Genomic DNA, 115343 nt, shown 5'->3' on the forward strand with positions numbered 1-115343 from the left:
ATGCCCTTGGTCTGCAGGAACCGGTAGATCATGTCAAGCAGCGTCACACCCGGCATGATCCGTACACCGTGAACCCGATGATCTCTGACGATATAATTGCTGTTTTTAATTACTGTACTGAACTTCACACCGTTTAAAGCGTCCATGCGTGCACACCTCTCCGCTCTCCCGTATTCATGCCTACTCTTCCACGAATTGCAGAAAGGACAACTGATCCTGCTCATCCTGTGTCTGCCTGCCCTCTTCCTTCCCGCGGTTTACCCAGGCCTGCTGCCTGTTATACAGCGGTGCAGGCAACGGATATCTGCACCGGGCATAACCGCTGAGTGCATCCTCCCCGCACTCCCCGATGATCATATGAACATTGGTGCCGCCGAATCCGAAGGAGCTGACGGCTGCCCGCCGGGCCTCCCCGTGGCTGTCCCAGGCTGCGGCCTCAAGCACCGGATAAAAAGGCGAGTGCCCGAAGTCGAAGCGCGGATTGGGCCGGCTGCAATTCAGCGTTGGAACAAGCATCTTGTGGTGGACGCACAGCGCCGCCTTAATGAAGCTGGCAATGCCGGCCGCGCTGAGGCAATGGCCGATATTGGTCTTCACGCTGCCCACACCGCAAAAGCCTGTGGCACCGGTATATCTTTTGTAAACTGAGGTCAGGGCCTTCAGCTCAATGGGATCGCCGATCATCGTACCTGTGCCGTGGGTCTCCACGTAACCAATCGTTTCCGGGTGAATACCGGAACGGCGGATCGCTTCAGCGATAACCTCTTCCTGGGCCTGCATGCTTGGGGTGGTAACCCCCATCGTACGGCCGTCATTATTGGTTGCCGAGGCTTCAATAACCGTGTAGATTCTGTCCCCGTCGGCGAGGGCCTTGGCCAGCGGCTTGAGCAGCACCGCTCCGCAGCCTTCTCCCGGGACGATGCCGTTCGCCTCCTCATCAAAGGTATGGCATTTGCCGTCCGGCGACATTGCCTTGGAGGCGCTGAATACGAGATGGGGACGCTCATCCAAAAGCAGATCCACCCCTCCCGCTATAGCCATCTCCGACTCGCCGGAGCGGATGCTCTGGCAGGCCAGGTGCAGACTGAGGAGCGAGGAAGAACAAGCGCTGTCCACCGTTAGGCTGGGACCCTTGAGATTGAAGAAATGGGAGGCATAAGCCGCGATGAAATTTTGCCCGATGCCGATGATCGTATTCTTATTGATATCCTGCACCCAGCCCGGATAAGAGCCTGGATGGGCGCCGATGAATACACCGACCTTCTTCCCGCTGATGTCCTCCATTTCATAGCCCGCATCCAGAATAGTCTCCGCTGTAACCTCAAGGGACTGCCGCATGAGCGGACTGATCTGCTCCACATTCTCCTTAAGGTCGAAATACCTGCCGTCGAAGCGCTCGATATCGTCCAGGAACCCGCCCCATTTGCTGATGCTTTTGCCTTCCGCATAGACAGGTGCGTACCATTCATCCTTGTCCCAGCGGCTGGCCGGAACCTCCGTAATACTGTCCAGTCCCTGCCGCAGATTGTTCCAGAAGGCGTCCTTGTCTCCAGCCCCCGGAAAATGGCAGCCCATGCCGATAACGGCAATCCGTCCGTCATGCCTGCCTTCAGGGCTTGGCGTTTCGTCCTGTACGTTGTGTACCGCTTGCATTCTTGCTTCCCTGCTTCGGCCGTAATGAAATTCCGGCACCCGGTTATACGGTTCAGCGAATCTGATTCTATTGCCTGTCAGCAAAGGCGTGGCATCCTGCTCCAACTCCGGCTGACTCTTATATTCTGCGCCGTTTGAGCATAGATGCTCTGCCAGCGCGCGCATGTCTCTAAGCTCGAAGAACAGCGCCGGATCCATGCGGGTCTGAAAAGCGGTGTCCAGCTTCTTAATGACCTCGATCAGCAGTATGGAATCCACGCCGATTTCGGCAAATGGAACATCCTCACGTACACGGTCCCGCGGCAGCTTCAGCTCTGCACAGAAGATATCCAGGATCAGGGCGGACGCTTTTTGCAGCTCACTTGGAGTAATCAGTGTATTCTGTACATTCTCCCCGGCTACCGCAGCGTAAGGACTGCATTGACTCTTTACAACGGCCTTCAACCCAGGCGAACCCTTAACCCGTTCAGCACTTGCCTTGATTAATAATTCCGGGCGGTAAAGGTCCATTTGCAGGATAGCAGGGATCACACTTGGCGAATCACTGCCAATGATGATGTCCTCCAGCATAAAGAGGCCATCGGCAAGGCTGTGTGCGGTAAGTCCTGACTGTGTATAGAGCGGGCTAAGCTGAAATCCGGAATCCGCCAGCATCCCGACCTCTGACCAGCTCGGCCAGATGATCGACTGATAATAACTATTTCCGAGGGTGTGCTGATGCTGTGCATACAGGTCCAGATAATAGTTGGCTGCACTGTAATCACTAAGCCCGGCAGACAACAGCGGCGCCAGAGCTGAAATGGAGGAGAAAAGAATAAAGAATTCCAGCTTATCCTGGGCAAAAATGTGCTGGAGTGCCGCCACCCCTTCAACCTTAGGTTCAAAGACCTGCCGGATATCGGCGATTTTTTTGTTCACAAAGGCCGGGTGCTGATTCAGATTGGAGCCTGCGCAGTGCACAACACCGCCAATTTCGCCCCACTGCTGCCGGATGCACTCAACAAACGGCATAAGCTGCCCGGCATCGGTCAGCGAACCGGAATATACCTCAACCTGGGCGCCGGAGGCTTCCAGCTTCACTACCCGCTTGATTCGTGCCAGACTTCCCGGATCATGGATAGCACCGGACAAGATGTCCGGCCAATCCTCCCGGGCAGGAAAAGCCTGAACCCCCATCAGGACGAGCTTCCGTGCGCCTCTTCGGACCAGCAGGCGGGCCGCCTCGGCCCCGATCCCCCGCGTGCCTCCGGTAATGACATAGACCTTCTTGGGGTCTACCTTCAACCGGTTATGCCGCTCGCGGCCGATCCATTTATTCTGCTGCTTCAGCGTGGTGATCACCGGCTCATATCGCAATCCGTCCGCATAGCACGCTTCAGCAGTATCCGATTCCAGGCTTAATTCACCTAGGACAATCCGGAGCTGCCGGTTAATATCCCAAGCATCTAGGCCGATATCCACGGTGCGGGCGGTAACTTGTCTATATTCTGCGCCAAGCGTGCGGATGATCCCGGCGATATCCGCTCCGGCCAGAGTAACCGTGCGGTTCTCCGGATTCTGAACCCCGCCGGTCAAATGAACAATCCGAAAATCCTTGCCCGCCTGCTTGACCAGCGCTTGCAAAAGCATGATTTTACCGTAGCTCTGCTTGGACATGGGCTTCGGCTGTGCATGGAGATCGGAGAAATCAACGATTCCCTTGAGTTTCAGCTTCATCCCGAGTACGGCTTCAATCGTCTGCTCACTATCCTCTGTAAGCGTGAAGTCAACGGGTAACACGGAGTCACGGGTTTGCTGGGCCTTTCCGTCACACAGGATCAGCGGCGCTTCAAAGCTAGCTCTGACCGCTGCAAGTGCGTCATCACCCATCTCTTCATTTACGATGATGAGATACTGCCCTTCACCCTGTTTGGGCTCACGAGGCTGCTCCGATTTCATCCATTCCTTCTTAAGCAGAGCATATTGCTCCCCGGTAACAATCTCACGGGTGCTGATGGGAACCATCTGGATGTTCTTAAAGGACAGCACCGCTTCACCCGACTCATTCAGCACATGAACGTCATAATGAAGCTCACCGCCGGCAGTCTCCAGACCACCCGACTGAAAATGAATATATTTCGCCGATGAGGCTTGACGGATAAGCTGTATTTCGCCGATCTCATAAGCTGCAGACGCCGTGCCGCCATTGCCGATAATGTCCATGTTCAGCCCCTGCAGGACAGCTTCAGTTAACCTAGCTGCCAGGACATCGTCCGCCGAATGGAACGGGCCTGGTGAAATTACCGCCAAGTGGTCTGTCAAGCTGCTGTACATGCCTGTTATGATCTGTGCCTGTGCTTCATAAGCTATCCTTTGATTCTCCAGTACCCGGTAGACTTCATCCCCAGTCCGAACCTGCGCTGCTTCCTGCTTAAGCTTGCCTATATCCACCGCTGCCGGTTCGTGAGACGGATAAGCCAGGCCTGTTCTGGCCGTACCTGCTGCCAGGATATCCTGCTGCGATCCTTCTCGCAGGACAGCGAACCGGAGGGAATCCCCCTCACCCTCACCTTGAAGTTGAATATTCAGTTTCACTTGCTGCTTGTCAGAAGCAGGATGGCAGAACTGAATCTGCTCCAGTGAGGCAATACCCGGAGCACCGCTTCCCAGCAGTGCAGCCTGCGCGCCCATGGCCAGCAGAATAGCTTCACTGAATACCGCTACCCCATAAATGGACTTGCCGAACACGGCCTTTCCGGCAGCCTCCGGTTCACTTACAAAGCCGATTCCCTGCACCGTTGACACATTGCGGTGAACCAGCGGATGTAGCTGCCCCTCTGCCGCTGCTCCAGCACTTTCGGCAGCCCCGGCAGTTGAGCTGCTTCTGGATACTTGGTCAGCTCCTATGGCAGCTCCGCCACTCCCGGATACTCCGCGAGCCCCTCCTGCAGCTGCGGTACTTCCGTCAACTCCGCCATTCTCCGCGCTTCCCTTCTCATCCACTGCCTCGATCCAGCAGCGCATATAATCAAAGGGATAGCCTGGAAGCGGTACTCTGCGGAAGCTCCCGGCAGCGGACAGGCTCTTGAAATCGGCTGCATAGCCTTTGATGTAATAATTGGCAATCAACTGCGCCGCCTTTGCCCGTTCCTGCGGAGTAAGCCGGTCCTGATGGAACTGGACCAGCAATTGCTCCATCTTGGATTTCAGCGCAGGGTTCACCCGCTCACTGCCGCCCGATCCGCCGCCGCTATACCAGCCTGAGCTTGGCTGCTTATGAAGAAAAGCCTCCAGCTCCCGGACCAGCTCTTCCTTGCTTGCGGAAATAAACATGCTGCGGTAGGTGTAATGATCTCTTCCGGCCAGCAGTGTATACGATACATTGGCCAGTCTGCCCAAGCTTGTGCGCCCCTGCAGATAATCCCGCAGATTCCGTACCTTGGCCTCGAGTGCCGTATCGCTTTTCGCTGACAAAGCGAACAGCAGTACTTTCCCGTCATTGTTCCCGGCTGTACCGGTGGCGGCTTCTTCTTGCTCTATATGCTCCGCAACCACCACATGGCAGTTGGTTCCGCTCATTCCAAACGAGCTGACCGCCGCCATTCTTGGCCGTCCGGCTTCCCTGCGCCATTCCTCGGTCTCTTTTCCCACATAGAATGGGCTGTTCTTAAAATCGATCAGCTTGTTCCCCTCACCGGAGTGAAGCGTGGCGGGAATTCTGCCGTGCTGCAGGCTCAGGAGAACCTTGATCAGACCCGCCATGCCCGAGGCGGACAGGGTGTGTCCTATGTTGCCTTTGACTGAGCCGAGATGGCAATATTGCTTCTTGTCCGTGAATGCGCCGAAGGTCTCCGTGAGGGCAGCGACCTCGATCGGATCCCCCAGCCGGGTGCCCGTGCCATGCGCCTCCACATAGCTGATGTGTTCAGGGTTAATCCCGGATTTCTCATAGACTTCACGTTCCAGCGCTGCCTGTGAGAGACCATTCGGGGCGGTAATGCCATTGGTTTTACCATCCTGATTGACCCCGATGCCCTTGATGACTCCGTAGATATGGTCTCCGTCCCGCTTCGCGGCAGCATACTTCTTGAGGAGCACAGCGCCTACGCCTTCGCCCAGGCCTATGCCGTCCGCCTCCTCGGCGAATGGCTTGCAGATTCCGTCGGTGTTCAGCATCCCCAGCTTGCCCAGCGACATATAAATCCAAGGCGTGAGCATAAGCTGGACACCTCCGGCGATCGCCATCTCGCTGCTGCCGCTATGCAGGCTGTCACAAGCAAGTGACAAAGCTACCAGTGACGAGGAGCAGGCGGTATCCAGGGCGATGCTCGGCCCCTTTAAATTCAGCAGATAGGAAATTCTCGCCGGAATGACCGACAAGCTGTTCCCTGTAGGGACATGCTCGTTCGTCTCACCCAGGAACCGCTCCAGATACTCCCCTTGCTGAAGGCCCACGAATATGCCGCATTTACTGCCTGACATATCCTGAAGCGAATATCCCGCATCTTCAATGGCCTTCCAGGATTCTTCCAGAAACAGCCGTTGTCTGGGGTCCATATGCTCCGCTTCTTTGGGAGAGATGTGGAAGAACAAAGGATCGAATTGATCCGCGCCAGGGAGAAAGCCCCCATAGCGGATATGTGCCTTCTGCGAAGGGGTCAGCTTGGTCAGCTCCGTTCGTTCAGCAGGCGCTTCCTGAAGACTGCTCACTTCCTGTACAAGGTTGTCCCAATACTGCTGCACATTGCGGGCGCCGGAGAATCTGCCGGAGAGGCCGATAATGGCGATATCATCGCTGCGCACATTCCCACTATTTTGCGTAAAGTCCGGTGTATGTGTTCTGCTCTGCATAGGCATTAGCTCCCCTCCAGTAAGAGTTCAAGTTCATTCAGATCTATAGGGCTATCCACCGTCAGCCCGGAGTTCCCGGAGGTCGCAGATCCCGTTCCTGCTGTCTCCAGAATATGGGCAGTTAGCAGCCGTACCGTGTTGTAATTGAACAGATCATTGGAATGCAGCGCAAGGCCGAGGCGATCGTTCAGCTTGTCTATCAGTTCCAGCGTCAACACAGAATTCACACCCAGTTCCGAGAAGGGAAGATCGGCGTTAACCTCTCCGGCCTCCAAATAAATGACCTCCTCCAGCGTGCGGTTCAGACATTGCTCCACCGAGTCTGCTGACGTTTCTACATATCCGATCGATTCTGCCGGCGTCACGGTTTGCGGAGTCTGTGAAGTTTGTGGCCGAAGGCTCTTGTTCTGCTCATCACAGGCCGGTTCCGATTCCCAATCCGGCTCCGCTTCAAGCGTGTAGCGATTGGCCTCTGCGGCAGACGCCGAGAAGCTATTGCCGATCCAATATCTCTTTTTGTCAAAAATATAATTCGGCAGCGGAATCACCCGTGCACGGCTGCGTTCATCATGCAGCAGCTTCCAGTCTATCTTCGCCTTCAGCAGCCAGAGCTGGGCAATCTGCGGCCATTGTCTGTTACGAACCGCGCTGTCGATAAACCGATGCCCGGATTCGTTCTGGAACAGAATGGCGGCAATATCACGCTGCGGGTCCAGGCTGCCTGTGTAGACATCCGGCAATTTCGGTTCTCCGGAGGCAAAGCGGATTAATACTTCCCTAAGCTCTCCTATATTCCGGCTGACAATGGCCACTCTCTCGGTAAAAGCTTCCCGCCCAACCTGCAGCGTATAAGCGATATCCTCCAGGCGCAGTGTATATCCTTCTGTATCGGCGGCATCCATCCCCGCTGCACTAGCCGCAGCAGTCTCGACGTAAGCCTGGGTATCAAATCCGATTCCGGCATTCCTCCGGCTAAGCTCAGCCGCTTCCAGATGATTCATCAGCTCACGCAGCGACCGGGTAGCCCCTAATGTGCTGTCGGCAGCATGTTCCTGAACCAGCTCATTGATGGCATCGGCCAGCCTAACCTGGTGTACAGCATCCGCGCACAGCTCAGTCAGAATTTCGTCATAGTCGATCTGCCCGGGGTTCACGCCAAGCACTTCCGCGACAACGTCCAGACAGCGGTTACGGACAGCCTGTAATCGGGCGGTTATTAGCTCACTTGTGTCCACAGCCCGTCCACCCGTCCGGTGGCGGGCGATAAATGCCGCGAGCTGCCGGGCCTGCGCCTGCAGCTTGTCCCTGCTCTTGGCGGACAGCACGATGAGCTGCTCCTCACTCTGCGCTGCGGGAGGTACGTCCGGCTCATATTGCTCAATCACAATGTGGGCGTTGGTGCCGCCTGCCCCGAAGGAGCTGATGCCCGCCCTGAGCGGCTGAACCTTCAGGCCATCCGGCGTCTCCTCCATAAGCGGCTTCCACGGCTGGAGCGAACGCTGTACATAGAACGGTGTCTTGGCAAAATCTATATTCTCGTTGAGCTGCTCCGCGAGAATTGAAGGCACCAGCTGCTTGTGCTTCATTTGCAGCAGCACCTTGGTCAAGGAGGCCATCCCGGCTGCTGATTCGAGATGTCCGATATTACTCTTGACCGAGCCAATGGCGCAAAACTGCGTTTTGGCGGTGAATTTCTTGAACGCCTTGGTTAACCCGGCCACCTCGATCGGGTCTCCCAGCGCGGTTCCGGTACCATGTGCCTCAATGTAACTGATCTGCTCGGGATGCACGCCAGACCTCCGCAGCGCCTCCTCAATCAGCTCGGACTGGGCATTCGGATTAGGCACAGTATAAGAACTGACCTTGCCGCCGTGATTGACTGCCGTTCCTTTGATTAAGCCATAGACTGAGTCCCCGTCGCGGAGCGCCGCCTCCAGCGGTTTCAGCAGAACCGCGCCAACGCCTTCACCGGGAACATAGCCGTCCCCGCCCTGGCCGAAGGCCCGGCACTTGCCTTCCGTGGAGCCGAATCGCTGATCGGTCAGGAAGATATATTTTGCCGGATGTACTAGGGTGTTGACACTACCGGCCACCGCCATCTCACTCTCACCATGCCGGATGCTCTCGCAGGCCATATGGATAGCCACCAGCGCAGACGAGCACATCGTATCAATGGCCAGGCTTGGTCCCTTGAAGTTGAAATGATATGAAATCCGGTTAGCGATGGAAGCAAACGAAGAACGGACATCCATGAGCCGGCCGTTATGGTATTGCTCGACACCTAGCAGCTGATAATGGGAATTCATTACGCCGATAAACACGCCAACCTTTTTGCCGGAGAGGGTATCCGCGGCAGCTCCCGCATCCTCCAGCGTGTGGTAGGTGGTCTGGAGCATGAGCCGCTCCTGCGGGTCCATCAGCTCCGCTTCCCGCGGGGAGATATGGAAGAATCCGGCATCGAATTTCTCGACATCCTTCATGAACGCGCCCCACTTGGTGTACACTTTGCCCGGCTTGCCTTTCTCTGGATGGTAATCCTTGCGGTAATCCCAGCGCTCCGGCGGAATCTCCGTAACGCAGTCCCGCCCCCCGCTTAGCACATCCCAGAATTCCTCCAGCGTATCCGCCATCGGGTACTGTCCGCTTAAGCCGATAATCGCAATATCCCCGCTTACTGCTTCTGCACCCTGATGCAGGGACATGGCGGGGGCAGCTTCCTCTTTTACAGCCACATCATGGACAGTTCCCGTTTCTGCTGACACCGCTTCTGGCATCACTTGTTCGGCCGCTTCTTCCACTGCGGTTCCTCGTTGCTCTGATCCCCCGCTCTGACCTGGTTCCCCGGCGGACTGCTGAAAGAATTCCGCATGATTATCCATAAAGAATGCCGCTAGAAGAGCAATCGTGCTGTATTCAAAGAAAAGCGTGCTTGGCAAATCGGAGAAGTCCTTGCCCAGGATCCCATTCAGCTCCATGATCATGATGGAGTCGATGCCGTATTTGGAGAAGTCGGCTGAGGCTTCAAGCTGCGCTGCCGGAACCCCGGTCGCCTGCGACACGACTCCTTTCAAGTATTGCTGAACAGCTTCCTCCACCTTAACGGTGGAGACAAGACCGCTATGAAGCGGCTGCTGCTGGATTGGCGGAAACGGAAGCTTCAGTGGAGCTGTTGCCCCGCCCGTTACCGTTACCGCTGCTGCCCGCTGCCGCTCATGAACACTCTGCGCGGAAGCATTCAGCACCCTCTCCTGCTGCGGCTTCTCTTCTGTAACTGCCGCAAGTACCCGGCTCAGCTGCTGCCGTTCTCCGCAGACTACAATAATACGGGATTCACCCGTGCGGACCAGCTGCTCCAGCAGTTCAAGACCAGTCTGTGTATCCAGCTGCTCCATCCCGGCCTGCTGGCGGTATTGTACGGCTTCCTCTCCGGACAACTGCATCGCGCCGTCATTCCACACCGGCCAGTTGATGGACAGGGATGCACCTGAACGGATCCCCTCCTTAACCTGCTCAGCCCGGAGTAAGGCGAAGCGGTCGAGATAACTGTTCGCCGCCGCATAAGTGCCTCTGGCGAAATCTCCAATGATTGCGGAAATGGACGAGAAAAGCACGAAGAAGTCCAGCTTCTCCAGCTGCGTAGCTTCATCCAGGTTGATCGCTCCCTGGATCTTGGGCAGCAGCACTTCTGCCATCTGTTCAGGACTGGCTTCCATGAGCGGATGCTCACCAAGCACTCCGGCACAATGAATGACGCCTTGAATGGAATGAAAAGCCTCTTGGGCCTGCGCCACGATCTCTACGGCAGTTCGCCGCTCCGCGATATCACCAGGCAAGTAAATAACCTGCCCGGGATAACTCTGCAGCCGCTCAAGCTCACGTCTTCTCGGTTCATCCAGTGCGGATCTTCCGGTCAGCACCACATTGGCTTCATAATTCCGCAGGGCAAATTCGGCCACGGCAAGTCCGAGCTTACCCATTCCGCCGGTAATCAGGTAGGTACCCTGTTTGCGGAAACCGCTGAATTCTGCTTCCGGTAATGACTCCAGCGGAAGGACGACACGGCTGGCTCTCGCTCCGCCTGTATAACTAATTTCCACAAAGGACGCCTGCTTGCGGTACAGCAGCTCTTGCGCCGCGTAGAACGGAATTTCTTCAGCATAGTCGCAATACATTATGGACGGGATGAAGCTGCGGTTGGTGGCCTGAAGGGCCTTGGACAGCCCCCGCAGCATTCCCGCTCCCGGCTGGCTGCCGCTGCGGACTGCGCCCAGCAAGAAGCGGACCTGTGCTTGGGAATAGAGCTGAGTAACCGCCTTGAACAGATACAGAACCGGATAAAAAGCGTTCAGGATCTCTGCCTGTTCCCCATCCCACTCATACAGAATAGCGTCAATCCTTATCCCCTTTGCCAGCAGCTCCGTGAGCAGCCTGCTATAATCCGCTTCCTGTTCAGGCCGGATGCTGTATTCCTTATTTCCTGCAGCTGCGCTGTAGTCCGCTCCCGGATTCACAATAATGATGTTGTCCGGCACCGTATGCTCCCGGGCGAATGCTTCTGTCAGCCGTTGAACCTTCCCTTTGTCCCGGACCATATACAGCATATTCTTCACTTCGGCCTTGCTGATCCCTTCACTTTGGCTGCCAAGCCCCCAGGCTTCCGGAAGCTGTGCTTCCTGCCAGCGCTCGGTATACAGGTGAATGCGACTTGCCGTACTCACCGGATTGGTTGGCTGAATAGCCCGGATCGTGAAGTCTCTGGCTTCCACCAGCACTTCCCCCTGCTCATTCAGAATATAGACATTGAACCGCTTCATCCCCGCAGCCTTGCCTGCTGTCTCCGGTACGATCTCCGCATATGAATAGCAGCTTGGCGTCAGCCTGCCGTAGATGCGGACTTCACCGAGTGCGAACGGAATATGTAATCTAAGCTGCTTGTACGCTTCGGCTCCGCCGATCCAGGTCACTGCCCGTAGCGCAGCATCGACAAGGGACGGGTGCAGCATATATTGGCTAAATGCAGGCAGCAGGTCCGGAGGAAGGTCGAGCTTCTCCAGCGATTCTCCGCTTCCGCACAGTGCTTCTGTTGTAGACTGGAAGCTTGGTCCATATTGAAAACCGATAGAGCTGCCAAAGACCTCGTTGTAGCAGAAATCCTTGGCAATTCTGACTCCGCCCCGGGCCTGAATAGCGTCAAGATTGAAGTTGTGCCGCGTCGCCTGCTGTCCAGTCCCGGTATAGAGCTTGCCTGTGCAATGAATAAGCCGGGTGCTGTTCTCTGTTGTATACACCTGGAACTTCATGTACCCTGATTCGGGAGTGAGCTGAATATAGGCATCCCGTGTATCGGTCACTTCCAGCCGGTTCACCCATAGCACATCCTTAATGGAGTGCAACTGTGTCCGAGCTGCGAATTCGCCGGCCGCCCTGACCATCTCCAGATAAGCGACTCCCGGCAAAATCACCCGTTCATCCACAATATGCTCGCCAACATAGAAATCGCTCACCTTAAGTGTCTTCACGTATAACAGCCGCTCTGGGCTGGACTTCGCCAGATCAATCATCGGATGGCTCTGAGCCGGAGCGGCCTGAGGGGCCACCATCCAATGCGAAGAACGGTTAAAGACATAGCCGGGCAATGGCTGCTTCATGAAGCTGCCGCCGGGATACAGCCTGTTCCATTCCAAATCTGCGCCAGCCAGCCATAACTTCAGCAGAACCTCATGGAAGCCAAAGGCTCCGTCACTCTGAGGCGATAATGCTGCCGTTTCCTTGTCCCCTGCACACAACCGGATTATCTCAGACTGCAAAACGCTCTGCCCTGCACATTGCTCCTGAAGCTGTTCTCTCCAGCTTGCAGGCTCGGCAATTTCTGTCATATGGTGATTGGCTTCGTGCAGACAGGTGTAGGGGACATTTAAATTCAATTGCTCCTGACGTTCATTGAGCTGATTCCGGACAGCTTCCATCACTCCAGCCTCTTCTTCATCAGAGGTAGTTAACAGCCGTACGGCCAGTTCCTTGGATATAACCTCATCCAGAATAAGCTGGACCCATTCACTCAGCCGCGTATCACTTAAAGTGATGCGTTCCGACAAATCCCATTTCTGATTCAGCTTCAGCAGCGAACCGTAGGCGATCAAGAGCAGAAGAACACGCTGCCGCTCTATTGCCTGGCCGCCCTCACCGGCAGCTAACAACTGCTCCTGATGCAGCAGCGAGTCTGTGGACATCTTCGCTGCTTGCAGCGCCGGGGATTGATCCCAATCCCGCAAATATTTCTTAAAGGTAAATTGGGTCCGGCTGAGTATTCTGGCTTTCTTCACATAATGCCTGAACGCCGCAGCGTCAGCATCGGTGATGCACACATTGCGCAAGCCAGCAATATAAGCCGGGCCAATGTTAATACGGTGAATCCTCACTTGATGAACAGGGTCTATGAAGGTCAGCTTCGGTCTTTGCAGCACAGTTTCCGCAAGAGTAGCCCTGCCGGTCAGCATGTCATACGCCTGAACAGGCGTAATCATTCCGCTGACCGCCATCGCGAGCAGCGTCCCTTGCTGCTCACCGCTTACGGACGCGACATCTACCCCAAGACTGATCAGGACTTTAGCCAGCGTATAATTAATCAGGAAAGAGTAGGCGGCAAGCTTATCCTTGTTCCATTTGGCAATTGTAATGCCACTTCGGATAGCGACCGGCCCATCGCGCAGCTCAGTTTCGGCAATAACCTCTTCAAGAACTTCACGGATATACGGCTCTTCCATTACCCTCTTAATCTCCGTGAATCCTGTATAGATGACATTGGTGAAATGTACCGACCACTGCTTGCGGCCCGGCTCCAGCCGCTTAACAGCGGAGGTAGCGGATTGCAGATACTCGGCTAGCTCCTGCCTGCTCCGGATGACAGCGCCGATTCTGTACTCCCGGCAATGACGTCTGCCTGCAAGCAGCGTTTTGCATAACTCTCCGATGGATGCGTCCGACATCTCCGGCGAATTCACATGAGACTTCCAGACCGCTATACTCTCGTTCAAACTGTCGCTGTTCAGGGCCGAGAGGGTGAAGAGCTGTGCGCCCGGTACGGATTTGTTACTGGCTCTGGACGGTTTCGGCGGCTCGTAAGCCTCAAGAATCACATGGGCATTAACTCCGCCGAAGCCAAAGCCGCTTACGCCTGCCCGCAGCGGGGTCTCTTCATTTACCGGCACCCACTCTGTGTTGTCCGTGGCTACCTTAAACGGGGTATGCTCCCAGTCCAGGAGCGGATTCAGACCGGTAAGGTTGAGCAGCTTGGGAATAGTCTTATGCTTCATCATCAGCAGCACCCGGATGATCCCGGCAACGCCAGAGGCACTTGCCAAATGACCGATATTGGTCTTGACCGAGCCAATGGTGCAGAACTGTTCCTGATCGGTGTACTGCCTGAACACCTGGGTCAACGCTTCGACTTCAATCGGATCGCCAAGAGCGGTTCCGGTGCCATGCGCCTCAATATAATTGACGGTCGAAGCATCTACACGGGCTTCCCGCAAAGCAGCTTCAACTAATTCCTTCTGCGCTTTCATGCTCGGTGCAGCGATGGTCTGTGAAGCGCCGCAGTGGTTCACTGCGGTTCCCCGGATAATGCCGTAGACATGGTTGCCGTCCCGCACCGCATCCTCCAGCTTCTGCAGCAGCAGGACGCCAACGCCCTCTCCCTGCACAAATCCGTCCGCATTCTCGTCAAAAGCCTTGCATTGTCCGTCCCGGCTCATCATATTCGACTTGGAGAAGCTCACGTACCGCCAAGGATGATAGGCTAGGCACACGCCTGCCGCTATGGCATACTTCGCTTCTCCGGCCTGGAGATTCTGTCTTGCTTTGTGAACAGCAACCAGTGAGGAGGAGCAAGCGGTATCCAGAGAGAGGCTCTCTCCGGTCAGGCCCAGAGCATGCGAGATGCGGTTCGCCGCAATACACTCGAAGTTGCCGAGGCCCGCATAATGATCGACCTTATCACCGCCGGTCAATGCAATCAGACCGTAGTCATTGCCGGTAACTCCGACATACACAGAAGTCCGTTCCTTCTGGAGATCATGCAGCGGAATCCCTGAATCCTCAAGACAATGCCATGTTTCTTCCAGCAGAATCCGCTGCTGGGGGTCCATGCTCGCCACCTCTCTGGGTGACAAGTTAAAAAAGGTATTGTCAAACTTGTCGATGCCGGATAATGAAGCGCAGTATTTCACAAACTGCTCATTGTCCCAGCCGAGGTCGGCCTCATTCTTCAGTCCGTATCTTCCGTTCTGCCAGCGGTCATAACTGATAGGCTTGACGGAATTCACATGATTGATCATGTTGTTCCAGTAGCTGCTGTAATTCTCTGCCTCTGGGAATCTGCACCCGATGCCGACAATCGCCACATCCTGCTCGGCTGCTGCCCTCCGCGGCTTAAGCTTGCTTGCCGAAGCCTTAGAGCTCATATACCGTCTCCTTTTCTCTGGCGACCCGTTGTTCCCTCATCCCTCTAAGCAGAGAGAGAATGCTGTCCTCCTGATACTGCTTCTTGATATACTTCTCCATCGTGCTCTTCCAGGCCCCGAATTCAAATCCAAGCGCCTGCAGCAGCGCGCCCAGCATGACGAAATTCTCATTCCGCACATTTCCCGTTTCCTTGGCAATGGCTGTTCCTTCGACATAAGTGACATGCTTGTACCGGCTGAAGCTGTCCTCGTACTTTCCTTTGTATGTATCTTCATTCAGCTCTGCCAGATTGACGAGCATCCGCCCCTCCTGTTTCAGGAAGCTTCCCCAGCGCAGCGCTTCGATCTGATCGAAGCCGACAATATAGTCTGCTGTGCCCATTTCAATCAGGGGAGAGTAGATTTTGTCGCCAAAACGAACCTGCGCATGCACGCTTCCGCCTCTTTGCGACATGCCGTGCACCTCGGAGACCTTCACGTCATACCCGAGCGCAACCAATCCCTGGGATAACACATTGGTTACAGTAATGACACCTTTTCCGCCCACACCGGCTAAAATAATGCTTGTAGCTGCTGTCATAGGTCGCTTAAGCCTCCTTAATACTGTCATAGGGACAAACCTGCTGGCAGATGCTGCAGCCCTTGCAGTCCAGCGGGTCAATCATAATTTGGCGGTTTACAATTTTGATTGCCGAGCAGCCTAGCATAGTGCATTTTTTGCAATTCACACAGGTAACATTGTTAATGATGTATTTTTTTGTGGGTTCCGCTTTGCTTTTGAGAAGTTCACAAGGATGTCTGGAGATGATTACGAACGGTTCAGTGCTGAGCTTGGCTGTCTCCACACACTGCTGCGTTTCTTGGAGGTTGGTGGGGTCTAATATTCTGAGGTTGTCCGGTTTAATGCCCAGTGCGAGCACGATATCTTCAATCCGTATGGCTTCCGACGTGTTGCCCTGCAGTGTGCGCCCGGTGCCCGGGTTCTCTTGATTGCCGGTCATGGATGTGGAGCGATTGTCCAGGATACAAATGACAATCGGGGTCTTGTTGTAAACTGCGTTCAGCAGTCCGGTCATACCTGAGTGAAAAAAGGTGGAGTCACCGATGAAGGCGAATACCTTCTTGCCCATCGGTTTGAAATCCTGAGTACGCTGCATGCCCGTTGCCATAGAGATGGAAGCGCCCATGCAGAGCACGGTGTCGAGCGCCTTGATCGGCTCCGTGCCGCCCAGCGTGTAACAGCCGATATCGCCGGCGGCTATAATGTCCCTGTGCTGCTTGACTGCGCTGTACAGCCCCAGATAACCGCAGCCTGCACACAGCCTTGGCGGTCTTGGCGGTACTTGGACACCCTCGTAGCAGTCGAATTCTTCACGGGTGATCGCTTTTCTGATAATTTCCGGGTTCAACTCGCCGCAGACGGGAATGATCTCCTTACCAGTACAGGCAATGCCCATCGTTTTAAGTGAGGTTTCGATGAAGGGCTCGCCCTCCTCGACGACATAGATTGTTTTGGCCCATGCAGCGAATTCTCTGGCCTTCTCGTTCGGAAAAGGATAACTCATGCCCAGCTTCAGCACGCTTACCGTATCTCCGAACACTTCCTTAACATATTGATAGGATATTCCGCTTGTCACTATGCCGATCTCCGGAGAGCTGTACTCTATTACATTTAGAGGGGAGGCATTGGAGTACGCCTGAATATCCAGGAGATTCGCTTCGATTTCCAGATGCCGCTTTCTGGAGATAGCCGGAAGGAGCAGCCTGTCCAGCTTGTTTTTCTTATAGGTTCTGAATTTCTCCTCCACCGCCAGGTCTTCCCGGAAGTGAACAATCCCCTTCGAATGGGACACCCGGGTTGTGGTCCTGAACAGGACAGGTGTATTGAAGCGCTCGCTGATCTCATAGGCTTCGACAATCATATCCTTGCATTCCTGGGAGCTGGTCGGCTCGAGTAGCGGCATCTTGGCATGACTGGCATAAATGCGGTTGTCCTGTTCGTTCTGAGAGGAATGGATCCCCGGATCATCTGCTGAAACAATGACCAGACCGGCATTTACACCTTCATAGGTCATATTGAACAGCGGATCTGCCGCAACATTCACCCCTACGTGCTTCATGGTGGTCAGACTGCGGATACCGGCGATACAGGCGCCTGCTGCTACTTCCAGAGCTACCTTTTCGTTGGGTGCCCATTCGGCATATACACCCTCATAGACACTGATGCTCTCGACTATTTCCGTACTCGGTGTTCCGGGATAGGATGAAATGATTTTACAATTTGCTTCATAAGCGCCTCTGGCAATTGCCTCATTACCCATCATTAGAGCTTTCATCGGATCGTCCTCTCGTTCATCTCATTTAACAGAACCGCGCGGCTGCATTACTCCCAAATCACAGATTACATTTTTAACATTTATAGGCGTTTACTACTTATTTATAGGCTATAATCAATATTATAGTGTTACTATTAACTTTGTTACTTTTTTTAATAAATTCCAGATATTTAGTTCCTTAATCTGCTAATTTTCACAAAATTGAAATAATTAAAAAGCCCGCAACCTATTGTTGCAGACTTTCCAAATTAAAACATATATTTATCTTATATAGCATTTATTGTCGTTTCCTCGCAAAAGGCCAAAGCAAAAGGCTACTGCTCCTCAATGTGGAAGAAGTAGCCTTGGATTTCAGTGATAAATACCGGACTCCTGCTGGGATTCACTGGAAAAAGGCTGAACCGGTACGGCTGCATGATTTTCGCGGAATTTATGCTTATAGTCTTCGAAATCCCATGTCTCCAGGAATTTATCTGCCGCAGCGTGGCCGGATGAGAGCAAGAAATGCTTATCTTCCTCCGTCAATTCGAACTTTGTCGTCGTTACCTTTCCAGTGGGAATAAATATTGTGCGCTCTTCCGCATGTTTGTCTACATGTCTTTGATCATGAGCCTGCAGCATGGTTTTGAACATCCCTTTGAGTAACGAGACCGGACCATTGATCTCAATCGATTGGGCATAGGTCCGCCTTTCCGACAGTCTGAATCCGAAGGTTGGCCACCGTGGGACTCCATCAACGTCAAATAGCCAGATCGGATAATTGCTAAGCATTCCTCCGTCCAGCATATAATAGGGTTTCTTCTGAAGGGGCGTATGCCAGACATAGGGTTGAAAAAAGAAAGGCAGCGTGGTGCTCATCCGTACTGCTGCGGCTATGGGGAATTCGGACGCCTTCAGACCATAGTGAGGCAAATCATTCGGGAAAACTGCAATCCGCCCATTGCTTATATTCGAAACTATAATCGAAAGCTTGCCTTCGGGAATATCTCCAAACGTTACAACTTTCTTACGCTTCAGCCATTCCGTCATTACCTGTTCTAAAATGTGGTTGCTGTAAATGCCTGACTTCATCATTAACGGAAGCGTTTTGTTCAAGATCGGCAGGCTGTTCATTCTGGTACGCCCGAGCAGCTTCATATAGTCAAGCGAGCTCATCAGCTCTCTGATATCAGCACTATTGTAACCGCAGGCTAACAAAGCTGCAATGATCGCGCCGGCAGAAGTCCCCGCGAGCTTGTTCCAGGTATATCCTCTGGATTCCATCACTTCAATGGCTCCTACAAAAGCAATTCCCTTTACGCCACCGCCTTCAAAGACTGCATCTGCCTCCACCTGAGTACCCCTCCTGTTACAAATAAAAGATGTTCTGTAAGTATGTGTTGGATACTCTGATTTATTCACTTGTAAAACAACAAAAAGCGGATGCACCAGGACCATGAAGCCAGTCTTGGACAGCCGCTTGTTGGGGAGACAGATCAAAAGATCCACATGATCACAAAAATGAAAAAGGCAATGACAGCTATGGCAATAACCAGATCGGATATTTGCCTCCATAAGCCTGGAGGGCCTTCGGTGTGATACTTCTGCGCATTCACGTCATGGTTGGCTTTATGCCCGCCGGGATCAGTCGAATTCGCATGTGGCCCCGGATTAAAGAAGTCAGCCATGAAATCACCTCCCTTTCCATGATTATACACCATTTAATCTCACTTTTGATTCATTTGTCCTGAAACAGTATTTATTGTTAAAAAGCGATTTGCACGGATCCGTCCTCGTAAATATCGACCCGCTGGGTGCATAGGAGCATGCCAAGTCCGGAAGCGGTGCCTTTGGTCTTCAAATCCTGTTGTCTGCGCTCCCACAGCTCCCGGTCGTGGATGATGTCATACAAGTAATAGCTCTCAGCGTTAGCCGCTTCCATCTCCTCCACAAAAATGAACCCGCCCGGGAACATACTGCGGAACCACTGGGCCGCCTCCAGGTGAGAATGGAATGCCGGAAGCTCCTGCTCAAAGCGCTCTGATAAATAACGCTGCTTCAGACGGCCGATCCTTACATAATACTCTTCAAGATTGTACGGAGTTATCACCGGTAAGCCCCCCATTTCTATAAATATTTGAAATTTCGCATAAAAATATCATACTTTTAGAGCGATGAATATGACATTCTGCATAAAGTGAAGTGTTCATTCTTCTGCTCAGCGGGTAGTAGAATATGATAGGTCTTGTTACTGTGATCAATGCTATAAGGGCAGAAAGGAGCCGCTCCCATGGACAATACGGATATTATTGCAATTCTGGCTTTGGTTCTTGTGTTGCTGCTTATGTTAAGTGTGTTCCGTCTCAAAAAGCGCGTAACAGAGCTGGAGTCTCAGTTGGCGCAGAGGGATGCTTATGAGGGACCTGCAGGAGCTGGAGGCAGGATAGCCGGCATTCCGACCCCGCTGTTCGTGCAGAACCCGGAGATTGCTCCTGATCTGGAGCGGAGACTGCATCTGCTGCTCGGGGAGGGCAAGAAGATTCAAGCGATTAAGGTAATGCGGGAAGCACGGAATTTATCCCTGAAGGATGCCAAGGACTTCATCGACAATCTGGAACAAGGCGGTCCCTTCCGCTGACCTGACCCTGCACAGAACCAAAAACGACCCCGTCCACCACTTTAAAGTGGAAGCTGAGGTCGTTTTTTTATGATGCCGGATTGCCGGCAACCCGGCTGGGGTTATACGTCCTTTTTAACAAAAATCCGCATAGAGAGCATATAAGAGCTGTAGATAATAACAAGATAGGCCAGAACACCGATGAGGGGCAGAAGCATGCTGTCCAGCCTGCCGGTCCGGAACCATTCAGCAAGTGCAGGAACCCGTTCAGATAAACTTTTGAGTGCCGTGACGTTCAGTATGATTAACATGATGAATATGAAATTGACTACTTGCATGCCCTTTTGTCCCAGCCAGAAATACAGCGGCAGATAGAAGGAAGCAAGCAGCGGAAAAGACGCGGCCGCAAGGCCCAGCTCTCTCCAGCGGAGCGGAGCGTCTATCTTCCCCATCGCAAATGCAAACAGATAGAGTAGCAGTGTGCAGAGGATGCTGAAGGCCAAGAAAGGAATGAGCGTTAAATATTTGGCCTGAATCAGACGCTGCCTAGGTACAGGAAGACTGACCAGAAATTTCTGATTGTTATGCTGCATATCAATAGCGCAGGCATTGATCAGCAGCAGCATAGCCGGGAACACCGAGAACAAGGTGTAGGCTTCCGCATTCGTATATCCCACGAGTATATAATACGGCACCAGCAGCATAATGAATTTCCGGGTAAGGATGAAGTCTTTGCGGATCAGATACAGGGAGCTATACATGCGCTTCACTTCCTTTTACCGTAAAATACATGATTTCTTCCAGAGTAGGCGTCTCGCAAATAGCAGTATCCTTGAAATATCGTTCGCCCTCCGAACGGTTGCTGATCAGACCCTCGAACCCCAGTCCGCTCTCGCGGATGCCGACGAACCAGCGCCGGACATCACGGTCGAGCAGTTCCTTCCCGCCTTTGACCAGAAGGTAACGCTCACTGATGCTCTCCTTCATCTCATTGAAAACAATCCGCCCCTCATTGATGAATACAATATAGTCGGCAATCCGGTCCAGATCCATCGTGTTATGGGTGGAGAACAGAATCGATTTCTTCTCGTCCTGAATATGCTCACTGAGCAGCTCCAGCATCTCTCTGCGGAAAATCGGATCAAGCCCCGAGGTGGGCTCATCCATGATTAGCAGATCGGCACCATGGGATAGGGCGATGGCGAGCGAGAATTTGATTTTCATCCCCTTGGACAGATCCTTGATCTTCTTGCCGGACGGAAGCTTGAACAGCTCCTGAAACTTCACATATGTATCTTCATTCCAGCGGGTGTAGAACGGAGCGATAACTCTCTTCATCTGCTTGACGGTGAGATTCTCATAATAGATATTCTCATCCGAGACATAACCGATCCGCTCCTTGACCACTGCCTGATATAGCTGGTTATTCTGGCCGAATATCGTGATATTGCCTTGATCCGGGTAGATCATCCCCATCATCATTTTGATCAGCGAAGTTTTGCCTGCACCATTCGGGCCGATCAGGCCTGTAATAAACCCCTCCTTGATGGACAATGAGATATCTTTCAGCTCAAACCGGTCGTAACTTTTGGTTAAATGGTCTAACCGGATTACATCGCTCATTCCTGTTCCTCCTCATAGAGCAGTTTCAGCATCTCCGCCAGCTCGGCGTACTCCATGCCCAGCAGTCTGCTCTCATCAATGATTTCTTTCAGCTTGCCCTCTACAATCCGCAGCCGCTGCTCCCGGATATATTCCTGATCCGCCCCCGAAACAAAAGAGCCCTTACCGACAATCGAGTTAACCAGCCCTTCCCGCTCAAGCTCTTCGTAAGCCCGCTTCGTGGTAATGACACTGATCTGCAGCTCCTTGGCCAATAAGCGGATCGATGGCAGCGGCGTACCGGAGACCAGCTCCCCTTGCAGAATCATCTGGCGGACTTGTCCTACAATCTGGGCGTAGATCGGTTCACCGGACGTACTTGATATCAAAATATTCATGCAGCAGCACCAGCGTCCTTTGCGGTATTTGTATTTAATGTATATATATAATATATACACTATGTTCAGTGGTGTCAATCCTCTAATTAGCAACGCTCCGGTTGGAGCTGCGGCATATTTGGACTACCACTCTCTCGCAGGTATTGATCTAATCACTTATGGGAAGTGGTGTTGTTATATAGAGGCGGAAGCCAAATGCCAACACAGAGGGGAAGCTCATATGTCTAGAAAAATCATTGTTTATCCACTCAGCTGCGGGCTGCTGACGGCTGCCGTTATGCTGCTCATGCATCCTAAATATTCGTATAATGATCCGGATACGTTCTGGCATCTGGAGGTCGGACGCTACATGCTTGAGCACGGGAAGGTGCTGCATCATGCGATACATACCTTTTATGGAGACCAGCTGCCGTATACCCCCCATGAAGCCGGGTTTCAGCTGCTGATTACACCACTGTACCAGTGGTTCGGCTGGCCGGGGATCTATCTGCTAACCGCCCTGTGCCTGTTCGGCTTACTGTTGGGGCTTATACGTCTTGGAGAAGTATCACGTAAAGAGCTGGGTCTGCGGGAGAATCATGTTCTGCTCCTGCCCTTTGTCCTGCTGGTCTCCTGCTGGATCTACTATAACTACTTCAAGGGAAGACCACAGATGGTCTCCTCTCCACTGATCCTCTGGTTCTTCATCTGCATGCGGGAATATCAGCTGAAGCCCCGGGCCAGATATGCGGCACCAATGATAATACTCTCCTGTGCCGTTGCCAATGTCCATACTGGCGTATGGCTGGTGATTGCCGTGTTTACCGGTATGGCCGTACTGGAATCGCTGATTGCGCGCAATCTCAGCTGGAAGCGAGCTGCCGTCTTCCTGCTGGTCCTGCTAGCCGGCCTGCCGAATCCGGGAGGACTTCAAGCACTGCTGTTTATCTTCACCGTCACACACAATAACTACAATCTGCTCATTAATGAATGGCAGCCACTCTCCTTCAGCCGGCCGGACCAGCTGCCTATTCTGCTTCTGCTGCTCTTTTTCGCGGTCACCCTGCCCTTCTCCCTGCAGCGGAGGCCATTTCGCTTCTTCCTGATGACCGGTATTCTCTATCTCGGAGTATCCAATTTCAAGCAGAATCTGTTCATGTGGCTGTTCATTCCTTATTTCGCGGCAGTCTTCTTCGAAGCGGTTCCGCTTCCGGGCAAGCTCAAGCTGCGGGCAAGCGGAAGAGCGGTTGCCCTTGGACTTGTCACCGGGTTGCTGATCAACACTGTATATATCTTCGCGGTCCCGCCAGTGGTGACTGCTTCAGATTACCCTGTCTTAGAGATGAGCTATGTACTGGAGCATACACCGGCAGGCAGGCGGCCTAAGGTGCTGTCCAGCTATGGGTCTTCAGGTTATGTGATGTTCCGCGGCGGGGATGTGCTTTGTGACGGGCGCCAGGACCCTTTTATCACCAAGGCTTCGATTGGGATCATGGGCTGGAATGCCTTCGAACGCTCGATGTACGGCTTCTCCGAATACTTGCCTGATATCGTGAAATATGACCGCCCGGATTATGTGATTGTGCGGAACGGCAGCTCCGGGAGGCTGTATCAGGACTGGGTGAAAGCACTCGGCACTCCTGTCTACAAAGGAAGCTACGGGAGTGTATTTGTTCCCGGCAACGGGAAGCAGTCCAAGGAAGATCCTGTGTTCCAGAGCAGCTGAACTATACGGCATCAGCCGGTTAAACCCGCAGCCCGCAGGAAATGGCTGACAATCTCACTTTGCAGCCGCACCCTTAAGGAGAAATCGAGACTCCAGCAGGTTTCCACTGTAACGGCTCTCGCTCCGAGCAGACGCTGCATAGCCATCCGTGAAGTCCCGGCGCGCTCCCGGCGGCGGATATTGAAGCGGTAAGCTTTATTCGGAACCGACAAATTCATCTTCTTCACAATTTGCTTCGCTACACCTGCCGCCCGGCTAGCCGGACTGATAATCAGCGTCTGCCCTACGCGCCGCGGATTAAGCTGTGATAGCCCGTTCGCTTCATGCAGATCCAAATACCAGGATGGACGATAACGCGCGGCAAGTTGAAACACCGCTGCTGACAACGGATGTCTAGCCTTAGCGCCTGTACCCATCGGGAAGGTACGGTTCAAATCAGGTTTGCCGCGGATGCCCTTCAGCCGTGCGGATACATTCACCAGCGGGACAATAATCAGCTTTCCTCTGCGCAGAACCCACTCTCCGCGGTTGAACCGGTTTACGATCCCCTGTGCCGCACGGGTACTCGCCGGTTCATTGCCATGGACACCGGAGATGATCATAAATACAGGACCGGGAGCTACGCTGTTCACGATATAATAAGGTGTGGCATAGGGAGTTCCTGCTGCTAGCATATGCTTCTCGACAGACACTGCGTTTCACCTCCGTTTAGGTATGCAGAAGTACATTCACTTTATTCTGTAATGTATGCGGATCGACAATGGTGGATTGGACACATAGACAGGCGCGGCAAAAAGCCGGGTAAAGTCCAGATGGACCTTACCCGGCTTCTGTGTTCTTAACGGTTATTCAATGAAATACAACCTGGTTTTTTCCGTTGGATTTCGCCTCATAGAGCGCCTTCTCCGACCCGGCAATGAACTCTGAAGTACGGTCCGTTGTAAGAGGGACTTTCAGCAGACCGCCAATACTTACGGTGACCACACCTTCTTCTTCATAACGGTCGCGGGGAATTTGCAGATCATAGACACCCTTGCGCACAGCTTCGGCCAGCTGCTCCGCCTCTCCGGCGGTTGCCCTGGACAAGGTCAGGATGAAGGCAGCTCCGCTGAAGCGGGCGACGTAAGCGCCATGCTGCTTGCTGATGATGTTCAGTACATCCGCCACCGATTGAATACACAGATCTCCGCCTTTTAATCCGTGGACCGCATTATAGGAATGGAAATCATCGATGTCGATAGACAGTAAAAGAAGCGGATCCTGGGCGCGCAGACATTCCTTCCATGTCTTAGTAAGCTCGTTCTCGAACGCCAGCCGGTTCGGCAGATCCGTTAAGGAATCCGTTGTCAGGTAACTCTGCAATTGGGTAGTTACAGTGGTGTAGGCTTCACCCTTCGCATCAGCGTTAGACCCCTTACTCAGAACAGCCATAATGGAAGGTTTGCCGCCGTGAATTACGGAGGCCAGTGTCAGGTTCATGTCCAGCGTTAGTCCATCCGCATTCTGAAACTGTCCGCTGCCGGTTACGAACTGGCTCTTGTTCAGGCTGAGCTCCGAGAAATACTGACGCAATGCAGGACGGTATGATTCGTGCACATATTTCAGGAACGGCTGACCCGTTAGGGACTTGTCCCTCTCTATAGCCATCAGGTCCAGCGCACGGTTATTGCTATAGACGATAATATCATCGGTAATCATAAAAAAAGCTACCGGTGACAGCTCCATCAGCTGCAGATAACGTTGTTCATTATGACGCAGACTGCGTGCATTCTGCAGTGCCTGTTCTTCGGCCAGACGCAGCTGATTCTCCGTCTGGCCGCGCAGGATAGATTTCAGCTGAGGCAGAATGTTGAGATGCTGATCCTTCCAGGGAAGTGAAGTAGACTGAACGACCTGACGCCATTTCTCAAAAGATTTCCGGGGAGACAGACGAATCCCGTCATTCTCCTGAATAACAGCCTTTGCAGGATCTCCTGCCCAGTCCACAATCTCTACAACTTCTGGTCTGAACCAGATCATATAGTTCTGCTGTCCGGGAGTCAGCGCCAGATACAGCACGCCGGAGGCCTTGTCCTTGTAAGCTTTGGCTGATTCGTATTCCAGACTGAGCCCCGAAGTACAGTAGGTGTAATCCCTGGCTTTACCGGCCAGCCAGCCCGCAAGCTCCCGTACCTGATCCTGGGAAGGCGTAACCCCGTACAGCATCAGCTTGTCCTGGTAACATACAGCAGCTCCTGAAGCATCCATTAGCGCAAGCAGCGTCTGCTCTTCCTCTCCCAGCTGCTCAATTACACGGAAGGAGCTTGAATTCCCTGTGAAAACATCGACAATCCGTGTCGCCTTGGTCCGCAGCTGCAGCTCTGTCTGATACGTATCCAGCTGCTGGCGCTGGTACAGCTCACTGGAGAAGAAGGAACCCAGGAAATTGCACAGATTGCGGATGCGATGCGGTACATACTTTGGCGAATGGTGATGGCAGGTGATCAGTCCCCACAGCTTGTTATTATGAATTAACGAGATGGTGGTAGTCGCTCCAACCCCCATATTCTGCAAATATTCGATATGCAGCGGGGAGACACTGCGCAGGATCGACAGGCTGAGGTTCAGCGGCTTGCCGGTTAAGGGCTGAATCACCGGGATAATCGGTACCGGCGTGTAGTGCACATCCACGATGGTCCGCAGCCAGTTGCGCAAGTACAGCTCACGCGCCTGCTTGGGGATATCAGATGCCGGGTAGTGATGCCCGAGGAACGGTTCCAGACCTTCTTCCTTCGCTTCAGCTACAACTTTCCCGTTCCACTCCTCATCGAATTCGTAGATCATCACCCGGTCATAACCGAGCATTTCCTTGACCTGTTCAGCCGCTGCCTGACTGGCTTCAATCCGGCCTGGAGTCTGCTTCATACGGCCGAAGAATGTGCGGATCCATTCAAAATCATTGGCTCCTGCACCCTCCTCTTCCGAGGCAGGCTCCAGCTCGACGATCATCAGCCCTTCACTTTCGTGAATAATGCTGAAGAAACCGGTCATCTCTCCTTCAACTTCAATCTTCAGGACAATATATTGTAAATCTGCAGTTTCCTTTGCATTCACACTTCGCTCCAGTAAGGCCTTAAGCTGACTATCGCCTACCAGCTCAGCCATAGAAGTTCCGAGCAGCGACTCTGCAGGAATTCCCAGCAGTACATCTGTGTTGCGGCTGGCCTGGACAATAAGATTGTCCTTGCCCTGCGTCACTGCCAGCAGCACGCCATGCGGCTGAATAAGCCCGGGAATATGGATCGGCTCCTTGTCACAGTTCGTGAGGTCCAGCGATTCCTTCAGTTCCAGACCGGTTTCGTTCAGCAGGGTGCGGTTGAGCGGATCATTTTCGTTATGGGCTTTAAAGTCTGACATGATGCGACGCCTCCAATGAAGTGAAAGATTTCCAAGCATTAATGATGCGTAGTTTCATTCATTTTATCTTATTTTCGGCAGAGTTAACAAATCGCGCAGTACGTTTAGGAACGACTCTATCTGGGAGGGCGGGTTATTTTCCGGGACAGATGTATACAAAAATCCCGCCAGTTCAGAACTGGCAGGACCGTTAGGAGTGTCCTTGGGGTAAGACTAAATCAGTAAACACTAATGTTTGAAATAGAATAATTATGTATAATATCTATGGATAGCGGAAAGTCTTAGGAGGTTAAATCTTATGGAAGAAGTACGGATTCAGAAGCAGGACCGCTCCGTAAGCTTCAGAGTTGCAGTAGATGCTGGGGAGTTTATCGTCTTTGATATGTCTCTTTCCAGCCCTACCCGTAACCGCACCCTATACAGCGGTACGGAGTTCAGTCAGGCTTGGGCAGCCGCAGAAGCGGTTCTGGGTAAAATCGCAGTCCCTGATGAACTCTTGAAATTTGCAACAACAGCCTGATGCCCCAGAGTTGACCCCTCCACAGGGGTCTTTATTATTCTTATACCAGGATGCTTCTGGTCTAACGTATCCCACTAATCCGAGGTGACCGTAATGAGTAAATATAAACGTTCAGGCAGAGACATTGTTTCTTTTCTGCTGGGATTAGCTTCTGTGCTGATCATTGCCTTCTTCGTTATCCGGTATCTTCTTCAGAATGTTTCGTTCGGGCCTTAGGGGTGGGCTGAGAAAGTCCTGTCACTACTTAGCTTTGAAATGTTGTACGTAATGCAACTTGGACTCATAGATATTAGGAAATTTGTAAGGTTTGTTGTATGAAATACAACAATTCCTCAGCTCAAAAGCTTCAACACAGGGAAATCCTGCCTTTTATACAACATTTTTCGTTTAAGCTCAATTTCAAGAGAAGAATGTTGTATTTCGTGCAGGATTTTTTTGGATTCCTTCGTCATCGAGAAAGCATAGCTCCTATTCCAACGCAAAAAGGAGCATTGGGGGAATGCTCCTCTTCGGCTTGCATATACCGTCATTTGAACTGCGCCTCCGGCAAAAGTTAATCCGGAAGTTATATCAATAAGTTACCTTAAAAATGACAATAATACAAGTATTTCCTACTCCGTCCAAGAAAATAAGATCATCTAATGACTGTGCTTCCTTGTATAGCAGCCCATGCGGATATTTCGGCCGGAACGGACTTTGCCGACTGACGAGCACACCCGTTATAATGAACCTACTTTGCGCAGAGAGTAAACGAGAGAAGGTTATTATACTATGGATGCTAATCCCCCAATTCAATGCAGGACCGCACAATATTCCCATATCGTTACGGAAGGCACTCATTATGAGGTCGGCCGTGCCTTGGGCGCTCATTACAAGCATAATTCCGAGCTCATCTCATTCTTAACCTCGCCGTTCATGGGGGCTTCCCCGCTGCTGCCGTCTGCGGCAGATAGAGTTATGGAGAACTTCGAGAAGTATTGCCCCGGCATGAACGAAGAAATCAAAGGCTTCGCCGACGAGACAGGTATTGAACCCGGCAAGGTTGTGTTCTATTACTCCTACTTCCAGCCTTCCGGCCACTGCACGCAGGCTGTATACCGGACGGGCGGGCATACCTGTCATATGCGTAATTATGATTTTGGCTGGGAGGATGAGCCTTATAATCAGCTGCTGCTCAGTACAACACGGGTGAAGGGCAAACCTGCGCATACCGGCTTTGCGCTCCAGCTGTTCGGCCGTTATGACGGAATGAACGATGCAGGACTTACCGTAACAACTACATCGGGGAGAATCCGGCCGGAGATGACCGGGGAAGGCTTTATTTTTCCGGGAGTGGTCCGCGTCTTGCTCGATAACTGCTCCACTGCGGAAGAAGCGGCGCTGCTTATGCGTAGTATCCCCATCTCTGACTACCGCAATTTCCTGATCGCAGACGCCAAAGGCGATATCGTACTCGTTGAAACTGCCGGTACACAAAAAGAGGTCCAATATTATCCGGCAGCGGCTGGCGGGAAACGCAACCAGCTTGTCCTCTCAGCCAACCATTATACGCTTCCATCCATGCAGGTTCATAATCTGCAGGTAATGGGGAATTCGAGAACAAGGCATGAAGCGCTGCAGTCGGCACTTACGGACGAAGTTGCCCTCCAAAGCCCCGTGGCAGCCATGCAAGCTATCGCAGGAACAGAATACCCTAAGGGAGACTGCTGTCATCATTACAGTGAGGGCTTCGGAACGTTATGGTCGATGGTCTGTGATAACTCGGCCCGAGAGGCGCATATCTGCTTCGGTTCCCCTCAGCTGAACAGCTGGAGGAGCTTTGGGTTCAACGACCCCGCCGGAGTCCGCGAATATCACGCGGTTCTTCCTGACCGCCCTTCCGCAGCCGGGTTCTGGGATCGGCTGCCTTCTGCAGAATAGAGTGCACGAACGCAGTCTTCCCCTCACAATACGAATCAATATCATAACGATATTCTTGCGCGAGTCGCTGCTTAACCGCTTGATACTCCTCACGGGCAGACGGACGGTTGCGCAGATAATTGCGGAAAGCGATATGCTCAAGATATCCCTTCCCGTCCTTCGGACATACGTAAAGGTGGTATTTCATAAATCCGTCCTCCTTCACGCTCCGGAAGGCTTCCCTGCCCTCAATCCCCAAATTGCCCTGATGCTCATAACCGTACTGCTGTAATCTCCGGATGATCTCCGGCAGCCTCTCATAGCTCTCCATCACCAGATCGATATCGATAACGGGTTTGGCCGATAACCCCTCGATGGAGGTACTGCCCACATGCTCAGCCGCTATGATCAGATCTCCCGCGATCTCCAGCATCCGCGCTTCAATTCTGGCGTATTCTGCCTTCCAGGCCGGGTCGTAGGGAACCACTTCAACAACTTTTGTTTTCTCAGCGATGATCTTCCCCTCCTTGGTGAGAACAGTTTTTAGTAAATATATTATAGCGCACCTGTCAACGGGAGAGGATGCCTGCCTGCCAAGTATTCTATGTTTCGTTAAGTCTGCCGGGATAAAATGCAAACCGCTATCTCATACTATCCATCAGATATGGAGGTGAACAGTGTGCCCAAGAACAGTGCAGATCCGAAGCATGACCGTGCTGATAACCGTGCCGATAAAAAGAACAACCAGCAGAATCACTCCAGCATCACCGAAATCCCCCAGATGGTGAATCCGGATAAAGCCGAAGATTATGTGCCAAGCTTAAATGGCGTGACCAAGAACGAAAGCTGAATGTAAAAGGACCGGGCTTCGCCGATGGAAACATTTGGCGGAAGTCCGGTCTTTTTTTATGTTTCCGATGAAATTCCAGATCTCAAGCACAGCCGGGAATCAGAATTCATATATGAATTAGAGTGTGTGAATCTGAACGGGCAATGTAGTGATAAAGTTAATGTAGTGATAGAATAATACAATCATTCTAATAATCACGGGAAGAGTGGAAATATGCGAATAGGATTTTTTGACTCCGGAATAGGCGGGTTAACGGTGCTTCATCAGGCACTGAAATTTCTGCCGCAAGAAGATTACCTCTTTTACGCAGACACTGCACATGTTCCTTATGGAGAGAAAACAAAAGAAGAAGTTAGAAAGTACATTCTAAATGCTGTAGATTTCATTGCTAAACACAATATAAAAGCTTTGGTTATTGCTTGTAATACTGCCACCAGTATCGTGATTGAGGAGCTCCGAAGCCGGTATGACTTTCCTATCCTGGGCATCGAGCCGGCTGTGAAGCCAGCCATTGAACAATCAGAAGGAAAACAAAAAAAGGTTCTGGTGTTAGCCACAAGACTTACGCTGCAGGAGAAGAAGTATCATGATTTAGTTCACCGTATAGATCATGGGGAAATTGTAAACAGTTTACCTCTTCCCGGACTGGTGCAGTTCGCTGAAAGCTTTGAATTTGATGAAAAGAAAATCATCCCCTATTTACATCAAGAATTGTCCCGGTTCAATTTGCAGCAGTACGGCACAGTGGTACTCGGATGCACTCATTTTCCTTATTTCGAGAATAGTCTCAAGAAGGTTTTCCCTGAAGACGTCGATTTCATCTCAGGAAGTATTGGAACAGCCAGGCACCTGAAACGGATACTCGAACACAAAGGTCAGGTTAACCAAGGTACTGGTGATATCATTTTTTTCAAGTCTGGTGTGAAAGTTGAGAATACCTGCACATTAGGAAATTACCATCGACTGTTTAAACTTCTGGATGAACTGTGAATTTAATTATGTTCAGCTGCTGATGATTACCGGAGAAAAGGAAGTGTATGACTTGAGCCACTATGAAGCGATCATGGGGAGATTACGCCGTAGCCCCCTGAAGAATATAACGCTGCTCAAAATGATGACCGCCTATCACAATCAGATTGACAGTACGCTGATCGAACAGCGTGATCGCTGGGGGGTGTTATTGCTGATGCCTGCCGTGACCTTCCCCTACGATCACAGAACCTATCCGGAAGCCGACACCGTTGTGCTTATGGACTACAGCAGCCCGGAGGTCTTCCCCGCCCTGCTGAAGCTGCTGCCAAGGGACGCCAGGCTCATATTTAAACTGCAGGAGGATGCTTACCGCCAGGCGCTGGAACCATATTTCACGCTGCATAAAGTCCGCAGTCTCTATTCTTATTCTACGGCCGAAGGCCAAACCTTCATCGCAGACGGGGCATGCATCGTAAGTGAAGCAATAGATGAACGGCTACTGCCGTTATGGATGGCAAACGATTATTCACAAGGGGAAATTAGTCAATATTTTCAGGAGGGGGCTTTCTCTGTAGCATTGTTTGAGGGAGACGTGCCTCTCAGCACTTGTTTTGTATTCCGCAATGAGGAGTCTGTCTGGGAGATTGGAGCTGTACATACGGCTGTTGCCGCAAGAAAAAACGGATTGGCGCAGCGCGTAGTCCGTACAGCGTTATACCACACTCTGCAAAGAGGATATATTCCGAGGTATCAGGTACTTGAAGACAATCTCAGCTCCATCCGTCTGGCTGAATCGATTGGGCTTACCCCCGCAGTGAAGCTTGAGCACTGGATTAACTATTAACGGTTATCTCAGCATTCAAAATAATATATACTGTTAGAAACAGGTATCTGTCTTTGGAGCCTCTGCTCACAAACTATGAAGGAGTTAACCTATGAGTTATCAACCCCCACCCTTTGGAGATCAGGAATTTTATCAACAGTTTCCCCCGCCGCCCCGCCAAGAGCGGACGAACGGCAAAGCGATCGCAGCACTGGTGCTCGGCATTCTCTCCATCGTAGTTCCTTATATCGGACTTATCTTCGGGATTATTGCGATCGTTCTGGCTGCACTCGCCTTCAAGGAGATCCGTCTCCGCTTTGAGCAAGGGCGGGGGCTGGCGATTGCCGGGCTGGTCTGCGGGATTGTCGGCACCATCATTTATGCTGTACTAATCCTCTTGTTTGTTCTTGCACTCGTGCTTTTTGGTAATATTGACACCGACACGGTGAATTATTTCAATAATTTAAACAGCTTCTAAATGGTGAAAAATTAATAAAAGGAAGCAGACACCGGTTTCGATAACCAGTGCCAGCTTCCTTTTATTGTTGCGGCGGAGTACCCCTGCTCATGAGTATGTTGATGCTCTCCTGCTGACGGTATTCCGTTGGTGTAAGCTGAAATTTCTTACGGAACATTTGCGTGAAGTGGCGCATGTCCTGATAACCGACACGTTCAGCAATTTCAGCCAGCTTCAGCTTGGGATTGAGCAGCAGCAGCTTAGCCTGCTCCAGCCGCAGGGAGGTTACATATTCCTTATAGCCCTGCCCCGTCTTCTGCTTAAACAGCTGGCTGAAGTACGCCGGATTCAGGAACACCACCGAAGCCATTTTCTCCAGAGACAGATCCTCGTAGAAATGCTCCTTGATATAGTGCAGCGCAACATCTATGGCCTTCTCCCCGCTGCCTTTCAACGGCTCCAGTTCAAGCGCCTGGGAGGCCGAAGCCTCCCGCATCCGCTTCACAACCTGCGGCACGGTGTTGAAGTCGTAGCTGAGCCCGGAGTGGATGATCTGGAAAGGAATCTTCAGATAATGCGTCAAATGAGCCTTGACCTCTTCCTGGAAAAGCTCCACCCGGACATTCTCACCCGGCGTTATAAGGCCAAGCAGACTCTGCCGGTCATAGCTGACAACGAATCCCCGTCCATGCAGGTCGATCAGCTCAGACAGCACATTCTCGACGATGAAATGCTCCAGGCGGACGCTTTTGTCACCCGGGTCCAGCTGGACCATTACCAGATAGAAGTGGTTGTAATCTTCAATAAAAGGCTCAATATCCAGATTCCCGATATCCAGCCCCGAAGCCAGCCGCTGGAATACCCCCTCGCGGAGGAATCTCAGACTGGCCTTCAGCCGCTCGCCTTGCCGCGAAATATTATTATCCTGCTGGATTTCCGTCGTTAGGCTATCAATAAGCTCCGTCAGCTTTGTTTTGCCAATCGGCTTAAGCAGATAGTCTCTCGCACCCAGCCGGACTGCTTCCTGCGCATAGGAGAATTCGCTATGGGCAGAGATGACAATCCATTTCACATACGGATAGCGGCGCTTCGAGATCTTCATGAATTCGAGGCCGTTCATTCCCGGCATCAGAATATCAGTCAGCACAATGTGGATGCGCTGTTCTTCCATAATTTTAACCGCTTCTTCCGCCCGCGCGGCCACGAATACCTGATGCTCCGGGCTAATCTGCCCAATGGTGCGCTTGATGCCTTCACGGATGACCCGTTCATCATCGGCAATAAGAATATTCACGTAGTCTGATCTCCTTCCACTGAAATCGGCAGCACGATGGCAACCTGTGTCCCTTCTCCGGGGAAACTCTGAATCTGCAGACCGTAACACTCTCCGAACATGAACTGCAGCCGGCGGTGCAGATTTTGCAGGCCGATACCGCTTTTGCCGCTCTCCTTGGGGCCCGGACCCGGATTGTCCCCGTTCAGTGAGCCCTGGAGCGTTTCCAGTTGCTCCTCATTCATTCCGTTTCCGTTGTCTTCCACAATCAGTCTAAGAACGGAACCTTCTTCCCTGGTATATACCTTCAGAATACCCTGCCGGCCTAGTGATTCCAGACCGTGCTTGACGGCATTTTCAATTACTGGCTGGACCGTCATTTTGGGAACACGGATGTCCAGCCAGCGTTCATCGATCTCCGTAATAATCTGCAGCCGGCCTTCCAGCCGGATCGATATAATCTTCAGATAATGACCAATCTGCTCCAGCTCTTCGCGCAGGCTCACTTCCGCCCCATCCTCCCACTGGCTGCTGTAACGGAACATCGAGGACAGGGACAAGACCAGCTCACCCAGCTGCTCATTGCCTTCCTCATCCAGCATCCAGTAGATCATATCGAGGGTATTGTACAGGAAATGCGGATTGACCTGGGACTGCAGCGCATGCAGCTCAGCATTCTTCTCACTGACGGACGAGAGCTTCACGCGCTCAATCAGCTCCTCGATCCGCCGGACCATCCGGTTGAAGGAAGCCACTAGAATATTAATCTCCTGATAGGAGGAGACATTGACCATTCCGCGGAAGTTACCGACCTCTACCTGCCTCATCTCCCGGATCAGCTTCTTCAGCGGCGAGGAGATGGTCTGAGATACGATCGAGGCAATCAGCGTTGAGACAATAACCAGTGCCGAGATGACGATCAACAAATAACGCTTCATCTCAATCAGCTCTACATTCAAATCCTTGTCCGGGGTAATACTCATCACCCACCAGCCGGAGAAAGACAGCTTGGAGGCTACGACCAGCCGGTCGCTTTGCTGCTCAACCATCACATTCTGCGAAGTCGGCAGCATAGGCAGATTGGAGACGTCCGGCGTCGGATCTGTAGCAGAAGTGACAAAACGTCCATCCGGAGACATCAGATACACCTGGCTGTGCTCACCGAGCTTCAGGTTCTCAAGGGCATCCAGAACCGGCTGCGGATTCGTCTCATACAGCACAATCCCGATCGGCTTATGCTCATTCAGATCATAAATCTGCCGGCCGAAGGCGAACACCGGGCTGTCTTCCACCTGATCGATCAGGGAATGCTGGTACACCCCGAGCCAGACCATTTTACCTGACGAGGCCTGCAACTGGTGATACCAGTCTTCATCGGCGTAATCCGGATCGACCACGTTCATATAATTCCCGTAATTATAAATCTTCCCTCTGTCTGTAATCACATGAATGCCCACCAGGTCATCCCGTGAGTAAAAAATCGAGCCGATGATATTCGTCACGGTCTGCTCATTAATATAAGCCACCGCCGGCCCATCGGTTTTCTCATTAATCAGACGAATCATCTCGAAGTTATTGCTGAGCGATTTGGACAATGCATCATAGCCCTTGTAGAGGAGTGTGAACAACCCTGCGGTCTGGGCGACGTTTTTTTGCGACAAATCACTGATCTTCTCATGCAACTGGTCCGTAGTCCGGTTATAGTACAGCAAGCTGACAATAAGCAGAATACTGGACATGCAAAAAAGAAACAGCAAGAACAACCGATGATGGATGGAATGAAAGCCGCTTTTCATAGGACTCTCTCCTTTCAACACCCTGTCCTGCCGTTTCCTATTATAAATCTAACCTAATTTTATATGCAACGCGTGAATTAATAATTCTGCAGATCAGCCTTTGACAGCCCCTGCCACCATGCCTTTAGTAATCTGGTTGGACAGGAAGAAGTAGATCAGGATAACCGGCAGCGCGCCCATAACGAGGAATGCACCGATGTTGCCGTAGTTGACCGAATACTGGCTGACGAAGGTGTAGACCCCGAATGGCAGGGTTTTGAGCTTCTCGGACGAGATGAACGTTGCCGCCAGGATGTACTCGTTCCAGATGTTGATGAAGGTCAGGATACATACCGTCATTACCGGTGGCACTGACACCGGAAGAATAATGCTGCGGAAGATCCGGTACACACTCGCTCCGTCGATGAACGCCGACTCTTCAATCTCATGCGGGATAGCTCTCATAAATCCGCTTAGGATAAAGACGGCGATTGGCGTGGAGAATGCGACATAAGGCAGAATCAGCGACCAATGAGTATTTAGGATATGCATGTTTTTGAAAATAATCATCAGAGGCAGCAGGGTGGCCTGCATCGGAATCATCATCCCCATCAGGAAGATGGTCATCACGAGATTACCGTATTTCCAGCGGAACCGTGAGATTGCATAAGCAGCCATTGAGGCCAGCAGGATGACACAGATCATCGTAAACGCAGTAACAAATACGCTGTTGGACAAGTATTTCAAGTAGCTGCCCGAGGTATAAGCCTCGTAGTAGTTATGCCATTGAAATTTTTTCGGGAAGGAAAAGAAGCTGCCGTCCAAAATTTCTTCATTGGTCTTCAAGGAGTAAAGAAGCAGCCATAACAGCGGGTATAGCTGGGTGACCACAGGGATGGCAAAAAGAAGATACACGATTCCTTTTTTTAATTTACGCATGATTCGCGCACTCCTTTCCTAGTTGTATTTTTTCTCAAGTTTATTGAAGATGGTATTGATCACTCCGGTAAAGATGAGACAGACAACAACCAGGAACGTTGCGATCGCACTGCCGTATCCATACTTGAAGGACATGAAGGAACTGTTATACATATGGGTTGAGATGACATCCGTCGCATGCGCCGGACCGCCGCCTGTCATGACCATGACCAGATCGAAGGCCTGCAGGGAGCCGATAAACGCCAGGATAATCGATATTTTGAAGATCGGAACAATCAGCGGAAGGGTAATATAACGATCCGCTTTGAAACCGTCTGCTCCGTCAATTTTGGCCGCTTCATATAGCTCATCAGGAATATTCTGCACGCCGGTATACTGGATCAGCAGATGGTAGCCGAAGAACTGCCAGAGGGATACCAGATAAAGGGAATACATGGCGATGTTCGGCTCGGTGAGCCAGTTGTGAGTCCAGCTGTCAAGACCCAGTGACACCAGCACGCCGTTCAGCATGCCTCCCATGGAAGTAGGGTTGTAGATGGTCTTCCAGAGTTGTCCAATGATAACAACCGACAGGATAACCGGTGTGAAGTAGATCGACACCAGTGTGTTGGCTTTTTTGAGATAACGGTTAAGCAGGATAGCCATTCCTAAGCAAAGTGGAATTTCCAGCATGGAAGCTACTGCATACAGCAGGGTTCTTCGTACGGAAGGCCAGAACACAGGATCATTGAAGAACATATCTTTGAAATTGCCTAAACCAATAAACTCCGCAGTAGTAAGACCGTCCCACTTCAATAAGCCCGTATATAATGATACCAGTATGGGAACAAACACAAGGCACACGTACAAGAGCAGACATGGCAGTATGAAGACGGCTATTGTGCGTGCTGGCACCTTAAGTACTTTCATCTTTCCCGCCTCCTAAACAAGCAGATTCTTTGTCTATTTACGATATTCACGATATTCACGATATTTACATTGAAAATCTTCATGATAAACTCGATGCGAAGAAGCCTGGATCAGCTTGCTTCGCATCGAGAAGGACAGCTTTACGGTTGCCTATAGCGTATGGCTTATTGCCTATTTGTTGGCTTCAAATGCAGCCTGGTGCTCTTTCGCCACTGCAGCGGAATCCATTTTCTGTACGAACAGGTTCTGAATGCTGCTGAGGTGAACTTGAGCTGTTGCAGGGTTCATCGTGTTATCGAACGCCAGGTCGCCGCCTTTAACTTGGTTGAACAGGCCGGCAATGTTAACAGCCAGATCAGAGTAACCGGCAGCTTTGAGGTCGCCGTCTACCTTTTGACCGATACCTACAGCATTTTTCAGTTCAAACTGTTTCTTAGGATATTCGGAAGCGAAGTAGTTCAGGAAGTCTTTGGTTTCTTGCAGGTGTTCGCTGTTTGCAGATACGGCAAATGCGCTGCCTGGTGCAAGCATGAATTCGTTAGGATCGCCCTTGCCGTTCACTGTAGGGAATTGGAAAGCTCCAACTTTACCGGCTACAGGGGATGCGTCAATTGCGCCTGTTTCCCAAGATCCGATCGACCACATGGCTGCTTTACCTGTTTTGAAGATGTTACCGCCGGCATTGGCATCAATGGAGGTAGCTCCATCCGGGAATGCACCAGCTTGAACCAGTTGCTGGAATGCTTCTACAGCTTCTACGAATGCAGGATCTTCGAAGGTTTTCTTGCCGTCAAGCACATCCTGCAGGAATCCAGGGCCGCCGTTGGTGCGGAGCAGGATGTTCATGAACAGGAACGAGCCGGTCCAGGAATCTTTTTCACCGATAGCCAGTGGGGTAATTCCCTTATCTTTCAGGATTTTGACATCCTGGAGCAATTCTTCAAAGGTTGTCGGAGGAGCAGCAATTCCTGCCTGTGCGAACAGGTCTTTGTTGTAGTACACGACTTCGATGTTGTTTCCGTCAGGCAGCGCATACACATTGTTGTCGAAGCTGTAGTAGTCGAGCAGGCCTTCCTGATAAGTGTCCTTCAGGCCGTTCTGTTCGAGCATATCATTCAGCGGTGCGAATAATCCTGCATCTACGAAAGGCTTCATTTGTGCAGCCGGGTTAACGATGGTGATGTCCGGCACTTCTTTGGAAGCAGCCTGTGTCTTGAGCTTCACCTTCTGCTGGTCTGTGTTTAGCGTATCCAGTTCAATTGTTACATTCGGATGGTCTTTCTGATACTGCTCACTCAGCTCGTTGATCATTTTGTAAGCTGGTGTTGCAGGGTCAGGATAGATGTTCTGGAAGGTAATTGTTACTTTCTTATCGCTTGGTGCAGTTGTTGCTGCGGCATTTCCGCTATCTGTTGTGTTCGGTGCGGCGTTGTTCTTGGCGCCGTCGTTTGCGTTATTGTTCGAGTTGCCGCATGCTGCAAGGCTTAACGCCATAACTGCGGTGATAGCGATGGTAGCGGATTGCTTCATTTTTCTGTTGACCATTAATTGATGCCCCCTGTGTTCGTGATATGTTTATTATCAACCGGTGAAGCGTTTCCAACAAGGTAGGAACTACAGAATAAAGGTTTGTTTTTTCTAGGTATGCCCCACTTAAGCACCCTAATCGTCTAACCTTTTCTCTAACATCTGCTCATCGTCGGAATTGGCGAATGATCCGCGTATTCATTCCAAATTAAGTTCGAGCTTGTCGGCCTTGCTCATGGAGCCAGCGTCCATCATGAAATGCAATGGCTGGTGAAGGCCGGGTTCACACAGAGTCGATATCCCCGTCAAACATTTAAGATATTGACCGCCCTCGACATGCTAAGCGAATGATGAGGGCGGTTATTTCCCGTCCGAATACCCGGTCTCCATGTTTTCTTGAGTTCAGCAATGCTACATTATTAGTGCTTTTGGAATATTAAGGGTTATAATCGTGGCAAGTTTTAGTATAATGGGTTACAAGCGGGAGACAATTCATATTTTCTTAGGAGGTGGTTGTATGAGTGAAAGCGATATTAGTGATATTACCCCGATTATAAAATCAAAAATTAAAGGGAGATGCTTTTATGAGTTACAACCCCGAAATTCCAAGAAGCCGATATGATAACTATGGTGACCGTGAATGGACACGACTTGAAAAAGATGGGCATGGCGAACTTTTATATCAGGTGCATCTTGATATTTTGAAGCGTCACATTAAACTAACCAATAAGGTTTTAGAAATTGGTGCGGGTTCAGGAAGATATACAAAGGATATTGTTCAAATGTGTGCTGAATTGACTGTTACAGATATATCTAGTCATCAAATGGAGTTCAATAAGTCCAAAATGCTCGAGCTATCACTGATTGACAGAATAAAGGCATACCATGTACTAGATGTTCTGGATATGAGTGTTTTTGAAGATTCTTCTTTCGATTGCGTTGTCTGTATAGGTGGTGTAATCAATTATCTTTTGGACAAAGAGAAAGATGGAATACAAGAAATTCTAAGAGTATTAAAACCGGATGGTGTACTGATCGTTGGGTCCATGAGTTTCATTGGAGCTTCGCTTTATTATCTTGAAGGTATCAGGTATGAAAAAGACCAATTCGGGCTTGAAGCTACAAGATGGATTTTTGATACAGGTATTCAAGACGAAGAACATTATCCCGTTGAAAGCAAGCATTACATCCATATGATGAGGAGCACCGAAATGGATGCTTTATTTGCTCAGTTTCCTGTAAGAATTCAAGAGAGAAGCTCCGCTGGTTTATTTACGCAAGCAGGAGATTCTGCTTTAGAAAAGGCTCGCAACGACAAAGATTTTTGGAAGCTAATTGTCGAACAAGAACTTGCGTTTACCAAATTACCGGGCACTCTTGATTGTGGAATGAATCTCATCTATGTGGTGCAAAAGTTATAAATTTCGCCACTAATTGTTCAACAGAAGCAGCCGATCACGTTAGGATCGGCTGCTTCTTGTTGTATAAATGAGTTACCAATCAGCCCCCCCTTTGCTTTGGGCTACAAGAAAACCAGTTTACCTCCGCTATTTGATTATTACTATATCAATTATGCTGGCGGCTGCTTCCACTGTTTAATCACGCTAAGCAATCCCGGAACATCCAGCCCGTCGAGCGAAAAAGCTTTGCGCAGCAAATCATGCGGGATGAATTCATCGTATTTGCCGAGGTAAGGTGCCTCATCCGGTCCGAGCAGGGAAATAGCATCCGTAGCTGCGGCGGTTTCGGCAATAATCTCTTCCTCCAGCGTCTCTGCATCCGCCTTGCCGGCGACAACCATATAATAAGGTTCCATCGGTACGACGGACCGCAGACCAAGCGGTCCCTTCAGATTGTTCTTCAGCAGGCGCTCCAGCGTACGGAACTGCCGGCTGCCCGCCCATGGGAGGATGAACATGGAGTCGCCTCCGGCAGGCAGGACAGAACGCGTCAGCAATCCGCTCTCTTTGGCCAGCCTTCGGGCCCGCTCCAATCTGGCGGCCGCGCTTGGCGCAAGATACGGATACAAGGCTGTCGATCCCAGCACTTCGCGGATCTTCGTCATAATCCGGGTGTGGACATCTCCTCCGGCTCCAAGCCATAAGGTGTCTACCTTGCCCCGCGATCCTTTGACATAGACCGCCTTGTGGCGGTTATCTACCTCTTCCACCTTCCACAGCTTGCCGGCCAGGGTGAAGCAGTAGCCCGGAGGTGGCACTGTAGTAATTGAACCGATTTCCTCGGTGCCATTATAGACGACATGCTCTTCATCGTCTTTGAATACCGCATAGAAACGGAAGTTGTTGACGATCTTCTCCCCCGCCATGCCGATCAGCAGACTCCCCTCATCCATCTTCTCAATGTGGCCCATGCCCTGCATGTATTCCATGAAGGCGTCATAATCAGCGGGATCAATACTGCGGAAGGACGGGAGGCTCAGCACCGCCTCTTTCAGATCCTCCGGCTCCGCCTCCCCCATGCTCTTCAGGATGCTCATCGTCTGATGATAGAGCAGCCCGACCGGCAGCTGGCGCACGACCAGCGGCTCGACCCATTTCTCGCGCACGTACAGCTCGATAACGGCAATGGCCCGCAGCAGCGTCCACGGCATCCGCGCAGGCAGCTGCGCTTCCTCGTCCTCCTCCTCGGGCGTGACGAAGATCATCTCGGAGGCGGCGTCCCCGCGCCTGCCCGAGCGGCCCAGCCGCTGCACGAAGCTCGCGCAGCTGTAAGGCGCGCCGAGCTGCAGCACCCGCTCCAGCTCGCCCAGGTCAATCCCCAGCTCCAGCGTCAGCGTCGCTGCAGCCACAGCCGGCCCCGCACCCTGGCGGAGCGCGGCCTCCGTCTCCTCGCGCAGCATCGCGGAGATGCTTCCATGATGCACATGGAAGACATCCCGCTCGCCGCGCTTAGCGGCAATGCGCCGCATCTCCAGAATCGCCTCCTCGGCGTCCGTGCGGCTGTTCGTGAAGATCAAGGCCTTCTTCACATGCGTATGGTCGTAGATGAAGCCGTAATAAGCCTGTCGCGCCCGCTCCAGGTGTTCGGCTTCTTCCTCATTCCGCGCATCCGGGAAAGAAAAGTGCTCGACGCTCAGGCGCAGCCTGCGCCCGCCCTGCGGTGCACTGACCTCCACGCTCTCCCGCGTGCCCGCCGCCAGCCACTCCGTGACGGAGGCGTAGTCGCTCAGCGTTGCGGACAGACCCACCCGCCGCGGATGACAGCCAGCCATCCGCGAGATCCGGGCCAGCTGGCTCAACACCTGAATGCCGCGGTCTGCCCCCATGAAGGCATGCACTTCATCGATTACGATGAAGCGCAGATCATGGAATAGCGCCGGGATGGCATTCGGACGGTTCATCAGCAGACCCTCCAGCGATTCCGGTGTAATCTGCAGCACCCCGGAAGGGTTCTGCATCAGCTTCGTCTTATCCGCCTGCGGCACATCGCCATGCCAGTGCCAGACCGGAATATTCCCTTCGCGCAGCAGATCATTTAACCGTGTGAACTGATCGTTGATCAGCGCCTTCAGCGGAGCGATATACAGAATACCTACCGATGCGGACGGACACTCATACAGCTCCGTAAGCGCGGGGAAAAAAGCCGCCTCTGTCTTGCCCGAAGCGGTCCCGGAAGCGATAAGCAGATGATGCGGTGTGTCAAACAGCACCCGGCACGCATCTACCTGGGCCTCACGCAGCGTATCCCAGCGGTTCTTGTAGATGAATTCTTTAATGAACGGAGCGAGCCGGTAGAACGGGTTATCACTCATAGGTCAAACTCCGCCAGGAATCCGTCGAGTTCATTCTGCCCGGTCTCGGCAGGCCGCGGAGTCCGCTCCCCGACCAGCTTCTCGAACGACATTTCCGGATGCTGGTTCAGCGTATGCAGCAGATCCATGAAGTCTCGCACGACCTCACGCGCGGTAAGCAGCTCATCTGCACCCAGCCGGTTCACAGCCTCTTCCATGAAATGCACCAGCTGCTCCTGCGTCAGTCTGGCTTCATACCCGTAGTGCAGCGCGTGAATGTCCCGCAGCTTCTGCAGCAGAATCAGAATCTCCTCATGGGAGAGCATGTCCAGGGCAATGATCGGACCGGTGAAGTTGTTCAGTCCGGCACCCGCATACCGCCCGGCTACCAGCCTGGAACGGAGTGCCTCATAGCTGAATAAGCCGCGCCGGTGGTCTTCTACGAACTGCGGTGTGCCGCCAACGAAGATCCCAAGCCGTTCTGCCTTGCCCTGCATCGTATCGTTGAACATAGTCAGCAGCTTCTCATAATTGCTCTGGCGGGAAATGCTGTTGGTTATCTTGTAGAGGTTGACTCCCTCATCTATAAACAGCAGTAACCCCTTATAGCCGATGGCCCCGGTGAATTCCGCCCATAGCTTCATATAATCATACCAGTTGTCGTCATCGATAATCACGCCCACGCCCAGCGCCTTGCGCGCTTCTGTGCGGGTTGCGAACTCGCCGCGGAGCCAGCGCAGCGAATCCTGCTTCAGTGCGTCATCGGCCAGCTTATGCCCGTTCCAGTAAGAGGCCAGCACCTTCGCGAAGTCGAAGCCATGCACAAGCCCGCGCATCTCGGAGGCAACCGCATAGATCCGCCGCTCCACTTCTTCACCAAGCTCCAGCGCATCCGGCCCGTATCCCTTCTCCTGCATGACGGACTGCTGCAGAGACATAATCCACTTCTGCAGCATAATCTCCAGTGCCCCGCCATCGGGGCGCGTCCGGGTCGACAGATGGCTCATCAGCTCGCGGTAGGTGGCAAGCCCCTGCCCCTTCGTACCCACGAGACGCCGCTCCGGCGACAAGTCCGCATCCGCGACCACGAAGTCCCGGTCCATCGCGTAATTGCGGATAATCTGCAGCAGGAAGCTTTTGCCGCTGCCGAATTTGCCCGTAATCAGCTTGAAGGCGGCTCCGCCCTCGGCTATATTATCCATATCGCGGAGGATGGCTTCAACCTCCGGCAGGCGGCCGACGGCAATATATTCAAGACCGATACGCGGCACAACTCCCGCTGTCAGTGAGTTGACGAGCGCGGTGGTCATCCGCTTTGGTATTTTGAGTGGGTTCATTCCTGATTTCACCTCTTTATATAGTGCAGCATGGATATACATTCTTCGGTCAGCTCTTCACCGTCGATGACGAGATCCCCTAGACTATCCATAGCAAGTTCATTAATCTCATCGAACAGCAGCTCTGCCATGGTTCCGCCGCCCGCTGCCAGCCGTTTCACCTTCGCCAGGCCTTCATCCTCCGCCAGCGCAAGCAACGTTTCCCGCTGCAGCAGACTCAGTTCAGAAGCGAAGGACGTCCAGCTGTCCGCTTCGCCATCAATATTTGGCAGCGGAGAATCTGCTTGTCCTTGCACAGCAGGTTCTTCAACAATAATGTCCAGCTTCTCTTCGTCACTTACTCTAACCGCTGTCTCTCCTTCACCCGCTGTCTCCTCTGACCTGGAACCAGCCGCAACTGCGACACTTCCCGGTTCAGCTTCGTCCAATGTCTCAATGCCCCAATCCGTTCCATCATCCTTCTCCAGCGCTTCCTCCACCGTGAGCAGCGAACGCACCACCTCGGAGTCATTCTTCAGCTGTTCCAGCTTCCGCTGATCAATCACAACTGCCGGACCCTTCTCCTCCTGCTCCGCCTTGCGGAATTCACGCTGCAGGAACTTGGTCACCAAGTCCTCCATGTCAGCATCAACTTTGACATCCTTGAGCCGTCCGCGATAACCCATAAGCGCCCGCAGCTTGTTCTCGGTCAGCCGGAATAAGCGTGTAATCAGGCTGCGCAGCGGAGGCGATTTGCTGATTCGTACGACAGGTACAAGAACAGAGTAGCCATAGAGTGAGATATCATATACTGCGCTGCGGAACAAATACCGCTCACGGACAACAGGAGGACCGGGCGGGAACATCGTGATCAGATTCGAGCCGTGTTTCCGCGCGACATACGTATCAATTAGAGCCACTACTTGGGGGATGTACTTTTCTGCAGCAGCTTTTCCTTCACCAGTATAGAATTTCGATTTGCTGATATCATAATCCGACATCACACTCAGTACCTCGATGCTAAGCTGCTCCGGGGCAGCAGACAGGCAGCGGACAAGCTCAAGCTCGGCCAAGTCACCGGCAAGCCCGCGTGTACGGATGACAATCTCCGAGAGCGCAATATCCAGCTTATGAACGAATGAGAAATCCGCAATCCATCCGCCAAGGTATTGATCCAGACGTTTATACTTGTCACGGTAGGCTTCCCAGAGCAAGCCGAGCTGACGGCAGCCATCCCTAGGCTCATCCCAGCCCACGCCGTTAATCAGCTCATATATATGCAGAAAAATATAGGAGAGGTCGGTCTTCGGGTATCTCCCTTGCCGGACCTCATCCCGCCAGAAGAAATACCAATGGCTCTGCGCACCTGTCATATGGCCGTAAGTCGGCCAATAACTCTTGAACGGGACAAATAAAGCCGCAGGCTCCTTATGATCCGCAAGCTCCCGGGCCCGCTGGACAAACTGGCTCTCCGTAGTGGTTACCGGCTCCTGCGTCTCTTCCATATCCCATAACTGGAGCTGTACTGTATTATATTGAGACGTTTTTTTCTTGCCCGGACCTTCCGGAGGCTTCGGTATAACCGCTTCTGCAGAGCTGCGCGGCGGAACTTCCATATTCTGCTCCGTGCTCTCCCAGACCAGCTCCGTGAAATGCAGGCCCTGCCTGTCTTTAGCCATACTTACCCGCTCCATTTGTGTGCCATAATAATTTTTACCAGTATACCATATGACTTATGACGGTGATGCAGCGCACTCCGTCAAATGGCAAGCCGGACTGAAAAACCGCTATTTGAACAAATTAAGCAAATTTGACGATGAAGCGGACTCAGAATCCCTTAAATGAACGGCCACCCCCCATTTAAGGATCGAATGAACAATATAAGCGCTTCTCAGTCCGCTTGGGCAGTTTTACGTGGTTTTTTGATGAAATAAGCGCTTCTCAGTCCGCATGCGAGGTAAAGATTTATAACTCCCTGAATTTCCCAAGCATTAGTCAGAAACTGCTTCTCTGCGTTCTAAGGGATGGTAACCGCCGTTTCGGCAGGCGTAAACATATCCATGCTGGCGTATATTTCAAAAAAGACCTTGAGAGACTGGCTGCTCAAGATCCTAGATTAGAGTGTCTGTCACCGCACTGCCGGACAATGAGAACGTTCGTTTGTGTCTTCCTTAAGAATATACTATATTCACCCTATGGGCTGCAATAGCGGAGGCTTCCCTCCATCCGCATAGCGGGTGGTTTTTTGTATCGCGCGTTTCACGAACTTAACTGGCTATAACCATAACAAAGGCCAGCCGGAAGCTCCGGCTGGCCTGATTGGAGTATAACTCCTGATGATTTTTCAAGTTAAACTTAGAGTAGCTCTGTACCCTTCGTTTCCTTCCCCAGGAACAGCACGGCCATTGCACCAATGATAATCGTCACGAAGAACAGCATGAAGATCGTGCTGATCGCGACCGAATTCCCCACCATCACCCCGACCAGTGTAGGTGCAATAATACCCCCGATCCGTCCGAAAGAGGTTGCAAGTCCTGCACCTGTTGAACGGATGGTAGTCGGATATAGCTCCGGTGTATATGCATACATCCCGCCCCATGCCCCCAGGTTGAAGAAGGAGAGGCAGATCCCGGCTGCCATCAGCATGCCTTCGGTTGTGGAATTCCCGAACCAGGCCGCGCTGACCGCTGTCAGCAGCAGATAGATCACGAGCACGAACTTCCGGCCGAATTTCTCGATGAAATAAGCGGCGGTGAAATATCCCGGAAGCTGGGCGAGCGTCATGATCAGCACATACTCGAAGCTTTTGACCAGACTGAAGCCCTTAAGCACCATAACTGTCGGCAGCCACAAGAACATGCCATAGTAGGAGAATACAACCGTAAACCACAGAATCCACAGCATAATCGTTGAACGGCGGTATTCCGCTGACCAGACTGCCTTAATCCGGTTCCGCAGAGATACCGGAGCCTTCTTGATCTCGGCGAATTTCGGCGAGTCATCAATCGCCTTACGCAGGTAGAGCGCATAGAGCGCCGGGACTGCACCAATCGCGAAGGCAATCCGCCAGCCGTAATCCGGAATCACGAAATAAGCGATCAGCGCTGAAAGAATCCAGCCCACCGCCCAGAAGCTCTCCAGCAGCACGACGGCCCGTCCTCTTTCTTTGACCGGCATGCTCTCCGACACCAGTGTGGAAGCAACCGGCAGCTCACCGCCCAGCCCGAAGCCGGCAATGAAGCGCAGCACACACAGCATTACGTACCCTGCGGCGAATGCCGACAGGCCGCTTGCTATGGAGAAGATCAGCAGCGTCCACAGCAATACGGATTTGCGGCCGAACCGGTCCGCAAGAATCCCGGCCGCAGCCGCTCCCACCGCCATACCCACCGAGTTAATACTGGTTAAATATCCGATCTTCTCCGGTCCCAGCGCCCACTCCTTGGCCAGCGCAGCCACCACAAAAGAAATCATCCCCACATCCATCGCGTCGAACATCCAGCTGAGTCCTGCACTGAAGAGCAGTTTTCTTTGCTTCGGATTCTGCAGCATCGACATTTGGTTCATCATAACAAGCACCCTCTTCCCTGATTCCCGCTAAGTCTCGGAGTGAGACTAGTGTCACTTACACATTCTAGAATCGGACGGTTCAAAAATCAAGGAATAACACCGCATTGAAATATTGCCGGGCCATCGCCTGAAAATAACAGGTCTGAACCGATATGGCAGCGATCAGGAGCATATTCTGTACGGCATCCCGCTGTGATCTGGTCAGATGGCTGAGCCGCTTCATCATTCCGTCCATCGCCGATTTGAGCGCACTGTCGGATTTCAGCAAATACTCTTTGGGGTTACCAGGCTGAGCTTGTCCCTGCACCATCGGGGAACGGGTCTTGATCTCTTCGAACAGCTCTGCATACCCGTGATACAACTGTGCCGGTTCAACCAGATCATCATCATCGCGCTCAGGTGCGAGGAACAGCATCCGGAAGAGCTGGCGGATACTCTCGAAATCGAGCGCAGCCTTGAGATCATCAATTATAAATAGAAGCGCAGCCTGATTAATGGAATACTTCTTCCCTTCACGCGGCGCCCCGAGATATTCCTTGAAGTCACGCTTTACCCAGTTCTGCATAGCCGTGACGGATAATGTGGAATACTCAATCAGACTGCCGAGCGAGGCGATTTCACCAAGGGATAACCCTTTGATGCCGCTGCCTTTGATCAATTTCTGCAGGATCGGGGGAATATCCGTAGAGAGAAAAGCCGGCAGCGACGTCCCCTCCCGCACCTCTTCACGGTGGAACTTGGTCCAGGCTTCCTGCAGAATATGGAGCGGCTTCCGCTCCGAGTTTTGGCTTAGAGACAGTAATAGTCCGGACATCTCTATCCGGCTAAGTGTAAATGCTTCCATAGATGGCAACCCTCCACCATTTGATATTTCACCCAAAAGTTCGTACAATAGGTTCATGTGAACTCATAATATGAGTATAACCTATTTTAGGGACGAAAGGGATGGTAAAGATTATATGGGTATAGGACTTAGTTTGACGCTCGTGGCAATTTTGATTATTTTAACCGCATTTTTTGTAGCAACGGAGTTTGCAGTAGTGAGATTAAGAGGAAGCCAGGTCAGCCAGATGGTACTCGACGGGAAGAAGAATGCGCTAGCGGTACAGCGGGTATCTGCTAACCTCGATGGATATCTGTCTGCTTGTCAGCTTGGAATCACCATTACTGCACTCGGGATCGGGGCGTTGGCAGAGCCTGCATTTGAGCAGCTGCTGATACCATTGTTCGACCTGACGAACCTGAGCCACAGCGTTAGTGAGCCTATTGCTTTTGCACTGGCCTTCATTATCGCCACATTCCTGCATGTCGTTGTCGGTGAACTTGCACCGAAGACGGCCGCTATAAACATTCCGGAGAAAATCGGTCAGATTACCGCACCGCTGATTATTTGGTTCTACAGAGTATTGTACCCTTTGATTTGGATCATGAACGGTTCCGCCAACCTGCTCGTCCGTATGTTCGGAATGAAGCCGGCCAGTGAACATGGCGATGCCCACAGTGAAGACGAGATCCGCCTGATCTTGTCCGAGAGCTATGAGAGCGGCAAAATTAACAAAGCGGAATACGGTTATGTGAACCGGATCTTCACCTTTGATGAAATGCTGGCCAAAGAAATCATGGTTCCCCGGACAGATATGGTATGTCTGTTCACCGACCACTCGCTGCTGGAGAATATCGCTATTATCCGCAAGGAGCAGTATACGCGTTTCCCTGTAGCAGACGGAAGCAAAGACAATATCATCGGTATGATTAATACCAAGCAGCTGTACCTGCAATATGACAACAACCCTGATTTTGATTTCAAAAGCCTGATTCTGCCGATTCTTACCGTATCGGAAGTAACGCCGGTGAAGACGCTGCTGACCCGTATGCAGAAGGAGCGCGTGCATATCGCCCTTCTGCTGGATGAATACGGCGGAACCTCCGGCCTCATTACGATTGAAGACATCCTGGAAGAGATTGTCGGTGAGATCCGCGACGAATTCGACGGGGACGAACGCAGAAATGTAGAGAAGCTGAGCGAGACCCATTATCTGTTTGACGGCAATGTGTCTCTGCTGGAGATCAAAGATCTTACAGGTCTTGATTTCCACGACGACGAAGTGACTACGATCGGCGGATGGCTGTACAGTCACCTGGAAGAGCCGGTTGTCGGCAAAAGCCATGTGTATGAGCATGTCACTCTGACTGTGCGTGAGATGAACCGCCACCGTATCCGTAAGGTTGAGATCAAGATTGATCTTCCGGTCACCGAAGATGCCGCAGTACACAGCGACTAAAGCGGATAGATACGCTGCAGTAATACAGAAAGGCGCTTCCCAGGGGAAGCGCCTTTCTTGCATACTTTGGTGAGTACTAACGTAATCACGCCTATAATTAATACCATTAACTATATAGAGGCGGGGTTAAATATTTTACTCATATAATATTCGTCTACCCATTCCCCATCCACCAGCAGCGACTTTTTCTTCACGCCTTCAATCTCAAAACCATACCTCGTATACAGCGCAACAGCCCGCTCATTATGCTTCATTACCGTAAGCTCCAGACGCACAATGTCGCTCCGGTTCGCCCACAAGTCCATCTCATGGAACAATCCGCTGCCGACTCCCATGCCCTGATATTGCTTCAGGATGCCGATGACTATATAGGCACTGTGTTTATTGCGGCTGACGCTTCCTCCCCTGACTGACAGGTATCCCGCCAGCTCACCGTCAGCTTCGGCTCCGATCAGGATAGAGGTTTGAGCATTCCCGAAGCTTGCGATCATTTCTTCCACCTGCGGAATTCCGGTCTGCCTCTCTCCGGGTGCAAGCAGCATATACGAAGTTTCCTGATCCAGCCGGTGCTGCAGACTTAAGAGTGCGGCGGCGTCTTCAGGAATCAGTTCCCTCAGTATGATATCCATTACATTCCTCCTGCATTTAGACCGGTATGTATTTTTTGAAAAGCTTGCTTCCCTCTCCGTCGTACCCCAGGCGCTCGTAGAAGCGGTGGGCATCCGTGCGGCAGCTCTTGCTGGACAGCATTACCTTAAGGGCGCCTCTGGCCGCTGCTGCCTCTTCTGCGAATTGCATCAGTGAGGCTCCAATTCCCTTGCCGCGCAGCTGCGGGTCAGTTACAACACGCTCTATGACTCCGAACGGACGGTCACCGCTAAGCGCATCCATGCACAAGTGCAGATGTAACGTACCCGCTACCTCCCCCTCTTCTTCGTATACGATCAGCAGGCTGTCCGGATTATTGGCAATTTGGCTGATTCTTTGCGGCGATACTTGGATATCCGTGTGCTCCGGCAACAGAATCCGGTACAGCTTCTCTAAGCCGTAGGCATCCTCCGGTGTGGCTTCTCTTATCATTCGCAATACTCCCTGTATTATAATTAACAACATTAATCAATATAGTTAATGCAATTAATTAGTTGGTTGAACGGCAAATCATCAGCACATTCCCGTCCGGATCTTTGAAATTAAACCAGTGATCATGTTCAATATCTGTGAGAATTTCAGCTCCGGTAGCTTTGACATAATCATAGGCAGCATCAATGTCGTCGGTAAGCAGATGGAAGGAAGGCACCTTCAGCACAGCCTCGGCTGTAAAAATTCTGCTGTCGAGCACGATTCCCGGACCCTGCATCGGCACGTCATACAGATGCCCGAACAAAATTTCACCGTCTAGCGGCAGTCCAAGCAAGCTGCAATACCAGTTTTTGGACCTTTCGATATCACTAACCGGGATGAAGACAGCGCCAACCTGATTCCGTATGGGACTTGTCACAGCAAGTAGAGCCTCCTCTAAAAGTACAGTAGTAGGTGGAGCCTTTAATCATTTCGATAAAATATGTCAATTTCCTGCCTCTTTGGTGACGGGAATATAAGTTATGCTATAATCTTGTCAGATCCTATCCAGATGTCAGGAGAATGAGACTTGGCTAACCTATCCTTTGGGTATCTCAGGCTGACGCCGCCCAAAATACTATCACTGGGCTTTGTAATACTAATCGCGGCCGGCACCCTGCTTCTGTGTCTCCCTGCTGCTTCTACCGGCGGAAGAATCTCTTTCATTGATGCACTGTTCATGGCTACCTCAGCGACCTGTGTAACCGGGCTTGCTGTCATTGACACAGGAACGCAGCTGACGGCTTTTGGACAGATTGTACTGCTCGTGCTATTCCAGTTCGGCGGTCTCGGGTTCGTTACGATGGCGACGCTGATCACGCTGGTGCTGAACAAGCGGATCTCACTGAAGGAGCGCCTGCTGCTGCAGGAATCCATGAATCAGAATTCCATGCAGGGAATTGTGAAGCTGATCCGCCGGGTGCTAATCTACTCGCTGGTGATTCAGCTGACCGGGGCCATTCTTCTTGCCGCAAGATTTATGATGGACATGCCTTTTGGCAAAGCAGCGTATTACGGAGTATTCCATAGTATATCCATCTTCAACAATGCCGGATTTGATCTGTTCGGGGATGTTCACGGGCCCTTCAGCGGTTTAACCCGCTATGTTGAAGATCCGATTGTGAATATTACCTCCATGCTGCTGATCTTCCTCGGCGGTATCGGCTTTATTGTATTATCTGATGTAATCGACTTTCCGAAACGTAAGCGGCTGACTCTTCATTCCAAGGTAGTCCTTGCCACTTCTGCTGCTCTCATTGTGATTGGCGCGGCTATTTTCTTCTGGCTGGAGCTGAATTCCACGCTGAAGCCGCTGCATGCCGGAGGCAAGATAATGGCTTCCTTCCTGCAGGCGATTACGCCACGCTCTGGTGGGGTGACAACGATCGAGATCCCGCTGCTGCGTGAATCCACGCAATTCCTGATGATTCTGCTGATGTTTATCGGAGCAGCTCCCGGCTCCACCGGCGGCGGGATTAAGATTACCACCTTTGCGATTCTGGCCAGCACAGCCTATGCCAAGCTTCGGGGCAAAGAGGATATCGTAATGTTCCGCCACCGGATCTCGAAGGAGAATGTCTACAGGGCGATTACCATGACCCTGCTGTCACTGATGCTGGTGGTTATCTCGACCATGCTGCTGTCCGTGACGGAAAGTGCGGATTTTCTGACCGTGCTGTTCGAGGCAGTCTCCGCTTTCGGTACTTCCGGTATAACAATGGGACTGACTACAGAGCTGACAACAATCGGTAAGGTGCTGGTGATCATTCTGATGTTTGTCGGCCGGACAGGACCGCTTACACTTGCTTATGCACTCAAACCGAAGAATAGTAAGGAACTCTACCGGTACCCTGAAGGCAATATTACCATCGGCTAAACTCTGCGTTACCTTTGAAATGTGAAATGCGACCCTGTGCGGCAAGATTATTCTGCCGGAACGGAGTCGCATTTTTTAATAACAGCTTGTACATAGAAAGTCTATTGTATGACAAGGCTATCCGGAAAGGGTCTAGGCTTCCTCTTCCGGAATCTCCTGAGTGTCGAGTGCCGCGTCCAGCAGCTGATTGTATACATCGTCATCATTCTCCAGCAGGGCATCCACCTCAAGGAACTGCTCTTCACTTCCCGGTTCACCGGCGAAGCTCAGGCTGTAATCCCATTCGGTTCCCCGTGAACTGAAGAAAGTGATCTCATAAGGGGAGCTGTGATTCTCCAGTGTAAACACCGTTCTCCCGACAAAACTTCTATCCTCTACGCGTTTCATTTCTGCTTTGGTGATTTCTAGGTTCATACTCTTTCCTTCCTTTCATCTGATCATGCCCACAATATTCAGTATAACATTGATATGTAAGCAATTCCTTTCCTTTTGCGCTGTAATTGACTTTTTTCATCCGGCGGTTAATAATTTAGTACAATGCTTATTCCGAGCTAAAATTATGGTAATGGAGGAAATCGCAATGACTCAAACAGAGCTTCAATCCAAGCTAAGTAAATATGCTGATCTGGCTGTGCAGATCGGTGTAAATGTTCAGCCGGGGCAAATCCTGGTCGTGAATGCTCCGATTTCCGCAGCCGAGTTCGTCCACCTGATTACCGCCAAAGCATATGCCATCGGCGCAAGCCAGGTCAAGGTTAACTGGAGTGACGAGTTCATTACGCGCCAGCAGTTCGAGCATGCTGCACCTGAAGTGTTCACCAAGGCTCCAACCTGGTTCGCGGGTGAAGTGACCGAATTCGCCGAGAACGGCGCAGCATTTCTGAACGTTATTGCCGAGAATCCGGATGCACTCAAAGGTATTGATCCTGAGCGGATCGCCAACTTCCAGAAGACCCGGGGAGCTGCACTTACGAAATACCGCGAAATGCAGATGTCTGATAAAGTCAGCTGGAGTATTGTAGCCATCCCGTCCCAGCCTTGGGCAGACAAGGTATTCCCTGACGTGCCTGAAGAAGAGCGCGTAGATAAACTCTGGGAGGCAATCTTCCACACCGTACGCCTGGACCGCGAAGACCCTGTAGCCGCCTGGCAGGAGCATCTGGATACGCTGGAGCAGAAAGCGGATGTTCTCAATGCGAAGAAATACAAAAGCCTGCATTACATAGCACCTGGAACCGACCTTAGTATCGAGCTGCCTGAAGGCCATATTTGGGCGCAGGGCGACAGCATCAATGCTAAAGGTCATTCTTTTGTCGCCAACATGCCAACTGAAGAAGTGTTCACGGCTCCGAAGAAAACCGGCGTTGACGGTACTGTCAGAAGCACGAAGCCGCTCAGCTACGGCGGGAATATTATTGACGGCTTTTCGATTACCTTTGAACAGGGCCGGATTACCAGCGTAAGCGCCGAGCAAGGCCAGGAAGCCCTGGAATATCTGATCAGTCTCGATGAAGGCGCCAAGTACCTGGGTGAAGTCGCACTCGTGCCGCACAACTCGCCGATCTCCGACTCTAACATCCTTTATTTCAACACCTTGTTTGACGAGAATGCGTCCAACCATCTGGCGATCGGCACTGCATATGCCTTCTGCCTCGAAGGCGGCAAAGAAATGAACCAGGATGAGCTGATCGCCCATGGTCTCAATACCAGCGTAACCCATGTCGATTTCATGATCGGCTCAGCAGAGATGGATATTTATGGTATCACGGCTGACGGTACGCGTGAGCCTGTATTCCTGAAGGGCAACTGGGCATTCTAATGCCTTTTCTACTCCATATTACAAAATAGAAGATCGTGAAAGGAGCTGAAATCATGCTGGATTTCAAGCAAAAGCTCGAAAATTACGCCCTGCTCGCTGTAAAGATCGGAGTCAACATTCAGCCCGGTCAAACGCTTGTAATCAATGCGGATATCGTCTCCGCAGAGCTGGTACGGCTCATTGTACGCCAAGCCTATGAAGCAGGAGCGAAGCTGGTAAAGGTTAATTATACCGATGAATTCGTTACACGGACACGTTATGATCTTGCTCCATCCGAGAGCTTCCTCGAGCCGCCCAAGTGGCAGGCGGATGAGCTGGAGGATCTCGCGCGTAATGGCGCTGCGTTCCTGACCATTATCTCGGCTAATCCGGACTTGCTAAGCGGGGTAGAACCAAGCCGGATCTCTGATAACCAGAAGACCGCCGGCCAGGCCATGGCTCCTTACCGGGAGATGATGATGGCTAACCATGTCAGCTGGAGCGGCATCGCCTTCCCTTCTCCTTCATGGGCCGCCAAGGTATTCCCGGACGCAGCGCCTGAGCAGCAGATTGAACTGCTATGGGATGCAATCTTCAAAGCTGTGCGCTCAGACCAGGAGAACCCCGTTGCAGCCTGGAGCAGCCATCTGGGCGGCCTCAAGCAGCGCTGCGATCTGCTGAACGCCAAGAAGTACCGCAAGCTTCACTACACAGCACCGGGAACCGATCTGACGATCGAGCTGCCTGAAGGCCATATCTGGTGTCAGGCCGGTGCGGTGAACAGCCGCGGTATGTCCTTCCTGGCCAACATTCCGACCGAGGAAGTGTTCACAGCCCCGCTGAAGTCCGGTGCTAACGGCAAGGTCAGCAGCACCAAGCCGCTTAGCTACGGCGGCAACATAATCGACCGTTTCACCTTGACCCTGGAGAACGGTAAGGTCACAGACTTTACCGCAGAGGTCGGCCAGGAGGCCTTGGCTTCCCTGCTGGCTATGGATGAAGGCGCGGCCTACTTCGGCGAAGTGGCCTTGGTGCCTTTCCACTCTCCGATCTCGGAGAGCGGCATTCTCTACTACACCACGCTGTATGACGAGAATGCTTCCTGTCACCTAGCGCTGGGTGCTGCTTATGCTTTCACGCTGCAGGACGGCATCAATATGACGAAGGAACAGCTTGCTGAAAGAGGCATGAACCAGAGTCTGACACATGTAGACTTTATGATGGGTTCCCCGGAGATGAGCATCGACGGAATTGCCGATGACGGCTCTGTTGACCCTATCTTCCGTAACGGAGATTGGGCTTAAGCTTTTGCCTGTGGATTGTAGCTTGAGGATTGTGGTTTGACGTTTGTTAATGAATTGTGGCCCCGCCGTTCCCCTTATGGGAGAATGGCGGGGTCATTTTGTATAAGAGAGCTATGGAGTTAGTGTATCGAGAATTTTCCGACTCAGATTCCGCTAAGTAACCTTGGCAGGGTGTGCTCCCATCGTACAGCTTGGAAATAGAATCGTTAGTTTCCTGCTTGTTCATTCCTCCAATAGCCCAAATTTGAAGATTAGTTCAAAGAATATTCACAATATTGTTGAATTTAATTCACAAATATGTCACAATACAATTAAGGATAGTGTTTACAAGTCCCGCACCCAAAGTTATTACGAAGCTTCTGATGCCAGAACCTGTGAAGCGACTCTGGAAGTTTATGCTTACCAAACACTTAGGAGGGAATCCTGATGAAAGAATCTTTTAATCAAGAAGTGGATTCGACTGAACCGGAACGTCTGGAAGTCCAGGCCCCCAAAGACTTAAGTATCGTAGCCTCCGATGCAATCAAGTACACAGCCTACATCATGCTGCTGTTCGGGTTCTTGTACTTTTTGATTGCATACCTCGCCCCTATGCTATAAGGCTGCTTCAATATATACGCTTCCCCGTAAGCGCTTACGGCCGGTCTGTTCCTGCGGGAAATGGATTAGCCGTTTTATTTTGTAGACAGGGGTACAAAAAAATAGTCCCCGCTAATCTCGAGGACTACCATGATATGCTTATTTCCAGACTAACGCCTTGCTGATCCAGGCTATTGCTTCCGGTGTCCAGCTCCCGTCCATTCTCGAACGCAGCCACGCCACCGCCTCTTCTCTCATTCCTTCAAAAGTTTCGATTCCCGCATCATTCATCCAGTGGCCCGTTGTTTCAAAAGAGGTACTGTTCCACCCGTTCGGCTCACCGTCCGCATTCAGCCGTTGCTTAACTCCAGAGATTACAATATCCAGAGTGCCTTGAAGCTCGGTTACCGCGTTGTCAAAAGCCGTTTTCTTCTCTTTGGCCTTCATATCAGCCATAGAACGCAGCTGGCGTGTCTCTATGCCTTCGTGCTCCCGGATAATCTGCAATAACGTTAGCGCTTCTCTAGTAGCAAGACCGCTGTCATACCGCTCCTCTAGGGACCGCGGACTGCCTGCCGCCGCCAGATAAGCGGGAAGCCATTCACGGGATACCAGAACGGCTTTTTTCTTAATAAACTTACCGTATCCGGCCAATCCTTCTCCCGGAAATCTCACCCGCCAGCCCCAGGGGTCCAGCTCGGAACCGGTATGCCAGTTCTCCGCCAGAGTCAGCCCGTTCACAGAAGGATGCCCAGGGATCAACGGGGCCAGCGGTACGATCCCCAGCTTGGCCACAACTTCAGCCATCTCCTCAAATGTTGTAATACTCTCTAGGCTTTCTACACTACCCACTCATTCTGCCTCCTCGATGTATTTTCATTCAAGCTCATCTGCTCCCTCACCCATGCAGCGGATTCCGGCAATATAAGCGCGGATCAGCCGGGTAAGACTTACATTCAAGTCCAGCGGCATTCCGAAGCCGCCTTGATTCTCAAGGGCAGAGAACCCGTGTAGTATGCTGCGCAATCCCCGGACGGCGTGCAGGTTCCCTTCCTCATCCAGCCCAAAGCAGGACAGGACTTGAATAATCAGCGACAGAACCTTCCCGCCCGCAGCCTCCAGAGCGGTGTCTCCCTGCTCAGGTGCTCTCAATGTTGTTTCGTACAGCCCCGGATGTTGTCTGGCAAATCCGATGTAAGCCTGACTCAGCGCATGAACGGCCTGTTCGCCCCGTGCGCCTTCCGCTGCAGCTGACATGGCGTCATAGAGCTGCTCCAGCCCGTGAATCGCCAGCAGTGTCCGCAGACCCGCGAGTCCGTTAATGTGATTATACAACGACGGCGGGCGAACGCCCAGCTTGGCCGCCAGTGCAGCCAGCGTCACCTCCTGAACACCCTGTGCGTCTGCCAGCTCTGCTGCTGCCAGCACCAGAGTATGTGTGTCCAAACCGGCTCTAGCCATGCACTTTCCCTCCATTCACCAATAGCCTGCCCGCCTCTGCTGCCGCATGTTTCATGGATTCCACCGGGTGCCTCACCAGATTTCCATGTCCTACAGCCAGTACTGAAGGCGCTAGATCAATTAGCTTATAGGCACTGGCCAGTGCCTGCTCCAGACTCCATGTCGCCATAGCCGGAAAAGGAAACAACGGTACCTTCTTGCCGGACACAGCGGTTGCCCGGAAGGTCTGGAACGCATCCCCTACAATTAGTGCGCCACTGCGCTGATCCCGGAAAGACATAGATCCCGGAGTATGCCCGGGCGTACTTATGGCCGTCAGTGAGCCGATGGTATCCCCTTCGTACAGCAGCACATCGGGCTTCGTTGCTATCTTGGCAGGTACACTGCCCTTAATCGGGGTCTGAAGCTCACCTGCCCTTAGCGAGCGGTCACCGGCCAGCAGCGCCGCATCGCGTTCCGAGATATAGACCTTGGCCCCAGGAACAAGCTTCTTGAGCGCATCCAGCGCCCCGACATGATCCATATGGCCATGGGTTAGCACGATCCGGGTAAGCGGCTTCTGAAGCCTGGAGGACTGTTGTAGGATACCTTGTAAACTATAAGGCATGCCTGCATCTATTAGAGTAAGCTCCTCTTTTTCTTCGACCAGATAACAGTTAACGGGAAATAAGCGCGGCAGCCAGGTTAGCTGGTGCAGATAACCTTCTTGAGTTACTCTCATAAGGATCCTCCTCAAAACTAATGTTATTAGTTAAATAATAAACTAATAACATTAGTTTTGCAAGAGGGAACTGTATTTTCTACATTTGTACTGAGAAAAACGAGGGTTATATCCCCGCTGATTGCGGATTCTTCCTAGTTCTCCGAGTCCAGCATTTTGTCGGCATTTTTATTGGACCGCTTGATCATTAGCCACTGCAGCGCGGTAATTCCTAAGAAGAATATAACTGCTCCAGCCCCGTTACTCATTATGCTATTTGACAGATCCATCGGATCACTGTCCAACAGATCATAGCTAAACATAAGAGCACCCCACACCACAGAACTGAGCAATCCGCCAATAAGATTCATTTTCTTGAAGCGTTTCACCTCCCCCGCCTTAGGCGGCAGCTGATAGAGTCCTGCACGGATTCCTCGAATAACGACATATAAACAAGCCGCCATCAAGATCAGAAAGGTATCCAGCCATAATTTTATATCCCAATTCAGTATAAATACTTTCACCGCGAGGCTAATCATCAGTCCTGCAAAACAAATCGCGAATCCATGCGAATTAAGCTTTTGAAACTCGGTAATGATCCGTTCATCCTTAATTCCCCGATGCTTCATTCTTCTTCCTCCCAGAAAATATCGTTAAGCGTTGTACCCAGCACTCTGCAAATGGCAATACACAATCGCATCGTCGGGTTGTAGTTTCCCGCTTCGATCAGACCGATGGTCTGTCTCGTTACCCCTACCGCATCTGCCAGCTGCTCCTGCGACAGGTCTTTCTGCACCCGCGCCAGCTTCAATTTGATGTTCTTATGCTCACCCACCCGGAATCCTCCTGGAATGATATGTATTTCCACTACATTGTAATCTATATCAACCATTATGTACATTATATATTGCATTAAGGGTATAAAATAAACACCATTCGCAAGGAATGGTGCCTATGGCTCCTGTAACTATTGTAATGCCTGTCCGTCAGCCGAAACGGCCCATAATATATTCCTGGGTCATCTGATTCTCCGGATTGCTGAAGACCTTCTCGGTCTTGTCATATTCCACAAGCGAGCCCAGATAGAAGTAGGCTGTATAATCCGAGATCCGCGCTGCCTGCTGCATGTTATGGGTAACGATTACGATCCGCAGCTCTTCCTTCAGTTCCTTAATCAGCTCCTCCACCTTGCCTGTCGATACAGGATCAAGTGCTGAAGCCGGCTCATCAAGCAGCAGGATCTGCGGGTTAACCGAAAGTGCCCTGGCAATACACAGACGCTGCTGCTGTCCGCCAGACAATGCCAGTGCAGAGTCCTTCAAGCGGTCTTTGACCTCATCCCACAGGGCGGCGCGGCGCAGGCTGCTCTCCACGATTTCATCCAGTGCTTTTTTGCCCTTAATTCCATGATACTTAGGACCAAAGGCGATATTGTCATAGATGGATTTGTAAAAAGGATTCGGCTTTTGCCAGACCATGCCGATTTTTTGGCGCAGCTTGATAACATCTGTTCCGGAAGCATTGATATCTATACCGTCAATCCAGATGCTGCCTTTGGTAGTCGAGCCGGAGATATCATCATTCATCCGGTTAAGGGAACGCAGAAAGGTTGATTTCCCGCAGCCGGAAGGGCCGATCAATGCTGTTACCGTATTCTGGGCGAAGGGAAGACTAATTCCTTTAACCGCCTCATAAGTGCCATAATAAATACTCAGATCCTCAGTTTGAAATGATTCGCGTACCACCGGTTCCGCTATGCCCATCTCTTACTCCTCCTAAAAGTTTGGTCAGCATCCGCTTTCTGAGTCTTCTACGCAAAACTCGCTTCGAAAGCGTAAACTCTCTTTGTCTTATTAGCCTAGTTCATTCTCTTGGAAGCGGTAAGCTTGCGATAGATGAATCTGCCGAAGAAACGGGCAGCCAGGTTGAAGATTAATACGGTCAGCACCAGCACTGCCGAAGCACCTGCTGCGATCTGCAGCGCATCCGGCGCCAGACCTTCGCTGTTGACCTTCCAGATATGAACCGCCAGTGTTTCTGCCGGACGGAACGGGTTAAGCGGTGAAGAAGGACTAAGCGGATTCCAGTTGCTGAAGTCCAGACGCGGACTGCTCATCCCCGCCGTGAACATCAATGCTGCCGCTTCACCGAAGACGCGTCCGGCGGACAGGATCGTTCCCGTAATGATCGTTGGCAGAGCTACCGGGAGCAGTACCGAAGTCACAATCTTCCACTTGGATAAACCAAGCGCGAAGCCCGCTTCCTTCTGCTGCTTAGGCACCGTGCGGAAAGCCTGCTCGGTGATACGAACCATCAGCGGAAGGTTGAAGAAGGTAAGCGCGAGTGCTCCCGAGATCAGGGAGAATCCGAGATTGAAGGTATTGACGATCAATAAGAGACCGAATAGACCGACGATGATGGACGGGAAGGAAGATAACACTTCCACAACCAGACGGATGAAGTTAGTCAGTCTGCCGGGACGGGCATATTCTGCCATGAAGATCCCCGCTCCAAGTCCAAGCGGTATAGTAATAATCAGGGTCAGCACCAGCAGGAACAGGGAGTTGAAGAGCTGAGGTCCTACCCCGCCTCCTGCACGGATCTTCTGTGGTGCCGAAGTCAGGAAGTCCCAGCTGATATGACTCATCCCGCGGATGAGGATATATCCAAGCAGGCCAACCAGAATAGCTACGATAAGCAAAGCGAACGTTACAATGATAGCAGTGGCAATTTTGTCTGCTGTTCTCGGCTTCAAATTTTATTTCTCCTTTCGAGCATTCTAACAAGCAGTACGAATACAAATGTCATCAGCATAAGCACGAGAGCCATGCTCCATAGCGCGTTGTTCTGCGGTGAACCCATCGTCGTGTTCCCCATACCCAGCGTAATAACACTGGTCAGAGTAGACGCGGATTCGAACAGCGAACGCGGCACAAAAGGCGCATTACCGATAACCATCTGTACAGCAAGTGCTTCACCGAATGCACGGGCCATCCCCAGTACCACCCCCGTCATAATAGCCGGGAAGGTCGTCGGGAGAATGACACGGGAGATCGTCTGCCAGCGAGTGGCACCGAGCGCAAATGAGGATTCTTTCAAGTTTTGCGGCAAAGAAGCAAGCGCGTCTGCAGCCACGCTGGTAATGGTCGGCAGGATCATCACCGACAGCACTAGCGCGCCTGCAGCAACCCCGATGCCCTGTCCGGGCAATGTATTCCGCAAAAAAGGTACAATGACACTTAAGCCAACGAACCCGTATACGACAGACGGAATACCTGACAACAGCTCGATAACCGGCTGCAGCAGTTTTTTGCCCCAACCAGGGACGATTTCAGTCATAAATAATGCGGCACAGATGCTAAGCGGACTTGCGATAAGCGCGGCAAGCAGTGTTACCAGGAAGGAACCGGCTATAAACGGAAAAGCTCCATAAGAAGGCGTATCCGCTTCAGGCGACCACTTCGTGCCGAACAGGAAATCGGAAACCTTAACCTCACCGCTTACAAAGTTCGCAATTCCTTTAGAGGCTACGAAATAAACCATCGATACAATGATTACAATCAATAGCAGTACACAAAAGGACATATAAGCGCGTCCGATAAAATTCTCTATATGATGTTTTTCAAACCGCGTTTTCTTTGGTTTTACCCTCAAGATGCTCCCTCTTTCTAAAGTGAAAAGAGAGGCAGAAGAAATCCGCCTCTAATCACATGAAGTTCTAATGGATGATACCTGTGAATGAATCTGTAGTACTTACTTAGGTGTTACAGTTCCTGCTACATCGCGGGATACCTGCATCTGCGAAGCCGGAATGTAACCAAGCTCTACTACATCTCCTGTCTGTACTTCATCAGTCATCATGAAGTCCAGGAAAGCTTTTACTGTTTCATTCGGCTCACCGTTAGTGTACATGTGCTCGTAAGCCCATACCGGATATTTACCGGCAATTACGTTGTCTACAGAAGGTTCAACACCGTCATAGCTCAAGGTTTTAACGGAATCATCCAGGTAGGACAGAGCCAGATAACCGATAGCTCCCGGTGTTTCACCGATAATTTTCTTAACAGTACCGGAAGAATCCTCTTGAATCGATCCTGGAAGATCATCCGTTTTGGTGCCAAGCGCGAAGCTCTCGAAGGTTGCGCGTGTACCTGAGCTTGCAGGACGGTTGATGATCTGAATCGCCTGGTCAGCACCGCCGACTTCGCTCCAGTTCTTGATTTTGCCAGTGAAGATGTCAACCAGCTGCTGCTTAGTCAGTGTATCTACACCTGCATCCGGATTGCTTACTGCTGCGATAGCTACAACAGCTACCTGATGATCAACGAGTGCTGCCGCTTTTTCAGCATCAGCATCTTTCAATTTCTCTTCTGCGAAGACGTCGGAGTTACCGATATCCACTTGCTTCTCAGCAACTTGTGTCAAGCCTGTTCCGCTTCCGCCGCCTTGAACCTGAATATCGACGCCTGCATTAGCATCCATAAATTTCTCTGCTGCCTGCTCTACGAGCGGCTGCAGTGCTGTGGAGCCCGAAGCCAGAATAGATCCGCTTAATTCGGCGCCGCTGCTGTTTTGTGTATTTGTTGCAGCTGCATTGCCTCCGTTATTGGTTGCCGCATTATTTCCCCCGTTGCCACATGCCGAAAGTGCTACTACGCTTGTTAAAGCCAAAGCCATGATCCAAGATTTTCTGAATTGCATTGTTTTTTTCCTCCTAAAGGTTTTGTGAGTGTCTGCTTCATTGGTCTGCTTCGTACAAAACTCACTTTGGAAGCATTTCTGTGCTCATGTCAGCTTCTCTTCTGACTCTTCTTATTCTAGGGCTCGTTCGTTATGTAAAAGTACTGAGTTTGTAAAGCGGAAGATAAAAGTTATAATAGATTTTGAATAATGCCATAGATATAATCTATATATAAGCAACAATCGCTAATTTATCGCCATCTAACCGGAGGAATCAGCATGAATCTTGTGAAATTACAAATCGTAGTCCTGATTGAAAAATATAAAAAGGTAACGGACGTAGCCGCCGAGATGGGGCTTAAGCAGCCGACCGTTTCCTTCCATATGAAGAGTCTCGAGAGTGAGCTTGGCGCTTCACTGTTCCAGTTCCGGAGCGGCCGGGTGCTGCTGACCGATGCCGGACGGGCCCTGTATCAATATGCTGTGCGGATTGTATCGCTGACGGCAGAAGCAGAGCGGACAGTTAAGCAGTTCACCTCTCTGGCGTCGGGGAATCTGGAGCTAACAGCAAGCGACATCCCCGGTAATTATCTTGTGCCTAAACTGCTGTCCCAATTCACTGGCCTGCATGATGGAATTGATGTGTTCCTGTCCATATTGCCGGATGATGCCGTCAGGGAGCGTCTGCGGAGCCGTGAGATTCAGCTGGCCGTGCTGCACAGTGCGGACGGACAGGATGATTCCTTCCATACTCAAGTGATTGCCAGAGATGAAACGGTGCTGGTTTTTGCGCCTGGACATCCTTTTGCCGGAGCGGAGGAAATTACGGTAGAAGCGGCAGCACGAGAGCCCTGGGTGCAGCATGAAGCCGCCTCCTTCCTGCGCGGAATCTCCGACAAGTGGACGCAGCTCAATCATGTGAAAGTGTGGAACCATGCCGTACTCGGCTCGCCGGAGGCGGTCAAACGTATGATTAGCGGCGGCGGGATGGTCGGAGTATTCTGCAAATCAGGGATTGAGGCCGAGGTGGCGGCCGGAAGTCTGGCCTATGCCCCGCTGCCGGGACTTCATCCCGGAGATGGTGCATTTGTGCTGGCCTGGCGCAAAGACTACACCCTCTCCCCGTTACAGAAGGCTTTTGCCGGAATGGCAGGTGGTGGCGGTTTACAGGAGGAGGACCAGCGCGAAGATCCGGTACCCAGTAAATAGTTGGACTTCCGGGCGGCGGATGTCATCGCAGGAATATCCAGATTATCCGCAATCCTGAGCAGGAATCCGGTAACTTTATATAAAATCCTGCCCATAATACAACATTTCCCTCCTTATATTGACCCGATACTAAAATTTTGTAAAAAAGGCAACATTTCATCTTTTCCAAGCGGCTTAGCAGGATTATTCTTGTAATTCATACAACAATCCTTCTGAACACCTGGCTATCCATACATCAAAGTTATAAAACATACAACACTTATGTCTACAGTGCGCTTTATTTACATTTACATAACAAAACGGTATCCCTTAGCGCACGAACGTAACCGCGCTTCAAGAGATACCGTTTATATGACTTCTTAGGTTTCACACTATAAATTACTGCTATTTCCCGCTGAAACGGCTTTGCTGTCTTTAAAAAGGACTGCAAAGCCGTTTCCACTTCGTTGATTATCTTTTCTCTGCCACCAGAGTGAAGGTCTTGGGAATTCCCTTATCATATACATCCGACGACAGGTTCGGCTCTTCCACCAACTCCTGAATAACAAGCCCGCTGGCCGCAGCAGCGGTTACAATCTCGCCGAGTGTCCAGCGCCGCCAGTAGACAACATTAGGTCTGTCTGCCCCCGCTGCTTCTCCGGAAGAAGGCATATACTTGGAGTAGGATACCTGCTTCTCTTCCAGTGCCGTATCGAAATAATCACCGCTCACTTTGTGCTTGCGCACCTTGGCGGTTGAACCCTTGGAGGAGATCAGCTTGGTCGTTACCGGGTGGAAATCGCGCAATACGAACTTCCCGCCGGGTGCCAGCAGCCGGTATGCGGTAGTCATAAACGGAGCCAGGTCGGTGAAATAGTGGACAATTCCCATCTCCGCAAACACCAGGTCATACGAGCCGTCCAGTTCTGCTTCAGGCAGTCCCAGCACATCTGAGACGATATAATTCAGCTTCACTCCAGCTTCCTGCGCCAGTTCAGCAGCATAACGCCCATTCGCCTCCGAGAAATCGGCAACGGTGACTTCCGCCCCCAGCAGGCCGAGCGCTACCGCCTTCATGCCGTTCGAACCCATCAGGTTCATAATCTTACGGCCCTTCACATCGCCCATATATGCATTCAGCGGGAACAGCCTCCCTGCCGGATCTTTGGCCAGCCTCTCTGCTGCCTCGGCTGGTGATCCGAACCGGCTTGTCCATGCCGCATAGGTATCCTCATTCCACAACTCCTCACTGGAAGGAGCGGCCCCGCCGTTTAGACCTGACGGTTCGTTCTGATCATGTTCATTCATTACGTTCGTTACCCCTTTATATATGTTCTGTGAAAATCATGTCATCGCTCGACCTTTCTAACGCATTATGACGCATTCGGCAGAGCCTCCTGAAGCTTAAGCGCCTTCCTGCGTCCGGAATACAGATAGACCCCGAGGCCGGCCATGACCAGCACGCCTCCTGCCCATTGTAAACCGCTCAGCTGTTCACCCAGCAACAGGAACGCAAGAATGCTCGCGCCGACAGGCTCTCCCAGAATATTCATCGAGACTGTAGTCGCAGATGCATACTGCAGCAGCCAATTAAACAGAATATGGCCGAATACGGTTGGCACTACCGCCAGCAGGACAAAGATGCCCCATTCCCGGGCCGGATAAGCGAAGAAAGGTGTACTTGTTACCAGATTATAAACAGCAAACACAACGGCCGCAGAGATGAATACAATCAGGCTGTACAAATAGGAAGGCATACGCGCCACCAGCTTCTGACCGATTAGTAAATGTGCGGCTACAGCTACGGTTCCGCCAACCGACAGCATGTCACCCTTCAGGTTCTCGGCGGACAGCCCGATATCACCCCAGCCGATAAAGACAACCCCAAAGATTGCAATAGCCATACCCAGCATAGCAGAGGCGCTGTTTCGCTCTTTATACAGTATGTACGCACCGAGCATAATGAATAACGGTTCCAAAGCCATGATCATCGTCGAGCTGGCCACTGACGTGTAATTCAGCGAACCCATCCAGAGCAGGAAATGAAGGGCCAGCATCACACCGGAAACGCCCAGCAGCAGCCAATCCTTCAGGCGCAGAGCCCAAGCGGCTCCGCTGTAACGGCGGGCGAACGGCAGCATTAGCAGCGAGGTGAACAGCAGCCGGTACATCCCCTGAACCGACACTGGAGCAGACGACCATTTAATGAAGATAGAAGAAAAGGATATGGCCACAATTCCGATCACCATCAACAGCGGTACGGGAACGGGCGGTTTTTTGGGAATCATACGTAGTCGCCCCTTCGTGTTTGGTAAGACTCATTATGTTAATTTAACGCAAATTGCAGAAAAAAGCAGCATTTTTCAATAAAAGAGACATAGAATCCGTCTTTCAGCGGGTTCCATGCCTCGTATGAGCCTTTACCAGTGCTAATAAGCATCTGTATCTATGGCTTAAGCACAACCTTGATACAGTCCTCTTCCTTCTCCTGGAATACCTGGTACCCATGCTCCGCTCGACTGATCGGCAGGCGGTGGGTGATGATATCTGTGGGATCGAACTTATTCTCCTTAATCATCTTGTAGAGGGCCGGCATATAATGAATGACCGGAGCCTGTCCCATCTTCAGCGTAATATTGCGTTCAAACAGATGACCGAGCGGGAACATATTATAGTTCAGCCCATACACCCCTACAAGCTGAATTGTACCGAACTTGCGGACCACCTCTGATGCGATACGGAACGCCCCTAGTGAACCGCCCTGCAGCATCAAGGCTGTTTCTACCTTTTCTACAACCGTCTTCTTGGCGTCGAGACCTACACAATCAATGACCACATCGGCACCGCCGCGGGTGATCTCCTTCAAGTGCTTCTCAAAATCCTTTATTTCCTCAAAATTTAATATCTCCACGTTATTCGTCAGCTTCGCATGCTGCAGCCTGTATGGGATATGGTCGACGGCAATGACCCGGGACGCGCCTTTCATCCAGGCGAATTTCTGAGTCAGCAGCCCCACTGGCCCGCATCCGAGCACAATTACGGTATCTCCGGGCTTCACGCCGGCATTCTCAACCCCCCACCAGGCGGTCGGTACAATGTCCGAGAGGAACAGCAGCTTCTCGTCTTCCATTTCAGCATCCTCCGGAACGACAAAGGGGCCGAAATTGCCGTACGGTACACGCAGCAGCTCGGCCTGCCCTCCGGCGAAGCCGCCGTAAGTATCTGAATAGCCCAGATAGCCGCCGGTATCCTTGGCTTCATTCGCGTGGTCACATTGGCTCTCCATCTCGTGCTGGCAGAAGAAGCATTGCCCGCAGGCTACATTAAAAGGGATAATGACACGGTCACCCTTCTTGACCTTGGTAACCTCCGGTCCCACATCTTCCACAATTCCCATAGGCTCATGGCCGATAATGTAATCATCATGCATGCCGGGGATTTCGCCATTATAGATATGCAGATCCGATCCGCAAATGGCGGTTGAGGTAATGCGGACAATGATATCATCCTTCTTCTCAAGCCGCGCATCAGCGACTTCCTTAACCTCGACTTTCTTCTTGCCTTGATAGGTTACTGCCTTCATGTTGAGAGTCACTCCTTCAGAAGTAGGGTATGGACATAACAGGCTGTAAAATCACGCTATACTATGTTATAACCCCAAATCCTCCGAATTTATCCGTGCAGCAGCGGAGAATACATCATCAGTGCATGATTCTCGGCGACAGCCTCATCACCCGCGAGCTCCCCTGTATGGGTAAGCACCCTGCGTCGGATAGCGTTACTGCGTACATATCCTCCCCACGGTTCCAGGCTGATCACATGGCCGTCTTCATAGACCTCATAATTGTAGAGCTGCCGGCTGTCACAACGCCATTCCCCGTGCAGATGGGTATCATCCAGATGAAAGCAAACATTGCCTCTTGAACATCAATGATCAGTAATGCGGCTGACATCATCAATTTTCATTCCCTCCTCCATATGCTGTACCCTAGCGTTTCGGCACGAATACCCCCAAATATTATAACTGATAATTCACTCTGGAAGCTTATCCGAGATCACCAAGATGAAGGTAGCTAATGGTCCCAGCAGCAATGACAGCAGAAACCAGTTTAATCCGCTCCGGTTTTTCCCCTGGGCAATTCCCGCATTAATCAGTGCCAAGGTTCCCCAGCCTGCGTAGTATCCGTTCTCCATTTCAATTCCCCCTCGTGCTTGATCATCCATCAAGTATATTACGCCTGGAAGGGGTGATTCTCCTCCGCTTGTTACAGAAATCCTAATAATTACATTAAAAGGAATTGGATGTGGTCACCCCGAAGGAAGAGCCGGTGGACCGGGGACTACACCAAAAAGACCGGACCTCCGCATCGCAGAGGTTCGGTCTTCATTCAATATATAATGCGCAAGCCTTACTTGCCCCGCTTATTATGCCAGATTAGTGCGTGAAGCTGCGGCAGCACCCGCGCCTTGTTCATCTGCGGGTCGGCAATTACCAGATTAAACAGCCACTCCAGCCGGCCCAGCAGGCGGCCTGAAATGTCGCCATCCTCGGTGACATTATCGTTCCCCGGCTGAAGAAACAGCGGGACCTCCGGGTACCTGAAATGTACCTTCCGGGCATACTCATAATCCTCCTGGTTAAATACAACTACCTTCAGGCTATGAGCCGCCTTGCCGTTGTTACCGACTCTAACCATGATCTCGTCCAGCTTCCCCCAGTCGGTCTTCATCCCGGAGCTTGGCGGCTTGGGGCTAATCGTCAGCACATCGACATCACTGAACCAGTCCTGCCAGCGGCTGCCCTGTGTCTCTATAGCCGCCTGGATACCGCGTTCGTGGAGCAGGGCGATGAATTCACCCATGGCTTCCCCGATAAGCGCCGGATTGCCTCCGGAGATGGTTACGCAATTGAAATTATCTCCTGCCAGCTCAAGCAGCCCGGCGAGAATCTCCTGCGGTTCCATCAGGATTACTTTATCCTTCGCCGAACCATCCCATGTAAAGGCTGAATCACACCAGCCGCAGCGGTAATCGCAGCCGTAGGTGCGGACGAACATCGTTTTGACACCGATGACCGCCCCTTCCCCCTGAATCGTCGGGCCGAACATTTCGATTACCGGTATTTTACTCATGGTCACAGCCTCCGTACAGACGGTAAGACGGCCCCGCTTCCGGAATGTCTGCCGCCAGCACCTCCGCCCAGGAGGTCGGAGTCTCCCACAGCTTAACGGAATAGACCGGCAGAGAAGCCTGCTTCAGCTCATAAGCGATGTATGCTGACATGTTCTCCGCCGTCGTACGGAACGACAGCAGTGCTACCTTAGAGCCTGTAGATGTAAGTGTCTCCAGCACAGGCTCATTGCCCATTGCCAGAAAAGCATGATCCAACCGGTCGACTACAAGCTGCTTCACGATTGTTTTGATGTCACTGAAATCGACAACAAACCCCTCGTCCGATTGACCCTGTGCGACAGAAGGTACACCTTTCAGCACAACCTCAAGCTTGTACGTATGCCCGTGCAGATTGCTGCATTTCCCCTTGTGCCCGATCAGCTGATGGGCGGCATCGAAGGTGAAGATTTTGCAGACAGATATTTCGCCAAGCATTATAGTCCAGCCTCCTGACGCTCCGCCTCATATTGCTCAAGGCCGCGCTGGCGGAGCAGACATGCCGGACAGGTGCCGCAGCCGCTGCCGATCATCCCGTTGTAGCAGGTAAGCGTCTGCTCACGGATATAGTCGAAGTAGCCAAGCTCATCGGCCATTTTCCAGGTTTCTTTTTTGTCCAGCCACATCAGCGGAGTATGGATTACGAACTCAACATCCATCGACAGATTAAGTGTAACATTCAGTGATTTCACGAACACATCCCGGCAATCCGGGTATCCGCTGAAGTCCGTCTGGCAGACACCGGTGATGATATTGCTATAGCCCAGCTGCTTGGCCAGAATCGCTGCAAAGGACAGGAATAGCAGGTTCCGTCCGTCTACAAATGTACTCGGCAGCTCCGCGCCCTCCCCGGCAGCGATTTCGATATCATCCCGGGTTAGCGCGTTCGGGGCCAGCTGATTCAGCAGTCCCAGATCGAGAATATGCTGCTTCACCCCAAACTTCGCGGCAATCTCCTTGGCGACTTCAATCTCTGCCGCATGGCGCTGATTATAATTAAAAGTAACCACCTGAACCTCCTGGAACTGCTGCAAAGCCCATACCAGACAGGTGGTGCTGTCTTGGCCGCCGCTGAAGACGACCAGTGCTTTTTTATTCATCGTAAGTTCTCTCCTCCTTATTGTTCTGTGTGCTGCAGATCTCCCGGATTAACGGTTATCCACTTTCTCGGGATACAGGTCGTGGTTCATCAGCCGGTGCTCGGCCATGGCCTCATATTTCGTTCCCGGACGCCCCCAGTTGCAGTAAGGATCGATGGAAATGCCGCCGCGCGGCGTGAATTTACCCCAGACCTCAATATAGCGGGGCTCCATCAGCGAGATCAGATCATTCATAATAATGTTGACACAGTCTTCATGGAAATCCCCGTGATTGCGGAAGCTGAACAGATAGAGCTTCAGGGATTTGGATTCAACCATTTTGATATCCGGAATATACGAGATGTACATCACGCCGAAATCCGGCTGTCCGGTAACGGGACACAGGCTGGTGAACTCCGGGCAGTTGAATTTGACAAAATAATCACGGCGGGGATGCTTGTTATCGAACGCCTCCAGAATCTCCGGGTCATAGCCGAAATTATACTTCGTACCTTGATTTCCCAGCAGGGTAACCTCCTGTATTTCCTCTTTCAGTCTGCCTTCTGACATGACAAAAAACCCCTCTCTTTTCCCTAGGCTCCTGGCCTGAACTGGAAAGAAGAACGAGATTTCGAAAACCTGGCTCTACTAAGTTGAGACACGCGCGGCATAACAAGAAATAAGTACAGGCAAATGCCCGTACTTCTAAAGCCCCCGGATATCCGGAAAGCTGCTCATGCCTGTAGCGGTCTTAGTTTTTTATAGAGGGAGTTTGCGAACCTCTCCTGCGCTTGCGCACGCAGATTCCTTCTTTATGCTGATAACTGTACATATGGTGCGTCTTGAACTATACCATGATTGCCGGAGGCTTGACAACCCTCACAGCTGATCCAGAATCAGCGAGCACAGCAGACCCATGGCGGCGATAAATCCCGTTAGCGGTCCACCTTCCTCATAAGCTTCGGGCATCATGCTGGAGGAGACCATCGCGATTATTCCGCCCCCGGCAAAAGAAGCAATCATCGCCTCCGTATATCCGCTTGCATGGTCCATAAACGTATAACCCGCCCCTGAAGCCAGGGTGGAGATCACCAGTACGCCGAACCACAGCAGCATAATTTTTCTTTTGCCGTAGCCGTCCTGCTTCAGCCCTGCCGTGCTCGACAGCCCTTCCGGGATATTACTGATAAAAATAGCGATGACCAGCAGCAGACTTACACCTTGACCGGCAATCAGACTGGCCCCGATCATGATCGACTCAGGAATAGCATCCAGTACCGTTCCGGCAAAAATAGCCAGGCCGCTCCCGCCTTTAGCTTCCTTCTTCCCTGAAGCTCTGGCTGAGCGTTTGCGGCCGGCTCCGCCTTTTCGCGAGATATACCAGTCGAACAGCGTGAACACCAATGCCCCTGCGGTAAAACCGATGATCGTCGGGGTCAGCCCGCCGTCACTCGCGGAATCCTCCAGCAGTTCATAAGCAGCTGCTCCAATAAGTACGCCTGTCCCGAAGGCCATAATGAATCCGATCAGCTTGGTGGGAATGGACAGGAACAGAGCGAGCAGCGCCCCGAGTAATACAGCAGAGCCGGAAATGGCTCCCCACATCAATGCACCCCACATTATGCTCACCTTCCCCGTTCATGTATTGTTATTGAAGTGCATAGATGTAGTTTACACCCTAATGGGGCACTGCAAACAATGCATCTTCCGGCGGGCACCTATTCGAGATCTATTCTCCATATCCATACGGCCAGCGCGGAGATCCAGAGGAGCAATAACAGGCTTTCGCCCAGCAAGGGACCGCTCCCGTTCAGGACACTATTCAAATTCTCTACGACCTCCACACTCGGTAGTAGGGCGAATAGCGGATAAGCCCAGTCCGGCAAGGAACCATATACGGAAACCACCAGAAAAAACACAATCATCGCTGCTGAACTGACGGCTGCGCCGTTTTTCGCCGAGCTAAGCTTAAGCCCGATGACCATCCCGACCTCGACGAAAATAATCCCTCCGGCCAGCATATATGGCAGAGCCGCCAGTAAACCGCTGTGCGCTCCTTCATTCAGCAGAAAAACGACGCATTGTGCCAGTAAAGAGAACATCAGCACGGTAGCGCCTTTGGCGAGAATAATCTGTCCCCGTCCGAGCGGAGATACCAGCAGGGCATCGAAGGTGCGGCTCTCGCGCTCTTCCAGCAGGGACGGGCCGGTGAGCATAATGCCTACCATCACCTCGGCGAACAGAATCCAGGTAGACAGCAGCATGAAATTGGATTCACCGGTCTGCATAACGGATATTAGTATTTTAGACATGAAGATTGGCAATAACAAGAGGATGATACAAGAAGGATTACGCAACAGATCCCTGCATTCATGCTTAATCAGCTTCAGCACCGGACTCAACTCAGCTCACTTCCCGTCAAAGCCGCGAAGACATCCGCGAGCGTGGCTTCCCTGCTGTGCAGGCTGATGAGCTGTCCTTCGGACAGCAGCTGATACACGCGATCCTTAGTGATTTCTCCTGACAGCGGCCAGGATTCACGTGCGACCCTGGAATCCTGCCAATATTCAGCGGCTAACTCTGCCTTCCCGTATCTCTGCTTCAGACGCTGCGGCCGATCAAGCGCTACCAGTCTGCCGCCGTGCATGATGCCTACACGGTCACTTAGCTCTTCGGCTTCGAGCATATCATGGGTAGTCATCACAACAGTCGTGCCTTCTGCTTTGATTCGTTGTATGTACTCTCTGATTAACGCCGCTGAATTCGGGTCCAGTCCGCTGGTAGGTTCATCGAGGAACAGGACTGCGGGATTGTGCAGAAGACTCCTGGCAATCAGCACACGCTGCTTCCACCCTTTGGATAAGCTGCTCACTCTGGCATGCTGCCGCTCCTCCAGTTGAAGGCTTTGCAGCACCTCATCAATTCGCTGCCTGGATACGCCGTACAGATCGGCGAAGAGGTTGAGATTACCGCGGATCGAACTGCGCATGTAGAGATTAGGAAGCTCAAAGACGACCCCGATTGAACTATGAATTTTCTTTTTATGCTGTGAAATATTCATTCCATTAATTAATATTTCACCTTCACTGGGAGTGAGCAGTCCGGTCATCATACGGATTGTTGTTGTTTTGCCGGCGCCGTTTGGACCGAGGAATCCAAAGATCTCACCTTGCTCCACGGTGAATGACAACCGGTCAACGGCCCGCCTACCCTGATATAGTCTGGAGACCTCCTTAAGCTGAATCAATGGCCTAACCACCTTTGCTTATAGTTTGCCTTATCCAAGCTTATTCTTATAAGCAGATGAACATCCCTCCGGCATGATATTTATAACATTCACCTTAAGCTCCTGCGTTTCCTGTGATGGGAGAGCGGAGATGTGACAGGCCGATGGATTCATTTGCCGGGAAAAGGGTAACTTAGAATTATCAATCTCTTACTAACCAAAGGATGGGATCCTATATGGAACAAAATGTACAGAAGCTTATCGATTGGCTGGAGTCGCCGGAGCATGCAACCCTGGTGATCAAGAAGCAGGAGCTGGATGATCTGGATACTGTTCACTTTAATCTGGACACGGTAGACTACCGCAATGCCGAGGATGTCCTTGATGAATACCTGGGCAGTGCACTGATTCTGCGGGGAACGGGAAATACACTCAATGCAGACGGTGAGCTTGTGCCGCTTCCGCAGCCTAATTATGAGATCGCAGTAAGCGGGCTGAAGCTGAATACAATAGCTGAGGATAATGTTGAACTGGAGACGGACAGAGCGAAATATTCGCTGGCTTTGAGCTAAATGCTCTAGTACTGCAGGGAAGTTGAGCGCGTCTTGTTATTTCCCCTCTACTTGAGACACATACAGGCCATGGGTGAAACACACCCATGGCCTTACACACGTCTATGATTCAAATATAAGAATTTACTAGCTGATCTATGCTTCTTCCCCGAGAATCTCGACTTCCGTCTCCAGCTCGACATCGAATTTATCCTTGACCGTTGAACGCACATGCTGAATCAGTCCGATGTAATCACTGGCCGTGGCATTATCCGCATTGACGATGAATCCGGCATGCTTGCGCGATACCTCCGCTCCGCCGATGCGGGTACCCTGCAGGCCGCTCTCCTGAATCAGCTGGCCGGCATAGCGGCCCGGCGGCCGCTTGAACACACTGCCGCAAGAAGGATATTCCAGCGGCTGTTTGGATTCCCGGAGATAGGTCAGCTCATCCATGGAGGATTTGATCGCAGCAGGATCACCCGGCTGAAGGGCAAATCTGGCCTCCAGCACAATATACTCTCCGCTGGCAAAGATACTTTTGCGGTAGCCCCACTGAAGCTGGTCACCCTGCATAGTAATTAGCTGTCCGTCCTTATCAATCACAAGTGCACTTTGCAGCACATCCTTAACCTCACCGCCGTAAGCTCCGGCATTCATATACAGCGCCCCGCCTACCGTTCCGGGGATGCCGCAGGCGAACTCCAGCCCCGTAAGCTCCTGCTCCAGCGCATATCTTGAAGCATCAATAATCTTCGCCCCGCACTGCGCGTAGAGCAGTCCGTCCCGGATGCCCATTTCCGTCATGTCAGAGGTCTGAAGCACAATACCACGGATGCCGCCGTCACGGATAATGACATTCGAGCCGTTTCCAAGTACAGTAAGCGGAATATTATGATCCTGCGCATATGTATATATTCTCTGAATTTCATCGTAGGTTGCCGGAGCAGCCCAAATATCCGCTTCCCCGCCCATGCGGGTATACACCAGATGCTTAAGACTCTCATGATGCTTCAGCGAGCCTGCGGTGACCAGCTGCTGCAGGTCTTTATATATGTTGTCTATATTCATACTTCATGCTCCTAACTCTATGGAAATGATGATCGTGATCGTCTGCCTGCCTCAACTGTCTGTGCATCGCGGCAACCACAACTTTAACAACGAACAGGCTCCCTTGTCAATGACAGGAGCCTGTTTGGAAGCTGCATACAGCATTATTATGTTTCATCATTCCCGATTATAACCTAACTCCCGGCCGCAGCACGCTCTGAGCGGAATTCTTCCCTTCTCGCTGCACGTTCCTCTTCTTTCATCCGGGGGCAGGTATAACATAGACGGCCGCCTTCTGTCCGGTAATACATACAGCAGCGGTTGCGCATCTGTACAGTCTGCTCCGGGTCAGCGATCGATTCAATTCTCCGTACCTTCACATGAAACGGATTCCGGGGCATCTGGAATACTTCAGCAGGCAGTTCATCTTTCAGATAGCTGTAATCTGCTTCAATCTGCTTAAGCACCGCAGGATCAGTAATTCCGGCTGCAAAGGACTCCACATAATAATTGAATTTGGACGGCATCTGTCCCCAGACCTCACCAAGTGATAAACCGCTCACCTGTGAAATACAGCGTACCAGAGGCCCGGCAGTCTCTTGATAAAAGCGGGCAAACACATCATTTCGCCACGCGTCCCTGCTCTGCTGTTCCTCAGGAGCCTGCTCGGTCTTCCACACGTGAAGGGAGAAGGCAATCCGGCAATATCCGTCTGCCGGAATGAGATGAATCCCCAGATTCGCTAGGCTGAGCCCAGGAACGAAGGAGAATCCTGTGACTGAATACTGAACCGCAAGCGCCAGATTGGACATATAGCCGCCGAAATATGCCGCAACTGCTTTATCGTCCAACGCTTTCATTAACGGCCCGTAAGTGTCTACAAATGCCCTCATACCCTGCTCATGCACCAGTTCAGCCGCAGCGAAGGAGTGCAGAGCCCCCTCCGGCACCGCAGGATGCAGGTCAAACTTGGTGGTGAATTCCTGAATCAATTGTTCGTTCATTGCACTGCCCCTTTCCGCTCACTAGTCCGCACAGCTCGCGCTTATAGTCCAGCTGCCTTGTACGCGGCCAGCTCGTAAGGAAGGCACAGCGGCACTCCGGTACGCGGATCAGGCACAATATCGGCTTCAATGCCGAATACCTCGCGTAGAACTACCGGTGTCATTACGTCAACCGGCGCCCCTTCACTGATCACATTACCGGATTTGATCGCTACCATATGCTGTGCATAACGGGAAGCATGGTTCAAATCATGTACCACCATGATAATCGTCCGGCCTTCTTCTTCATTCAGCTTCTGCAGCAGCTGGAGCACCTCCAGCTGATGGGCCATATCCAGGAATGTCGTCGGTTCATCAAGGAACAGAATATCTGTCTGCTGCGCCAAAGCCATGGCAATCCAGGCCCGCTGACGCTGTCCGCCGGAGAGCCGGTCAATCGGGCGGTCATGGAATTCTGTCATACCGGTAACTTCGATTGCATTAGCAATGATGCTGCGGTCTTCAGGCGTCATGGTGCCGAAGCCCTTCTGATGCGGGTAGCGGCCGTAACCCACAAGCTCAGATACAGTCAGACCGTCAGGCGCAGTAGGATTCTGCGGCAGAATCGCCAGCTGCTTGGCCACCTCTTTGGTGGACAGGTTATGAATGGATTTGCCGTCGAGCATGACACTGCCGCTCTTCGGCTTCATGATGCGCGCCATCGTCTTCAGAATAGTTGATTTACCTGAGCCGTTCGCACCAACCAGCGCTGTAATCTTCCCTGTCGGAAGTGACAGGTTCAGCCCCTTCACAATCAGCGCCTCTGCGTATCCGATACTCAGCTGTTCTGTATTCAAACGTTCCGACATGATACTCACTCCTCAGAATTTTAATTTTTCATGATAACTTCGCTTATGAATGCCTATGTTAAGCCTTAGATTTTGCCAAAAGATATAAAAAGTACGGGGCGCCGATGATTGCCACCACGATACCTGTAGGTATCTCTGTTGGCTGCAGAATCCAGCGCCCGATAGTGTCTGCGGTGAGCAGCAGCAGCGCGCCTATCAAAGCGGCTGCAGGCAGCATGATCTGATGACGCGGGCCTACAAGTCTGCGGGCGAGATGCGGTGCAATCAGTCCGACAAAGCCGATGCCTCCGCTGACCGAAACGCAGGCGCCTGCGAGAGCCACTGCAGCAGCCAAGAGCAGCAGACGTTCCCGCTCCAGCGGCAGCCCAAGTCCCTTGGAGGTTTCATCCCCTAGGTTCAGTACGTTAAGCACCCGAGCTTTGTAGAACGCGAACGGCAGCAGAATCAATATCCAGGGGAGCAGTGCCAGCACGAATCGCCAGTCTCCGCCCCAGATTTTACCGGCCAGCCAGATGGCTACGAACTGATAATTCTGCGGGTCCAGTCTCAACGACAGGATCAGCTGAAAAGCGTAAATGCCGGCACCTACGGCAATACCGATCAGGATCAGGCGTGTCGGCGAGAGTCCGTCGGCTCTCCGGTAGGAGAGAAAATAGATCAGTGTGGCCGTAAGCGCGGCACCTGCCAGCGCCAGCAGCGGAAGAACAAAGATGGGCCCCGCCGTGGTTGCCGGGACAAATGAAATGAAGATCAGCACTGCAAATCCTGCTCCGGCGTTAATACCTAGAGTTGAAGGTTCGGCAAGAGCATTGCGCGACAGGCCTTGCAGAATAGATCCTGATACTGCGAATCCCGCCCCGATGAGCAATGAGATCACTATACGCGGCAGCCGAAAATCAAACAGAATCAGGTTCTGCTGTTTGGTTCCTTCACCGAGCAGAGTATGTAGAACATCAAATGGTGATAAGCGCATGAAGCCGGTATTCATACTGACAATAAAAATAATGATGATAAGTACAGCAAGCAGCATTAGAATACCGGCTTCTCTGGTGCGGCGCGATTTCGCTGAGGGTACAGACATGGTCCTGTTCATTACAGCTCCCCCTTGCGCTTGCTGGCCAGATAGATGAAGAACGGTACGCCGATTACTGCAATCAGGGCACCTATTGGTGTTTCATAAGGCGCATTAATCATTCTCGCAGCGATATCGGCAAAGAGGATCAGCACGCTCCCGAGTACTGCCGAGCAAGGAATGATCCAGCGGTAATCCACCCCCACCAGATAACGGGTAATATGCGGAATCATTAATCCGACAAAAGCAATCGGCCCCACCGTCGAGACTGCCGCTCCGGCAAGAATGACCACAATGATCATCCCTGCGGTCTGTACCAGCCGTGTGCGCTGCCCCAGTCCTGCGGCAACATCCCTTCCCAGGCTTAACAGCGTGATGGAACGCGAGAGCACCAGCGACCCGATAAGCGCACATGCAACCCAGGGGGACATAATCTTGAGCTGTGTCCAGTTGGCTCCGCCAATCCCTCCTGCCATCCAGAACGCGATATCCTGGGAGAGGTGATACAGAATGGCGATGCCTTGGCTGAGCGCCAGCAGCATGGCACTGACCGCAGCACCCGCTAAGGTCAGGCGTAGCGGTGTCAGCCCGCTATGGGACAGCGAACCGATGCCGAAGACTAAGAGCGATGCCACAGCTGCTCCAATGAAGCAGTAGATCATGATATACATGAAAGACAGCGAAGGGGCAAAGGCGAAAGCCAATGCCAGGCCAACACCGGCTCCGGCGTTAAGTCCCAGCAGCCCCGAATCCGCCAGCGGATTCCGGGTCATCCCCTGCATGATCGCGCCGGCAACAGCAAAACATGCACCCACCAGCGCTCCGGCCAAAGCGCGGGGGATCCGCAGCTCCCGGATGACCTGATGCTGTCCCAGCTCCGGATTGAAACGGAAGACAGCTTCCCATACAGTAGCCAGCCGGATATCTGCCGCTCCTACCGATACAGACAGCATCAGCCCGAAGACGATGGCGGCTATTCCGAGCAGCAGGATCGTAGCTGCAGCCACCGGCCGCGACTTGATGGGTTTATCCTCTGCAGCCGTAGAAGGATTGAGGTTAGAACGTGTGGATGAAACCATAAGCCGTCTCCTTAACAGGATTATTACTTGCTTCTAATTGATTATCATTCTCATTATCGCAAATATATGAATATTGTACAAGCAGATAACGCGTAATCTATACTGGACGCCCTCATCTATCGCTCCATTTAAAAAAGGTGCAGATCATCGTATCCGGGGATACAAGGACCTGCACACTCTCTACCGGCAAAAGCTGATTACCGGCATTTGAACGCTGCTTATTTTACAAGACTGCTCAGAGCATCATCAATTGTTTTGGAGTTAGCTATAGGACCGCTGTACAGCCAGCTGGTTGATCTGCCAAACTCATGAACATTCCCCGCCTTAACAGCCGGAATCCCCTTCCAGATCGCGCCATCCGTAACTTCAGCAGCATCCGCCCCGTCACTGTTCACAAGGATGATATGATCTGCAGTCAGCTCAGACAATTTCTCAAGTGAAATGGGATTCCACGTTGCTCTGGACTCTGCAGGAATTTCGGTAACCAGATTCGGAAGCTTCAGGCCAAGGTCACCATACAGGACTGCCCCGCTGCTGCGGGTTTCATCTACTATATAGAAGTTCTTGGATACCAGCCAGAGGATGGCAACAGACTCATCGCCGATCGCAGCAGAGATTTTTGTTTTGGCTTCCGCCGCTTTTTGATCATAGGCAGCAATGGCTGCTTCAGCTTCCGGCGTTTTGTTCAGTAGCTCACCGATCTGGAGCAGCGATTTGCGCCAGTCTTTACTGATTTCATCGCCGAGTACATACGTAGGTGCGATTTTGTTCAACTGATCATACAGACCGTTCTGGACTGTGCCTTCCGATTGTACGATGTGGAAGTCCGGTGCAAAACTAGTTACGGCTTCGAGTGGAAGGTCATAGCTGATGGTTGGAACATCCTTAAGCTCAGCTGCGAGGTAATCCTGAGTGCCGTTTGTCACGGACCATTGGGCAACCGGAGTCACGCCGAGTGCGACCAGATAGTCTTCCAGATAAGAAGCAAGCACACGCTGCGGGTTCGCAGGGATAGTGACTTTATGTCCCATGGCATCCGTTACTGTTTGGTCTACCGCTGGGGCTGTCGTTTCTTCCGGTGCAGTTGTAGCTTCTGCAGTTGTTGCAGGTGCCGTAGTTGCCGCTCCTCCGTTATTGACTGCATTGTTATTCCCGCATGCGGATAGTAACAACGTCGTGGTCATGAGTCCGGCCATAGCCAGCTTCATGCTTGTTGATCTTTGCAGGTTGAACGAAAACATATAATACCCCTCCTGTATATACATTCATTATTGGTCAAAGGTGATTGTGGCCTTCGCCTCACATAAACTGATGATATTGATTCTCATTCTCTCTGTCAACTAAATTATCTGGTTCCATGTACACTCACACTGCGCATAACAAAAAACGGCTGCTCCCGCAACCTGCGGAAACAACCGTTATACATATAAAGGGTATGTCTATTTGTGCAAATGATACGGCACAGTTGCTATAACGATATCCTTCTGATTCATCAGATAAGAGCGGATGAACAAGCTGGTCTGATTATGCAGAATCGCCTGCCACCAATGCTTCGTAACAAATTGCGGAATGAGTACAGTAATATGGTCTGTTGAAGCGGTTTTCCACTCCACCGTATCGATGAATTTCACCAGCGGGCGGATGATGCTGCGGTAACGCGAGCGGAGTACAATCAGGCGAACCCCAGGGTTCCACTCTTCCCACTTCTGTTCCATTTTGTGAATCTCTTCTTCATCGAATCCGACATATACAGCCACCACATTCTCAGTCAATGACTTCGCATAGCTGATTGAATGCAGTACCGCGCGGGTGACACCGGCAACAGGTACAACCACTGTGCTTCCTTTAATGCAAGGTTTATCCGTAGCCGGACAAATGCGCAGCTGATCGGCAATATTCATATAATGGCGGTGAATCCGGTGGAACACGATGATTACAAGCGGCAGGAAGATGAAGGCCATCCATACACTCGAGAATTTAGTAATAATGAAGATGAGCGTAATGGTCAAGGTTGTGAGCATGCCTACTGTATTCACTGCGAATTTGCTCTGCCAGCCCTTAGGCTTGGTTCTGTACCACTGGACCATCATGCCAAGCTGTGAAAGGGTAAACGGAATGAATACCCCAACGGCGTATAATGGAATCAACCCTTCGGTATTACCGTGAAAAGCGGCTACAAGCACAGCCGACATTACGCCGAGGAAAATAATGCCGTTGGAGAATCCCAGCCGGTCTCCGCGTACCATGAAGGCGTGGGGTAAATATTTGTCTTTGGCGAACATGAATGCCAGCAGCGGGAATGCCGAATACGCTGTATTCGCCGCCAGGAACAAGATTACTGCGGTGATGCCTTGGATGAAGAAGTACAAACCGCCGCGGCCAAAGGTAGACTCGGTAATCTGCGACACAACCGTTGCTTTCTCGTTCGGCATGATACCGTACCAATAAGCCAAAAGCGTAATCCCCGTGAACATAGCCCCGAGAATCAGACCCATAAGCACCAGTGTTTTAGCCGCATTTTTCTCAGCCGGTGCTTTGAAGTTAGGGATCGCATTAGATACAGCTTCTACCCCGGTCAGTGCCGAACAGCCGGAGCTGAAGGCCTTAAGCAGAAGGAACATACTGACATTCGATACCGCCGAGCCGATCTCAGGAACCTGGGCATGAGCACCGCCGGTTGCATACTTGAAGACTCCCGCGATAATCAGCACAAAGATGGAGACGACGAACAGATATACCGGAATGGCTATGAATGAAGCTGATTCAGTAACCCCCCGCAGATTGACAATCGTTAAGAGCAGAATGACAGTAACCGCTATAAGTACACTATGATTATGAAGACCCGGGAACGCTGATGTGATCGCATCCGTTCCCGCCGAGGCGCTTACCGCCACCGTTAAAATATAATCCACCAGCAAAGAGCCTCCGGCAAGCAAGCCGGTATGAACCCCGAGATTAGTTTTGGCGACAATATAGGCGCCTCCGCCCTGCGGATAAGCAAAAATGGTCTGCCGATAAGACAGGATTAAGATGACCAGCAGGCCCAATACGGCTAATGCAATTGGCAATGAGTACCAGATAGCTGTGAAGCCTGCGGCCACGAGTACAATTAAGATTTGTTCTGTTCCGTAGGCTACAGACGAGAGCGCATCAGAAGACAGGACAGCCAGTGCTTTCACCTTGGATAACTTTTCATGATCGAGTTCGTTCGACTTCATCGGACGCCCGATCAATAGTCGTTTTACCTTGCTTACCATTGTAGTAACATTTCCTCTCTTTGTTAAGTTGAAACGGCAGTACCGCGCGCTGTTTTCATAAGTGGATTTCATAAATGCAGGCACAGAAATAGGCATACGGAAATGATCCGCATGCCTTGAGTGCATGGTCATTATCCCACTATTGCTTACGAGGTTAGCTGGCGGATTCGGGCTGTGGTAGCCCTACGGTTTTCGAGTCTGCTGACCCGCTTCCGATTCACCCCGTTGGCACTCGGCCAAGTTTGGTTCCCCCGTTTTTCCTTCCGGAAAATTCAGCGCATATTCAACTTCTCACAAGGACTAATATTAATCTACAATGACTCTTCCGTAAAGCGTTGAAACAAATGAAAAAAGAATGAAAAACAACCAAAACAACCAAATCCATGATCCGGTATGTCTTGATCTTTCATTCTCTTTCATTATCACTTTATCGCGTGATTTTACAGCATTTCTGCTTAATAATTTACACTCAATTTAAGGGAAATAGTTACTCTTCATTCTGCCTGACGGCTTCTTACTCACCTGCATCCTCTTTACGCCCTGTCCATAGCAGAATTGTGATTAATGCGAACGCAATGAGTGCCAGCAGCGGGATGGTGATGAATCCGAAATAATTCAGATAATCCGTGTTGCACGGGACACCGATTGTACATGGAAGCACCTTGCTAAGTGCCGGAATTTTCTGCTCTGCGTAATGATAGATCGAAATGCTTCCGCCAATCAAACTTAAGGGCAGCACATAAGGGATAATGCGCTTATCCCCCCGGTAAGTGGCGATTCCGAGCAAAATAAGCTGCGGGTACATAAATATCCGCTGAAACCAGCATAGCTTGCAGGGCTCATATTTCAGCACTTCACTGAGATACAGACTGCCTGCTACAGCAACAACCGAGACGAACCAGGCCAAGTAGAGACAATTCCGGCGGCAGAATGCAGAGAATTTATTCATTGTGCAGCCACAGCTTCCGCAGCTACCTTGATTTGAGCATCAATTTCCTCCATATTAAAAGGTTCATTCACCTTGACTCCATTCACAAACAGTGATGGCGTGTTGGTTACACCGGTGTCTGTGCCAACCTGGATATCTCTCTCCAGTTCGCTTTCATAGGTCTTGTCTTCAATATCCTTACGCAGCAGGTCGAAGTCAATGGGCAGTTCTAATTGCTGTGCCAGACTTACCAGGAAGTCCGGTGTTGCCCACTCCACCTTTTCTTCACCCTGGTTAGCATAGATGGCATCGAAGAATTTCCAGAAAGCCTCTTCATTCTGATGATATACGGACAGTGCCGCTAGTGAAGCTGTTCTCGAATCTGTACCAATAAAGGCCAGGTTGACGAAGTAAAAGGCTGCTTTATCCTGATTGACATACTCCTGAACGATTTGCGGTTTAATCACCCCGGTGAACTGGGCGCAAGCCGGACATTTGTAATCGCCGAATTCAACGATTTTGACTGGAGCATCTTCTTTGCCCAGCCGTGCCATTTCACTGTAATTGAAGTCAACGGGAGCCGCAGCAGATCCTGTGGTTGAGCCGTCCTTCGAGGCCAGCATGAATAATCCCACAAAAATAATAACGACTAACGCCACTGTACTCACGATCAGGATTCTCGTTTTCTGCTTCTGCTGCTCCTGCTCTGCCCGGCGTTTCTCCTGCTTGCTCATCTGGGGAAGCGCGACATTGTTCTTTTTCGGTTTGCTCAAAGAGAGTTCCTTTCTGTCCATAGGACTTTCGTGATAAAAGATAAGTTACTTTAAAATTATATAATTAAAGTTCTCTCCTTGGCAAACTCTACATTATACGGCTTTGGTAGTCGCAGGCACTCCGCTGTCTTCATTTTCTTGGTTGTAAATCAGCTCCGGCGATAAATCCAGCGACTGTAGCACAATTCTGAAAAAGAACTGGGTCCCGCCGCCCGGCGCCGGTTCCGCCCATATTTCTCCCTGCATAAGCTCCACCAGCTTCTTGCAAATGGCCAATCCCAGACCGGTACCCGGATATTTACGCGTGTGGGAAGCATCCACCTGGGAAAAGGATTGGAACAGCAGCTGCAGCTTATCCGGCGGAATGCCAATGCCCGTATCATGCACTTTGAATTGCAGCGTCTCAGACGCTCCCTCCAGGCCGCAGGACTCAACAGTAACTGTAACCGCTCCCGAAGGAGTGAATTTCACCGCATTGCCGATTAAGTTAACCAGGATCTGACGGATCCTTGCAATGTCTCCTACGAACTTGCCGGGAAGCCCCTCTTCTACAGACAGCACAAACGACAGTTGCTTGTCTCTGGTGATCACTTCGAACAGATCCATACACTCCTGCAGCAGCACATTCAGCTGAAACGGCTCCTGGTTCAACACGAGACCCTCTGCTTCCAGGCGGGAAATATCGAGAACATCACTCATTACATGGAGCAACGCCTGGCTGCTGGTACTCTGCAGCTTCAGCAGCTCCAGATGCTCGGGCTTGCTGATCTCTTCGGCCAGCAGCTGATTGATGCCGATAATTCCGTTCAATGGCGTACGGATTTCATGGCTCATTGTCGCCATAAATTCGCTTTTCATCCTGGCTGCACTCTCTGCCGCGTCCCGGGCTTGAATCAGTTCATGCTGGTACTGCATCAGGGCAGTGACATCCTCGGCAACGATATAGACCAGCTGTTGCTTATTGTGAAGCAATGGAAACACCGTTACGCTGCAGATCATCTGCTGGCCGTCCCTGGTGATTACCTTCAGCTCCAGCTTGGAGGACTTCCCTTGGGAGGCATTGCGCACAGCTTCCTTGACTGCGGCTTCATCCCTGGCACTGTACAGGATGTTCTTGAATTCCCCCAGTTCTTCTCTTCCGTATCCCGTGGTATACCGCAGGGAAGGATTAGCACTGATGATCTTCTTAAGGGCCGGATCAATACATAGCACCATATCCGGGCTATGCTCGAACAAGGCCATATAACGCTGCTCATTAAACGCTGCAAAGCGGAGTACATGCTGCCGGTCCCTATAGAGCAGGCCAAGCACAATCATCACAATGAATAAGAAGGAACCGCCCAGAATGATGCCCAGCAGTGATTCATCCAAGAGCGGAGCGCGACCTGTATACAAGAATGAGTCTACTATTGTGAAGGATGCACCGGCCATTGCAGAATAATGTATTCCTGTGAACACTCCGGTCAGGGTTAACACGAGCAGCAGTTTTTTGACACTAAGCATATTGTAGGCATTCTCCAGCCATTTCGGGTCGTAGGATGCAGTAATGACAGGGACAACCAGGGCGAATAGGATAGACAAAATAATGGAAGAGAACCCTTGTTCATACGTTGCCGATAGCTTCATCGCCAGAATGCCGCTGAAATGCATGATCAGGATTCCGCTGCTGAACAGCATACCGCCAAGACCCAGATAGACACGGCTGCGGGTATGGGGGTTGCCGAGCATTACGAACAGCATATAAGAAGCAGCCACAGGAATGATCAGCGAGAACACAAGCAGCAACAGATCATACGATACCGGAACTCCCAAATCCATCGCCCGCATTCCGATAAAATGCATACTCCACATCCCTGTGCCCAGCACTACAGAGATAAGCAGAATATAGAGATTCCCCTTGCGGCCACGGAGCAGCCGTTCCGCCAGATCAAGGGCTGTGAAGCACGATAGAAATGCTATAGCAACAGATAAGAGGACAAGCAGATCATTGTAATGATTCGGATGATGCTCCATAGCCTCTCTCTCCCTTCATGAACATTAAGATATTGCATTTCACCTATTTACACTAACCTTACCCTGGGTGAATCCAGTCGAATCGTAGATTGTGCCTAATGGGACAGACAGTTTTTGCCTAAGCAAAGCGCCACCAGAACAGGAGCCCCTGTATGCAAAAAAGCACAGCGCTCTGTAATAGCGCCATGCTCTTGTCTATTCGTAACCTATGCTCCGGCTTCCTCCGTCAAAAACTGCACCTTCAGCAGCTTAATCCGGGAAATCCGCTTATTATCGGTCTCTTCAACCACGAATAAATGGTTGTCGAACTCCACCGTCTGGCCTTTTTGCGGAGGATTGACCTCCAGCTTGGAATACAGCCAGCCGCCTATCGTATCGTAATCATCCGTCTCCATATGGATTCCGAGCGTATCATTGATCTCCTCGATCAGCATCAAGCCGTCGATTGAGAACTCATCCTCCCCCAGCTTCTCGATGCCGGGACGTTCCTCGTCGAACTCATCCTGAATCTCTCCTACAATCTCTTCCATAATATCCTCCAGAGTAACCATCCCCGAGGTACCGCCATACTCATCAATCAGGATAGCGATTTGGGTCTTGGCACGCTGCATGACCTTGAGGAGGCTGCTAATCTGAATCGATTCCGGGACAGTCAATATCGGACGGATCAATTCGTTATACTTGGGCGCATTATCTCGGATCATATCCTTGATATGAATGAAGCCGAGAATATGGTCCTTGTCTCCGTCGCAGACCGGATAACGGGTTCTCATTCCGTCAAAGGCAATTTCAAGATTCTCGTCCGTCTCCAGATGTGTGTTGAGACAGATCATTTCCGTGCGCGGAATCATGATTTCCCTGGCCATCGTGTCGGCAAATTCGAAGATATTGTCCACCAGCGTCATTTCCGTATTGTCGATCAATCCGCTTTTGTTGCTCTCCTGCATCAGAATGCGTATTTCTTCCTCTGTATGTGCTGTAGCCAGCTCCGATGCCGGCGCCAGACGGAAGATACGCAGCAGCCCGCGTGCCAGGCCGTTAACCACCCAGATGAAGGGATACATGATCCGGTAAAAAACATTCATCGGACCCGCGGCAAGCAGAAGGACAGCCTCCGCTTTATTTACCGCAATGGTCTTCGGGGCAAGCTCGCCCAGTACAATATGCAGAACGGTGATAAACATAAAGGCAATGATAAGCGAAACCACAAAAACAGTTGTTTCTCCGAAGCCAAGGTTCGTAATAATAGGCCCCACAATCGTAGCAATTGCCGGTTCTCCGAGCCAGCCCAGCGCAAGCGAGGCAAGCGTGATGCCAAGCTGACAGGCCGATAGATAACCATCCAGATTATGAACGATTTTTCGTGCGGCAGGGGCTCTCTTGCTGCCTTCTTCAATCAGTGAATCGATGCGCCCGCTGCGCACCTTCACCATCGCATACTCAACCGAAACAAAAAAACCGTTAAGCAGCACAATCAAAATAATAAGACCTACATTTAATATACCGGGTAAAGGGTCGCTCAATTTATACTCCTATCCGCCGTTTCCTGTGCAGGCGGATAGGCCCACCTCCTTCGTTTGTTCAAAATGTCAGACTGGATCATGCCGACTGTTCCTTTCCGTATCAATTTCCCAATGCCTTCATCTCCTGTACATAAATCACGGATTATAAATAATACTTTTATTATATAAATATATTAGGTGAAACAGCAAGCATGCGTGTCCCCTCGAAAAATACAGCATATGTGCGCACGGTAGCAAAAGAAACGGCTGACCGCCTTTAAACAAAGGTGGACAGCCGTTTTTGCGTTATTCTATGGATAAATGGCCAGAAAGCTTATCGGCAGCTCCGTACAACCGCCGGATTTCCGATAACTCCGGGATATTGATAGACAAGCGGCTCTTCAAAGGTGGCATAATCGAAGTTGACCATGAGCAGCACAACCCGCTGTCCGGTCGCCCGGTCGCTGATAATAAGATGGTCGCGGCCGGCAGCTTCAAGCACACCCGTGTAGACCTTGGCGTTCCAGTCTTTGTTATTCTCATAGGTAAAGTAGAAGGTGCCGACCTTGCCAAGGTTGAGTCGGAAGATGTTCTCTACATAAGACTGTTCGAACACCGGTGCAGTTGTTGAGACCACGGTTCCGGCTGGCGTCATGGGGCTGCCGCTGGTGACCTGTGGCGGCATGCTGCTCATAGTACCCATCGTGCCCATGGTGCCCATGTTTCCAATGCTTCCCTTGTTGCTCATGGCACCCATAGTATTCATCGGGCCCATGCCGTTCATGTTGTTCATGTTGTTCATGTTGTTCATATTGCTCATGCCACCTGCTGGGTTGCTGCCCATCGTATAAGTAACGGGACGGTAGGGTTGAACGATCATTTACGAATAACCTCCTAGAATTTAGATTAGCCTTCACTTAAGTAATGTGACCATTGGCTTCTTTCAGATCCAGCCCGGGAGCCCAGGCTACTGCATGCAGCCGCTGTAAGCCCAGTCCTCTCCTGGCTGGCGGTACCTAGAATAATGACGGGCAATCCACCTGGGTCGGCGTGAAGAAGCAGTGTGCCTTGTAGCGGCCGGTGTTCTGCTGATTGTACCAGTTGGCCGGACAGGCCCCGACAGGCCGGAAGAACCACAGCGCATTGGATGCAGGCCAGGTTCTTTCCCCTGCGATAGCGCGTTTTGCCAAACGGATATCGGCCTCCCGTGCTCGCTGATAGAAGTACCCCTTCTGCGGGGCTTCAAAGCCTCCCGGACTCTGGTACACCATATCATTCACACTGCGGATGTTGTTGAAGTCCAGACAGTTACCGAGAATCCGGTTGACCCCGACATTGCCGACCATCAGCATGCCTGACTCCCCATCCTCTTCGGCCTCCGCCCGCATCAGCCGCGCAAGCACCCTTACATCCTCCGAGTTCGTTTTGATGACGGCCACGCGTTCTCCTCCTTGTAATCACTTCATTGACAGTTATGGAACAAAGCTGTAACGCCAAGCATCCGCTGTTCTTTACTGCTCGCTGTATTGTATGTGCATTCGCCTAAGAGGTGACAGTCCCCGCCCAATTTCCTGAGGGTCTACAGCAATACGTTGGTATACCGTGAATCCCTGCTTTGAGCCTGAGGCCAGACACAACCCAAATACCCCCTTGCACCGATTACGATAACAAGAGGGTACTGCGTAATGCTTTTCAAATAATCTTCACTCTATCAATAAACAAGCCTGTTCACTACTCTGCAGTGGAGTAATGCGGGCGCCGCTGAAAGCCATGATACCTTGTACCCTGATATGTCAGCACCCCCCTGTCCCCTTCAGCACTCATGCCATATTCATGGCCGTCTACCTTGAACTCTCTGCGGACGCCATCCTCCGCTTCATACGTCAGGTAATAGGTTGTGCTGGTACGGCTGCTCTCATCCTGTGCCTGCTGCTGGCGGACTTCACTGCGCTTGCTTACAATGCGGGCGGGTATGGACTGCAGGGGGGCATTATTGTTCCGGCTCCACTGAAGCAGTCCTCTGCCTGCAGACACAGCGATAATCCCCACGACTACAGCGAGGAATATCGGCAATACCGTTCCTGTAAAATCAAACATCCAGGATGGATCCGGTCCCGTTCCCATGGTCTCTTCCCCCTTATTCCCATCTGGTTAGATTCCCTGCGCTTGCAGGTCTTCTGTACATGTATATGCCTCTTCCCTTCAAGACAGCATAACAAATGTGTAATAACCCCGGCTGCTCCGGAAGAATCTTCACTTGCGATGATGACAGCACGCCAAAAAGACCACCTAAATCCCCCTATATCCGGGGACCTAAATGGTCTTCATTATACCAAGTGAGGCGATCACATTATGCATGTACGAGGTCTAGCAATTGTCTGGTTTCGCTTGTTTCTTCCGGCAGCATACCGCTATCTGCCCAGCAAGCTCTGCATTGTTCTTCCGTTTCACACAGGTGAGCATCGGCACAGTTGTAGCACAATTGCAGCAGGTTTCTTGTCATATAATCCGTTTCAAATGTTTTCATAATAATCTCTCCTCTTCGGGATGAAAGTTTGTGAAAAAATGAACTTGTTCTCTATGTGTTAAATATATCACAGGAGTGAAAGTTTGTCATGTGATTTTTTTCACATTTTTAAAGAAAATTTTAAATAAGTTTTTTCCTTATATTAAGAGGGCTTTGCGGCCGTATTCACAAAAGAAAAGGCTGCCCGCTAATGCGGACAACCTCTTAATTACCTTTACATGACCCGCCAGCTCACTCCGCCATTCGTAGTCTGCAGCAGGATAGATCTGCGGTCCTCTTCTTTCTGGATCAGCAGCCAGCCTACATCCTCAGAGATGAATTGCAGCTTCACTACTTCCGGATATTCCAGCAGCTTGGACTGCAGTACACTGCTGGCCGGAAGTACCGTCCAGGTCTGTCCCTGATTCATCGTCTTGTACAACAGGTTCCCCTCTAAAGACCAGCCCGCCTGCGAGCTGAGGAATTCAGGTGCCACATGCCGGTTAATTCCCGTCATCGCCGGCCGGCTGAGGCTGATGAACTTCCAGTTCTCTCCCCCGTTTGCAGTGAAATAGCCGTTGTAGGTCATGCTGGCCTCTTTCTCTTTTTGACACCCTACAGACAGCCATCCGCTTGTATGATCCGTACCAAAGAATTCAGGTTCACCGGCAATGACCCGGTCACAGCCTCCAAAGCTCTCGTTAACCAGAAATTCAGAGCCTGCCGCCCAGGTTGCGCCTCCGTCTTTGGTGACATATATCTTAGGCAGTGCCCCGGTCTGCAGTGTTACGAATCCTCGGCTTCCGTCCTTAAATATCATTCCGGTCGTAACGCCCGGCAGCGGAATTGTATTGTTAGGGAGATTCGGATTATACTGTTCGTTCTGCATGACCAGGGCCCAGGTAGCACCGCCGTCCTGCGTAGCATACAAGGCTTTGCTCTCTTTGGTGGAGCTGGCATCCCAGGAAGTCATCAGCCAGCCATGGGTCGGTGAACTGAAGTAGAACGAAGACAAGGTATTGGTGTCAGGAAAAGCAGAAACTTTCCAGGTGTGTCCCCCATCTGTCGTGCGCAGCACCACGGTCTCGGTCGTGCCGAAAGAGCTTCGTATAATCCAGCCGTTGCTTGGATCGGTGAAGAAAATCTCTTTGCCATATACCGGGTTGCTCAGAAACTGTACAGTCGTAGCCGGCGAGATATTGGCCCAGGTTTTGCCGTTATCAAGGGTCATATACATGCGCAGCTCATTTTTGGTGACGCCCCAGGCTATTCCCGCTGACGGGTTAAGCAGCCTGAAGTCTGTCAGCCGGGTCTGAATCTGATATTTCGGGGCATTCTCATTATCGACGTTCTTGGCATCCGGTGTGATGACCGTAATCATCTGCCCTTCTTCCGGCGCTTCCGTCGGCTGCGGGGGCTGGGAAGGCTCGGGAGCGGGAGCAGAAGAACAAGCCGAGAGAATAAGTAAGGTCAGGAGAAGCAGCAGCCCCCTTCTCAGAACCTTGTAACCTGAAGCTGTGGATGACAATGCTCTCTCTCCTCTTCCCGTTAATCCGTTATTTCTATTTCTTCGTATTTAAATTACTGCGTTTGTATCCGTACAGACCGTAGATTAGCAGTCCTACCGCAAGCCAAATCAGGAAGCCCATCCAAGTTTCTCTTCCCAGATTATACATTAGATACCCGCAGGCCGCTGCACTAAGGAGCGGAATAAAGGGAACCCAGGGAACCTTAAAGCCTCTTCTGAGATCCGTTTTCGTACGGCGGAGCACAATAACACCCAGCGAAACCACAAGGAAGGCGAATAAGGTCCCGATACTGGTCAGATTGGCCAGCCGGTCAAGCGGGACGAAGCCGGTAAGAACAGCAATCAGTCCGCCGACCATCCATGTGCTGCGCACCGGTGTATGTGTTCTGGGGCTGACCTTGGACAAGCTCTGCGGCAGCAATCCGTCACGGGAAATAGCAAACAGCAGACGGGTCTGTCCGAACAGCATTACCAGCAGCACGGTAGTCATCCCGGCAATCGCACCTACAGAGATCAGACCGGCAATCATATTCTGGTCAACGAACCGCAGGGCGAACGATACCGGATCACTTACATTGAGGTTCTGATATGGCACGATCCCTGTAAGTACTAAGGATACAGCGATATAGAGCACGGTACAGATCGCAAGCGACGAGATAATACCGATCGGAAGATCGCGCTGTGGACGCTTCACTTCTTCCGCAGCAGTCGAAATGGCATCAAATCCGATATAGGCAAAAAATACGGTTGCCGCACCATTCACTACACCATGGAAACCAAACGGCAGGAATGGCGTCCAGTTCTCCGGCTTCACATAGAACATACCGGTGACAATAAACAGCAGCACCACTGATATTTTGATCACAACCATCACTGCATTGAAACGGGCGGTCTCCTTGACCCCACGTGTCAGCAGGTAAGAAATAAGCAGGATAATAATAACTGCGGGTAAATTAATAATGGTTCCTGTATCTGCATTATACGCCCCTGACAAAGCGGTGGGCAAATGAATGCCGAAGCCTTCCAGCAGTCCCTGGAAATAACCGGACCACCCACTGCTTACCGCTGCTGCGGCTACGCCGTATTCGAGCACCAGATCCCATCCGAGAATCCAGGCCAGCAGTTCACCGAAGGCGACATAGCTGTATGCATAAGCGCTGCCGGATACGGGCAGTGTAGAAGCAAATTCGGAGTAACACAGTGCCGACAACACACAGGCAAAGCCGGCGATAATGAAGGATAGCACAAGTCCGGGGCCTGCATGCTCCGCAGCAGCCACTCCCGTCATTACAAAAATTCCGGTGCCGATAATGGCCCCTACACCGAGCATGGTCAGATCCATTGCACCCAGTGTCTTGCTAAGTTTCTCCGCTCCGGTATTCTCTGGAATAGCCAGCGGTTTTTTGCGGAATAAATCCATTCTGAAATTCGCTCCTGTCAAATGGTTGAGTGGATAATAAGAAATACATTGTTAGCATGCCCGTTTTGGGGTAATGGATTAAAAGTGGACAGCTTGAAAACACTATTCCTAGAGATTATGATGGATAAGATTGGACCGTAAGTGGAAGCGGCTTTGCCTTCCTTCTATAGGATGGTACCGTTTCAGCAAGAAATATAAGGAGGAATGATGGTGTTTAACACATAAACCCTTATATTTCAAAATTCGAAAGCTGGAGGAGATCTAACAATGGCCCCATTTAAGCCCAATCGTGTCGTAGTGATCGGCACCGGTGCAGTCGGAACAACGACAGCCTATACGCTGCTGCTGCGTAAGCGCATGCCCGAACTAGTACTCATCGATGTGAACCATCAGAAGGCGCTTGGTGAAGCGCTGGATATGAACCATGGCATGCCATTTGTCGGCGGTGTGAAGCTGTGGGCCGGCACCTATGAGGACTGCAAGGAAGCGGACATCATCATCGTCACTGCCGGAGCCTCCCAGAAGCCTGGTGAAACCCGGATCGACCTGCTGCGCAAGAACATCTCGATCTTCAAAGATATTATCCAAAAAATCACGAAATACAATCATCACGCTATCCTGCTGATTGCCACAAATCCGGTCGATATTCTGTCCTATGCCACCTTGAAGATCAGCGGCTTCGACCGCAGACGGGTTATCGGTTCCGGTACTGTACTGGACAGTGCCCGCTTCCGATACCTGATTGGGCTTCATAAGGAAATCGATCCGCGCAGTATCCATGGACAGATCATCGGTGAACATGGCGATTCCGAGCTGCCGGTCTGGAGTCTCGCCAATGTCGCGGGAATTGATCTGGGCTTCGATGAAGCGGAACGTAATGAGATCTTCGATGACACCAAGAATGCCGCCTACGAGATTATAGATGCCAAAGGATCTACCTCCTATGCCATCGCACTGGCTCTGGACCGGATTGTCGCTTCCATCCTGAATAATGAAGGCTCCGTCCTGAATGTATCTACACTGCTGAACAATTACAACGGCGTGTCAGATGTGTTCCTCGGTGCTCCGTGTGTCGTAGACCGTTCCGGTGTGCGTGAAGTGCTTGACCTTCCGCTCAGCAACGAGGAGCAGCTTCTCTTCCAGCAGTCCGCAGATAAGCTCAAAGGTGAGATCGCCAAGCTGGAGCTTTAATATCAGCGCATGGACAAGCCAGCCGCCAATCCGTTTGGGATTGGCGGCTATTTTACTTATAGGAAGAGATTCAAGATACAGACTCTGCTTCTTCTCCAGCCGCCTTACCATCAGACGTGCGAAGACGCGTTAACCAATTAAAGTCAAAATCGCCGTCCAGCTTATCAACTTATTTTATCCATGGTTTAATCGTTGTGTCTGCGACTTCGAGGCTTGTCCCTCTGCGCCTTCTACTCTGAATAATAACCCCTTCTCATGGTAGCAATTCACGGCGGTGTTGTCATTATAAAAATGCACATTCCGTGTGATTTATGCGTTATGTTTTGAACAATAGTTCATAGTGTGTATTGACGCTGTTAGCCCCAGGTTCACAAATCACCGCTGCCTGTCTTATACGGCATACCGATCTGCAGTCTGGACATAGCTTCTTCCTTCTCACGGTTCGTAATATGTGTGTATACAGTGGTCGTCTGGATCGAGGAATGGCCCAGCAGCTCCTGCACCGTGCGCAGATCCGCTCCCTTGCGCAGCAGCATGGTGGCAAAGGAGTGCCGCAGCTTATGGCTGGAGTACGGCCGGCGCTGGGACGAAGGCACTTCACTCTGGAAGCGGCTGAATGTATCCGCAGCAATCCCTTGGATGCCGCGGATGGAGAGCCGGCGGCCTTTTTGCGAGATGAACATCGCCTCCTCCTTGCTGTGCCAAGGATTAAGCCGGTCCGTCAGCGCCTGGTCAAGATACGGGGCAATATCCTCAGGAACCGGGACGTTGCGCCATTTGCGTCCTTTGCCGAAGACACGCAGTGAACGTCTCTCTACATTATAATCACTCTGATTCAGCGTGTGTACTTCCCCTACCCGCAGCCCCATATACGACATCAGCAAAAAAACAGCCAGATTGCGGCTTCTGTATTTGCCGTCTACCGCTGACAGAAACCGCTGCAGGTCTTGTTCATCCAGATAGACAGGCTCACGGTTTTTTTCGGTTTTGGACTTCTTGATTCCGGAAGCCGGGTTGATATTCAGCAGCTCCAGCTCCGTCAGCGCCTTGAAGAGGCAGCTTATTGACGCATGCTTGCGGTTTCGTGTCGCATCACTTACCCCGCGTTCCCGCACCGAAGTCAGATAGGAGACAACCTGCAGTTTTTTTACAGTACCCAGCTCCCGTCCGTTCAGACTGCCCAGAAATTCCCGTACATCAGCAAGATAGGATTTCTGCGTATATGCTGTGTAGCCGGCGTCCTTCATCCAGATCAGGAAGGCATCCAGCTCTTCTTCATATTCAAGCTCCGGCTCATTCATGCCCTGTGCTCCTCCTCTTCCCTCCACCTTACAGCATGCTTCTGCACCGTTCCAAGAAACTCACTTAACGCTGGGGATTTCCACTTTTTGCTGTGATATGCAATTTGGGTCGCTACCCGCTGTGATTCATCATTCCAGTTCAGCCTGCCCAGCTTGCCTTCCGCCAATTCCCTGCGGACCGTAATCATCGGCAGGAATGAGATACCGAGTCCTGCCATTACGCATTGCTTGATCGCTTCAATGCTCCAGAACTCCAGATTCGGATCGGGGAATACTCCATAACTGTTCAGATGCCGCTCAAATAAGGTGCGGTAGGTGCAGCCTGTTTCCGTATGCAGAATCGTAACATTTTTAAGATGCAAAGGATGTACTTCTTCCAATTCCAGCAGCGGGTGATCGAGCGGAGCGACCAGCGTCATGACTTCATGGATCAGCGTGTCACAGTACATCTCCTTATATTCCGTCTCCGGTTGGAGAAGAAAGGCTAGATCAAGCTCTCCTGAGCGGACGAACTCCGTCAGTTCCCAGCAGGCTCCCGGCTTCAGCGTAATCTGCACCTGCGGGTGCCGGCTGCGGAATTCCTTGATAATGCCCGGGAGGCGGAAGGCCGCCAAAGATTCAGGTGCACCAATCCGCAGCGAACCGGATATTTCCGTCTCCGACCGCAGGGCGTTCTCGGCCATCGTGTGCATCTTGGAGATTTCCTGGGCATACGGCAAGAGACGGCGGCCGGCATCGGTGAGAATGATCTTTTTGCTGATCCGGTCAAACAGGGGCTGCTCCAGTTCTGCCTCCAGCGCCTGTATCTGTGCGGTAATGCTGGACTGGGCGTAATCAAGCTTCTGGGCCGCGCGGGTAAAGCTGCCGGTCTCAACTACAACGAGAAAGGTGAACAGATGCTTAGACTCCATAGTACCTCCTTCAACCTATCGGTTATTCGAATCGATTCCATTCGATAATTCCGTTTTTCCAATGGATCTATTATCTGATACTCTATATTTAAATACAAGGAAAGCGGGACTATTTATATGAAGGAAAATAAATCATTACAACGGAATATCGGGATGCCACAGGCTATTGCCCTGTACATAGGAGCCGTCCTCGGCTCAGGTGTGTTAATCGTACCCGGACTGGCAGCGGAGATGGCTGGACCGGCTTCTCTGCTGGCTTGGGGATTCATGACCCTGCTGATTCTCCCGCTTGCGCTGTCCATGGGTCTGCTCTCGGCCAAATTCCCTAATGCCGGCGGAGTATCCCACTTTGTCACCCTGGCCTTCGGCCCTAAGGCAGGTGCACTGGTTGGCTGGTTCTTCCTCATGTCCGTGCCGATTGGCGGTCCTGTCGCTGCACTGACCGGAGCGGGGTATATGACAGCCGCCATGGGCTGGGGCGATCCGGCCAGAATTGCCATCGCTGCAGGAATGCTGGCCATTGGCCTGATTGTCAACTGGATCGGGATGAAAGTGGCCGGGAAAGTACAAATCGCCGTGGTTATCGCGATTGTTGCCGTGCTGGTCTTCTCTTTTGCTGCGGCTCTGCCAAGAATGGAGAGCGTCCACTTCACACCGTTTGTTCCGCATGGCTGGATGAGTGTCGGGCAGGCGGCAGCGATTCTCTTCTGGTGCTTCATCGGCTGGGAGGCCGTTTCGCATCTGTCTGAAGAATTCAAGGACCCGCAGCGCGCTGCCGTCAAGGGTGTGACCATTGCTGCGGTCATTGTCGGAGTCCTCTATTTCCTCTCGGCACTTGCTACAGTCGGTACGCAGAGCTATCTGCGGGGAGGAGCCGACTCATCTCTGGTCTGGATCATCAGCCAGCCGCTTGGAGCCTGGGGCGGATTCATTGCCGGACTCACCGGATTATTCATCTGTACGGCGACGATTATTGCCTATTCAAGCGCTGCATCGCGTGTAGCTTATGCCTTGTCACGGCAGGGATATGCCCCGAAATGGATGGGCCGCTTATCGGACCGTTATCAGACACCCGTCGGAGCGATCGGCTTCCTGACCCTCTGCTTCGCAGCAGTGTTATCGCTCTACGGTAGCGGCCTGCTCTCGATTACGACACTGATTAAATTCCCCAATGCCACCTTCATCCTCACCTATATTGGCGGTTGTGCTGCAGGAATCCGCCTCTTGCGGGGCAGCCGGGCAGGCGTGATGATCAGCTGGATTTCTTTTGCCGCAACGGTAGCCGTGTTTCCGTTCACAGGCTGGGCGATCGTGTATCCGCTGCTGATCACACTGTTGTTTGTTCTGGTGGATTATTTAAGACAGGCACGTAAACGTGAAGGGAATAATCCTGTAGCTACGGATGCAGAAGAGATTTCCCGGCACGCATTATAAGAACGCTTAAAAGAAACAGGCCGCACTCCTCCTTAATTGGACGATGCAGCCTGTTTTTTCTATATGAGCGGCGGAGTTTCCAGCCCCTGACGAGGGTCTTCCGTTCGCTTTACGTTTCAGAAAAGTGTCAGATGGTTATGGATGAAGGAGAGCCTGACTTAAACCAGATCTAAGAAGGAGACTATAAACCATGCCTGAAGACAACAAAATTGTTCTTGAGCCCGCAGCCCAGAAATTCGCTGATGACAACTCCGAGCCTCCCTTTCTGCCCGACCTTGGGCCTGGGAAAGGCCGCGAAACTGTAAATACAGTCCAATCCAGTGAAATATTCAAGCCCGAAGCCGATATTCAGGATCTGACGGTATCCGGCGGCCCTGGTGGTGAGGTGAAGGTACGCATTGTCCGTCCTATCGGCTCTGCTTCTAACTCTCTTCCGGTCATACTCTATATTCATGGAGCCGGCTGGGTATTCGGCAACAGCCATACGCATGACCGCTTAATCCGCGAGCTGGCCGTTGGTGCCGAAGCTGCCGTCGTTTTCCCGGAGTACAGCCTCTCTCCCGAAGCCAAATATCCTACAGCCATTGAAGAAATCTACGCTGTACTGGAATGGATCGCCCAAGAAGGCTCCACATACGGATTAGATGCGTCCAAGCTTAGTGTTGCCGGAGACAGTGTAGGCGGCAATATGACTGCGGCCATCACACTGATGGCCAAGGAACGCAGCGGCCCGGCAATCTCCAAGCAGCTGCTGTTCTATCCGGTAACCGATGCTGCCTTCGATACAGAATCGTATCACCTGTTCGCCGAAGGATATTTCCTGCAGCGCACCGGCATGAAATGGTTCTGGGATCAATATACCACTGATCCGGAGGAGCGGGCACAGATTACCGCTTCCCCGCTGCGGGCCAGCCTGGAGCAGCTTAGCGGTCTGCCGGAAGCCTTAATCATCACTGGCGAAGCAGATGTGCTGCGGGATGAGGGCGAAGCCTACGCTGCCAAACTCCGCGAAGCTGGAGTACCAGTTACGGCAGTCCGGTTCCAGGGCATCATCCACGACTTCGTGATGCTTAACGCCCTGGCAGAGACCCATGCCAACAAAGGGGCCCTGCTGCTGGCAACGGCCTGGCTCAAGCAATAAAGATTACGTTAAAATACGAAATCACATAATAATGAAAACAGCGGCAGCCATGGATGATATACATCCAGAACTGCCGCTGTTTTATTGAATTAGACTGGTTCCCAGTGGTCAAATGATGGAGATAAATGCGCTACTTCCGCTGGGAATAGAACTCTGCCGCTTTGACCAGCATGTCCTTCAGTGAGCTGAAGGAGGTAGTTTTCGTGACATGCTCGTTCAGCTGATCCTGCGGCAGCGCCTTCAGCTCCTCTGCTGATCCGGCAGAGAACCCTCCACTCTGCAACAGCTCGGTCAGTGACTCGAACGGAGTGAACTGTTGCAGAAAAGAACCCGACAGCAGTTGATCCAGCGGCAGCTTCTCCAGGAGCTGATCGACAGGCAGCTGGTCTAGCGGAAGCTTTTGCAGCAGCTCACCGACTCCGCCCTCTTTGAATGTCTCAACTAATCCTTGTATTTTATCGCCAAAGCCTCCGAAATTGAATCCCATAAAGGCAACCTCCTGATAACTGTAGTTGCTCCTTATTACCCTAAATACCGCTCAGTGAATTACCAAGTTAACATAATACATATTATGTTACATTATAGCTATGATTATAGTTATCGTTGTGGCTGTACCTTTGGTTACAATATTGTCTTCCTTATTTTAGCAACCTATCCTTCCACCCGGCGTCTTACTATTTAGAATAAGACCACATCAAGGAGATGACTCAGATGCCGCCAATGAAACCCCTTTTCACCAGCTTACTCGCCCTTTCCCTGCTCTCATCCCTCACCGCTATCTCTTCAGCAGACCTTTTGCCGGGTACAGCATACGCTGCTTCCTCGAACAATACAGTCACTGCGATTTCCAAAGATAAGCTGTTGCCTCTGAAGTGGCAGGTAGCCACGGATGGCATGGGCATGTATGACGTCAAGCCGCCTGTTATGAACGGAATTCTCTACTACTCAGACAGCAACAATACACTTTATGCCAAAAATATAGCCTCCGGCAAAATTAAGTGGTCCTATAAACAGGGGGCGCATCCGCAAATCGTCACGAATAACTCCGTAATCTTCATCGACAATCAGGAACAGCTCGTCAAAGTATCCGCTGCAACCGGAAAGCTGATCTGGAAGGTTAAGGTGTCGGAGCGGCCAATAGAGATTGGGGCACAGGCCCGCCTGATTAACGGAAAGGTCTATTTTGCCAATGAGTACGGCGTTGTCGCGGCCTATAACCCGGTTACAGGAAAGAAACTATGGGATAATATGGATATTCCTATGTATGCGGGGACCATTAATGGAGAATATTCAGGTATGTTTGTCGTTTCCAGCACGGTCGATAACATCCGCACCCAATTCTACGGTCTTGATCCGGATACCGGAAAGCGGCTGTGGAGAATTGAGGGGTTATACAGTTATGTGACTTATCAGAATGGACAAATAATACTCCGTGAGCAGGCAAAGACTGCAGCGGGGAATACGGCAACGGCCGTGCCGGGTTACCAGCTGACTCTCGTACAGCTGAATCCCGCTACAGGCAAGATTTCCGGCCGTGAAAATTATAATCCGCTGGACGACATCTCCAGATTGGGGAGTGCCGCTACCTCCATCCAGAACTCTTATGTTTATACAGCAGACGGCAATCTCGACCAGGATGGATATACTCTTACGCGCTTTAAGCGTGGAGCGGATACCTATACGGCCCCCACAAGCTATGCTAGCTTCGGCAACTGGTTGGCCGGTCCGGTAGACGGAATGGCCTTCTTCCAGCATGAGACAGTGGTTAGTGGAATTAACCTTGCGAGCGACAGCGTTGTTCCATTCGATCAGCCGGCAGACAAGATTGAGCACCTGCGGCGCGTTGGCAAGGCTGTATTCGCCATTTACAAGAATGGCTATATCTCGATCAACCATTCCGATACCGGCGCACTGCTGGGGATGATCAACAGCGGCGCAAAGTATCCATACTTCGGCAATATAACCATCGATCATGGAACCGCGCTGATTCCTACTGAACACCATATTTTAGCCGTTGCCCTGCCAAAAGAATATCAGTAATTTACGCGAAGTTTAAACGTTCGTACGCAGAAACTCCCCTATCCTCCGGGCGGCTTCCAGAAGCCGCTCTTCATCCTCCACCAGTGCAATCCGCACAAACCCTTCGCCCTGGCTCCCAAAAGCACTTCCGGGAATCACCGCTACCCCGGTCTTCAGCAGCAGCTCCTGCGCAAGCCGCCGCGAACGCTCCGTTTGACCGGCACAAAATTCCGCGGGCAGCCTCGCCCAGATAAACATCGTTGCTTCCGGCAATGGCACCATCCATCCTTCACATGCCATGGCTTCCACAAAAACATTCCTGCGGCGTTCATACAGCGCAGCCACTCCCTGCACCGGTCCGGAAGTCATCGCCTGCTCCAGCGCTACGACTGCCGCTTCCTGGATGGGATCGAAGACACCGTAATCCACATTGCTCTTCAGCTCCCGCAGCGCTCCGACGGCCTCAGCATTGCCCGTCATGAAGCCGATGCGGCAGCCGGCCATATTGAAGCTTTTGGAAAAGGAATGAAATTCAACGGCAGTATCCAGCGCTCCAGGAACCTGAAGTATACTAATGGGCCGGTAGCCGTCGAAGCCCATCTCCGAATAGGCCAGGTCATGAATGATCAGCACATCCCATTTAAGAGCAAGCTCCACTAACCGCTCCATATAAGCCAGATCTACCGTGACAGATATCGGATTGCCGGGAAAGCTGAGTAATATAAATACCGCTTCACACCATACTTCATCAGGGATGCTCTCGAGGTCGGGTCGGAAGGCATTCTCCTCCAATAGCGGTAGCGGCCACGCTCTAACCCCCGCTATAGCTAATGACCCTGAATAGATCGGATAGCCGGGGTCCGGCACAATCGCCAGATCCCCAGGATTGCAGACCGCGAGTGCGAGATGCGCCAGTCCGTCCTGCGAACCCATCAGGGATACGATTTCTTCATCCGGATCAACTTCAGCGTTGAAACGCCACTTCATCCATTTGGCCGCCTGCTTGCGGAACGCATCGCTTCCTTTGGAAGCCGGATAAGAATAACTGTCCTCCCGCAGCACCGCTTCGCTTAAGGCATGACGGATTTCAGGCAGAGGCGCCCGGTCCGGACTGCCAATTCCGAGATCAATGACCTCCAGTCCAGACTTTCGTGCTTCCGCCTTCCAGATGGCCACCTCTGCAAAAATCGACGACCCCAGATGAGACAGCTTGTCCGATCTCCATTTATGTTTCGGGCTGCTATGTACCAATACAATACCTCCTGCATTTGTTTTCCAATTATTATAGCATGCGTTCAGAGTGCAGAAACCATGAAAGCCTAAGCAAATTTCGCGAATGGGATTATATTACATTAATATATTATTATTCTACCAATTTGACTCTATTTGAGCTGATCACTAGTGCCTGAATTCATATAAAAATCTCTCAGAACTGAAACAGCGTATAATTTATGTTATACGCTGTTTTTTCGGGGCATATTTCGGCCATTTTAGCCCCTTTTTCAACGCCACCCTTTCCCTTCAAATGATTTCAGCTCCGGCAGAACCGTAAGTTCCCTCTGGGCATAAGATAGGGTATACATTACAAAGGTGGGACGTATCATGGCCAAAAACAAGCGCGGCAAAGCACTCTGGCGCACTCCTTCCAGAGCAAGAGGCACCTGTCCGATTTGCGGGAGCACCCGTATTAAGCTGTTGTATTTCGGAAAAGGTCCTGCGGGCGAGAAGCTCACCGTCTGCAAGAAATGTGACGGCAAGCAACAGGCAGCGGTCTGAGCTAATCCCAGCTTCGTCTGCACAAAGAAACGGCTTGCTTGTCCCCTAGGGGAAGCAGCCGTTTCTCCAGTTAAACCCTTTCTCCAGTTCCAGCTTAAGCTAAGACTCATTGCAGATCATACTGCGGCACCCAGTTCTGAATGCCGTTATCCTCGAGTATGCCGAGTGTCACATCGGAAATATGCGGATCTGCAAGCAACTTGTCCCTTACCTTGAACTAAATGTCGTCGGCATCAGCAAGCGTCAATCCCCGTTTCAGCTCGATACGCCCTTCGACGTGGTAATAACGCCCATTCACGGCATCGGCAATCGAATGCATGATTGTGGCAAACATTGAACCGCTACCCGTAAGTGCAAAAGCGATTCCCTTGACGATGGCAATACCTGTATTGCCGATGGCAGCCGAGCCTGAGGATTTATTGCTCTTCTTGATTAAGCTTCTTATGCTTTCGTTTGTCTGCTCCATTATCCGGCAGCCTTCTTAAGCTCATATACCGAAAGCTGGCAGCCTCCTTAAGCGCAGCTGATTTCGTACGGCTCCCGCCGTGGTCTATGTATCTATATACCCCATGCGGTAATTTTCTATCAGTTGCGGTGAGTTGAGGTCTAATTACTGGAATCCCGATTTAACCCATAGCTTCGAAATATCCAGAAATCCGAAAGAGCCGGTCTGAAGTCCGAACAGGTTCTGGCTAAGCTGCGCTTTTTTGTTCATATGACAGCCATAGAGCACCCAGCAGTTGTCGCGCAATTGGTCTTCCGCCAGATCCAGCAGCTCCGCCCGCTCTTCAGCAGGCAGTCGGGAGAAATGCTCCAGAACCCCCTGCAGCGCCAGTTTCTGACGATCCAGCAGCAGATCATGCAGATAGTTCGACTCATTGCGGAAATAATTGATCATCCCCCACTGCCAGTCATCCTCCAGCACCTCTTCGGCAATCAGCAAGTCGGCATAGCCCATGATATCTGCGAGATCGTATTCGGTCAAAGGATGTAGCTGGAGCTTAAGTCCGATCCTCCCGCCGCGTTCCTGCAGCCATAAAGCCTCCTCCAGATCCTCCTTCCGGCTCCGGTAGGCAATCGTTAGCACTTCCCCCCCGTAGCCGCCAGCCTGAAGCAGCGCTCTTGCTTCCTCAAGCGATGGCTCTCTGAACTCCTGCTGATTACTCTTCCAGGGCAAAAAGCTGTCCGCCGGCATAATCCGGTTGCCCCCGAGCTCCCGGATCATAGCCGGCTGATTATACAGTATCCGTAACGCTTCCCGTACAGCCTGCTGATGATGGAGTCCTTCTCTTCTAAAATTAAACAGGAGATAGCGGCAGCCCAAGGCCGGGTAATCAATGCTATGACCCTGCTCTTCCCCGGCAGGAGGCGGGTTGTGCCCGGCATCCGTAAGCTGATACTGGCGGACACTCGATCCCAAATGCGGTAAATACCAGATTTCTACCCGGTCCAGCAGTGGGCGGATTCCGTAATAGAGGTCATATGCGCCTAGCACCAGTACATCCTCATTCAGATCCAGTACCTGATATGGCCCCGTCCCTACCGGATTAGCGGCGAAATCCACATCATAAGGCAGAATAGACATATAGATTGAACTGAACAGATGCAGAAAAAAGGTATTGGGCTGCACGAGGTCAAACCGGATACGATAATCACTTTCCAGCTCAACATGACAGATATCCTTAAAATGGCTGATCGCCGGACTATTCAGATCGGTCAGACGCTGCAAGGTCTCTTTAACATCTCGTGAAGTCATCCCCCGTCCGTGGTGAAACCTTACCCCCTTACGCAAGTAGAACAGGTAACTTGTACTGTCCGGATTGGCCTCCCAAGTATGCGCCAGCCCAGGCAGAAAACTGCCATTCTCTGCATCATACGTAATTAATGTACTGCAAATATGCCCCAGCAAATAGGTTTCAAAAGCTGTGTACACCATCGCCGGGTCCAGCTTCTCCATCGGGCGGTTACGTGAAATCCGCAGCACCTCCTGCCCGGATGTGGAGTCCGGCTCACTCCAGAAGCCCATTTGTTTGTCGAGTACTGCCAGCAGGCGTTCCTTAAGCGGCTCGTTAACCTGATATTGGCCAATTAACTCGATCGCCGGTTTAATCCGGCCTTTATGGACCATGTCCTGAAACTTCTCCTCCAGCACCTCGTCCACACTGCGCAGGAACGTCAGCTGCGAATAATTCCCTCTGCCTCTGCCGGGTATCCATGTGATCAATTGCTGTTCCTCAAGCTTCCGCAGAATAAACTTTACATTGCGCGGGGTGCAGCACAGGATGCCGGTTAGTTGCTCAATAGTGACCGGAATGGGCTGCTGTATACAAAAAGCCGGGTCTAAAGCCGCAGCCAAACAGAGATAATTCATGCTGCTATTGTCCATATATCCAGACTCCTTTAAAGGTGAAAAGTCACATGAAATTCTTACACTTTTATTTCATCCTTTTATCTATACAATTATACTTAATCCAGCATCAAGAAGCATTCACAAATTCAAACCACCCGATTAGGAGACACCTGATTCTATGAAACAGCATCTGCGGCACATTCATCCTCTGGCTTGGACCATTATCATCGGAACGATGTTTGGCCGGTTGGTCACCTCCATGAGTATCCCTTTTCTATCGATTTACCTGACGCAGGTCCTGGGCGCTACTGCCACCCAAACAGGATTTACGGTAGCCGTCAGCTCTCTGGCGGGTGTTCTGATCAGCTTCTATGGCGGTTACATCTCTGACGTGATCGGCCGCAAAATCGTTATGCTGGTCTCTGTGTTCGGCTGGGCCTGCGTATTCTTCGGCTTCTCAGCCGCGCAGCATTTATGGGTCTTTTTCCTTGTCAATACGCTAAATGGGCTATGCCGTGCAGTATTCGAACCGACCTCGCGGGCTTTACTCTCGGATATTACACCTCCGGATCACAAGCTGCTGGTCTTCAATCTCCGGTATGCAGCGGTGAATCTGGGTGTAGTCTTCGGGCCGATCATTGGCCTGCAGCTGGGCTCAGCCAAATCCACATTCCCGTTCATGATCGCCGGGATCGTCTATATCGCCTATGGACTTGTACTGTTCCTGCAATTCTCTGTACACCGTGCCAGCCTGCCAGTTCATGGCGAAGCCCGGACACCTAAGCTGCTAGAAGCGTTGTCTACCACCGGAAGGGATAAGGTCTTCCTGCCCGTTCTGCTCGGTACGATCTTCTGCGTGCTGGGATATGGGCACTTTAGTTCAACACTGGCGCAATATCTGGCGAACAACCCCCATTTCAGTAATGGCAGACAACTCTTCTCCTACATGCTCTCTCTGAATGCGATAACGGTGCTGATTGTGCAGTATCCGATCGTCCGCACAGCCAGCAAATTCCCACCGGTCATTCCTCTGATCCTGGGTAATAGCTGCGTTGCTCTCAGTCTGCTGCTGTTTGGCATACCTGGCGGAGTCGCGCTGATTATGTTCAGTGTCGTGCTGTTCACAGTCGGGGAAGTCCTGCTCTTTACGATGATGGATATGCTGATTGACCGGATTGCCCGTCCGGAGTGGAAAGGTACTTATTTCGGAACAATCGGCTTCAATAATCTTGGCAATGTGATAGCACCTATTCTGGGAGGCCTGCTGCTCGATCAATTCGGTACGGCGAATGGTCCGGCCGTATTCGTGCCGCTCGCTTTGACTACCGCGCTGGGTCTTCCTTTCCTGATTACGGCGCACAAAAGACTCCGGAGCAGAGAGCTTGCCGAAGCTGCAAATAAGGCTAACATAAGTGCCTAAGACATCAATAATCCCCAGACTCGGCTGAGAAGCTTAGGTCTGGGGATTATTTTGCCTACCTTGCTCTATAACAATAACACGCTGCCATAAATTCACTCTCGAGCTATTGCTTAACAACCTCTTATCGTTGATTAGTTAACATAATATTTATTATGTTAACTAATTTCAATAATATCAATCTTAACAATACATTTTATTCCATATGCGCACCTGACTGCTAATGTATTCCCGAAGCTCTGCCGGTTCCATAATTTCAGCTTGGACGAGCAAGGGCAGCACCTTCTCACACGCAGTCTCATAGTCGTACATATTCGCAGTGATGATCTGGAATTCACCCTCTGATTCCGTGTTCATAACTTCTAACCTCTTACTGATCCCCTGATTATGCACAGGCGTGCGGATGACTACGGGGTAGATTTCCCGTGCTTTACTGGCATTAATGAAGGCAAGCTCTCCTTCCTTCCAGTATTCCTGCAGGGAGAAGTGTTCAGGAATAGTATAGGTCCCCTCTATTAACGACACCGCGGCAAACCGCTCGCATTTAAACGTACGAATAGCCTCTGCCCCCTCGCAAAAAGCGACCAGATACCAATCGCCCTGCTTGACAACAAGTCCATAGGGATGCAGCTTCCGGCAGGAGAGCTCTCCATTCACTTTGCGGTACTTCGTCTCAATCCGTCTGCCTCGCCACACCGCAGTGCGCAGCGTCTCCAGATATGGCACTGCCGCCCGATCACTCCACCACGGTGTATCATCGAACAAAAAACGGCTCTGCGCAGTACGGATATCCTCCTGATAAGGAGCGGGCAAGCTTGCTTCGAGCTTCAGCAGAGCATTTTGGAGCAGAAGACCGGTCTCACCCGAACTGCCTGCAGGCATCCCCATCCCTGTCAAAAACAGCTGAACCACCTCTTCGCCATGCAGCCGCCGCAGATTCACCGTATAGCCCTCCATCAATGAAACTCCGCCGTTTGGCCCGGTTGTTGTAACGAGAGGAATGCCCGATTCAGCCAGGACATCAATATCTCTGTATATGGAGCGGACAGAAGTTTCGAGGGCCTCTGCCAGAGCAACTGCCTTCATCCTGCCCCTGGATTCAACCAATAAAAGAATTGCAATCAATCGGTGCAGCCGCATCCTATCCCTCCAGTTTCTACATTTCAATGACGCATCGTTTCACAACTCTATTCTTGCCACTCTGTTGTCAACAATAGGACGTTATGATGAATGTATCAAATCTAAGGAGCTGCTGTAAATGAATATTGGCATATTGGGAACAGGTTTTGGAGCCTATCATGCATCGATCTTGAAGCAACTGGAGTCTACAGACCGTGTGGTCATCTTTGGACGTAATGAAGCCAAGCTACTGAAGCTGAAGGAAGAGCTTGGGGTAGAGATCACGTTGTCTATAGAAGATATAATGTCTGATCCCGGGTTGGATGTAATAGATATCTGTCTGCCTTCTGCGCTTCATAAGACTTATGCTGTGGAGGCGCTGAGACGCGGGAAGCATGTATTTTGCGAAACGCCGGTTGCCCTGGAGCCGGAAGATGCACGGGAGATGCTCTTGGCTGAGCAGCAATACGGCCGGAGAATTCTAGTCAATCAATTCATCAAATTCGATTATGCTTATGAGTACTTATATAAGGCAGTTCAGGATCTTACATATGGAAAATTGCTGCAAGTCACCTTGCGCCGGGAAACGGCACCGCTATGGGGGGACCTGGGCCTCTCCAAGATCGCAGCTAATCTGATGATTCATGATCTGGATTTCATTGAATGGCTGCTGGATTCACCTGCACCTTCTGCGGTCTGGGGTGCCTCTGGAGCTACAGACGGTCAAGCATTGGTGCATGCTTCCTTCCTTCAACCTGGGGTGAGCGCACAGCTGATTGTCTCTTCGCAGATGCCGGAGTCTTATCCTTTTACCGTCGGTTATGAAGCTTATTTCGATCAGGCGAAGCTGGTGTTCCACGAGATCGGTTATGCGAACGGGGATATAGAGGCCAGCTTAACCGCATATACGTCTATAGGCAAAGAGAGTATTCCGTTGACCCCTAACAATCCATATGAAAAAAGCTTACGCCATGCACTCCAATGTCTGCAGGACGGTACGGACTCCATCCTCTCTTTGCAGCATGCGCAGAAGTCCCTGGAAATGGCGTCCAAATTGACGGAAGTACTCCGTTAATTATTCGCGATAAATACTGTTGATTTCTGTAGCTAGTTGTGGTATTTCCATCCTTTTTCCGTCTGTTAATTGATAGATACATATTGAATTTGCAGACGAGTGTGGTAGCTAAGTGGAGTATTTGGCGAGGGCTTTCTATTATGAATTTTTCATATGTTGAAATAGTATAACACATGGGTGACGATCTGTTATTTTAGAGATACATACAGAATGTTAGTTAACATAATTATATTTATGTTACCCTAAGTGCAATATCTTCCCAAAATCAATGCAGCGGCAGCTCTTTGCACAGGATCAATCTCCTTAGCTGCCGCTCTTTTACAGAAACTGTACCATTCCAGCCCCACCGTTGGCTTCCAGTTAATCTAACTCACTGTCATTGCCCGCGCGAATCCTTCGAGCTTATTCATCGATAATCCTGCTCCAGCTTCATTCCCTTTCCCCTTGACCATCCGCAGAACCCATTTGTCCAGTGCTGAAATTTTCTCCGGATAAATCTCATCGCCCAGGATTTCCTTGGCAAGTGCCTTCTTGTATAAAACCTCAGGATAGGCTTGCTGAAGCTCCTGCTCCGCTTTCTCCCCCGTCACACCTGCACAGATGAATAACCCGAGCCGCTTACCCGACAGCTCCTGCAAGTTTTTGGAAGTGAATGCCGCCATTTCTTTACGGATTTTACCGTAGTAGATGGAGCCGCCCAGAATCACCGTGTCATAGGCAGCCAGCGCCGGCACTTTGGCATATTTTAGATTCACAGCCTCAGCCTCTCCAAGCCTCGATTTCAACAGAAATGCCGCTTTCTCGGTACATCCATACTTGCCTGCATATAAAATCAGTGTTCTATTACTCATATTATCCGCCGCCCCTTATCTATGGTGAATAGGTTATAAGACTATCCCGGTTCCTGTACATTGCTCAATATAAGGTATAAACAAACAATAGCACCTACATTAAACGCAGGGAACGCTACCAGCTCTACTGTAGATACACTTACTCCCGCCCTCAGCATCCCAATGATCATGGCTGTAATCGAGGTTAGCAGGGCTGCGGCTTTTACTATGACTACAGAAGCAAGCAAATAACCATAAGGCCGTCTGCGAATGAGCAGTACCCCGGTAATTGAAGATAGCGGAATAACAATGGCTAAATCGAGTGCCTGAATCACCAATGTGCTGTAATGCTCCAATCCTTCAGGTGCTGTCCCTTGGCGATAAGAATCCGCGAGCCTGCCCAGCCATAACAACATGATCATTGTTGAGGTGAAAAGCAGGAATAACCCTATGCTTTGTGCCGGTAAACTTGGTCTAAAAAATCGTTCTACCTTCTCCTTCTCTAATGACAGCAGAGTCAGAATACATGCAAATAAGCTGGATGAGAACAATATTACATAGATTAGAAACAGGTTATTGTACATAGACAGGAAGCTGTAAGACGCATAAGTATACGTAAAATATCCCAAGGCTCCAGCTAGCAGCAGCCGCCCTCTGACCCGCCCTCTGAAGCTCATAACCAGTGAAACGAGCAGCAAGGGAACCCCCAGTATCAGTGTAACTCCATCCTGGGCTTTGGCCTGGGCGACGACGGAAATTGAATCGTATTTATAGATCCCGCTACCATATAATTCGACCTTCTCCCCCCGGATTGAGGTAAAGGATTCAGAACCCGGCCCGTGACCTGACAGCAATCCGTACCCCGACGCGACAATCGCAAGGATAATAATTAAACCTGTTAAAATGCCAACTGATCGTCTATACCCCATCGCCTTCTACCCCTTATCCGAATAGTCGTAAAAACTTATTCCCGACTCCCTGCAATAAGCAGCATTGCCTCGACATGCCGGGTAATCAGCGCTTCCTTCTGCTCCTCGGGCAGATTCTTCTCGACGCTCAGCCTCATGATCAGTCCAAATGCCGCACTCCAAATCACTTGGGCAGTAAGTTCAATTTCCTCCTCTTTGCGGGCGGCCATCCCTTTGAATTGACGTAGAGCCCTGCAGAGCATGCTGATTGCATTACGCTCCAGTGCAGCCCCTTTATGCAGTACTGCAGTATGGTTAAGTACAGCAGGCGAATCATTTAGCATCATATTCCGGTACTGCGATCCTTCCGCGATGGTCATCCGGATAAACTGTGACAGCGACTGGCTTAAGTTATCCTCAGCTGATACTTCACTCTGCGCAGTGTCTGATCCGGCTGCTAGTCCGCCCATCAACTCCCTGTACCCCTGCTGAAGAAGCTGCTCCACTATATCCTCTTTTCCTTGAAAATAGTGATAAATGATCCCGGCGGAATACTCCATCCGTTCAGCGATCTTTCGGATAGACAGCTGCCCAATCCCCTTCTCGGCCACTAATTCACCAGCCGTTGTCAGAATCAAATTACGCATCGCTTTCCGTTCCTGCTCTTGTCTCTCTTCTTTACTCATGATTGTAAGACTCCTTTAACAAGGCGTTATTAAATTTAACACTGCAATGTTTTTTAACACTGTTCAATACAGATTATATGCACCGGGATACCTTAAATGATGTGATTATTTTTACATTTTGAGAAATTCCCCAATTACACGAGCAGAAAAAGCCTGGGACAGCCCCCAGAGGGCATCCCAAGCTTTTTTTTAAGTTCTCTTTTAAGTTCTCCTTTAAGTTCTCTTTTCACTTCAACCCCGCTTTTGCAGATCAAACTCAGATTTTAGTTAACATAATCATTATTATATTAACTAACCGTTGCCGTCTTGCGTTTTTTCTCCCGGAAGATCCATTTAAACAACGGCGGAACCGCAAAAAAGATGAAAAACGTCCGGAATAACTGATAGCCCGCCACCGTTGGCAAATCCGCCCCTACCTCATGCGCGATCAGACTCATCTGATCCATCCCTCCGGGAGCAAGACTGAGAAGCGCAGTTGCTGATGATACCGGATCCAGGTAAGCGAACAGCAGACTCAGGCCATACGCCCCTGCTATCAGCACTGCCCCGCTGCTTACAGCCAGCGATAGTGTCAGCAGTTTATTGTTCAGCTTACGCGGATCGAGCAGCAGTCCGACATATACGCCAATCATCAGCTGCGCGGCATTGATCAGAATATCCGGAAGTGCGGGCCCCTGAAGACCGCTGATCTGCAGAATAGCTGTAATAATAGCCGGACCGAGGAGATACGCGGTGGGAAATTTAATCTTTTGGCCTACAATTCCGCATACCGTACAAGCGACGCCAAAATAAAAGATATTCGGGAATAGCTCTCCCCAACCGGCCGCAGATTCAACCAGAAGAGTTGTATTCTCTCCCCCGCCAGCGTAGCTGGCAAACAGCGGACTGTAGATCAGCAGCGGCACACAGATAATAATCATCATCAGCCGGACCACCTGAATGACGGTTACAACCGTAAGATTGATATCCTCAGACTCTTCGGCTAGCACTAGCATCTGGGTTAAGCCGCCAGGGATGCTTCCAAGCAGAATAGTCTTGTAGTTGGTCCCCGACACCTTAGATACAATGACCGCAATTCCGGCGCAGAACAGCAGCAGAAGCGTAGTCATAAGCAGCATGGAGGGCAACTGATAAGCTATTTGATTCAGTGCAGAACCGGTCAACGAGAGACCAATCGTATAGCCGACGATAATCATCCCGGTATTCCGTATTTGTCCGGGCCAGATATATACTTGCTTACGCAGATTGGAACCGGTCAGCACAGCGATCATAGGGCCGAGCAGCCAAGGCAGCGGGAGATGCAGCAGCACAAAGATCCCCCCGCCAGCCAACGCCGTAATTAGGGTAAATAGGACATATAGGGACTTACGCCGAGTCACAGATAGGGTTGACATTGATAATCCTCTTTTCCAGCCCATTCAGCTTGGTTCATATTGGAGAGTATATACACCACGTTGTCTGGCAAGAGTCTCGCTGGTAACGACCAGTTCTTCTACTACGTTAACAGGCTGCCCTGCAGCCTGCAAGAACTTATCTGCTTTGGCAAAAAACAACCGGCCAAGCAACCCCAGCGCTTTGGTGCTGTAATGCATAGGTATGGCAACCGCCGGCTGCAATTGCTTCATTACGGCTGCCGCACCCGTACCATCAAGCGTTGCTTTTCCGCCGACAGGGATCATAAGTACATCAACCCTGCCAATCTGCTCCAACTGCTGGACATTCAAAGCATGGCCGAGATCACCGGCGTGGCAAATCCGGAGTCCGTCTACCGTGAACACGAAGATGATATTATTGCCCCTTTTTGCCCCTTCCACATTATCGTGATACGTGGCTACCCCTTGAATCTCCACTCCCCGTACACTGAAATGCCCGGGCTGGTTAATCAGTTCATAGGGACCTTCAGCCACTTGAATCTGACTGTGGTCCTTATGATCATGGGTAATGGCTACAATATCCGCCTTAACTTTAGGCATCCGGTAACCAAGGAATTTCCCGTAGGGATCAATCAGAATTACCGTCCCCTGCTGTGATATGAGCTGAAATGCGGAGTGTCCAAACCAGTGAATTTTCATTATTTTCTCTCCTCCAAAATAAAATGATCAGGCTGTTAAATGTGCATTTATCAGCACACTTTATCACAAAAAAAACCAGCTGTTGAAACTGGCTTCCCGGACCTCTCACGTCACTCCACTAAGTCAGCAATCGTATAAGATTTCAGCACATGCTCCACTTGATAACGGATATCCGTCATAATCTGATCGAACGACAGGCGGACCTTCTGTCCAAACAAATGATTGCCGGTAGTATCCAGCATACCGTCCAGCATAGGCACATCATCATGCATGGACAAATATACTTCTGCCAGAGTAATCTCTCCGGGTGGTTTAGCCAGTGTATAACCGCCACCCCGCCCTTGGCGTACTTCGATATAACCGGCTTCTGTAAGCCGGGACAGAATTTTACGCAGTGCAGTCGGCTCGCAGCGGATCTGTTCTGCAATCTCCACACTCGAGTACTGTCCTGCTGTTGAAGCCAGCACGACTAACGCCTGCAATCCATAACCAAATCGTTTGATCTCTGCCATAGGAAGTATTGACTCCTCTTTGCGGTTTTAATGTGCAAATTATAGCACACTTATTATCTGCGTACAATCTTCTTCTTACATCTAATCAATGTTGGCAATCTTCCACTCGCCCTGTTTGTTCTTGAGCAGGGAGATCTCATTCCCTCCGCCAATAATGTAGCCCTCTGAGTTCATCCGCGTATACCTGACCCAGAAGCCGGCCCGCTTGGTTCCTTCAATCGGGATGCCTGTCAGTGTTAATTCATAGAACCGGTAGACATTCTTATTATCCAGGAAAAACTGCAGAGCTTCATTCAGCTGCGGGGAGAACATAGTAGCCGCGAACTTCTCCTTGTCCCCTGCCGACCAGGCTTCAAGACAGTCCATTGTTTCCTGCAGCGCTTGCTTATTCCCGGGATCACTTCCAACATCTGGCGCTGTTAAGAACACACCTGGAGTGAGGGGCGGTTGTTTCTCCATATATTCTACATCTCTAAGCATAGCAATGAACACGGGAAGCAGCGCTGCGCGTTGTTCAGCCTGTAGATGAAGTTCTGCTCTGTAAGTCTGCTCCTTGGCTGTAAATTCGAATGCTTCAGCCGTCTGGTCTCCTTCTACCTTGCTTCCGAGGTATTCCTTGTATTTCAGCAGCTCACGATCATTGCCTGGCTCAAATTCTCCATCACCAGCTGCCGCATCCCCTGCAACAGGTTTCATCAAAGTAATATAATTCTGTTTATCCGGTGTGCCCCAGGCAGATCTTCTATCCTGTTCAAACCGCACCATCGTTTCGGGCATGAACAGCCCCAATGGTAGGGTCTGATCTGCGGAAAACGCAGCTTGGACAATCTCACCCTTAATTTCATATCCTCTGCCGCTTTCATTATAATCCGGTACTGCCGGAATCAGAGCCACTGACTTGACCCCAGGGGGTTCAGTCTTGATTACTGCTGGCGTAGCAGGGGCTGGGGAAGGAGTAACGGATACTGCGGCTGTTGCAGCTGTCGTTGCGGACGGCTGTGCCATCCCCCCGGCACCGGACGAATGAATCTCTGCCCCGTTGCCGCAGCC

At 51.3% G+C, this 115343-nt stretch carries 104 protein-coding genes, 2 pseudogenes and 2 riboswitches (2 of these 108 running past the window's edge); of the genes and pseudogenes, 24 read left to right on the forward strand and 82 right to left on the reverse strand.

All coding sequences use genetic code 11. The features are described from left to right. The 8 genes from R50912_RS17410 to R50912_RS17445 all read right to left on the reverse strand — a co-directional run. Nucleotides 1–146: the 5' portion of an SDR family NAD(P)-dependent oxidoreductase gene (locus tag R50912_RS17410; protein ID WP_042236673.1), read on the reverse strand. It extends 6190 nt beyond the left edge of the window; only the first 146 of its 6336 coding nucleotides appear in the window; the start codon lies at nucleotides 144–146; its stop codon lies off the left edge, out of view. 34 nt (nucleotides 147–180) lie between these two features. Then, nucleotides 181–6483 (reverse strand): beta-ketoacyl synthase N-terminal-like domain-containing protein, encoded by a 6303-nt coding sequence (locus R50912_RS33360; RefSeq protein ID WP_197072936.1) that lies wholly within the window; start codon nucleotides 6481–6483, stop codon nucleotides 181–183. Nucleotides 6484–6488: 5 nt separating this feature from the next. Continuing rightward, nucleotides 6489–14945: an SDR family NAD(P)-dependent oxidoreductase gene (locus tag R50912_RS33365; RefSeq protein WP_052416450.1), complete on the reverse strand. Its 8457-nt coding sequence runs from the start codon at nucleotides 14943–14945 to the stop codon at nucleotides 6489–6491. Beyond that, nucleotides 14935–15525 (reverse strand): indolepyruvate oxidoreductase subunit beta, encoded by a 591-nt coding sequence (locus R50912_RS17425; protein WP_042236675.1) that lies wholly within the window; start codon nucleotides 15523–15525, stop codon nucleotides 14935–14937. The genes R50912_RS33365 and R50912_RS17425 overlap by 11 nt, the downstream gene beginning before the upstream one ends. 7 nt (nucleotides 15526–15532) lie before the next feature. After that, a complete protein-coding gene (gene iorA / locus R50912_RS17430) occupies nucleotides 15533–17281 on the reverse strand; it encodes an indolepyruvate ferredoxin oxidoreductase subunit alpha (protein WP_042236677.1) in 1749 nt (582 codons plus the stop codon). A 351-nt stretch (nucleotides 17282–17632) separates the two neighbouring features. Continuing rightward, entirely contained in the window at nucleotides 17633–18613 is a 981-nt protein-coding gene (locus tag R50912_RS17435; protein WP_042236679.1) for a patatin-like phospholipase family protein, read from the reverse strand. Nucleotides 18614–18756: 143 nt separating this feature from the next. Next, nucleotides 18757–18948 carry a hypothetical protein gene (locus R50912_RS17440; RefSeq protein ID WP_039291913.1) on the reverse strand — a complete coding sequence of 64 codons (192 nt, stop codon included), beginning with the start codon at nucleotides 18946–18948 and terminating at the stop codon, nucleotides 18757–18759. Nucleotides 18949–19025: 77 nt separating this feature from the next. Beyond that, entirely contained in the window at nucleotides 19026–19370 is a 345-nt protein-coding gene (locus tag R50912_RS17445; protein ID WP_039291910.1) for a hypothetical protein, read from the reverse strand. Between the two features lie 180 nt (nucleotides 19371–19550). Here R50912_RS17445 and R50912_RS17450 point away from each other — a divergent pair, with 180 nt between their 5' ends. Beyond that, nucleotides 19551–19898, forward strand: a complete 348-nt coding sequence (locus R50912_RS17450) for a ribosomal protein L7/L12 (RefSeq protein ID WP_042236681.1) — start codon at nucleotides 19551–19553, stop codon at nucleotides 19896–19898. Nucleotides 19899–19999: 101 nt separating this feature from the next. Here R50912_RS17450 and R50912_RS17455 read toward each other — a convergent pair whose 3' ends face one another. Genes R50912_RS17455 through R50912_RS17465 form a run of 3 tightly spaced genes read right to left on the reverse strand, consistent with a single transcriptional unit; the run spans nucleotide 20000 to nucleotide 21877 of the window. Then, nucleotides 20000–20638, reverse strand: coding sequence for an ABC-2 transporter permease (locus R50912_RS17455; RefSeq protein ID WP_042236684.1), 639 nt, complete (start codon nucleotides 20636–20638; stop codon nucleotides 20000–20002). Then, nucleotides 20631–21500 carry an ABC transporter ATP-binding protein gene (locus tag R50912_RS17460; RefSeq protein WP_042236686.1) on the reverse strand — a complete coding sequence of 290 codons (870 nt, stop codon included), beginning with the start codon at nucleotides 21498–21500 and terminating at the stop codon, nucleotides 20631–20633. The genes R50912_RS17455 and R50912_RS17460 overlap by 8 nt, the downstream gene beginning before the upstream one ends. Next, nucleotides 21497–21877: a GntR family transcriptional regulator gene (locus R50912_RS17465; RefSeq protein WP_039291902.1), complete on the reverse strand. Its 381-nt coding sequence runs from the start codon at nucleotides 21875–21877 to the stop codon at nucleotides 21497–21499. Before R50912_RS17465 ends, R50912_RS17460 begins: the two co-directional genes overlap by 4 nt. A 220-nt stretch (nucleotides 21878–22097) precedes the next feature. Between R50912_RS17465 and R50912_RS17470 the strand changes: the two genes are divergently transcribed. Next, a complete protein-coding gene (locus tag R50912_RS17470) occupies nucleotides 22098–23582 on the forward strand; it encodes a hypothetical protein (protein WP_042236688.1) in 1485 nt (494 codons plus the stop codon). An 11-nt stretch (nucleotides 23583–23593) separates the two neighbouring features. Here R50912_RS17470 and R50912_RS17475 read toward each other — a convergent pair whose 3' ends face one another. Both R50912_RS17475 and R50912_RS17480 read right to left on the reverse strand, forming a co-directional pair. Then, nucleotides 23594–24274, reverse strand: a complete 681-nt coding sequence (locus tag R50912_RS17475; RefSeq protein WP_042236691.1) for a M14 family metallopeptidase — start codon at nucleotides 24272–24274, stop codon at nucleotides 23594–23596. Between the two features lie 157 nt (nucleotides 24275–24431). After that, complete coding sequence (locus R50912_RS17480; RefSeq protein ID WP_042236693.1) at nucleotides 24432–26978, reverse strand: diguanylate cyclase domain-containing protein; 2547 nt, start codon at nucleotides 26976–26978, stop codon at nucleotides 24432–24434. 298 nt (nucleotides 26979–27276) lie between these two features. On the opposite strand from R50912_RS17480, the gene R50912_RS17485 reads away from it, so the two are divergent. From R50912_RS17485 to R50912_RS17490, 3 genes are all read left to right on the forward strand, one after another. Then, on the forward strand, nucleotides 27277–27498 hold the full coding sequence (locus tag R50912_RS17485; RefSeq protein ID WP_042236694.1) for a hypothetical protein: 222 nt from the start codon (nucleotides 27277–27279) through the stop codon (nucleotides 27496–27498). Between the two features lie 93 nt (nucleotides 27499–27591). Next, nucleotides 27592–27714, forward strand: a complete 123-nt coding sequence (locus R50912_RS36230) for a hypothetical protein (protein ID WP_269322068.1) — start codon at nucleotides 27592–27594, stop codon at nucleotides 27712–27714. Between the two features lie 555 nt (nucleotides 27715–28269). Beyond that, the gene (locus R50912_RS17490; protein ID WP_042236697.1) at nucleotides 28270–29418 is read left to right on the forward strand and encodes a C45 family autoproteolytic acyltransferase/hydrolase; all 1149 of its coding nucleotides are present in this window, start codon (nucleotides 28270–28272) and stop codon (nucleotides 29416–29418) included. On the opposite strand, the gene R50912_RS34245 is transcribed toward R50912_RS17490, so the two are convergent. Next, nucleotides 29324–29884: a GrpB family protein gene (locus tag R50912_RS34245; protein WP_231637669.1), complete on the reverse strand. Its 561-nt coding sequence runs from the start codon at nucleotides 29882–29884 to the stop codon at nucleotides 29324–29326. The two genes, R50912_RS17490 and R50912_RS34245, sit on opposite strands and share 95 nt — an antisense overlap. A 192-nt stretch (nucleotides 29885–30076) precedes the next feature. Between R50912_RS34245 and R50912_RS35000 the strand changes: the two genes are divergently transcribed. The 4 genes from R50912_RS35000 to R50912_RS17510 all read left to right on the forward strand — a co-directional run bounded on the left by R50912_RS35000 (nucleotide 30077) and on the right by R50912_RS17510 (nucleotide 32520). Next, nucleotides 30077–30247, forward strand: a complete 171-nt coding sequence (locus R50912_RS35000; RefSeq protein WP_179093454.1) for a hypothetical protein — start codon at nucleotides 30077–30079, stop codon at nucleotides 30245–30247. Nucleotides 30248–30460: 213 nt separating this feature from the next. Further along, nucleotides 30461–31237, forward strand: a complete 777-nt coding sequence (murI, locus tag R50912_RS17500) for a glutamate racemase (protein WP_042236701.1) — start codon at nucleotides 30461–30463, stop codon at nucleotides 31235–31237. Nucleotides 31238–31289: 52 nt separating this feature from the next. Next, nucleotides 31290–32063 carry a GNAT family N-acetyltransferase gene (locus R50912_RS17505; RefSeq protein ID WP_197072937.1) on the forward strand — a complete coding sequence of 258 codons (774 nt, stop codon included), beginning with the start codon at nucleotides 31290–31292 and terminating at the stop codon, nucleotides 32061–32063. 91 nt (nucleotides 32064–32154) lie between these two features. Beyond that, a complete protein-coding gene (locus R50912_RS17510) occupies nucleotides 32155–32520 on the forward strand; it encodes a DUF4190 domain-containing protein (RefSeq protein WP_042236705.1) in 366 nt (121 codons plus the stop codon). Between the two features lie 61 nt (nucleotides 32521–32581). On the opposite strand, the gene R50912_RS17515 is transcribed toward R50912_RS17510, so the two are convergent. The 5 genes from R50912_RS17515 to R50912_RS17535 form a co-directional block, all read right to left on the reverse strand. Beyond that, complete coding sequence (locus tag R50912_RS17515) at nucleotides 32582–33793, reverse strand: response regulator (protein ID WP_042236707.1); 1212 nt, start codon at nucleotides 33791–33793, stop codon at nucleotides 32582–32584. Beyond that, nucleotides 33790–35568, reverse strand: coding sequence for a cache domain-containing sensor histidine kinase (locus R50912_RS17520; RefSeq protein WP_042236709.1), 1779 nt, complete (start codon nucleotides 35566–35568; stop codon nucleotides 33790–33792). Before R50912_RS17520 ends, R50912_RS17515 begins: the two co-directional genes overlap by 4 nt. A gap of 93 nt (nucleotides 35569–35661) precedes the next feature. Continuing rightward, nucleotides 35662–36486 (reverse strand): carbohydrate ABC transporter permease, encoded by an 825-nt coding sequence (locus R50912_RS17525; protein WP_042236710.1) that lies wholly within the window; start codon nucleotides 36484–36486, stop codon nucleotides 35662–35664. Between the two features lie 18 nt (nucleotides 36487–36504). Continuing rightward, nucleotides 36505–37395: a carbohydrate ABC transporter permease gene (locus R50912_RS17530; protein WP_039301056.1), complete on the reverse strand. Its 891-nt coding sequence runs from the start codon at nucleotides 37393–37395 to the stop codon at nucleotides 36505–36507. A 171-nt stretch (nucleotides 37396–37566) separates the two neighbouring features. Further along, a complete protein-coding gene (locus tag R50912_RS17535; protein ID WP_042236712.1) occupies nucleotides 37567–38940 on the reverse strand; it encodes an extracellular solute-binding protein in 1374 nt (457 codons plus the stop codon). Between the two features lie 566 nt (nucleotides 38941–39506). On the opposite strand from R50912_RS17535, the gene R50912_RS17540 reads away from it, so the two are divergent. Next, nucleotides 39507–40343 (forward strand): class I SAM-dependent methyltransferase, encoded by an 837-nt coding sequence (locus R50912_RS17540; RefSeq protein ID WP_042236714.1) that lies wholly within the window; start codon nucleotides 39507–39509, stop codon nucleotides 40341–40343. Nucleotides 40344–40492: 149 nt separating this feature from the next. Here R50912_RS17540 and R50912_RS17545 read toward each other — a convergent pair whose 3' ends face one another. The 5 genes from R50912_RS17545 to R50912_RS17565 all read right to left on the reverse strand — a co-directional run bounded on the left by R50912_RS17545 (nucleotide 40493) and on the right by R50912_RS17565 (nucleotide 48403). Next, nucleotides 40493–42694, reverse strand: coding sequence for a DEAD/DEAH box helicase (locus tag R50912_RS17545; RefSeq protein ID WP_042236716.1), 2202 nt, complete (start codon nucleotides 42692–42694; stop codon nucleotides 40493–40495). Next, complete coding sequence (locus R50912_RS17550) at nucleotides 42691–44010, reverse strand: ATP-binding protein (protein WP_042242623.1); 1320 nt, start codon at nucleotides 44008–44010, stop codon at nucleotides 42691–42693. Before R50912_RS17550 ends, R50912_RS17545 begins: the two co-directional genes overlap by 4 nt. A gap of 8 nt (nucleotides 44011–44018) precedes the next feature. Further along, the gene (locus R50912_RS17555) at nucleotides 44019–45668 is read right to left on the reverse strand and encodes a TerB N-terminal domain-containing protein (protein ID WP_052416456.1); all 1650 of its coding nucleotides are present in this window, start codon (nucleotides 45666–45668) and stop codon (nucleotides 44019–44021) included. A 676-nt stretch (nucleotides 45669–46344) separates the two neighbouring features. Beyond that, nucleotides 46345–47556 carry an MFS transporter gene (locus R50912_RS17560; protein ID WP_042242629.1) on the reverse strand — a complete coding sequence of 404 codons (1212 nt, stop codon included), beginning with the start codon at nucleotides 47554–47556 and terminating at the stop codon, nucleotides 46345–46347. A gap of 82 nt (nucleotides 47557–47638) precedes the next feature. Beyond that, on the reverse strand, nucleotides 47639–48403 hold the full coding sequence (locus R50912_RS17565; RefSeq protein WP_042236718.1) for a DUF1836 domain-containing protein: 765 nt from the start codon (nucleotides 48401–48403) through the stop codon (nucleotides 47639–47641). 115 nt (nucleotides 48404–48518) lie between these two features. Between R50912_RS17565 and R50912_RS17570 the strand changes: the two genes are divergently transcribed. Further along, nucleotides 48519–49841 carry a hemolysin family protein gene (locus R50912_RS17570; RefSeq protein WP_042236719.1) on the forward strand — a complete coding sequence of 441 codons (1323 nt, stop codon included), beginning with the start codon at nucleotides 48519–48521 and terminating at the stop codon, nucleotides 49839–49841. Between the two features lie 110 nt (nucleotides 49842–49951). Here R50912_RS17570 and R50912_RS17575 read toward each other — a convergent pair whose 3' ends face one another. From R50912_RS17575 to R50912_RS17585, 3 genes are read right to left on the reverse strand one after another with little or no spacing between them, the layout of a single operon-like run. After that, complete coding sequence (locus R50912_RS17575; RefSeq protein ID WP_081956555.1) at nucleotides 49952–50470, reverse strand: GNAT family N-acetyltransferase; 519 nt, start codon at nucleotides 50468–50470, stop codon at nucleotides 49952–49954. 16 nt (nucleotides 50471–50486) lie between these two features. Then, the gene (locus R50912_RS17580; RefSeq protein WP_042236722.1) at nucleotides 50487–50921 is read right to left on the reverse strand and encodes a GNAT family N-acetyltransferase; all 435 of its coding nucleotides are present in this window, start codon (nucleotides 50919–50921) and stop codon (nucleotides 50487–50489) included. A 58-nt stretch (nucleotides 50922–50979) separates the two neighbouring features. Further along, nucleotides 50980–51339: a VOC family protein gene (locus tag R50912_RS17585; protein ID WP_042137700.1), complete on the reverse strand. Its 360-nt coding sequence runs from the start codon at nucleotides 51337–51339 to the stop codon at nucleotides 50980–50982. A 150-nt stretch (nucleotides 51340–51489) separates the two neighbouring features. Here R50912_RS17585 and R50912_RS17590 point away from each other — a divergent pair, with 150 nt between their 5' ends. After that, entirely contained in the window at nucleotides 51490–52836 is a 1347-nt protein-coding gene (locus R50912_RS17590) for a TrkH family potassium uptake protein (protein WP_042236724.1), read from the forward strand. 132 nt (nucleotides 52837–52968) lie between these two features. Here R50912_RS17590 and R50912_RS17595 read toward each other — a convergent pair whose 3' ends face one another. Then, nucleotides 52969–53250 carry a hypothetical protein gene (locus R50912_RS17595; RefSeq protein WP_039298880.1) on the reverse strand — a complete coding sequence of 94 codons (282 nt, stop codon included), beginning with the start codon at nucleotides 53248–53250 and terminating at the stop codon, nucleotides 52969–52971. Nucleotides 53251–53416: 166 nt separating this feature from the next. Between R50912_RS17595 and R50912_RS17600 the strand changes: the two genes are divergently transcribed. The 3 genes from R50912_RS17600 (at nucleotide 53417) to R50912_RS35005 (ending at nucleotide 56538) form a co-directional block, all read left to right on the forward strand. Then, nucleotides 53417–54655, forward strand: coding sequence for an aminopeptidase (locus R50912_RS17600; protein ID WP_042236725.1), 1239 nt, complete (start codon nucleotides 53417–53419; stop codon nucleotides 54653–54655). 53 nt (nucleotides 54656–54708) lie between these two features. Continuing rightward, complete coding sequence (locus R50912_RS17605; RefSeq protein WP_042236727.1) at nucleotides 54709–55938, forward strand: aminopeptidase; 1230 nt, start codon at nucleotides 54709–54711, stop codon at nucleotides 55936–55938. 426 nt (nucleotides 55939–56364) lie between these two features. After that, complete coding sequence (locus R50912_RS35005) at nucleotides 56365–56538, forward strand: hypothetical protein (protein WP_156118649.1); 174 nt, start codon at nucleotides 56365–56367, stop codon at nucleotides 56536–56538. 138 nt (nucleotides 56539–56676) lie between these two features. On the opposite strand, the gene R50912_RS17610 is transcribed toward R50912_RS35005, so the two are convergent. The 9 genes from R50912_RS17610 to R50912_RS17650 form a co-directional block, all read right to left on the reverse strand. Then, nucleotides 56677–57369: an AlkZ-related protein gene (locus R50912_RS17610; protein WP_081956556.1), complete on the reverse strand. Its 693-nt coding sequence runs from the start codon at nucleotides 57367–57369 to the stop codon at nucleotides 56677–56679. A 24-nt stretch (nucleotides 57370–57393) separates the two neighbouring features. After that, nucleotides 57394–57978, reverse strand: a complete 585-nt coding sequence (locus tag R50912_RS17615; protein ID WP_042236728.1) for a TetR/AcrR family transcriptional regulator — start codon at nucleotides 57976–57978, stop codon at nucleotides 57394–57396. Beyond that, complete coding sequence (locus tag R50912_RS17620; protein ID WP_042236729.1) at nucleotides 57971–58699, reverse strand: MBL fold metallo-hydrolase; 729 nt, start codon at nucleotides 58697–58699, stop codon at nucleotides 57971–57973. The genes R50912_RS17615 and R50912_RS17620 overlap by 8 nt, the downstream gene beginning before the upstream one ends. 134 nt (nucleotides 58700–58833) lie before the next feature. Further along, a complete protein-coding gene (locus R50912_RS17625) occupies nucleotides 58834–59307 on the reverse strand; it encodes a DUF6773 family protein (RefSeq protein WP_042236730.1) in 474 nt (157 codons plus the stop codon). After that, nucleotides 59304–59513: a helix-turn-helix transcriptional regulator gene (locus R50912_RS17630; protein WP_042236731.1), complete on the reverse strand. Its 210-nt coding sequence runs from the start codon at nucleotides 59511–59513 to the stop codon at nucleotides 59304–59306. Before R50912_RS17630 ends, R50912_RS17625 begins: the two co-directional genes overlap by 4 nt. Nucleotides 59514–59664: 151 nt before the next feature. Then, the gene (pstB, locus tag R50912_RS17635) at nucleotides 59665–60441 is read right to left on the reverse strand and encodes a phosphate ABC transporter ATP-binding protein PstB (RefSeq protein ID WP_042236732.1); all 777 of its coding nucleotides are present in this window, start codon (nucleotides 60439–60441) and stop codon (nucleotides 59665–59667) included. 95 nt (nucleotides 60442–60536) lie between these two features. Beyond that, nucleotides 60537–61433 (reverse strand): phosphate ABC transporter permease PstA, encoded by an 897-nt coding sequence (pstA, locus tag R50912_RS17640; RefSeq protein WP_039298906.1) that lies wholly within the window; start codon nucleotides 61431–61433, stop codon nucleotides 60537–60539. Further along, a complete protein-coding gene (gene pstC / locus R50912_RS17645) occupies nucleotides 61430–62332 on the reverse strand; it encodes a phosphate ABC transporter permease subunit PstC (RefSeq protein ID WP_039298909.1) in 903 nt (300 codons plus the stop codon). Before pstC ends, pstA begins: the two co-directional genes overlap by 4 nt. Before the next feature lie 99 nt (nucleotides 62333–62431). Next, the gene (locus R50912_RS17650) at nucleotides 62432–63379 is read right to left on the reverse strand and encodes a phosphate ABC transporter substrate-binding protein PstS family protein (protein ID WP_039298912.1); all 948 of its coding nucleotides are present in this window, start codon (nucleotides 63377–63379) and stop codon (nucleotides 62432–62434) included. A gap of 258 nt (nucleotides 63380–63637) precedes the next feature. Between R50912_RS17650 and R50912_RS17655 the strand changes: the two genes are divergently transcribed. After that, nucleotides 63638–64567: a LysR family transcriptional regulator gene (locus tag R50912_RS17655; RefSeq protein ID WP_052416458.1), complete on the forward strand. Its 930-nt coding sequence runs from the start codon at nucleotides 63638–63640 to the stop codon at nucleotides 64565–64567. 450 nt (nucleotides 64568–65017) lie between these two features. On the opposite strand, the gene R50912_RS17660 is transcribed toward R50912_RS17655, so the two are convergent. The 13 genes from R50912_RS17660 to R50912_RS17710 all read right to left on the reverse strand — a co-directional run bounded on the left by R50912_RS17660 (nucleotide 65018) and on the right by R50912_RS17710 (nucleotide 74041). After that, a complete protein-coding gene (locus R50912_RS17660) occupies nucleotides 65018–65854 on the reverse strand; it encodes a class I SAM-dependent methyltransferase (protein ID WP_042236733.1) in 837 nt (278 codons plus the stop codon). A 65-nt stretch (nucleotides 65855–65919) separates the two neighbouring features. After that, nucleotides 65920–66834: a DMT family transporter gene (locus tag R50912_RS17665; RefSeq protein WP_042236736.1), complete on the reverse strand. Its 915-nt coding sequence runs from the start codon at nucleotides 66832–66834 to the stop codon at nucleotides 65920–65922. A gap of 158 nt (nucleotides 66835–66992) precedes the next feature. Then, nucleotides 66993–68129: a zinc-dependent alcohol dehydrogenase gene (locus R50912_RS17670; protein WP_042236738.1), complete on the reverse strand. Its 1137-nt coding sequence runs from the start codon at nucleotides 68127–68129 to the stop codon at nucleotides 66993–66995. An 89-nt stretch (nucleotides 68130–68218) separates the two neighbouring features. Then, nucleotides 68219–68365: a hypothetical protein gene (locus tag R50912_RS35010; protein ID WP_156123175.1), complete on the reverse strand. Its 147-nt coding sequence runs from the start codon at nucleotides 68363–68365 to the stop codon at nucleotides 68219–68221. Then, on the reverse strand, nucleotides 68362–68505 hold the full coding sequence (locus R50912_RS35015; RefSeq protein WP_156123177.1) for a hypothetical protein: 144 nt from the start codon (nucleotides 68503–68505) through the stop codon (nucleotides 68362–68364). The genes R50912_RS35010 and R50912_RS35015 overlap by 4 nt, the downstream gene beginning before the upstream one ends. A 73-nt stretch (nucleotides 68506–68578) precedes the next feature. Continuing rightward, nucleotides 68579–68740, reverse strand: a complete 162-nt coding sequence (locus R50912_RS35020; RefSeq protein WP_167549552.1) for a hypothetical protein — start codon at nucleotides 68738–68740, stop codon at nucleotides 68579–68581. 215 nt (nucleotides 68741–68955) lie between these two features. After that, a complete protein-coding gene (gene queE, locus R50912_RS17680) occupies nucleotides 68956–69678 on the reverse strand; it encodes a 7-carboxy-7-deazaguanine synthase QueE (protein WP_042236741.1) in 723 nt (240 codons plus the stop codon). Then, complete coding sequence (gene queD, locus R50912_RS17685; protein ID WP_042236742.1) at nucleotides 69671–70153, reverse strand: 6-carboxytetrahydropterin synthase QueD; 483 nt, start codon at nucleotides 70151–70153, stop codon at nucleotides 69671–69673. Before queD ends, queE begins: the two co-directional genes overlap by 8 nt. After that, nucleotides 70153–70815, reverse strand: coding sequence for a 7-cyano-7-deazaguanine synthase QueC (queC, locus tag R50912_RS17690; RefSeq protein ID WP_042236744.1), 663 nt, complete (start codon nucleotides 70813–70815; stop codon nucleotides 70153–70155). Before queC ends, queD begins: the two co-directional genes overlap by 1 nt. Before the next feature lie 48 nt (nucleotides 70816–70863). Continuing rightward, the gene (gene queF, locus R50912_RS17695) at nucleotides 70864–71364 is read right to left on the reverse strand and encodes a preQ(1) synthase (protein ID WP_042236746.1); all 501 of its coding nucleotides are present in this window, start codon (nucleotides 71362–71364) and stop codon (nucleotides 70864–70866) included. A 175-nt stretch (nucleotides 71365–71539) separates the two neighbouring features. Beyond that, nucleotides 71540–71583: riboswitch (PreQ1 riboswitch) on the reverse strand. A gap of 90 nt (nucleotides 71584–71673) precedes the next feature. Next, entirely contained in the window at nucleotides 71674–72414 is a 741-nt protein-coding gene (locus R50912_RS17700) for a ZIP family metal transporter (RefSeq protein ID WP_042236748.1), read from the reverse strand. Nucleotides 72415–72512: 98 nt separating this feature from the next. Further along, nucleotides 72513–73058, reverse strand: coding sequence for an ABC transporter permease (locus tag R50912_RS17705; protein WP_331281872.1), 546 nt, complete (start codon nucleotides 73056–73058; stop codon nucleotides 72513–72515). A 134-nt stretch (nucleotides 73059–73192) separates the two neighbouring features. Continuing rightward, nucleotides 73193–74041 (reverse strand): ABC transporter ATP-binding protein, encoded by an 849-nt coding sequence (locus R50912_RS17710; RefSeq protein ID WP_052416461.1) that lies wholly within the window; start codon nucleotides 74039–74041, stop codon nucleotides 73193–73195. A 215-nt stretch (nucleotides 74042–74256) separates the two neighbouring features. Here R50912_RS17710 and R50912_RS17715 point away from each other — a divergent pair, with 215 nt between their 5' ends. Beyond that, on the forward strand, nucleotides 74257–74592 hold the full coding sequence (locus tag R50912_RS17715; RefSeq protein WP_042236754.1) for a protein YmzB: 336 nt from the start codon (nucleotides 74257–74259) through the stop codon (nucleotides 74590–74592). A 135-nt stretch (nucleotides 74593–74727) separates the two neighbouring features. Here the strand turns inward: R50912_RS17715 and murB are convergent, their stop codons facing one another. From murB to R50912_RS17795, 17 genes are all read right to left on the reverse strand, one after another. Continuing rightward, nucleotides 74728–75642 (reverse strand): UDP-N-acetylmuramate dehydrogenase, encoded by a 915-nt coding sequence (gene murB / locus R50912_RS17720; RefSeq protein ID WP_042236756.1) that lies wholly within the window; start codon nucleotides 75640–75642, stop codon nucleotides 74728–74730. A 173-nt stretch (nucleotides 75643–75815) separates the two neighbouring features. After that, complete coding sequence (locus tag R50912_RS17725; RefSeq protein WP_042236759.1) at nucleotides 75816–76625, reverse strand: (2Fe-2S)-binding protein; 810 nt, start codon at nucleotides 76623–76625, stop codon at nucleotides 75816–75818. A gap of 41 nt (nucleotides 76626–76666) precedes the next feature. Beyond that, nucleotides 76667–77473 carry an ABC transporter ATP-binding protein gene (locus R50912_RS17730; RefSeq protein ID WP_042236762.1) on the reverse strand — a complete coding sequence of 269 codons (807 nt, stop codon included), beginning with the start codon at nucleotides 77471–77473 and terminating at the stop codon, nucleotides 76667–76669. A gap of 58 nt (nucleotides 77474–77531) precedes the next feature. Beyond that, nucleotides 77532–78554, reverse strand: a complete 1023-nt coding sequence (locus R50912_RS17735; protein ID WP_042242642.1) for a FecCD family ABC transporter permease — start codon at nucleotides 78552–78554, stop codon at nucleotides 77532–77534. An 11-nt stretch (nucleotides 78555–78565) separates the two neighbouring features. After that, complete coding sequence (locus R50912_RS17740) at nucleotides 78566–79624, reverse strand: FecCD family ABC transporter permease (RefSeq protein WP_042236764.1); 1059 nt, start codon at nucleotides 79622–79624, stop codon at nucleotides 78566–78568. Nucleotides 79625–79842: 218 nt separating this feature from the next. Then, a complete protein-coding gene (locus tag R50912_RS17745) occupies nucleotides 79843–80865 on the reverse strand; it encodes an iron-hydroxamate ABC transporter substrate-binding protein (RefSeq protein ID WP_081956558.1) in 1023 nt (340 codons plus the stop codon). A 198-nt stretch (nucleotides 80866–81063) separates the two neighbouring features. After that, nucleotides 81064–82881, reverse strand: a complete 1818-nt coding sequence (locus tag R50912_RS17750; RefSeq protein WP_042236765.1) for an APC family permease — start codon at nucleotides 82879–82881, stop codon at nucleotides 81064–81066. A gap of 128 nt (nucleotides 82882–83009) precedes the next feature. Further along, nucleotides 83010–83169, reverse strand: a riboswitch (cyclic di-AMP (ydaO/yuaA leader). A gap of 226 nt (nucleotides 83170–83395) precedes the next feature. Further along, a complete protein-coding gene (locus R50912_RS17755) occupies nucleotides 83396–83830 on the reverse strand; it encodes a disulfide oxidoreductase (protein ID WP_039298958.1) in 435 nt (144 codons plus the stop codon). Beyond that, nucleotides 83827–84582 carry a DsbA family protein gene (locus R50912_RS17760; protein ID WP_052416467.1) on the reverse strand — a complete coding sequence of 252 codons (756 nt, stop codon included), beginning with the start codon at nucleotides 84580–84582 and terminating at the stop codon, nucleotides 83827–83829. Before R50912_RS17760 ends, R50912_RS17755 begins: the two co-directional genes overlap by 4 nt. A 93-nt stretch (nucleotides 84583–84675) precedes the next feature. Then, a complete protein-coding gene (locus tag R50912_RS17765) occupies nucleotides 84676–86595 on the reverse strand; it encodes an ATP-binding protein (RefSeq protein ID WP_052416469.1) in 1920 nt (639 codons plus the stop codon). A gap of 206 nt (nucleotides 86596–86801) precedes the next feature. Then, nucleotides 86802–88118 (reverse strand): hemolysin family protein, encoded by a 1317-nt coding sequence (locus R50912_RS17770; RefSeq protein ID WP_042236768.1) that lies wholly within the window; start codon nucleotides 88116–88118, stop codon nucleotides 86802–86804. A gap of 313 nt (nucleotides 88119–88431) precedes the next feature. Further along, a complete protein-coding gene (gene gerQ / locus R50912_RS17775) occupies nucleotides 88432–88845 on the reverse strand; it encodes a spore coat protein GerQ (protein ID WP_231637903.1) in 414 nt (137 codons plus the stop codon). 268 nt (nucleotides 88846–89113) lie between these two features. Beyond that, complete coding sequence (locus tag R50912_RS17780; RefSeq protein WP_042137747.1) at nucleotides 89114–89536, reverse strand: cell wall hydrolase; 423 nt, start codon at nucleotides 89534–89536, stop codon at nucleotides 89114–89116. Between the two features lie 292 nt (nucleotides 89537–89828). Further along, nucleotides 89829–90221, reverse strand: a complete 393-nt coding sequence (locus R50912_RS17785; RefSeq protein ID WP_042137749.1) for a DUF2500 domain-containing protein — start codon at nucleotides 90219–90221, stop codon at nucleotides 89829–89831. Nucleotides 90222–90447: 226 nt separating this feature from the next. Then, nucleotides 90448–90624, reverse strand: a complete 177-nt coding sequence (locus tag R50912_RS35610; RefSeq protein WP_197072938.1) for a hypothetical protein — start codon at nucleotides 90622–90624, stop codon at nucleotides 90448–90450. A gap of 214 nt (nucleotides 90625–90838) precedes the next feature. Then, entirely contained in the window at nucleotides 90839–92131 is a 1293-nt protein-coding gene (locus tag R50912_RS17790; RefSeq protein ID WP_042236770.1) for a WD40/YVTN/BNR-like repeat-containing protein, read from the reverse strand. A 34-nt stretch (nucleotides 92132–92165) separates the two neighbouring features. Beyond that, a complete protein-coding gene (locus tag R50912_RS17795) occupies nucleotides 92166–93551 on the reverse strand; it encodes a branched-chain amino acid transporter BcaP (RefSeq protein ID WP_042236772.1) in 1386 nt (461 codons plus the stop codon). A gap of 267 nt (nucleotides 93552–93818) precedes the next feature. Between R50912_RS17795 and R50912_RS17800 the strand changes: the two genes are divergently transcribed. Beyond that, complete coding sequence (locus R50912_RS17800) at nucleotides 93819–94742, forward strand: L-lactate dehydrogenase (RefSeq protein ID WP_042236775.1); 924 nt, start codon at nucleotides 93819–93821, stop codon at nucleotides 94740–94742. 368 nt (nucleotides 94743–95110) lie between these two features. On the opposite strand, the gene R50912_RS17805 is transcribed toward R50912_RS17800, so the two are convergent. Both R50912_RS17805 and R50912_RS17810 read right to left on the reverse strand, forming a co-directional pair. Then, a complete protein-coding gene (locus R50912_RS17805) occupies nucleotides 95111–96043 on the reverse strand; it encodes a tyrosine-type recombinase/integrase (protein ID WP_042236777.1) in 933 nt (310 codons plus the stop codon). Continuing rightward, a complete protein-coding gene (locus R50912_RS17810; RefSeq protein WP_042236779.1) occupies nucleotides 96040–96954 on the reverse strand; it encodes a LysR family transcriptional regulator in 915 nt (304 codons plus the stop codon). The genes R50912_RS17805 and R50912_RS17810 overlap by 4 nt, the downstream gene beginning before the upstream one ends. Nucleotides 96955–97071: 117 nt before the next feature. Between R50912_RS17810 and R50912_RS17815 the strand changes: the two genes are divergently transcribed. Further along, nucleotides 97072–98388 (forward strand): APC family permease, encoded by a 1317-nt coding sequence (locus tag R50912_RS17815; RefSeq protein WP_042236781.1) that lies wholly within the window; start codon nucleotides 97072–97074, stop codon nucleotides 98386–98388. 190 nt (nucleotides 98389–98578) lie between these two features. Next, complete coding sequence (locus tag R50912_RS17820; protein WP_042236784.1) at nucleotides 98579–99529, forward strand: alpha/beta hydrolase; 951 nt, start codon at nucleotides 98579–98581, stop codon at nucleotides 99527–99529. Nucleotides 99530–99659: 130 nt separating this feature from the next. Here the strand turns inward: R50912_RS17820 and R50912_RS17825 are convergent, their stop codons facing one another. Then, entirely contained in the window at nucleotides 99660–100016 is a 357-nt protein-coding gene (locus tag R50912_RS17825) for a hypothetical protein (protein WP_052416472.1), read from the reverse strand. Nucleotides 100017–100240: 224 nt separating this feature from the next. On the opposite strand from R50912_RS17825, the gene R50912_RS17830 reads away from it, so the two are divergent. Next, the gene (locus R50912_RS17830) at nucleotides 100241–101569 is read left to right on the forward strand and encodes an outer membrane protein assembly factor BamB family protein (RefSeq protein ID WP_042236786.1); all 1329 of its coding nucleotides are present in this window, start codon (nucleotides 100241–100243) and stop codon (nucleotides 101567–101569) included. Between the two features lie 12 nt (nucleotides 101570–101581). On the opposite strand, the gene R50912_RS17835 is transcribed toward R50912_RS17830, so the two are convergent. Next, nucleotides 101582–102799: an aminotransferase class I/II-fold pyridoxal phosphate-dependent enzyme gene (locus tag R50912_RS17835; protein WP_042236788.1), complete on the reverse strand. Its 1218-nt coding sequence runs from the start codon at nucleotides 102797–102799 to the stop codon at nucleotides 101582–101584. A 351-nt stretch (nucleotides 102800–103150) separates the two neighbouring features. Here R50912_RS17835 and R50912_RS35615 point away from each other — a divergent pair, with 351 nt between their 5' ends. After that, nucleotides 103151–103324 carry a hypothetical protein gene (locus tag R50912_RS35615; RefSeq protein WP_179093450.1) on the forward strand — a complete coding sequence of 58 codons (174 nt, stop codon included), beginning with the start codon at nucleotides 103151–103153 and terminating at the stop codon, nucleotides 103322–103324. 106 nt (nucleotides 103325–103430) lie between these two features. Here R50912_RS35615 and R50912_RS35935 read toward each other — a convergent pair. From R50912_RS35935 to R50912_RS17845, 3 genes and pseudogenes are all read right to left on the reverse strand, one after another. Continuing rightward, a pseudogene (locus R50912_RS35935) lies at nucleotides 103431–103616 on the reverse strand (cation diffusion facilitator family transporter); the annotation flags it as partial. Beyond that, a pseudogene (locus R50912_RS36465) lies at nucleotides 103617–103790 on the reverse strand (cation diffusion facilitator family transporter); the annotation flags it as partial. 144 nt (nucleotides 103791–103934) lie between these two features. After that, on the reverse strand, nucleotides 103935–105710 hold the full coding sequence (locus R50912_RS17845; protein WP_052416475.1) for an ABC transporter substrate-binding protein: 1776 nt from the start codon (nucleotides 105708–105710) through the stop codon (nucleotides 103935–103937). Nucleotides 105711–105852: 142 nt separating this feature from the next. Between R50912_RS17845 and R50912_RS17850 the strand changes: the two genes are divergently transcribed. After that, nucleotides 105853–107094, forward strand: a complete 1242-nt coding sequence (locus tag R50912_RS17850; protein ID WP_042236792.1) for an MDR family MFS transporter — start codon at nucleotides 105853–105855, stop codon at nucleotides 107092–107094. A gap of 180 nt (nucleotides 107095–107274) precedes the next feature. On the opposite strand, the gene R50912_RS17855 is transcribed toward R50912_RS17850, so the two are convergent. Further along, on the reverse strand, nucleotides 107275–108231 hold the full coding sequence (locus tag R50912_RS17855) for a helix-turn-helix transcriptional regulator (RefSeq protein WP_042236795.1): 957 nt from the start codon (nucleotides 108229–108231) through the stop codon (nucleotides 107275–107277). Nucleotides 108232–108349: 118 nt separating this feature from the next. Between R50912_RS17855 and R50912_RS17860 the strand changes: the two genes are divergently transcribed. Continuing rightward, complete coding sequence (locus tag R50912_RS17860; RefSeq protein ID WP_042236797.1) at nucleotides 108350–109285, forward strand: Gfo/Idh/MocA family protein; 936 nt, start codon at nucleotides 108350–108352, stop codon at nucleotides 109283–109285. A gap of 365 nt (nucleotides 109286–109650) precedes the next feature. Here the strand turns inward: R50912_RS17860 and R50912_RS17865 are convergent, their stop codons facing one another. The 7 genes from R50912_RS17865 to R50912_RS17895 form a co-directional block, all read right to left on the reverse strand. Beyond that, nucleotides 109651–110136 (reverse strand): flavodoxin domain-containing protein, encoded by a 486-nt coding sequence (locus R50912_RS17865; RefSeq protein ID WP_042236799.1) that lies wholly within the window; start codon nucleotides 110134–110136, stop codon nucleotides 109651–109653. A 41-nt stretch (nucleotides 110137–110177) separates the two neighbouring features. Then, nucleotides 110178–111044 (reverse strand): hypothetical protein, encoded by an 867-nt coding sequence (locus tag R50912_RS17870; RefSeq protein WP_081956560.1) that lies wholly within the window; start codon nucleotides 111042–111044, stop codon nucleotides 110178–110180. 35 nt (nucleotides 111045–111079) lie between these two features. Continuing rightward, on the reverse strand, nucleotides 111080–111709 hold the full coding sequence (locus R50912_RS17875; RefSeq protein WP_042236801.1) for a TetR/AcrR family transcriptional regulator: 630 nt from the start codon (nucleotides 111707–111709) through the stop codon (nucleotides 111080–111082). Between the two features lie 287 nt (nucleotides 111710–111996). Continuing rightward, on the reverse strand, nucleotides 111997–113103 hold the full coding sequence (locus R50912_RS17880) for an AbrB family transcriptional regulator (RefSeq protein ID WP_042236803.1): 1107 nt from the start codon (nucleotides 113101–113103) through the stop codon (nucleotides 111997–111999). A gap of 24 nt (nucleotides 113104–113127) precedes the next feature. Beyond that, nucleotides 113128–113781 (reverse strand): MBL fold metallo-hydrolase, encoded by a 654-nt coding sequence (locus tag R50912_RS17885; protein WP_042236805.1) that lies wholly within the window; start codon nucleotides 113779–113781, stop codon nucleotides 113128–113130. 110 nt (nucleotides 113782–113891) lie between these two features. Further along, nucleotides 113892–114293: an RrF2 family transcriptional regulator gene (locus R50912_RS17890; protein ID WP_042236806.1), complete on the reverse strand. Its 402-nt coding sequence runs from the start codon at nucleotides 114291–114293 to the stop codon at nucleotides 113892–113894. Nucleotides 114294–114374: 81 nt separating this feature from the next. Further along, a protein-coding gene (locus tag R50912_RS17895; RefSeq protein WP_042236808.1) for a hypothetical protein crosses the window boundary here: on the reverse strand, nucleotides 114375–115343 show its 3' portion. The gene runs 63 nt beyond the window's last position; 969 of the gene's 1032 nt are visible here — the last part of the coding sequence; the start codon falls outside the window, past its right edge; the stop codon is at nucleotides 114375–114377.

This window comes from Paenibacillus sp. FSL R5-0912 (assembly GCF_000758605.1).
In the GTDB taxonomy this organism is placed as follows: Bacteria; Bacillota; Bacilli; order Paenibacillales; family Paenibacillaceae; genus Paenibacillus_AQ.

Coding starts and splice junctions, on each gene's coding strand:
- R50912_RS33360 (WP_197072936.1), bottom strand. CDS start 6,483: ATGCAGAGCAGAACACATACACCGGACTTTACGCAAAATAGTGGGAAT.
- R50912_RS33365 (WP_052416450.1), bottom strand. CDS start 14,945: ATGAGCTCTAAGGCTTCGGCAAGCAAGCTTAAGCCGCGGAGGGCAGCA.
- R50912_RS17425 (WP_042236675.1), bottom strand. CDS start 15,525: ATGACAGCAGCTACAAGCATTATTTTAGCCGGTGTGGGCGGAAAAGGT.
- iorA (WP_042236677.1), bottom strand. CDS start 17,281: ATGAAAGCTCTAATGATGGGTAATGAGGCAATTGCCAGAGGCGCTTAT.
- R50912_RS17440 (WP_039291913.1), bottom strand. CDS start 18,948: ATGGCTGACTTCTTTAATCCGGGGCCACATGCGAATTCGACTGATCCC.
- R50912_RS17450 (WP_042236681.1), top strand. CDS start 19,551: ATGGACAATACGGATATTATTGCAATTCTGGCTTTGGTTCTTGTGTTG.
- R50912_RS17455 (WP_042236684.1), bottom strand. CDS start 20,638: ATGTATAGCTCCCTGTATCTGATCCGCAAAGACTTCATCCTTACCCGG.
- R50912_RS17460 (WP_042236686.1), bottom strand. CDS start 21,500: ATGAGCGATGTAATCCGGTTAGACCATTTAACCAAAAGTTACGACCGG.
- R50912_RS17465 (WP_039291902.1), bottom strand. CDS start 21,877: ATGAATATTTTGATATCAAGTACGTCCGGTGAACCGATCTACGCCCAG.
- R50912_RS17470 (WP_042236688.1), top strand. CDS start 22,098: ATGTCTAGAAAAATCATTGTTTATCCACTCAGCTGCGGGCTGCTGACG.
- R50912_RS17480 (WP_042236693.1), bottom strand. CDS start 26,978: ATGTCAGACTTTAAAGCCCATAACGAAAATGATCCGCTCAACCGCACC.
- R50912_RS17485 (WP_042236694.1), top strand. CDS start 27,277: ATGGAAGAAGTACGGATTCAGAAGCAGGACCGCTCCGTAAGCTTCAGA.
- R50912_RS36230 (WP_269322068.1), top strand. CDS start 27,592: ATGAGTAAATATAAACGTTCAGGCAGAGACATTGTTTCTTTTCTGCTG.
- R50912_RS17490 (WP_042236697.1), top strand. CDS start 28,270: ATGGATGCTAATCCCCCAATTCAATGCAGGACCGCACAATATTCCCAT.
- murI (WP_042236701.1), top strand. CDS start 30,461: ATGCGAATAGGATTTTTTGACTCCGGAATAGGCGGGTTAACGGTGCTT.
- R50912_RS17510 (WP_042236705.1), top strand. CDS start 32,155: ATGAGTTATCAACCCCCACCCTTTGGAGATCAGGAATTTTATCAACAG.
- R50912_RS17520 (WP_042236709.1), bottom strand. CDS start 35,568: ATGAAAAGCGGCTTTCATTCCATCCATCATCGGTTGTTCTTGCTGTTT.
- R50912_RS17525 (WP_042236710.1), bottom strand. CDS start 36,486: ATGCGTAAATTAAAAAAAGGAATCGTGTATCTTCTTTTTGCCATCCCT.
- R50912_RS17530 (WP_039301056.1), bottom strand. CDS start 37,395: ATGAAAGTACTTAAGGTGCCAGCACGCACAATAGCCGTCTTCATACTG.
- R50912_RS17535 (WP_042236712.1), bottom strand. CDS start 38,940: ATGGTCAACAGAAAAATGAAGCAATCCGCTACCATCGCTATCACCGCA.
- R50912_RS17540 (WP_042236714.1), top strand. CDS start 39,507: ATGAGTTACAACCCCGAAATTCCAAGAAGCCGATATGATAACTATGGT.
- R50912_RS17545 (WP_042236716.1), bottom strand. CDS start 42,694: ATGAGTGATAACCCGTTCTACCGGCTCGCTCCGTTCATTAAAGAATTC.
- R50912_RS17550 (WP_042242623.1), bottom strand. CDS start 44,010: ATGAACCCACTCAAAATACCAAAGCGGATGACCACCGCGCTCGTCAAC.
- R50912_RS17555 (WP_052416456.1), bottom strand. CDS start 45,668: ATGGCTAAAGACAGGCAGGGCCTGCATTTCACGGAGCTGGTCTGGGAG.
- R50912_RS17560 (WP_042242629.1), bottom strand. CDS start 47,556: ATGAACCAAATGTCGATGCTGCAGAATCCGAAGCAAAGAAAACTGCTC.
- R50912_RS17565 (WP_042236718.1), bottom strand. CDS start 48,403: ATGGAAGCATTTACACTTAGCCGGATAGAGATGTCCGGACTATTACTG.
- R50912_RS17570 (WP_042236719.1), top strand. CDS start 48,519: ATGGGTATAGGACTTAGTTTGACGCTCGTGGCAATTTTGATTATTTTA.
- R50912_RS17575 (WP_081956555.1), bottom strand. CDS start 50,470: ATGGATATCATACTGAGGGAACTGATTCCTGAAGACGCCGCCGCACTC.
- R50912_RS17580 (WP_042236722.1), bottom strand. CDS start 50,921: ATGATAAGAGAAGCCACACCGGAGGATGCCTACGGCTTAGAGAAGCTG.
- R50912_RS17595 (WP_039298880.1), bottom strand. CDS start 53,250: ATGAACCTAGAAATCACCAAAGCAGAAATGAAACGCGTAGAGGATAGA.
- R50912_RS17600 (WP_042236725.1), top strand. CDS start 53,417: ATGACTCAAACAGAGCTTCAATCCAAGCTAAGTAAATATGCTGATCTG.
- R50912_RS17605 (WP_042236727.1), top strand. CDS start 54,709: ATGCTGGATTTCAAGCAAAAGCTCGAAAATTACGCCCTGCTCGCTGTA.
- R50912_RS35005 (WP_156118649.1), top strand. CDS start 56,365: ATGAAAGAATCTTTTAATCAAGAAGTGGATTCGACTGAACCGGAACGT.
- R50912_RS17615 (WP_042236728.1), bottom strand. CDS start 57,978: ATGGCTAGAGCCGGTTTGGACACACATACTCTGGTGCTGGCAGCAGCA.
- R50912_RS17620 (WP_042236729.1), bottom strand. CDS start 58,699: ATGAGAGTAACTCAAGAAGGTTATCTGCACCAGCTAACCTGGCTGCCG.
- R50912_RS17625 (WP_042236730.1), bottom strand. CDS start 59,307: ATGAAGCATCGGGGAATTAAGGATGAACGGATCATTACCGAGTTTCAA.
- pstB (WP_042236732.1), bottom strand. CDS start 60,441: ATGGGCATAGCGGAACCGGTGGTACGCGAATCATTTCAAACTGAGGAT.
- R50912_RS17650 (WP_039298912.1), bottom strand. CDS start 63,379: ATGCAATTCAGAAAATCTTGGATCATGGCTTTGGCTTTAACAAGCGTA.
- R50912_RS17655 (WP_052416458.1), top strand. CDS start 63,638: ATGAATCTTGTGAAATTACAAATCGTAGTCCTGATTGAAAAATATAAA.
- R50912_RS17660 (WP_042236733.1), bottom strand. CDS start 65,854: ATGAATGAACATGATCAGAACGAACCGTCAGGTCTAAACGGCGGGGCC.
- R50912_RS17665 (WP_042236736.1), bottom strand. CDS start 66,834: ATGATTCCCAAAAAACCGCCCGTTCCCGTACCGCTGTTGATGGTGATC.
- R50912_RS17670 (WP_042236738.1), bottom strand. CDS start 68,129: ATGAAGGCAGTAACCTATCAAGGCAAGAAGAAAGTCGAGGTTAAGGAA.
- R50912_RS35020 (WP_167549552.1), bottom strand. CDS start 68,740: ATGGAGAACGGATACTACGCAGGCTGGGGAACCTTGGCACTGATTAAT.
- queE (WP_042236741.1), bottom strand. CDS start 69,678: ATGAGTAAAATACCGGTAATCGAAATGTTCGGCCCGACGATTCAGGGG.
- queD (WP_042236742.1), bottom strand. CDS start 70,153: ATGCTTGGCGAAATATCTGTCTGCAAAATCTTCACCTTCGATGCCGCC.
- queC (WP_042236744.1), bottom strand. CDS start 70,815: ATGAATAAAAAAGCACTGGTCGTCTTCAGCGGCGGCCAAGACAGCACC.
- queF (WP_042236746.1), bottom strand. CDS start 71,364: ATGTCAGAAGGCAGACTGAAAGAGGAAATACAGGAGGTTACCCTGCTG.
- R50912_RS17700 (WP_042236748.1), bottom strand. CDS start 72,414: ATGTGGGGTGCATTGATGTGGGGAGCCATTTCCGGCTCTGCTGTATTA.
- R50912_RS17705 (WP_331281872.1), bottom strand. CDS start 73,058: ATGCTGCTGTCTACCTGGATTCTGTTCGCCGAGGTGATGGTAGGCATT.
- R50912_RS17715 (WP_042236754.1), top strand. CDS start 74,257: ATGGAACAAAATGTACAGAAGCTTATCGATTGGCTGGAGTCGCCGGAG.
- murB (WP_042236756.1), bottom strand. CDS start 75,642: ATGAATATAGACAACATATATAAAGACCTGCAGCAGCTGGTCACCGCA.
- R50912_RS17725 (WP_042236759.1), bottom strand. CDS start 76,625: ATGAACGAACAATTGATTCAGGAATTCACCACCAAGTTTGACCTGCAT.
- R50912_RS17730 (WP_042236762.1), bottom strand. CDS start 77,473: ATGTCGGAACGTTTGAATACAGAACAGCTGAGTATCGGATACGCAGAG.
- R50912_RS17735 (WP_042242642.1), bottom strand. CDS start 78,554: ATGTCTGTACCCTCAGCGAAATCGCGCCGCACCAGAGAAGCCGGTATT.
- R50912_RS17740 (WP_042236764.1), bottom strand. CDS start 79,624: ATGGTTTCATCCACACGTTCTAACCTCAATCCTTCTACGGCTGCAGAG.
- R50912_RS17745 (WP_081956558.1), bottom strand. CDS start 80,865: ATGTTTTCGTTCAACCTGCAAAGATCAACAAGCATGAAGCTGGCTATG.
- R50912_RS17750 (WP_042236765.1), bottom strand. CDS start 82,881: ATGGTAAGCAAGGTAAAACGACTATTGATCGGGCGTCCGATGAAGTCG.
- R50912_RS17755 (WP_039298958.1), bottom strand. CDS start 83,830: ATGAATAAATTCTCTGCATTCTGCCGCCGGAATTGTCTCTACTTGGCC.
- R50912_RS17765 (WP_052416469.1), bottom strand. CDS start 86,595: ATGGAGCATCATCCGAATCATTACAATGATCTGCTTGTCCTCTTATCT.
- gerQ (WP_231637903.1), bottom strand. CDS start 88,845: ATGAGCAACAAGGGAAGCATTGGAAACATGGGCACCATGGGCACGATG.
- R50912_RS17785 (WP_042137749.1), bottom strand. CDS start 90,221: ATGGGAACGGGACCGGATCCATCCTGGATGTTTGATTTTACAGGAACG.
- R50912_RS35610 (WP_197072938.1), bottom strand. CDS start 90,624: ATGAAAACATTTGAAACGGATTATATGACAAGAAACCTGCTGCAATTG.
- R50912_RS17795 (WP_042236772.1), bottom strand. CDS start 93,551: ATGGATTTATTCCGCAAAAAACCGCTGGCTATTCCAGAGAATACCGGA.
- R50912_RS17800 (WP_042236775.1), top strand. CDS start 93,819: ATGGCCCCATTTAAGCCCAATCGTGTCGTAGTGATCGGCACCGGTGCA.
- R50912_RS17805 (WP_042236777.1), bottom strand. CDS start 96,043: ATGAATGAGCCGGAGCTTGAATATGAAGAAGAGCTGGATGCCTTCCTG.
- R50912_RS17810 (WP_042236779.1), bottom strand. CDS start 96,954: ATGGAGTCTAAGCATCTGTTCACCTTTCTCGTTGTAGTTGAGACCGGC.
- R50912_RS17815 (WP_042236781.1), top strand. CDS start 97,072: ATGAAGGAAAATAAATCATTACAACGGAATATCGGGATGCCACAGGCT.
- R50912_RS17820 (WP_042236784.1), top strand. CDS start 98,579: ATGCCTGAAGACAACAAAATTGTTCTTGAGCCCGCAGCCCAGAAATTC.
- R50912_RS17825 (WP_052416472.1), bottom strand. CDS start 100,016: ATGGGATTCAATTTCGGAGGCTTTGGCGATAAAATACAAGGATTAGTT.
- R50912_RS17830 (WP_042236786.1), top strand. CDS start 100,241: ATGCCGCCAATGAAACCCCTTTTCACCAGCTTACTCGCCCTTTCCCTG.
- R50912_RS35615 (WP_179093450.1), top strand. CDS start 103,151: ATGGCCAAAAACAAGCGCGGCAAAGCACTCTGGCGCACTCCTTCCAGA.
- R50912_RS17845 (WP_052416475.1), bottom strand. CDS start 105,710: ATGGACAATAGCAGCATGAATTATCTCTGTTTGGCTGCGGCTTTAGAC.
- R50912_RS17850 (WP_042236792.1), top strand. CDS start 105,853: ATGAAACAGCATCTGCGGCACATTCATCCTCTGGCTTGGACCATTATC.
- R50912_RS17855 (WP_042236795.1), bottom strand. CDS start 108,231: ATGCGGCTGCACCGATTGATTGCAATTCTTTTATTGGTTGAATCCAGG.
- R50912_RS17860 (WP_042236797.1), top strand. CDS start 108,350: ATGAATATTGGCATATTGGGAACAGGTTTTGGAGCCTATCATGCATCG.
- R50912_RS17865 (WP_042236799.1), bottom strand. CDS start 110,136: ATGAGTAATAGAACACTGATTTTATATGCAGGCAAGTATGGATGTACC.
- R50912_RS17870 (WP_081956560.1), bottom strand. CDS start 111,044: ATGGGGTATAGACGATCAGTTGGCATTTTAACAGGTTTAATTATTATC.
- R50912_RS17875 (WP_042236801.1), bottom strand. CDS start 111,709: ATGAGTAAAGAAGAGAGACAAGAGCAGGAACGGAAAGCGATGCGTAAT.
- R50912_RS17880 (WP_042236803.1), bottom strand. CDS start 113,103: ATGTCAACCCTATCTGTGACTCGGCGTAAGTCCCTATATGTCCTATTT.
- R50912_RS17885 (WP_042236805.1), bottom strand. CDS start 113,781: ATGAAAATTCACTGGTTTGGACACTCCGCATTTCAGCTCATATCACAG.
- R50912_RS17890 (WP_042236806.1), bottom strand. CDS start 114,293: ATGGCAGAGATCAAACGATTTGGTTATGGATTGCAGGCGTTAGTCGTG.